Below are 114734 nucleotides of genomic sequence, written 5' to 3' on the forward strand. Positions count from 1 at the left end.
CCCGGAAACAGCTTCATCAAGTGAATACTACGGCCTTTATCCGCTCCCAGTTCACGACTGACCGCTTTACATAATGGTCGCATGGCTGGTGAATGCTCATAACGTTGGTAAAAGTCACGCAGCAGCCAAATAATCTCCCAGTGCTCATTGCTGAGCTCTAGGCCTTTCTCTTCAGCCAGGGCGCAGGTCAGTGCTTCTGACCAGTCCTCCAACCGCAGCAGGTAGCCCTCATCGTCGAGCAGGGAGCGAATGTCTGTTGTCATCAAAACCAACTCACTACGCGCTTGCAACCGAGTGTCAGGTTAACGAACTCAGGATCTGTGATGGCGATCACCTTGCCGGTCTCCTGAATACCACGAGCTTCCAGATCCACAGCCAGTACATGTAATTTGACTGAGTCAGGAAGCCTGTGTCGATGTGCTGGCAGGGTCAGATAAACACCGTCTTCAATCAGCAGCAGCACGTCGTCACTTGCCAGGGCGGCAAGGCAGTGAGCCAGCGTCGTGCTGTCTGAGGGGCTGGTGTTCAGGGTATGCAGTGTTTTATTCATGGTGCTCCTTAGACGGTCAGCACAACGTCGTGATTTTGTATCAGCTCAGTCAGTTGCGCAGGCTGCAGAACCTCGGGTACCAGCATCAGCTGCTGCGCGTCCAGACCATGAAAGGCCATGGAGGCGGCATCGGTATAGATGGCATCTATATCATAGAGCTCCAGTGAGGCTTGCAAGGCATTGAGGTTTTTTTGACCAATACCGGCCGGATTTTGCGCCGGTAGTAATTGTAGCAGCGCATCACCCAACAGCAGCAGGCTGACGGGCTGTTCAAATACAGAGCAGGTCAGCGCAACATCCAGCAAGTCCCGCGCCGCTGAAGAGCCATAGGGCGCTGTCCGGCTGATTAGCAGAAAGCGTTTGCAGGGCTTCTCACTCATCCGCGACCTCCAAAGGTAATCACTCGGTCAGACAGTATGGCGGCTTCTGTCAGTTGCCCCAGCCCGGAAAGCTCAAAGCCTGCCGCCAGATTGCCGTGGGGTTTATCGTAGCGTTTGGCTTCGTTGTCATCCAGCAAACCGCGACGTATGGCTGCTGCGATACACACCACCAGGTCCAGTTGGTGTTGTTCTGCCAGTGTCTGCCAGGCTGTGGGGATACAGGGCTCATCCGGTGGGCTGCTGGACAGGCCGTTAGCGTTCATCACACCGTCACGGTAAAAAAATACCCGGTGCAGCGTATGTCCGGCGTCGAGTAAAGCTTTGGCGAACCGCAACGCTGTTTCGGGTGCCTGGTGCTGCACCGGTGATGCATGAACGATCAGCGTAAATATCATTTAGACCTCGCCATAAAATAAAAACCCCGCCATCTTAACAAAGAGAGCGGGGTTTTCTGAAGTGCGTGAAGCTTAGTCGCTGCTAAGTACACCCACCAGATGCAACAAATGTACAAACAGGTTGTAGATGCTCAGGTAGAGACCAACCGTTGCCATGATGTAGTTCTGGTAGTGACCATTAACGATGTTGCTGGTGTCATACAGGATGAAACCGGCCATCAGCAGTACCACCAGAGCCGAGAACGCCAGGTGCAGCGCTGGGATGTGTACGCCGAAAAACGGCAGTACCAGCAACACAACCATGGCAATCAGCATCACGATGGCGCCCGTAGCCAGGAAGCCGCCCATAAAACTGAAGTCTTTTTTGCTGTTCATGACATAAGCCGACAAGCCTACAAATGTCAGGGCTGTCATGCCCAGTGCGGTCATGACGATCTGACCACCGCCAGCCATAGCCAGGTAGTGGTTCAGCAGCGGACCAAGACCGAACCCCATCAAGCCAGTAAAGGCAAAGATCAGCGGCAGGGCAGCGGCAGAATTCTGTTTACGGTTCAGGACAAAGATCAAACCGAAGCTGACCAGCACACTTCCGATATAAACAATGAAAGGTGGATTGATCATCATGGAGATGACGGCTGTCACGGCACTGAAGCCGAGCGTCATACCCAGCAACATATAGGTGTTGCGGATCATCTTGTTGGTCCGGATTACCGACTCTTGTGAGCTGTAACCCAGTTCTTGTACTTTATCCATAGTAATCCTCATTATTGTTGAATCTGGAACAAGGTTAATAATCAGGGTAAATTACCCCGAGTTCAAGCTTTTGACCTAATTCATGTGGAATAATTCCAATTCTGTCGCAAACCCTGCCCAAGAAGTTTTAATGTGAGTATAGATAGCCTTAGCAGTTTTCCCAGTATCCTTTATGAAGATGACACTTTAATTGCCCTGCACAAGCCCGCAGGCTTGTTAGTTCATCCCAGTTGGATATCGCCAGCCAGCACGCCCAATCTGATCGGTCTGTTGAAGCAGCGCTTTCCCGACGATACCTTTCATACGATTCATCGGCTCGATCGGGGCACCTCCGGTGTGATTTTGTTCGTACGCAATGACAAAGAAGCGGCCAAGGTGATGCATCAGCAGTTTCTCGATCGACAGGTCAGCAAAACCTATCTCTGTGTTGTGCGTGGCTGGACTGAAGCCGAAGGTACCATTGATTACCCACTGCGTTATGAAAAGGATCGCTATTCAGAACCCTTCGCCAATGAAGACAAAGCACCGCGCGATGCGGTAACTCATTACCGTACCCTGGCGCAGGTAGAGTTGCCCATTGCCGTCGGACGCTATCCGGTGGCGCGTTATTCATTACTGGAAGTTAAGCCTGAAACCGGACGTAAACATCAAATACGTCGACACATGAAACATATCATGCACCCACTGGTGGGCGACACCAATCACGGAGAAGGGCGACATAATCGCCTATTTCGCGATCATTTTTCGATACATAGACTGTTGCTGATGGCCACTGAACTTAAGGTTGTACACCCTAAAGAATTGCGTAAGGTTCATATCAGCGCGACACCGGATGAAGAGGTTCTGACGCTGTTCACCAAGCTGGGTTGGGGCTGTTTGGCTGATTTGTCTGAAAACCCACAACTGCTGTGCTGAATTCATTGCGAAATCTGCCGCGCGTGGTAGCATGAGGGCATAATTAACTAGAATAGTTTTTGCATACAACATGACAAATCAGCCAAGCACCACCCGTACGTTGACCAACCGGCTCAAGTCTGGCAAACCCCTGCGCATCGCCCTTATAGGTGCCATGGATCAGGAAATTGAACTGCTGAAAAGCGCCATGCAAGATCTGCAGTCGTTTAACCAGGCCGGTTACGATTTTCACAAAGGTACACTCCATGGTGCCGAGGTTATTCTGTTGAAATCCGGCATAGGCAAAGTCAACGCGGCTATCGGCACGACTATTTTGCTGCATGAATTCAACCCTGACTGCGTTATCAATACCGGATCTGCCGGCGGCTTTGATCCGTTGCTGAAAGTCGGTGATGTGGTGATCTCTGACCGCGTGCTGCATCATGATGCTGACCTGACCGTTTTTGGCTACAAACCTGGCCAGTTGCCAGGTATGCCACCGGCGTTTATTCCCGATGCTGATCTGTCAGCCATTGCCGAAAAGTGTATTAATGAATTTGCTGGCGTGACCACCGTGCATGGTCTGATCGCCACCGGCGACAGCTTTATGGATGAGCCAGAACGCGTTAAAGCTACACGTAAAACTTTCCCTGATATCAAGGCAGTAGAGATGGAAGCTGCAGCGATTGCTCAGACTTGTCATCGCTTTGATATCCCGTTTATTGTCATCCGGGCACTGTCTGATATTGCCGGTAAAGAATCCAATATCTCCTTCAAGGAGTTTCTGGAAACGGCCGCCACCAACTCGGCTAATATGGTCAGTGCGATTATCCGCGGCATTGTAGCCGGTCATACAACTACACAGTCAGCTTAATCGACTGTGGCAGTGTTACCGTATTGAATAGAGGTTAAACATGGCAAAAGTAGCATTTATCGGTCTGGGCACCATGGGCTTCCCAATGGCAGGGCACCTGGCTGCCAAGGGCCATGAGGTTTGTGTATACAACCGCAGTAGCGCCAAAGCAGAAAGCTGGGTGAAGCAACATGGCGGCCGCTTTGCTGCCACACCGGCACAGGCGGCTGAAGGTGCTGAACTGGTGTTTGTCTGTGTTGGCAATGATGAAGATCTGCGTTCAGTCACCATGACTGAAACCGGTGTGCTTGCAGGAATGAAATCCGGTGCCGTACTGGTAGATCACACCACCGCATCGGCCGAAGTGGCGCGTGAGCTCTACCAGGTAGCAACTGAGCAAGGCATAGGCTTTCTGGATGCACCGGTATCTGGTGGTCAGGCCGGTGCCGAAAATGGCGTGCTGAGCGTGATGATCGGTGGTGATGAAGCGGTGTATCAGCAGGCTGAACCCGTTATTGCCAGCTATGCCAAATCACAACAACTGATTGGCGGCCCGGGTGCTGGCCAGTTGGCTAAAATGGTCAATCAGATCTGCATTGCCGGTCTGGTACAGGGTCTGGCTGAGGCCGTGCATTTTATTGAGAAGTCCGGCCTGGATGGTGAAAAAGTATTCGATGTTATTCAGCACGGTGCCGCCGGTTCCTGGCAGATGAGCAATCGACATAAAACCATGCTGCAAGGCGAATTTGATTTTGGTTTTGCTGTTGATTGGATGCGCAAAGATCTGAGCATCACCCTGAATGAAGCACGACGTAATGGCGCACAGTTACCGATTACCGCGCTGGTGGATCAGTTTTACGCCGAGGTGCAGCAGCGCGGTGGTGGACGCTGGGATACCTCCAGCTTGCTGAAAAGATTTGAGACTGGTCGTTAATACTCTATAATCGCGACCCAACGGGCAACAAGACCCGACTCATTTCATTAAAAAAGCAAAGGTACCTTCTATGTCATCCATTGATAAATACAGCATGATTTCGCTGGCACCCAGTATCGCCGTTATTATCGGCGTGGTCGTCATTACCGTTTTGGGTAGTCTGTTCCTGAAAAAGGCGATTGCCAAGGATGCGGCGGCAGCGGGTGAAAAGTAACTGCTAAAAAGTCACTGCTAAAAAGGTCACAGGCAGTGTTATGCTAGCTGCCTGTGACAAACCAACCCCAGGATTCCGTCCATGCATCGATCTAAAAACCTCAGCCAGACAGAAACACCAGCCGTTGATGCGCAACGTCATCCGCTATTGTCGGATAATGATGTCAACACCATTCTGGTGAATGGGGCACAGATGTCACTGAGCAAGTTGAAGCGGGCGCGTTCATTTAATGCTCGTATCTACTATTACGCTGAAATCGGGGTGTATCTGGAAGTGTCGCTGTCCAGAGGGGCCGGTATTACCGATGAAACCCGTGAACAGTTGCAGGAAATCCACAAGGAAGCCACGCACGTGCACATGAATGCCAACAAGCGTCTGGCGTTAAAACCCTGAGCACATGAGCGAAACCGAGCAGGATCAGGAACAGGACGGTTTTGACAGTAAAACCTTTCTGGCAAACCTGAGCAGCCGACCCGGTGTTTATCAAATGTATGATAAGCACGATAAAATCCTCTATGTCGGCAAAGCGCGTAATCTTAAAAACCGTGTCAGCAGTTATTTTCGCAGTTCCGGGCAGGGTACCAAAACCCGCGCACTGGTTTCGCATATTTCTCGTATAGAAGTCACCCTGACCCACAGCGAAACCGAAGCCCTGCTGCTTGAACTGAACCTGATCAAGGCGCAGCGTCCGCCTTACAACATTCTGCTGCGTGACGATAAATCCTATCCGTATATTTTTATTTCCGCCACCGATGACTTTCCCGCTGTGCGCTTTCACCGTGGCGCCAAGAAAGCCAAAGGTCAGTACTTCGGCCCATTTCCCAGCGGCGGTGCGGTACGCGAAAGTCTGAATCTGCTACAGAAGCTGTTCAAGATTCGCCAGTGTGAAGACAGCTTTTACCGCAACCGCTCGCGCCCTTGTCTGCAACACCAGATCAAACGCTGTACCGCGCCCTGTGTCGGTTTAATTGATAAGCAAAGCTATGCCGAAGACCTGCGCCATGCCAGCATGTTTCTGGAAGGTAAAAACCAGGCGGTAACTGCTGAGCTGGCCGAACGTATGGATGCAGCCTCTAGCCATCTCAATTTTGAACTGGCCGCCGAACTGCGTGACCAAATCTCGGCGCTGCGACAGGTACAAGAGCAGCAGTATGTTTCCGGCAGTGGCGGAGAAGCGGATGTGTTTGGCTGTGCGATCAATTCAGGCAGCATCTCCATTCATGCCTTGTTTGTCCGCGGTGGTCGTATTATTGGCAGCAAGGCCTACCATCCCAAACTGTCGCTGGAAGGCTCGGAAAGCGAACTGCTGTCATCCTTTCTTGCTCAGTTTTACCTCAGCGGTGCACGGGAAGTGCCTAGTACCATTATTCTGCCATTTGCGGTAGAAGACGCCGAGATTATCAGCCAGGCGATCATTGAAAAAACCGCCAAGCGGGTTCAGATTACCCACAGTGTTCGCGGTGATCGCGCCGGTTGGCAGCGTCTGGCTCAGACCAATGCCAATCAGCAGTTAGTCAGCCACCTGGCCAGCAAACAAAACATCAGCAATCGCTTCCTGGCCCTACAGGACTTGCTCGACTTCGATACCGCCATCCGTCGTATGGAGTGTTTTGACATCAGCCACAGCTCAGGGGAGGCCACTGTGGCCTCTTGCGTGGTGTTTGATGAGAACGGCCCACTGAAAACCGATTACCGTCACTTTAATATCGATGGCATTACCGCCGGTGATGACTACGCCGCCATGCAGCAAGCGCTGGAGCGCCGCTACACGCGGCTGAAAAAAGGCGAGGGCAAGTTACCGGACTTGCTGATTATCGATGGTGGCAAAGGCCAGGTCTCCCAGGCAATGACAGTACTCGAATCCTTACAGATTACCGAAGTGACCGTTATCGGCATCGCCAAGGGCACCACCCGCAAAGCGGGGTTTGAATTCCTGGTGAATGGCCAAACCGGCGAAGAGTCGGTGATACCGTCTGATTCAGGCGCGTTGCATTTGCTCCAACACATCCGCGATGAAGCCCACCGATTTGCCATCACCGGCCACCGGGCACGACGTGCTAAAGTACGAAAACGCTCTCTTTTAGAGGATATTCCCGGTATTGGGCAGAAACGACGCCGCGAACTGTTAAAATATTTCGGCAGTATCAAGGAGATAGAGAATGCAAGTATTGAAGAAATTGCAAAAGTCTCTACCATAAGTGCTAAGTTGGCACAGGAAATCTGGTTGTGCCTGCATCCCGACAGCTGACACAGGACCAGCATCTATGCTGTTTTCCATGAAAATCCCTAATCTGCTGACACTACTCAGAATTTGTCTGATACCGGTGTTCGTAGTGATTTATTACATTCCAGGCTTCTGGTCACCCTGGATAGCCGCGGCTATCTTCGGCTTAGCGGCACTGACCGACTGGCTGGATGGCTACCTGGCCCGCCGACTGGACCAGCATTCACCCTTTGGGGCGTTCCTGGATCCCGTCGCAGACAAGCTTATGGTCGCCGTGGCACTGGTCATGTTGGTTGAAACCTACTCCACACCGCTGGTCACCATTCCGGCGGTGGTGATTATTGGCCGCGAGATTGTTATTTCAGCCCTGCGAGAGTGGATGGCCGAAATAGGTGAGCGCACCCGCGTTGCGGTGTCGATGATCGGCAAGGTAAAAACCACCCTGCAGATGATCGCCATCCTGGTATTGATCGCGGTACCGCCGTTTTCAATCCTGGCCTGGGTGGGCATTTTGACCCTCTATGGCGCCGCTTTGTTAACACTCTGGTCGATGTATGTGTATTTGCGTGCCGCCTGGCCATTGCTGAGTGATGATATATAAGTGGTTAATCTTTAAGCAGTATCATTTATTAAAATCAGTTGACACCTAGGCTCACATCTCTATAATACGCCCCACTTGATTGCGTTGCGGGAATAGCTCAGTTGGTAGAGCACAACCTTGCCAAGGTTGGGGTCGCGAGTTCGAGTCTCGTTTCCCGCTCCAAATCAGACACTTGTCTGATTTGAAGTAATAAAGCAAAGAGAGTGTTAAAGGCTGGATGGCAGAGTGGTCATGCAGCGGACTGCAACTCCGTGTACGCCGGTTCGATTCCGACTCCAGCCTCCATCTCTCTTTAAAGCGCCATGTCACACAAAATCGCCGGCACAGTTCCAGCGATGTTCCAGCCCCGATGGTGAAATTGGTAGACACAAGGGACTTAAAATCCCTCGGCTGAAAGGCTGTACCGGTTCGAGTCCGGTTCGGGGCACCATCATTTCAATGCTTGATAAACCCTTACATCCCTCTGAAAGTCTTGCAATACTCTTCTTTGCTTGTTTTAATTCCTACAGACAATCTGGATAATTTACAGCTGTGATGGTGCACGGGCCCTGCGGTAGCCTGTCTGACATTTAATTCATCACCTATCCAAGGGGCTTGAAACGTTGCGTTCATGTATTCCAATGACATGGGTGTAAATCATCGTTGTATTAATATCGTTATGACCCAGCAACTCCTGAATATTGCGTATATCTGTGCCTGCACGAAGCAGGTTTGTTGCGAAAGAATGCCTAAAGGTGTGGCAACTGGCTTTTTTGTGAATATGTGACTTTGCCAGGGCCCGCGCAACTGAACGCCTGACCTGTTGTTCACCCACATGATGGCGACGAATCACCTCACTGCGTGGATCTTTGGCTCGGTTGGGTGCAGGGAAAATATACTGCCAGGCGGGACTGGTGGCCGCTTTAGGGTATTTTTTCTCCAAGGCATAGGGTAAATACACCTTCCCAAAACCCTCATTGAGATCCTGTTGATGAAGAGACAATGCCAGCTCAATTTGTATACGCAAAGGCTCCAGTAACGCTTTCGGAAGTAAGGTTCGACGGCATTTATCACCCTTGGCTTCACGAATAATCAAGCATTGCTGAGAGAAATCAACATCCTGTACACGCAATCGAACCGACTCCATTACTCGAAGCCCAGAGCCATACATCAAACTGGCGACCAGTTTATGATCACCCTCCATAAAGCCAAGTACACGCATAGCTTCTTCATGGGTGAAAACAGTCGGTAGCCGCCTGCCTTTATTGGTTCGAGTAAATGCCAGTTGGCCAAGATCCTTGTTCAGAAAGTGTTTATAAAGAAACACAACCGCATTCAGCGCTGTTTTTTGCGTGTTGATGGCAACGTGACGCTGGTTAGCAAGATAGCTTAGCCAAGCATCCACCTCGATGGCACCCATGTCTAGTGGATGACGTTTCTGATGAAAATAAATGAAATCCTTGATCCAGCCGCAATAGGTTTTCTCTGTACGATAGGCGAGATGGCGTGAGCGCATAGATGCACGAAGCTGATCCATGAAGCGGGTGGGATTAGCAGGCAAGGGTGGTGGTATATCATCCATCAACAACTCCTTGTCATGAATTATTTTATAGTACTGTTTTTATATACAGTAATAATGGTGTTGTCAAGTCAGAGTGACTAGCAAAGTGATCCTAGAGGCTCATATCCTGGATGATAGTATTTTATTTGTATTAATTTGAATAAAATCATACAGTTGCTTTCATGTGGTGAAATCGTGATAGTAGTCTGCATGATCGGTTTGACTTTCTGGGATGAATACCATGAATGCCAGAGATGATTGACCAGTCCTGGGTTTTGAATTAGCTTGGGTACAATTAATCGGCTGGGATAGTAGTCTTGGCAAAGTGGCCTTTGAGGCCACGATATAAATGTTATATTTCAAGGAGTGAACTTTGGAGCTCGTAATAGGGAATAAAAATTACTCGTCATGGTCGTTAAGGCCTTGGCTACTTTTGTCAGTCCACGAGTTACCTTTTAAGGAAGTGCGGATTCCGCTGAATCAAGACGATACATACGCCGCGCTTGCCCAGCATACCGATGCAGGGAAAGTCCCGGTGCTTAAAGACAAGGACTTGGTCATCTGGGATTCGCTGGCAATTTGCGAGTATATTTCTGAGCAGTATCTGGATGGCCGCGGATGGCCAAGTTCCGTTCGTGCACGAGCGGAAGCAAGATCTTGCTGCGCAGAAATGCACTCGGGTTTCACAGAAATTCGAGGCCAATTGCCAATGAATTGCCGCGCAATCGGACGTAAAGTCCCTTTTAATGCAACCCTTGAGCGAGAGATAGCTCGGATAGACCGAATCTGGTCGCAGAACCGAGAATCCTATGCGAGTGCCGGCCCTTGGTTGTTCGGTGAGTTCTCTATTGCAGATTGCATGTTCGCACCAGTTGCTTCGCGATTTAAAACCTACGGGATCAAGGTCTCGGCGGTATCTTCAGAATATTTGCAGTTCGTCCTCGATCATGAACAGATGAAGGAGTGGGTTAGCCAAGCTCACGGTGAGCCCGAAACCATAGGCGTGTCCGAGGTAGGAATATAACAATCACAGGCACGGCGACGCCTACTGCATTGCGGCTTCGCCTCCATTCCGCAGCCGCGCATGCTGTTGGCGTTAGCAAGAGTAACCACTGAGCAATCGATAATTCATAAAAAATATTTATAAATTTTAACTGAAGTGATGCGGTGAAAAAAATGAGCGATTATAAGGATTTCCTTGGCGACAGCTACAACGAGGAAAGCGGTGAGTTTGATCATGACAAAGCCAAAAATAAGGCCATCAATGAAAAAGAACAATGCAATATAATTATTTCTGGTGCCAGCGGTGTAGGTAAAAGCACTTTGATTAACGCTATTTTTGGCGAGGAAGTTGTTAAAGCCGGTGCAGGAAAGCCTGTCACTCAGCATCTTGAAAAAGTTGCCATCCCTGAAAAAGGTATTTGTCTTTGGGACACCAAGGGCATAGAGGCTGAAAACTATCAAGACACAATGGCATCATTGGAAAATGAATTCAGGCAAGCCATTGATAACGCCAATGACGACGGCGATATCCCTCATATTGGCTGGGTTTGCATAAAAGCCAGTAGTGATCGAGTGGAAGACCGCGACCTCACGTTGATTGGCCTTCTCGCGAAACGTAATATCCCCGCCATCGTAGTTTTCACCCGTGTTATAGGCAAGTCCGAAAGAGAATTCGTCGAAGAAGCAAAGCTTATCATTGACAAAGAATATAAAGACTTTTTGCGCGGAGCTTATGTTTCTGTCAATTCTGTCCCCTATGAAATTGACGAAGATATTGTGGTAAAGGTCAAAGGGCTTGAATCCCTGACCGAGGTCACCGAGGCGCGATTTCCTGAGGGTAAGAAATCGGCAAAAAATGCCTTTCTCAAAGCTCAGCGCTCAAAAATAGAAAAGCGTCTTGCCGCGATGAAAGAGGGTTCCAGAAAGGTGGTTCACGTTGCTTCCGCAGCTGCGGGAACAGCGGGAGCTTCACCGATTCCTGGGTCTGACGCACCTATAATTGCGGCAATACAAAGTACTATGATTTATAAAATTAATACCGAGTTCGAACTAGATGCGGATAACTCAAAAATGACATCAGTTTTAACCGGCATCATGGGTGTCACCGCACTGGCACAAGTGGGTAAAACCGTAGTGTCTAATGCCTTGAAATTCATTCCCGGTGCAGGCACTTTGATCGGCGGCGCAATTTCTGCCACCACAGCGATCGCTATTACGGAAGCTGTAGGTCATGCCTATATTGCTGTATTGGAAAAGTTCTTCGACATGGAAAAAGGGGAAGTCGTTTTGCCAGAGAACTCAGCTCGAATTATATCTGTATTCAAAGATGTATTCAGTTACAAGAAGTAATTGCCAGCGTCAAGAAATGTTGAGTAATTTATGTTCAGCTCGGCTTTCGTATCAGTCGAGCTGAGTTATTGCTAACAAGTTGCTGCACGCGGATAAATTACTCGCTACGCTCCCAATTTACCGGTGAGCAAGGCGTTATTGCTACAAGTTCCTCAAGAATTTTTTAAATGGAGGTTTAAATGATTAGAGCCTTTTTATCCCACTCAAGCAAAGATAAAGACGGATACGTTAGAAATGTTGCAAATTGGTTGGGGAGAGACAATATAGTTTATGATGAGCTGACCTTTGAAGAAGGTGAAAAGCCTCTAGATGAAATAATTAAAGGGTTAGACGGATCGAGTATTTTTGTGATTTTTCTGTCGGAAAATTCACTATCTTCCGAATGGGTTCAGAAGGAGATAGTTGAAGCAAAAAGCAGGCTTGAAAGCAGTGATCTAAAAAAAATATTCCCGATTATAATTGATGATAATTTAACTTACGAAGACAGGCGAATTCCCGATTGGCTACGGGATAATTATAATCTTAAGCCTATTAAAAGGGCACAAGTGGCGTCCAAAAGAATACATAATAAATTGAGAGAGCTTAGCTGGTCAAAGCATCCGCAGATCAAAAAACGCAATACAATATTCGTTGGAAGAAATGATCATCAGGAGACTTTTGAAGAAAGAATTCACGATTTTGATAAAGAAAAACCCACCACGATAATCGTATCAGGCTTCTCTGGTGTAGGAAGGCGTACGTTCCTGCATCGAGCTCTATATAAAACCAAAATCACAGAGTGCTCGAATAAGCCCTCCTCAATACTTTTAGATAGAAATGTTTCCATTGAGGACTTTATTCTAAAGATCAATGATCTCGGCTTGATTGATCTTGGAGATCGCATAATCTCATTGTCTGATAAGACGATGACTGAAAAAGCAAATATAGTCCACATGATTATGGATGCTGCTTATAAATCTAAAGAATTAATATATCTTGTCGATGATGGCTGTATTGTAAATCATGAACGATCTATATCGGACTGGTTTCTAGAGATCGTAAATTCATATCAGGGTCACGGGTACCCTATATTCTGTATCGCGTCTAAATACAATGTTAACTTTAAGAATAGGCCAAGGAATAATCTCTTTTACTTTGTTGAGCTAACAGAATTGAACTCTAATGAAAGGAAAAGATTATTCGTACAATTGCTAGAGCTATATGAAGTTAACCTAGAAAAGAGAAATTTCGAAGATATTTCAGAAGTGCTTTCTGGCTTTCCAGATCAGGTGATGTTTGCTGTTGATGTATTGATGTCAGATCCAGCCACTAAGGTGGCAGATAAAATACCATCGATTGCCGAATACAACACTGAAAAGGCATCTATCCTTCTCAATAAATATGACAGCCAGGAAGATGTTCTCGACTTTATAAGACTCCTGGCTAACTTTGAAGTTATTAGTTCAGACTTTATTTTTTCATTGGTTCCAGAAGAGAAATACTTCCCTGTTCTAGAGCGATTGTCAGCAGAACATATTGTTGAACTTATTGGTCTGGACGGGGAAATAATAAGGCTAAACGATATTGTTAGGGATTATATAAGGAGAAATAGAATTCGGTTGAATAACGACTTCTCTGGCAAGATTCGAGAACAGGTTGAGTCGATAGTTAAATCGGACGATATTTTTGAGAGAGACTCATCAGAGTATATTTTTGCACTAAAAGAAGCGCTGAAAACAGATATGCCAATTGATGATAGGCTACTAATACCATCGCATTATCTTAGATGTATGAAGGATCTTTATTACGGAAAAGGAAGCCTAGACCGGATCATTGAGTTAGCAGATATCATTCTCCAGAAGGAAAACACACTGGAGTATCGGGTCTCTCAAGACATTAGATACTACTTGTGTCTAGCATTAGCCAAGAAGAAAGACAAAAGGATGCTCAGAGAAGTTCAGAAAATTAAAGGTGATGAGCATGTGTTTCTAATTGGATTCTATTACAGGCTTTGCGGGCGACTTAAAGAGGCCCTTGAAAAATTCGAACAAATCGTAGAAGCGAAATATGTTGGCGATAGAGCTAAGCGCGAAATTGTACAGGTGTATGTCCAACTAGAAGAATACGATTTAGCATTGGGTTATGCAAGGAGCAATTATGAAGAGCATCGAGGAAACCAATTTCACACTCAAGCGTATTTTAACTGTCTTGTTAATTCAAAGGATGCACAGGAAAATGCCTCAACATTAAGAGAATTAATTGAAAACCTAAGGGGTATTAATTCTGAGCAATCTACCGAGATGGCGGATATAGCGGATGCTCTTTATCTTGCCAAAATAGAAGGGAATAAGGTGTCAGCCATAGACAAAATTCAAGATTGTGTAAATATGCGCCCAGATAGCCACTATCCGCTGCTAACGCTTTGCGATCTGGCAATCAAGTACCGCGATCTTGAACTGCTCAAAGAAGGTGTCTCCACGCTCCGTGATATCAAGAATAAAAAACACGTATCTAATAGAACATTTAATAGATATCAATCGTATGTGCATGCTCTCGAAGGTAATGTCCAAGATGCTATAAGGGTCATTGAGAATGATCTGGAGAGATACCCAAAAGAAAGTAAAGATAGAATAGTTAGAAATATCCAAAATTGCGCGAATAATCAGCCATAACAAGCAGCTGCTAGGGACTGCATTGCGCTGCGCTCCATGCAGCCCCAGAGCCGAGCGTTATGGCTTCACTGAAAAGAAGATCGACTGAAGCATGAATCTGAAAAATATAGAGTTTTTAATCGACAATGATGGAGATATTTCAGTTGGACGAACCGGCCCTATACGGTGCGCCGCTTCAGCCTGCGACGAAGATCAATGTTTAGCGATGCTCGTACGGCGAGAGGGTGAAACTTTTATGGAGCTTCTTGCTAGACTCGATAGAGCCATAGGGGATGCTTGGGAGCATCATATATTCGCTGATGAAATTAACGGGTAGCTTGTAAGCATGAAACCAAGCCATAACAAAGCGCACCATTACGCCACCGCAAGCGGTGGCGGGACGCTCGCAAGCTCGCGCCCATGTGCGCGGCGTTAAGCATCAAAACCAGTGCAGGAAACTATGACTCTAGGGAACGTATGAACAAGTTCCTCAAGAGCCATTTAAACTGCATTTTCTCTGCGTCGGGGCGCATAAAATGCGCACAACCGCCCCTTTTTAACCGACTGCAACCGCCTTTTCAGGCAGTACAGACGGATTAACCCTGTGCTCTCAACATCTGGTCTACCCGCACAACATTGGCCAGCGCGAACAGCATGGCCAGCTTGCTGTCGTTTTTCTTCAGGCCACGGTAGCGGGCTTTTACAAAACCAAACTGGCACTTGATGATCCGAAACGGATGCTCAACTTTTGCACGGATACTGGCCTTCAGATACTCAGTGCGGATTCTGACCTTATTGATCCGAGGGTGTTTTTTCAGTGTCTTCAGCTTCCCTGGCCGTTCAGCGATGTACCAGTCCGCACTGACATCTTTCAGCTCGTCTCGCTTTTCGGCACCTCTGTAACCCGCATCGGCAAAGATAAATGCTTCTTCACCGTGTAGCAGTTGATCAGCCTGATTAAGATCGTGCTCATTGGCAGCAGTTGTCGTGAAACTGTGCGTGATGCCGGTGCGGGCATCCACACCTATATGAGCTTTCAAGCCGAAATGCCACTGATTGCCTTTTTTGGTCTGATGCATTTCAGGATCACGCTCGCCCGTTTTGTTCTTGGTGGAGCTGGGGGCTTCGATGATGGTGGCATCGACCAGTGAGCCCTCTTTCAGAAGGACACCGGCCTCAGACAGCCATTGGTTCACCTCTTCAAAAACCTGTCGGGCCAGATCGTGGCGTTCGAGCAAGTGCCGAAACTTCAGAATGGTGGTGTGATCGGGAATGGCTTTATCCAGTGACAAGCCTGCAAAAAGCCGCATTGAGGCAATCTCGTACAGTGCATCTTCCATGGCTGGGTCACTGAGGTTGTACCACTGCTGCATGCAGTGAATGCGCAGCATGGTGGACAATGGATACGGCCTGCGGCCGTTGCCGGCCTTGGGATAGTGTGGCTCGATAACGGCTTCGAGACGCGCCCATGGAATCAACTTATCCATTCGGCCCAGGAACTTCTCCTTGCGGGTCTGACGGCGCTTGTTGCTGAACTCGCTGTCCGCGAATGTGAGTTGCTGATCCATCTTATGCGTCCTCGATCATGTGCAGTCAGCATTATCCCATGTGGAGGACTTGATCACACCTTCCCTAAATTAGTCGTCACACTGGTCTTGCTATGTTCCGTGTTAGCACGTTGAGTCTGGTAGTTGGTATAGGTTGAAAATCCCATTCCTGTAATACTGCTCATAACAGTTTCTCCTTATGTTTGTGGTATTTCAGCCTGAGACAAGCATATTCCAGGCCAAAAAAATCCAACCTTGGTCTGCTTTGCTCGTGATCGTTGCTTTGATGTAAAACTGAAGAAGGTTTTGTATTGAGATGAAAACCGGCGAGGCAAGCCTGTGCCGCTATAGCGGCAAACAATTGCAGTGTCTTCTGCAATGGAAATATAAGGGCGGCAAGTGGCTGTTGTCCTGACAGGAATACATGCAATAAACAATTGAAGGGGATGGACCTCGTTGTTCGCGGAACAGGACAATCGCACTATCTCCAGGTGTTGGCACGATGTGTTTGCGCCTGTCGGTATCCCTCGCCATTATCGGGTAGAGAGCAAGACCCAGCATGCTTTCAAGTGGATAGGGACGGCGCCCATTGCCGGCTTTGGGATAGTACGGCTCGATGACATCTAACAGCGGTGGCCACGGCAGTAAGGCATCAATCCGAGATAGGAAAATCTTTTTACGAGCCTGGCGGCGGTTACTGGAAAATTCACTATCGGCAAAGGTGAGTTCATGGCTATTGGCTCAAATTATCTCACATCAGAAACTTGATCGCAGGTTCCCTAATAGTAGCTGTGGATATTCAAATAATTGGCAATGTTATTTACTTTAGCAAACCTGGTTCGAGTAGACTAGATATTGCGGTGGCAGTGTAAATCTGCCAGAAATTCGGGATTGGTGCCGCCAGCAACGGCTAGCGGCATTGGTCATCTGGATGACATAGTAGCCTTTCTTAACGGAAAACAATACCGCCATCAATTAATGGCGCCTGACCTGTCATATAATCGGAGTCTGGACCGGCAAGATAGGACACAAAATTCGCTACATCTTCTGGCGTTTGTGCACGGCCAAGAGCAATGCCGTCGACATATTTTTTATAGGTTTCACCCTCTGCTGCGCCAGTGATCTCTGCGAAGCGTTTATCAATCTCGACCCACATATCAGTGCCAACGACACCGGGACAATAGGCGTTGACGGTGATACCATTGCTCGCATATTCTAACGCTGCGGCTTGAGTTAAAGCCCGCACGGCAAATTTAGTTGACGAGTACACGCCCAATAGCGCAAAACCATTATGGCCTGCGATTGAAGATGCATTGATAATTTTGCCCTTTTGTTTGCGTTCGATAAACTTCTTTGCTGCAGCCTGAATACCCCAGAGCGTGCCATCAATATTGATTTTCTGAATCTTATCCAACTCTTCCTGGGTGACATCCGCAATAGCTTGAACCTGAGCGATACCAGCGTTATTAACGATAATATCGAACCCACCCAGTGTTTTCTCCGCATGTTCGATAGCTGCATAAACTTGTTCGCGGTCGCTGACATCAGCTTTAAAAGTAGAGGCTTTGCGCCCTAAGGCCTCTACTTCCTGAGCAACTTCACGCATTTTATCTTCGTTCAGATCAACGATAGCAATGGCCGCACCGTCTTTTGCTAAACGCAGGGCTATTGCACGTCCAATACCTTGACCTGCACCTGTAACCAACGCCACTTTACCTTGAATCGACATAACATACTCCTTACTGATGTAATTGAAATCATCCAATCGGAAGACCTCTTAAACTGCTATCAAGTATACCCAAACAACCTTCTAATTCAGATGATAGACAGGTTCCATGCCATAAACAGGCGTGTCAACTCCTTCCATACGTGCTTTTATCTGCAATGATAGTGTATGTGTCATAGATCTCTCCTGTGCAGACTATTGTTTTTGTAACTGCGTTAATACCAACGTTTGCACTTAGATCAGGTGTTCCAGAGCAATGTTGATAATGTAAATAGAGCAGCAAGCGTGCCAGAGTGTATGCACGACACTTTATTTAATTATATCTATTTGATTTATTTAGATTAAAAATTTATCTGCAAATACTGGTAAGCGTATTGGCAGATAAATTAGTATGCCCATGTCGTGACACCTGTAACACCGTTGGTGTTGCATCTGTAACGCAGTATTGAACTTTGCTTTACAGGTGTAACGCTCCCAAATTAAGGCGCTAAAGCAGTATAGAAAGAACGCTTGCTTGTTCGAGAGTAAACTCGAAAACACCATGAAATAAAAATAATAGCTCGTAACAGTTTCTACTTAGTTATTGTAGCCTCTCTGTCTGAGGTAAGCATATTTGAGGACAAAAAGACTACAGTCCCTTCTACTTCAAGACGTTGGGCAGTTTCGCTGCAAATCTGAAGTGAGGCAGTTATATTGGATTGATAAATGATGTGGCAAACAGTTGCAGTTTTTCTGCTTCCTCGAAGCGTAGATGCAACAGCCGTGGAGTTTCCGTGCACCTGTACGGTCTTAAATCACCGACAGGGTTTTGAACTCATCCAGTGCATACTGATCGGTCATACCGCTAATCATGTCCTGCAACAAGCGACAGCGGCAGTAACTTTCCCACACATCGACATCACCAACTGATTGCTGACATAGCTGATAATAGGCTTTGATATGCTTGTTGGGTAAGCGTCGTACCAGTAAACCTTCCAGTAGTAATCCCTGGTTTTTTCCTTCCAGTAACTGGCCAAATTGACTGCGGGATAGTCGCAGCAGCGGGCGGTAATGGTCGAGCAGCCCAGTGAGAATACGATAGCCCTGTAATTCCAGGGTTTTCACTTCATCGACTGAAAAAACATGGCGTATCGCCACCTTTTTTAGCGTACTGACAATGGCGTGGCAGGGGGAATTATCTTCCAGCAGAGCGCGGTTTAAACGCCCCTCGTAAACCGCTTCGATATTATCGATAAAGGCTTGGGCAGCATGCTGAACCAGTGGATGGGTTAAGCCGACTCTAAGCCAAACAAAAAATTCATGATCCTTGTTGATCGATTCTTTATCGGCACGTTCCAACGCGTAGTGAACCAGATCAGCAAAACTGCTGGCATTGCGTCGGCCTGGAGCATAAAAGTGCTTTTCATCGGCATCCAGTGGCCGCAGGCGGGCAAATTGCTCGATCAGCAACTGAGCCAATTGACGGATGCTGAGTATGCCTTTGTCGATGGCGTCTTCCAGGTCAGCCAGACAATAAGAGATATCGTCAGCGGCCTCCATCAGATATGTCAACGGAAAGCGGTGACCAGGGCGCATCTCCAGGGTTTCCTGCATCTCGGCCACAAACTGACGTTCAGAAAAGTAATAGCCCGGCTTTTTCATCAGATAGCTGAGGGGATGTTTTGCATCCGGTCTGGGATCGGAGGCACAACGGGTATATTTTAAAATACAGGCGGACTGCAGGTAGGTCAGATTGAGCTTTTGCAACTGGCTGATCAGGCGTATTGCCTGGGCGTTGCCTTCAAAGGAGCACAGCTCACGTTTGAGTTTCTGCGTCAGGGCCTGACCTTCGGCTGAGCTGGAAGGAGCAATAAATCCCGGAAACTGATCGATCTGTTCAGTGAACCAGCGGGAAATCGCCGCTTCACCAAAGTGGCCGAAGGGCGGGTTGCCGATATCGTGCATCAGGCAGGCCATTTCCACCAGACTCTCTGTGGCCCGCTCACTGCCAGCCAAACCATAGCGCGACGCTTCAGCCCCGAGTTTGTCAAACAGGGTGCGGGTGATGAAGCGGCCAGTTTGTTGTACTTCCAGCGAGTGAGTCAGGCGTGAACGCACCGCCGCATTGTGTTCCAGCGGAAATACCTGGGTTTTCTGCTGCAAGCGTCGCACGGCCGCTGAGTTGATGATGCGGCCACGATCACTTTCCAGCTGTGCATCTAACTGAGGTGATGCACTGGCTTTGGAGTAAGGGCGACGTGATGAAAAACGCTTGGCAAAATTAATCAAGGTCATCCAGCGTCACAACCAGATCTTGTTTGGATACATCCACGCCCCAAAAGGTGTAAGTATCGTCATCTTCATCAATCAGATGAATATCAAACATCGGGCTTTTATAGCCTGTGATGGTCACTCGCCGGGTTTCGTTGTTGGGGAGTACCTCATCACCTAATACATCTTCTTCCCAACTGGTCGATTTCTCTGGGCTGATATAGATATAGTAGATGGTGTAACCTGTGTTATTGGTGATGTCGATGTAATAGTCGGCAGCCAGACTGGAGCTGCTGATGAACATGGACAGAAGAAACGCCAGAATCAGCTTTATTTTCATATAGGTACCTGCATTCATATCTAGGTTGAGTGTTGTGCTATTCACTATATATTAGATTTAGAGAATAGCAATATGAACTAATAACAACTGTCTGGGCCAAAATGATCTTAACGACGTAGGAAGTGGATGATGATAAAAATCAGGATGACTCATGGTATTGAAAACAGGATTTAAATGGATAGCACGCCTGTTGGCGTTTATTTTGCTGGTATTCTTTATCCCGGTAGGTTGTGCGCTGACATCACATTTTAGCGGCGATGAAGGTGCATCTGATTGGCGTACAGCCCGTCGGGACAGTGCCGGTATCGCGCCGGATGCCGCGACCCATCAAGAGGCGCTGATTCAGGTGTATGCGGCCCGAGCGTTTCGGTGGCGCGGCGCGTTGGGTGTACACACCTGGATAGCTGCCAAGCCACAAGGTGCTGATCATTACACCCGCTTTGAGGTGATAGGCTTCAGCGTAAGACGTGGCGGTGATGCCGTACAGGTTGCACAGGGTATCCCTGATGGTTACTGGTATGGCAGTCAGCCGACTTTGTTGCGTGAAATTCGCGGGGGCGCCGAAGTGGATGCACTGATCAGTCGTTTACATGATGCCGCCAGGCTTTATCCTTATAATCATGAATACCGGGTTTGGCCAGGTCCTAACAGCAATACGTTTATCGCTTATTTAGGCCGTAAAGTACCGGAACTCAGGCTTAATTTACCACCCACCGCCATAGGTAAAGATTATTTGCCAGAGGGTGGCGTATTTGCGCACGCGCCAAGTGGTGCGGGGATTCAGGTGTCCCTGGCGGGCTTACTGGGTGTAATCCTGGCACCAGAAGAAGGGTTTGAGTTGAATTTTCTGGGGCTGAGCGCGGGTATTGATCCTTGGCCTTTGGCACTTAATTTACCCGGTGTTGGACGTTTGGGATTTCCTACTCACACGCCATTAGCAAGCGATTGAGTGAAAGGTGGATTAGCTTATAGCCTTTGCCGTATGATCAAATTGGGATTACACCACAAACAGGATGAGGGAAGTTGTTATGCTATCAGTTGAAGTTTCAGGTATTTTAGGGCTCTTGCTATTGGTCCTGAATATTTACGCCATTATCAAAATAGTACAGAGTGGTGCTAGTACGGGCGCCAAAGTGCTGTGGGTGGTGTTGATTTTACTGCTGCCTGTGCTGGGCTTTATTCTTTGGTTTCTGCTGGGACCAAAATAACTGGCAATACCAACTCGGGATGGTTAACTAGACATCCCGAATTGATTCAATTGCAATCGTTCAGCTGTAAAGCTGATTGTAAGCGCTTAGCTGTAATAACTTAGCTGTAATAACACAGGTACGCGGTCGGTGTAGCGACTTGCAGATCAAAAGAAGCGCCTGCTGTAATGTTGAACTCAGCACCGGCAGGGAAGGCTTGCCAATCGCTATGTCCTGGCAGTTTTACCAGCAATTCCCCGTGAGTCACACACATGCGTTCATTCTGGCTGGTGCCAAAGGTGTATTCTCCCGGCGCCATAACGCCAGAAGTAACTGGGCCTTGCTCAGCCGTAAACCCGATTGATACCACCTTACCTTCGAAATACTCATTTACGCTTAACATCACCGTCAATTCTCCATGCAAAAATGGCGCTTATCATAATGCGCTTTTTAACACGATGCCATGCTTCTGTAACGAGCGTTGCTAACCCGACGAGAGTTGTCTGAACAGTGCGGCAACCAAAATGCCGGCAGCAATGGCCGGTAGTGGCTTCTTTAACAGCAACATGGTGACAGCTGTAGCCAACAAGGCCAATCTGGCACCGTTGTCACCTGTAACTGCAAGGGGGGCCAGAATAGCGACCAGTACGGAGCCGGACATGGCATGGATAAACTGTTTTACTCTGTAACCGATGGGCACGAAAGACATTACAAAAACGCCACCCCAGCGAGTCGCCAAGGTGACTGAGGCCATGGCCAGAATAATGACCAGAACACCCAATCCTGCCGTTTCAACGTTCATGATTTTTCTCCAGCCAGACAAGACCAACCAGACCACCGGTTATTGCACCCACTATGACGTGACTGTTTTCTGGCAAAAACCAATAGGCCAGGATTGATGAGCTGGCTGCCAGTGTCCAGATCACCAGCATCCGCAGGTTTTTTTCTCCACCGACAACCATAGCGAGTAGAAAGCAGCCCATGACCATATCCAGCCCCAAACGCTCCGGATCTTGAATAACACTGCCAAAGTAGACGCCCAGCCAGGTACCAAATATCCAGAATGACCAGAGTGCAAGCCCGCCACCCAGCAGCAGTCCCAGGCCTGGCTGTCCACGACTGAATGCCTGCATAGACAGGGCCCAGTTGGCATCAGATGCAACCAGCATAACGCCATAGCGTTTTCTCGTTGGCAGATGACGAAGCCAGGGATACAGTGTTGCGCCCATAAGCAGGTGGCGTGCATTGATTGCAAATACAGTTATGACCAATGTGAGCAGGGATACTTGAGGGCCCCATAACTCCAGAGCGGCGAATTGTGAGGCACCGGCAAAGACCAGGGTACTCATGGCAATAATAGCCGGTGCACTCAGGCCAGACTGGGCAGCTGCCAGGCCAAACGCTACCCCGAATACCACGACAAATACTGACAGAGGGAGCAGTTGTTTAAAGCCGGTCCAAACAAGTTGGCGATCGAGTTGATGTAGCTCCGCTTCGTTGACTGACACGTCAGGCTCCAGAAATTACAGCTTATAACCTGTTATGTATTGGAGTTTAATTTGAATAAAGCGAATACGTCTGGTGAATGCTATTCAATTAACGCACAGGTTATTGAGGTCGCATGAGTCTACCAGATCTTCAGATCAACTGGCCAAAATGCTTTGTAGCAGTGACATTATTATTCCAATAAGGTACTTACCTACCAGACTTTACCCATCCAGCGCTGGTTCAGTTCACGGTATTCCGGGCGTTTACGGAACTCAAGGATGAAACTGTTAATTGCCGCTAGCAGTGTCAGGCTGGAGGCATGATCACTGACCCCGACACTGTAATGCCAAAGCTCATTCGCCAGGTTACCTGGCAGTAGCTCGATGCGATCAGACCAGGGGCTGTCCGGATGGGTGGCGGCCCAGTAATAGATAGGTAGATCGACGGCAAAGGCATCGACAGTCCCCTTGCACAACGCATCATGGATCCAGCTTTGATTGGTGTAAGCCAGTAAGTTGGACAGTTGGATCTGCCCACCTGGCGTGTGCAGATTACTACGCCAGCGTAAACCGGCTTCTTCCAGGGTGGTAAAGGCGGCGGGATCATTGATGCACCCCAGTACCTTTCCCTGCAAGCTTTCAATACTCTTAATGGATTCATCACCCTTGCGACGTGCCAGTATATAGGGCAGGGATACATAAGGTTCGGAGAAGGCGACACCTTCATAGTTGGGGTCAGGTGGCAGGGCGCTCCAGACCAGATCCACCTCGGCTTCACCCGGCCGGTCACCGCAATCAAGCAGCTGGGTACAGAGATCCCAGGGTTGTTCAATAAACTGGCATTTGACCCCGAGTGATTGTGCAAACATCTGTGCCATTTCAGCATCAAACCCCTGCAAGGGGGCACTGTCAGTTGTTCTGAAAGATAACCCCTTAAAGTCCGGCTCTATGGCGATACGTACCACACCACGTTCACGTATTGCAGCCAGGCGGTCAAAACCTGGATCAGTCACCATTCCTTGCTGTATGCAGCTTTTCTGCCACTGTTGACTCAGGCTCTTTAAGCCCGAATGTTGAGGTGATAGCTGGCTGATCAATTCACGGCCCTGATGGATTTTGTGATTGGCACGCTCACTGGCGCCGCTGCCTATCTCGAGTGTGGCGTTAATGATACGGTTGTTGCTGTCTATTTCATCCAGGTGGTTAGTCATACTGGAAAGCAACTGATGCAGGCGTTCCAGAGAGTGTTCAACCTGACCTGAAAGCTCGGAAATACGGGTTTCAGCGCGGGCAAGCAGCTCAATGATGGTCTGTTCCAATGGTGAAAGATCTATCTGCTGATAGGCATTGCGAGCACTTTCCCGGGTACGACGTGCCAGCATGCGGACCTCATCGGCTACCACGGCAAAGCCTGCTCCGGCTTCGCCTGCCCGAGCGGCCTCAATGGCCGCGTTCAGTGCCAGCAGATCAACGGTTTTACCGATATTATCTATCCCTGCAATGACTGAGCGTGCATGTTCGGCTTTGGTGTTCATTTCTTTGCGTAGGGAAGAGAGGTGTTCTGAAAAAAATTGGTGCACAGCCTGAAGTTCCAGCTCTACTTCAGTGCGCAGAGAATCAGCTTCTTGTGAGCCGGACTGCAGTGATTGCCTTGAACTTTTCAGGTAGTCCTGCTGTTCGGTGGTTTTTCCTGCTATTTCGAGTAGCGTATTGCTGGCAACCCCAAGGCTATGTTGTGTATGACGTTGTAGGGCGTCAAGCCGTTTGAATACAGACTGTATCGGCTGTACAAGCGGCGTTAGCTTAGGGTCTTCCAGGTGCTGGCGTAAAAAATCGGGCAGGTCCTTGGCGTTCAATAACGCATCGTTCTGTTTTGACTCAACAGCGGTTAACCATTCGGGACGGGATTCTTTGGACTTGTCGAGTTGTGATGGCGTTGAAAAAAACAACATGCATTACTCTCCAGAAATTTGTATTTCTCTTGGGAATGCAATTTTCACGCCGACTCGCATAAACGACTACAGGCGTCGCTCTATACTGATGGGGCAATGCTATCCTCTAACTCAGGCAGTCGGTATGATGGTTGGCTTAAAGATGAATTGAATTAGGGACCTGGCTTGAAGCTTCAACTACCTTTCTGGCTTTATCCACTGGCGTTTATTCTCGGCCTGCTGATCGGCGCTGCGGCGCTGCGTTATACCCCCGATGGGCGCATCAACCTGATGCTGGTCTGGTTGGTTTGGGCTGGGCTGCCGTTTGTCGGGGCGTGTATCTCTGGACTAATGATGTTTCGCAAGCAGCGAGCCCCCTGGTTGTTGAGGTTCAGTGGAGCCCAACGCTGGCAGTTGGATAGCCAGTCACAACTGAGGCTGTGGTTGAAACTGCATCAACTCTGGTGCTTGAGTGCGCTAGGTGTGCTGGCCGCTTTTCTGACGCTGCTGTTATTCACCGATCTGGCATTTGGCTGGAGTTCAACGCTGCTCGATGATCCGGCTGTCATCCACAAAGTCACTCAAATGATCAGTGTTCATTGGCAAGCCTACTGGCCGTCTGCTGTACCGGATCAGGCACTGATAGAACACACTCGCTTTATTCGTATCGCCCCGACCACTGAGCATGCCGTGAATGCGGGAGACTGGTGGCCGTTTTTGCTGGCAAGTCTGGTGACCTATAACCTGCTGCCGCGAATTTTGCTTATTCTGGTTTGTCAGTTGCAGTTGCGCCATTATTCACACCGCCTGAGTATTAGCTCGAATCAGCCTGTGTCGGCATCAACTGAAACAGCCTTGGCTGATCTGCGGGTACAAGACCTGGCAGACTGGGAAGGCGTTGAACAGCTATTCTGGGAGATAAACACGTCAGAAGGGCTGACGTTGGGCGTAGACAGTTGGGAGTCAGATCAACAGCGCTGGCAGGCTCTGCTCAAGCGCAAACCGTCCCGGCTGGTCTGGTGTATCGATTTGCGCCGCTCACCCTTGGCAGAAATGGCCGATAGGGTAAAACAGGCATCGGCATTGGGGATTTCGCAGGCGATCCAGGTCTGGGATAACAGCCTGGAGTCACCAATTCATGCCAAGGATAGCTGGCAATTGTTTGCCAGGCAGCATCAACTGATTTGGCTGGAGGGGTAATGCTTGCAGATGCCGCACATTTTTGTGTTGTCGGACACCCCAACAAGGGCAAGTCCTCCATTGTCTCGACGCTGACAGAAAATGACACTGTTCAGATAGGTGTGGAGTCAGGGACGACCCGGCAGGCCGATAGCTTTTCTTTTATCGCTGATAATCGACTGTTGCTGGCGCTGACGGATACCCCCGGTTTTCAGCGTGCACGCCAGGTGTTGGCCTGGTTGCAACAACAGACTGTGGCACCGCATGAACGTGCCGCCAGAGTGCGTGCTTTCCTTGATGTTGCCGAGCATCGCCAGACCTTTCCCGATGAAGTCGCGCTGCTGACCCCGGTGATGCAGGGTGCCGGGATTATTTATGTCACTGATGCGTCTGGACCGGTGTCGGCCAGTGATCTGGCAGAAATGGAGATTCTGCGTTGGACAGGTCAGCCGCGTATGGCGGTGATCAACCCGATGGCAGGCAGCACGCATCAGGATGAGTGGCGCCAGACACTCAATCAGTATTTTCAGTGGGTGAGGGTATTTGATCCCATGAGTGCACAGTTGGATTCGCGACTGCAGCTCTTGCGCGCCATGAACGAACTGGCTGAACCGGAACAGCAACGTGCCTTAAAACGCTTGATTCAGCACCTGGAGACTCGTGAGTCTGGGCGTCTGAGTCAGTACGCGCAGCAGTTGGCCGCTTATTGGTGTGAACAGATCACCCGGACACTGGATGCCACCAGGCTTCAGCCTGGCCAATCGGCAGAGGAGGCGTTGCAACAGTCACTGAATAAGGCAGAGGAGGCCAGGTTTCAGCAATGGATGCAGCAATCTGGTTATAGCCGCCTTGAACTTGAGACGCAGCCGAACTGGGTGAAAGATTTTAATCAGCTTATGGATACCGAACAGTGGTCTTTCTGGGGATTAAGATCCAAAGAGTTACTGATAGTATCAGCTGCCACAGGTGCGGCGGCCGGTTCGCTGTTTGATGTGGGTACCGGTGGCAGCTCTTTGTTGTTAGGGGCTATTACTGGCGGAATTATAGGTACAGCCGGTGGCTGGTTAGTTTCTCAGCAACAGCCTGGCTCACGCTTGTCGCTGCCTGGAATTAAAAAACAGCAGGTGATTGGTCCGGTGAAGCACCCGAATTTCCCCTTTGTAGTGATGGCGCGTAGCCTCAGTTTTCTTAATCAGCTCTGGTCACGCACTCATGCCCGGCGCGATGCCCTGCAATTACAGGTCAAGGCTTCGACCTGGTCTCAGACCGAACAGGTGCGTTTGCTGCGTTGGGCAAAACAGCTGCAATCCGATAAGTGGAGCGAGAAATCCCAGCAGGCACTGGAAGCCTGGATAGTCACGCAGTTGAGCGAAAACACCGATCAGTCAGCGTAGTAGAGCTTGCCTTCACCCACAATAATGGCTTGCCCGCCCACCTGTACCAAACCTGGCTTAAGATCCCCATTAGCGGCGGTATAGATCACGCTAGGCCGTCCCATTTCAACACCCTGATGAATTTTCCAGCGTAGCGCGTTGGGTTGGTTAGCGGCCAGGTAGCCGGTCAAGGCGGCGGCTGCACTGCCGGTCGCAGGATCTTCACAGATACTGGCATGCATACAGAACATGCGGCTGCGTATCACGGTTCCGGTTTCGGTCCCGGTTTCGGTTGGCTGTTCCGTCACGTAAAGATAGATTTGCTCAGCACTACTGCTAGCGATAAAATCTGCCTAGATGGTTGCAGAGATGATAACGCCCTCCAGGGCCGCCATGTCCGCTAACTCGATCAAGTGGTAGGGCAGCCCGCAGGAGGCAATCACAGGCTTGCCAATCACCTGGTGTGTTTCGAGACCCAATAGCGCCGCAGCGCTGGCGTGATCAAGACGGCTGTGTGTAACCTTGGCAGGCTGGGCGGTGGTAAAGGTTACTTGTCCTTGAGCATAGTTCACCGCGAGTTCGCCAATTGGCGGTTGTAGCACTAGAGTCTGCTTAGGGTTGACTAATCTCAACGCCGCCAGCAAGTGCGCAGTACCTACTGTCGGGTGGCCTGCAAATGGCAACTCTTCAGTCGGGGTAAAAATCCGCATCGGGTAGTGATTTGAGCCAGTGACAGCGCCCAAAAATACCGTTTCGGCTAGATTAAGCTCATTGGCAAACGCCTGCATTCTGCTGGTTGCCAATCCATCAGCATTTGCAAATACAGCCAATGGATTGCCTGAAAAAGGCTGGTTGGTAAACACATCCAGCAGATAATATTCAGCAGTTTTCATATCAGTCTCTTTTAAAAGATGGCAGGTTCCAAAAGGGTTTTTGCGCTTCATTTTTCGCCTGTGAACGCGTAATGCCTGCATCTGCTAGCAACCGGTCATCAAGTTTGAGTAACTGGCGGCGGCTGCGGCCGCATTGCAAGTAGTTGCGCAGACGTTGGTGAAGCTGAGTAAAGTTGAAGTGTGACATGATTTATCTCCTCATAGTTTGCCTAACTAGAGTACTCAGTGCTAGGATTTTGATACAGATATAGGTTTTGCTATTTTTAAGATACAGAAGAATATTATGCCTCTGTATGGCTATTTATCTGTGCATCTGTATTGTTTTCTGGCTTGAAGTGGGGGTGTGTTATGACGCGCTACGAAGAGGTTGCCAGTATATTACGGCAACGTATTGAGCATGATATTTACCATGTGGGAGATCGTCTGCCCTCTATCCGCGCTGTGTGCCAGGAGATGGAGGTCAGCATTTCGACGGCTCAAGAAGCCTATCGACAGTTATTGGATGCGGCACTCATCGAGTCGCGTCCCAAATCTGGTTACTTTGTGCTACCAAGCCGAGTGCCTAGTGTGTTGCCGTCGATCTCACGCCCAGCGCAGCGTCCCTTGGATGTTTCCCAATGGGATCAGGTACTGGAACTTGTCGCAACCCAGCGTGATGACACCCGGCTTCTATTAGGATGTGGCGTACCCAATCTGACTTATGAAACCTTGCGTCCTTTGTCAAAAATCCTGGCAGGCTTACACCGCAGCAATAACCTCTACGGCTTTAATTACGACAAACTGAGCGGCAGTCCTGAGCTTCGCCAGCAGGTGGCGCGGCTAGCGGTTACGTCCGGTTGTCTGTTGCACCCGGATGACATTATGGTGACCACCGGTTGTCAGGAGGCACTGGCCATCTCGTTGCGCACGCTGACCCAGCCAGGTGATGTTGTCGCTGTGGATTCGCCCAGCTTTTACGGTACCATGCAGATTCTCAAGGCCAATGGCTTAAAAGCGCTGGAAATCCCCACTGACCCGCAAACCGGCATCAGCCTGGAAGCCTTGGAATTGGCACTGGAACAGTGGCCAATTCGTGCGATACAGGTCACGCCGACTTACAACAACCCGTTAGGTTATACCATGCCTGAAGCGCGTAAGCGGGCGTTGTTTCAGCTCGCCCAGCGCTTCGATGTCGCCATAATCGAAGACGATATCTATGGTGACTTGGCATTCAGTCTTCCTCGGCCGCGCACAGTGAAATCCTTCGATGACGATGGTCGGGTGATGTTGTGTAGCGGCTTTTCCAAAACAGTGGGGCCTGGACTGCGGGTCGGGTGGCTGGCGCCAGGACGCTACCGTGATCAGGCACAGCATATGAAGTACGTTTCCACCGGTGCTTCGGCCACGCTGCCGCAACTGGCAGTAGCGGAGTTTGTAGCCAAGGGGCACTATGAGCGCCACCTGCGCTATGCTACCCGCCAGTATCAGCGTCAGCGTGACATTATGATCAGTTGGGTGCAGCGCTACTTCCCCAAGGGCGCGGGCATCAGCTATCCTCAGGGCAGCTTTTTATTATGGGTGGAACTGCCCGCTGCGGTGGATTGCGTGCGTCTTAACGAACGTTTAGCACAGCACGCCATCCATGTGGCACCAGGATCGCTGTTTTCAGCCTCAGGCAAGTATCGTCAATGCCTGCGCCTGAACTATGCGTTTACCCTGACACCCACTATAGAAGCCGCCGTGCGCACTGTGGGTGAGCTTGCCACAGAAATGGTGCAAGAAGCGCAGCAGCATGCCGTGTGTGCCTGACTAACGCTTATCCGGCAACAGGAAATTATTCCGCGGCTGATCCAGTCCCGTAAGCTCCGAACGCACAGAAGTATCCTTGAGCTGCACCCCCGATAACTGACGCCGGTAGGATTCCAGCAGCAAGAACATCAGCTTATCAGTGGCGTCATCATAGCTCAGTCCTGGTGGGCGAATATTGGAGATACAGTTGCGCGCTGCATCAGTCAGACCGACTTTGGGGGCGTAGGTGTAGTAGATACCCAGACTGTCGGGTGAGCTGAGGCCTGGTCGTTCACCGATCAGCAGAATCACCGAGCGGGCTTTTAGCAGTTCACCCACTTCATCACCCACAGCGACACGTCCCTGGCTGACCAGACAGATAGGTCCCGGCCTTAAACCCTCTGCATTCAGTGCGGCACCCAGTCGGCGTGCCATGGGGACAGCATGAGAGGCAACCGCGGTGGAGGACAGGCCGTCAGCGATAACGATCAGAGTATCTGGTGGGGTGATCTGTGTCGCTTGTTGCTGAAGGTAGCTTACTGAATCTGGACTGAGGCGACGCCCAAAATCAGGGCGTTGCAGGTATTCCTGACGATGGCTGACCCGACTGCTGAGGCGATAAACCTGAAAGCCGTCTGCTTCCAGCTGTTGTTGCAGGGCCTCTTCATCCAGGGGCAGGTGGACGGCATCCCGCGCTCTGGCATGGTCCAATTGAAAAGCCAGTTGTTCACGTGTAGGAAGGCTGACACCTGTGCGTCCCAATCCGATACGTGCATCTGTATGCTGACGCAGTGATCGCCAGCTGTTGTGGGTGACGATAGCGTCTGCTTTTGCATCTGTGTTGGCATCATCGTTCATCAGTGCTTGCCTCCTGTCAGGCGCAGATCCGCAAACGCGCCGGGTAACTGACTGCCGGTGCTGAGTCGCCCTTGCGCATCAAAAATACCCTGACGTTGCAGCCAGGCTTCAAACTCCGGCGCAGGTCTTTTACCCAGTAACTGGCGGATATACAACGCATCGTGGAAAGAGGTGGTCTGGTAGTTCAGCATAATATCATCCGATCCTGGAATGCCCATGATGAAGTTGATACCGGCCACACCCAGTTGGGTCAGCAGCATGTCCATATCATCCTGATCCGCTTCCGCATGGTTGGTGTAACAGATATCGCAGCCCATGGGGACACCTAGCAGTTTGGCGCAGAAGTGATCTTCAAGACCGGCACGAATGATCTGTTTGCCATCATAGAGATACTCAGGGCCAATAAAGCCAACCACTGTATTGACCAGTAATGGATCAAAATGCCGGGCCACGGCATAGGCTCTGGTTTCGCAGGTCTGCTGATCCACGCCATGATGGGCGTTGGCTGACAAGGCGCTGCCCTGACCTGTCTCGAAATACATCAGGTTATTACCCAGCGTGCCGCGTTGCAGCGATCGGCCTGCTTGCAGGGCTTCTCCCAGCAGTGCCAGGTTAATACCAAAACTGGTATTGGCCGCTTCGGTACCGGCGATAGATTGAAAGATCAGATCGACAGGTACGCCCCTGTGTATTGCTTCTATTTGCGTGGTCACGTGACTTAGAATGCAGAATTGCGTGGGAATCTCATAACGCTGAATGACCTCATCCAGCATCTGCATCAGCGTGGTCACAGCCTGATAGTTATCCGTGGCCGGGTTGATGCCAATTACCGCATCTCCACTGCCGTAAAGCAGGCCATCCAGTACACTGGCAGCAATGCCGGCCGGATCATCCGTCGGGTGGTTGGGTTGTAACCGGGTGGCTAAGTGCCCCTGCATACCAAGCGTATTACGAAAACGGGTGATGACTTCACACTTCGCCGCGACACAGATCAAATCCTGAATACGCATTATCTTGCTGACCGCGGCGACCATCTCTGGAGTCAAACCAGGTGCCAGTGCCTGTAATGTCAGAGTGTCTGCCTGCTCGGACAGTAGCCAGTCACGAAAATCTCCAACCGTCAGGTGTGACACGGGTGCAAAGGCGGCTGTGGCGTGGGTGTCCAGGATTAGCCGGGTGACCTCATCGGTTTCATAGGGAATCAATGCCTCGTTCAGAAAGGTCTTTAGCGGCACATCAGCCAGCAGCATTTGCGCAGCGATGCGCTCCTGTGCGTCCTGAGCCGCCAAACCTGCCAGACAATCCCCCGAGCGCAGCGGCGTAGCACGTGCCATCAAGGTTTTCAGATCCTGGAACTGATAGCGCTGTTCACCCAATACACATTGATAAGCCATGCATTATGTCTCCTGATAACCGTTCACGAGGGGGCTTTTACGGCATAGCGTGTTTTTGATATGCCATGTAATACCAGTTTCAGTAGCCCCATGGCAACTAGTACGCTAGCCATAATGCAGACAGAAAATGCGGCGGCCTGGGTCGTGAAGCCTGCCTGTTCCAGACGCATGACTGAAACGGCAGCGACGCTCAGTTGCGGTGAAATCAGGAATATAACTGCAGACAGCGTGACCATGGAGCGCATAAACAGGAAGAAAAACACCGCCACCAGGGTTGTCAGCATGAAGGGTAAAATGGCATCACGTAATCCGTGCAGCGCATTCCCCCCCATGCAGGTGACCGTTTCCTCCAGTGATGCAGGCACGCCACGCATGCCTGTCACCATGGTCAGAAAACCCTGAGAGTGAAAGTGATAGAAGTTACACAGGGCGATCAGTAGTGCCGAACCATAGAGCATACCCAGTATCGATCCACTGATATTGAACGACAGGACGTAGGCCAGGCCAAGTACCAGTCCAGGCACGCCCACCGGCAATATAGCCAGTAAATAAACCGGTTTGGCCCAGCGACGCGGTAAGCGTCGTTGTGCAAGTACCAGGCTGAACAGGGCAAGGACCCCGATGCTGGCCGCAATCAGCGAAACCGTAAATGAGGTTTTTAAAGGCGCATAGCCACCGGCAAGGGTGATATTGTAATTGGCCAGTGTGAGGTCCATGCGGTAAGGCCAGAGTTTAACAAAGCTGGCATAAATAACAGTTAAAACAATGGCATAAACCATAAAGCTACTAAAGTACACTAGTGCACCCAGTGGGATATCGCGTCTCGCTAAAAACACCGGCGTGACCGGTATGGCGCTTTCAGAATGACCACCAAATTGGCGCTGTGAGGAGACGCGTTCAATGTACACGGCTACCAATGTGGGCAAAAGCAGCAGCATACCGATCACCGCGCCGACATTGAAATTCATCTGCCCGACCACCTGGCTGTAGATTTCGGTTGCCAGTACGCGGTAATTACCACCGATTACGGCGGCGTTACCAAAGTCGGTGATGGTCACGGTAAAGATAACAAAGGCCGCGCTGATCAACCCGAATTTGGCATTTGGCAGGGTGATATCTTTGAAGCGTTGCCAATGTGAAGCGCCCATCATCTGCGCCGCATCATAGTAGCGGGTGTCGGAATGCCGTAATGACGCTTCCAGAATCATGACAGCCTGGGGTAGCGCGTAGAGACTATTGGAGATCAGCAGCCCCCAGAAGCCATAAATCTGTAAGTCCCAGCCGGTCTGTTGATTAATCAATCCGTTGCGGCCAAACAGAAAAATCAGACCGAGTGCCTGTACTAACGAAGGAGCTAGCAGAGGTAACAGCAGAGCGCCACGGATGAACCAGCGGACTTTCAACCTGGTACGCTGTAACGCATAAGCGATGGCAAAACCGAGTAGCACGCAAAGCAGAGTGGTGGCACCACTCATGATCAGGCTGTTGCTGACCACTGTTTTCATGTTGGACATCGACAGAATGCTGATGTAATTATCGATGCCAATACGTCCGTCACTACCGATTAAACTGCGCCTGGCGACCAGAAACAACGGATAAAGAAAAAACAGTAACAGACCGGCCAGCGGGATGATCAGTGATACCGACAGCAGCAGGCGGTCTTCCCACGCAATTGGATGGCCAGGGTTTTGCAGTTTATGAGAGATTACACGTGTACCCATGCGCCTGCCTCCGAGTCGACGTTGACACTGACCAGATCACCCGGTTGCAGTTGACTAAAACGGTGAGTTTCGGCAATCAAGTCCCGGCCTTCCCAGTTGAACTGCACCCGGCTGATATTGCCGAGATAGGTAATCTGAGTGACTCGTGCTGTCCCCTGTGGATCGGCTTTCAGTTGTATATCTTCCGGACGTAACGATAGCTCAAATAACTGCGGTGTTTCAGGTAGATTGCGTATCAGCTCGGGCAGATGTTCTCTGACCCAGTGGCGGCTGAGTAAGTTAGTACTGCCGATAAATCCGGCAACAAAGCGCGTGGCCGGACGGGTATAGAGTTCATGCGGCGTACCCACCTGGTCAATAACACCATGATTCATACAGACAATACGGTCAGCCATGGTCAGCGCTTCATCCTGATCGTGGGTAACCATGATCGTTGGAATGCCCAGCCGCTGTTGCACGTCTCGGATTTCTGCGCGCATCTCCATGCGCACGGCGGCATCCAGGGCTGAAAGGGGTTCATCCAGTAGCAGTACCGAGGGATCAACGGCCAAGGCTCGCGCAATAGCAACCCGTTGTTGCTGGCCCCCCGAGAGTTGATGTGGGTAACGGTCAGCCAACTCTGGCAGGCGGATCAAGGTCAGTAATTCTTCGACCTTAGCTGCGATCTGCTCACGTGGCTGTTTACGAATTTTTAAGCCATAGCCGATATTTTCGGCAACGGTCATATTGGGAAACAGAGAGTAGGACTGGAACACGATACCAAAACCGCGTTCAGTGGCACGCATTTTGGTCAGATCGCGGCCACCCAGTGAGAGTGCTCCAGAATCAAAGGGCATGAGTCCGGCAATAATTCTCAGCAAGGTTGTTTTGCCACAGCCGCTTGGCCCCAGCAGGCACACGAATTCGTTATCGCGTATCTCAAGATTGATTGCATCCAGTGCAACAAAATCATCGAAGCGTTTGGTCAGGTTCTGGATAGTCAGGTACATGTTCAGGTCCGGATTTCAAGGGTGACGATACCGACCGGTAAGCTTACCGGTCGGCCTGAAACTGTTGGCTTAGCGACCGACAGTTGTTTTCCAGGTGCTCAGAATGGCATCTCGCTCACTGCCTGATTTAGCAAAGTCCATTGGGAAGAGAACTTCTGTCAGATCTTCCGGCAGCCCGGCTTTTTCTGCCAGTGGAGAGCGAGGAACATCTGGCAGCGTAATGATCGCCTTGTATTCGGAATAGGCTTCAGCGGCTGAAGGTGACAGGGTCCAGTCCAGAAAACGTTTGGCGTCATCGGCATTGTTGCTGCCCTTAAGCAGACCCGACGCCTCCAGTTCAAAACCCGCCCAATCGGCGGGGATGACCATCTCGACAGGGTAGCCCTGTTCGATCGCCTGCATTGCCACGAATGACAGTGATGCACCGATGGCATATTCACCCACCTGCGCCATACGGCAAGGGCGTGAACCGGAGGTAGTGTACTGGGCCATGTTCGGGTCCAGGTCTTTGATCAACTGCCAGCCGGCTTCATCTCCCATGCCTTGCAAAATGGCGGCTATTTGCAGATAGCCAGTTCCAGAGGAAGAGGGATCTGGCATTACAATCTCACCCTGGTAGACCGGGTTGGTGAGGTCTTGCCAAGAGGTTGGCATGGGTAAACCACGTGCTTCCAGACGGGCTGTGTTGACACAGAAAGCACCCATGTAGCCGGTGGCGGCAAACCAAAGGTTTTCTTCATCGCGGAAGGCGTCTGGGAGTTGGTCAACCCCGTCTGCTGTATAGGGCTCCAGCAGTTGGTTGATTTGCGGGTTCAGAATATTGGTGACTGCAAATCCCCAAAGTACATCGGCTTGAGGATTGGCGGATTCAGCAATCAGTCGGGCGCCCAAGTCACCGGTTGAAAGTCTTAGAAGGTTAACTTTTAGATCAGGCATCTCTTTTGCTGCGGCTGCCAGATAGGCATTGATCTCATCTTCCTCCAGCGCGGAGTAAACCGTTATTTCTCCAGCCAAAAGGCTGGTGCTTATCAGTGTGCCTAGCAACACTGAGCTGACACGATTAAAGGTGCGTTTTACATTTGGCCGTTTCATGGTGACGTCTCCAAGTTTAAGAATATCTGGATGTGTCGAGGGGCCTTGGTCACGCAATTTTTAGTTATTTTATGTGGCAATATGTGTATTTATGCAAAAATATGTTTTATTGTCCATACCTATTACAGATTTATTACACACAAATACACACAAAGGAGTGGCAGAATGAACAACACAGAGTTGTCACCACCTGAGCAAAGACTTGCGGCACCGTTGATTAGTTTTGCTCGTCAGCAGGCCGCCCAGGCGGGTCAAATGGCGTTACAGTGGTTTCGTCAAACACTGGATATTGACGTGAAATCGGATGCCAGTCCGGTGACAGAAGCGGATCGGACTGTTGAACGTTGGTTGCGACAAAGTCTGGCTGAGCATTACCCGGAGCACGGTGTTCTGGGTGAGGAGTTTGCCAATGAACGTCTGGATGCCGAGTATCTCTGGGTAGTGGATCCAATTGATGGAACCCGCAGTTTTATTACCGGCTGGCCTATCTGGGGAACCTTGTTGGCGTTGTTGCATCAGGGCGAGCCCTGTTTGGGCATTATCGAGATGCCAGCGTTGGAAGAGTCCTGGGTGGGAATTAAAGGCCAGGGAACGTTTTTCAGTGATCGACGTAGCCAGGATAAACCCTGCCAGGTTAGTGCTTGTCGACAGCTGTCCGAGGCGTGCTTTTACACCACATCACTGTATTACTTTAGTGAGGCTGATCGTCAGGCTGTAGAACAGGTGATTGCACAGGTTGCCGTGCCACGTTTTGGCGGGGATTGTTATGGTTATGGCTTGCTCGCCTCCGGTTTGATTGATCTGGTGATTGAGTCCCAGTTGCAGCCGTTCGATTTTTTGTCACTGATACCGATTATTGAAGAGGCTGGTGGCATAATAACGGATTGGCAGGGGGCCACACTGACTTCGGCTTCAGAGGGTCGCGTGATTGCGGCGGCGACACCAGAGCTGCATCAGCAGGCGATGCAGTGGTTAAATCAATACTGTGACTGAGAACAGGATCTATGTGGCACGAAGAGCGACATCTACGTATCAGAACCCTTCTGGCAACCTTTGGACGCATTAGCGTCGATCGAATCGTATCGGAAATGCAGGTCTCGCGTGAAACCGCCCGTCGTGATCTGATGGACATGGAGGCCGCGGGCGAGTTGCGTCGGATACGTGGTGGCGCGGTGGCGATTACGGAGGCTGTAGAACCGCCGTTTGCCGAACGCATACAGATCAGACTGAAGGAAAAACGCCTGATTGCCAAAGCGGCGGCGGCCCTGGTCAGCGGTGGGCAAACCCTGTTTCTGGATGCAGGCAGCACCACAACGCTGTTAGCTGAAGCCTTGTCTGCTTTGAGTGGTCTCACATTGATTACTAATTCCATCGAGGCGGCGCAGAAGCTGCGTGAAGCCGATGCTATGGATAATCGAGAGAATCGGGTGGTGTTGCTTGGCGGTGAACTGAGTCGTGAACAGCCCGCAACCTATGGTGCGGGTACCGTTAATGAGCTGAGTCGCTATCATGTCGATGTAGCCATGCTTTCCCCCTATGGCATAGATGCCGAGCAGGGGGCTGGCAGTTTTGATCTTCAGGAGGCCGAAATTGCTCGGGCGATGGTCCGTCATGCACATCAGGTGATGATACTGGCTGATTATTCCAAGATAGGGACTGTCAGCCGGATATCTTACTGTCCTCCTGAATTGATTGATCATCTGATCGTAGATGCTAAAGCCGTCAATCGGGAGGGTTGGAAGGAACTGTCTCAGCGGGTCAAACAGGTCACGGTTGCGCCTCGGCGCTAAGTTATGCTCAAGTTCACTCTGCTTCTAAGGCAGACAAGTCCTTCAACAACTGATCTGTTTCATGACAGACATAGGCCGGGTCCAGACAGTTTTCCAGCTGAATATCGGCAAATTGCAGAAAGCGCCGTGCCGCATGGGGCAGGCGACGGTCGCGGCGCACGATAAAGTGCCAGTGGCTTTCCAGCGAGAAACCGGGCACCGACAGTTCAACCAGTCCGGCAGCACCAGGAGGAATCACATGCCGCGAGATCACCGCGATTCCCATGCCTGCCGCGACACCGACACGTATGGCTTCGTTGCTGGCCATCTGCAGACTGCGGTTCAACTGCAACCCCTGGGTTTGCAGCCAGCCATCAAACAGCATGCGGGTGGCTGAACCTGGTTCTCGCAGTAAGAATCGCTCTTTCAACAGATCCGTCATAGTTAGATTCGGCTGCTGCGCCAGTGGATGATCAGCGGCCACGATGATGACCAGTGGATTGCGCAGAAAACGCGCCGCTGCGGCATGATCCAGTGCCGGTGGGTGGCTGAAGATATAGATATCATCCAACTGCTGATTAAAGCGTTGCAATACCTGTTCGCGGTTTCCGATTTCAAGTGTCAGGTCCACCTCCGGAAAGGTTTTGCTGTAAGGACCCAGCAGGCGCGGCAAGACATACTGGGCGGTATTCACCATGGCAATACTGAAGCGTCCGTGTTGCCCGGCCTGCACGCTGTGTAACTGGTCTTGTAGATCATCAAAGCGACCGAGCATGTCGAGGGCGGCCGCATAGACTATCTGCCCTGTGTCGGTCAGTTGGATTCCCTGGCGGTGCATGATTAGCAGGGGTTCTCCCACGGCTTCACTCAAGCGCTTCAGTTGCAGCGAAACTGTTGGTTGCGTTAAGTGCAGCTGGCGAGCGGCCTCGCTGAGGCTGCCAGTCTTGATCACACAGCTAAACACTTCCAACAAGCGAAATGTAAGGTGGCGTAGTTTCATAATAGTTTCATCTCAGTACAGTATAGATAATTATCTATACTGTATGTGTAATAAGTTAATTAGTCTAAATGTTTGTATCAGGGCAAAATGCGTCGACTTTCACTTGACGGAGTAAGATCGCAATGCCAGATATCGTGGTGATGTTTTTTCTGCTGGGCCTGGTGGCGGGCCTGGTGCGTTCGGATCTCAGTGTTCCCAAGGCGGCCTATGACCTGCTGAGCCTGATGTTGATGCTGACCATTGGCTTGAAAGGTGGTTTTGCCCTCTATGGGCAACTGCGCCTGTCATTGATTCCTGAATTACTCGGGGTTGCACTGATCGGTGCGTTGATTCCTTTGTTGCTGATGCCGCTGCTTCGCCGTGTGGTTAAGCTGTCACTCGCGGACAGTGCCAGTCTGGCGGCACACTATGGGTCTGTCAGTGCGGGTACCTTCGCTGTGGCTCTGGCCTATACGCAGACACAGCAACTGGTTGTGGGCTCAGAAGTCACCTTGTATCTGGTGATGCTGGAACTACCGGCGATTATTGTGGCGTTGTTACTTTATCGTCGGGCTGTTCCTGTGACGGGGGCAAGCCTCTCCGGGCTTTGGCATGAAGCACTGACAAATCGGGGTGTGATTCTGCTGGTGGGTGGTGTGATCATTGGTGTTGCCTATGGCCCGGAACAGGGCGCGAATGTTACCGGCTTGCTGACAGGCGCATTCCATGTAGTATTGGCACTATTCCTTCTGGATATGGGACTGACCGCCGCGACAACACTTCGGCCTTTCCCGCGGGCGCAGTGGCGGGTGCTGGTGTTTGCACTGGTGGCGCCACCGATACTGGCTATGACAGGCTTGCTTATGGGGATCTGGTTGGAGCTGCCGGTTGGATCGGTAGTGATTCTGGCCAGCATGACCGCCAGCGCTTCCTATATTGCGGCGCCAGCGGCTATCCGTAATGCCATTCCCGATGCCAATATAGGTTTGGCGATGCTGGCCGCGCTGGGGCTGACATTTCCGTTAAATGTGATTGTCGGTATTCCGTTGTATCATCACTGGCTGATCGCGCTACAATCACTGTAATCCAGCACAGCCAGTATTGACGGGAAGCCCATGACTCAATTAAAAGCACATCCAAGACTGCTGTTGCGTTTGTCAGGTTTTTTGCGACCTTACACACTGCAGATGACAATCGCGGCTATCGCACTGGTCGTGGCCGCCGGATGTGTGTTGCTGTTGGGGCAGGGGTTGCGACTGGTCGTAGACCGGGGCTTTGCCGCCAATGATGTTCAGTGGTTGAATTTCGGTTTATTGGTGACCCTGGTCGTGGTGCTGGTGATGGCCATGGCGTCAGCCGCACGCTTTTACTTTGTCAGTTGGATTGGCGAGCGGCTGGCGGCTGATCTGCGCACCCAGGTGTTCAAGCATCTATTGACCCTGGAGCCGGAATTTTTTGCCCGCAATGGTGGTGGCGAGATTCAAAGTCGTCTGACGGCCGACACTACAGTACTGCAAAGCTTGTTCGGTTCATCGATCTCCATGGCGCTGCGTAATTTATTGACCTTTATTGGTGCGCTGATTTTCCTGTTTATTACCAGTCCGATGTTGACCTTGCTGGTCTTGGTCGGCATTCCGGTGACAGTGATACCGGTGGTCTGGTTTGGGCGGCGTGTCCGTCGTCTGTCACGCACTAGTCAGGACAGGGTGGCGGAGCTGGGGAGTTATGCCGGTGAAGTGATTCACGGTATTGAAACGGTGCAAGCATCGGTACATGAAGCGGAGGATCAGCGTCATTATTCGCATCGGGTGGAGCAGGCTTTTCAGAGTGCACGGGCACGTATCGTGCAGCGGGCCTTGTTGACCGGTTTTGCGTTAATGGTGATTTTTTCGGCGGTCGGGCTGATTCTCTGGCAGGGCGGACACGACGTGTTGGCTGGTCGGATGAGCCCCGGGGAACTGACGGCGTTTGTGTTCTATGCCTTGATAGCGGCCGGTGCAGTGGCCACCCTGGCCGAGGTGGCCGGTGAAGTGCAACGTGCGGCGGGTGCCACAGAACGTTTGCTGGAATTGCTGGATTCTACGCCTGCTATTTTACCTCCCCAAACAGTAACGCCCTTGCCAGTCCCTCTGCGTGGCGAGGTGATTTTTCAGGGGGTGAGCTTTGTTTATCCATCGCGACCGGAAACAGCAGTAATCAATGATTTTTCGGTAACGATCCAGCCAGGTGAGCGCATTGCCTTGGTGGGGCCCTCAGGCGCAGGCAAATCCAGTCTGCTGAAATTACTGCTGCGCTTCTACGATCCCGCCCAGGGTGAGATCTGTCTGGATGGTGTGAATATCAAACAACTGGATCCTCAGGCGTTGCGTAGTTGTATGGCCTTGGTGGCTCAGGAAACCATTTTGTTTACCGGTACCGTGGAAGAAAATTTGCGTTTTGGTCGCCCTGATGCCACGGAAGCAGAGCTGGTTGAAGCCGCTTCTCAGGCCCAGGCCTGGGAATTCATTCAACGCCTGCCACTGGGGTTGAAAACCCCGCTGGGCTCCGGCGGGATTCAGTTATCCGGTGGCCAGCGCCAGCGTATGGCAATAGCGCGGGCCTTGTTGCGTGATCCCCGGGTATTGTTATTGGATGAAGCCACCAGTGCCCTGGATGCGCAGAGTGAACAACTGGTTCAAGCGGCTCTGGATCAACTCATGCAGGGGCGTACCTCCTTAGTGATTGCGCATCGCTTGTCGACGGTGATTTCTGCTGACAGGATTTTGGTGATGGATCAGGGGCAATTAGTGGCTTCAGGTACACATCAGCAATTATTGCAACAGTCTGAGCTGTATCAGCGTCTGGCGGCTTTGCAGTTTGGTGAGGACACCCGCCGTGCTGATACGACACAAACGGAGGCGTGCCTATGAAATTCAAGCATGTTGTTGTACTCACGGGTGCGGGTATTTCGGCTGAATCGGGTATTCGAACCTTTCGTGACCAGAATGGCTTGTGGGAAGATCACCGCATCGAAGATGTAGCTACGCCGGAAGGCTTTCTACGTAACCCTGATCTGGTCTATAGCTTTTATAACCTGCGTCGTGCCCAGTTACAGGATCCGGCCGTCGAACCTAATCTGGCACATCTGGCGCTGGCTGAGTTTGAAGCCAGCCATACGGCACGGGGAGGACAGTTTACCCTGATTACCCAGAATGTAGATAACTTACATCGACGGGCGGGCAGTCGGAACATGATCCCCATGCATGGGCAGTTGCAAAGCGCACTGTGTATTCACAGTGGTTTGTCTCACCCCTGGCACGGCACTTTAAGCGCATTGGACCGCTGCAGCTGCTGTGACACGCCACAGCCGTTACGTCCTGATATTGTCTGGTTTGGTGAGGTTCCCTACCAACTGGATGATTGCTTTAATGCACTTGCCACAGCGGATCTGTTTGTCTCAATTGGTACGTCCGGAAAAGTCTATCCCGCAGCTGGGTTTTTGGGCGTAGCTCAGGATGCTGGCGCCATGACGGTGGAGCTGAATATGGAACCCACCCGAGAAGATTTTGATCAGGGCTATTATGGACCGGCATCGCAAGTGGTGGCTGAGTATCTTACTAGTTTAGAGGATCAAGCTGGCTGACCCCTTGATGGTTTGGCGGTAAGCGGGGGTGAGTTGGGAAAGGCGCCAGTCATCGGGTGTCGGTTGTTCTGGTGGGTTGTGTAGCCAGTGAATCAGTCGTTCGGCAGCGGCGTCAGCTTCGGCATCCGGGTCTTGGGGATGGCTGGCATAACACTGCTCAGCCGGGATGTATTCCGGGTAGGCCAGGCGATTTGGCGCCAGCGCGAGGCAGCCTGAAGCCATGGCTTCGAGCATAGATAGGCCCTGAAAATCGTGCAGGGCGGTTGATAGCACGATATCGGCTTGCTGTAACAGCTGATGATATTCCTCGACCTGGGTTTGATAACCAAAGTGCAACAAGCGGCTGTGGTGTGCCTGTTGAATCTGTGCAAAGGCCTCGGGTTGTTGTCGAAACTGCTCACCCACCAGGCTCAAACGAAAATCCTGTCCGCGTGAAACCAGGTTATCCAGCAGTTTCAGTAAACGATCCGGCCCCTTGTCGTATTCCCAGCGATGGTTCCAAAGCAGGTGCGGGCAACGGGTATCTGTCAGGCGTGCGCGTTTAACAAACAGCTTGTCTTCTATGGGGACTGGCAAGATGGACGATTTAGCCAACAACGCCTGTGGCAGGCCCTTGGGTAACGCATCGGGAAGTTTCTTCAATAGCCCTGCAACACCTTGTAGAAAACTCTGGCGATTCCACTCACTGTTGAACAACAACTGGTCAGCGGCAACGGCACTGTAAAGGTTAATCATTTGTGGCTCATAGCTGTTGAACTGACGGCCGGAATCCGGAAAGGCAAATTGGTTTTCGTGCAAATAGAGCAGAGCAGGCACTTGTGCCAGTTTTGGATGAAAACCGCGCAGGCTGGCAAGATCCGTCATGGACGTGGCCAGCAGCAGATCCCAGGTTTGTTGCAGCAAGGGCTCGTTCAACCAACTCAGGGCATTACCGCGTATCCGCCAACTGAAATAACGGGGCGGCAGTGACAGGCAATGCCACTCAAATTCAGGTAATGAGTTTACTAACTGTTGCCGCCAGCGTTGATGGCTTGCAGCGTCATAGGCAGAAAGTAACAGTATACGAGGGCGGGTTAGCTGCATTGGTAAAGGCTTAGTTAATTGGAATGTTTGTTTAGCTATAACTGAAACAAAATTTTATCCAGGGTTTTTTTTCGGTATGATGGCGTTAAAGGTATCACAGCCTGTTACCGCACCTTTACTATTTATCTGATTTTTATAACTCATAGGTGCTTTTACTCTGCGAAAGGTCTATTTTGTTGATGAACCAATTATCTGTTCTTATCGTCGATGATGCAAAATTCATCTGTGAGCTTGTCTCTAAAATTGTTAAGACATCCTTTCCTGGCTCAACCGTTACGGCGGCTTACAATGGACAAGAAGCGCAGTCTATTATGCAGACCTCGCATTTTGATTTGATTCTGTGTGATTGGGAAATGCCGAAAATGAGTGGTCTTGAATTACTGACCTGGACGCGGCAGCAAACACAATACAAAGCCACTCCATTCGTGATGGTGACCAGTCGGGGCGAACGTTCTTATGTGCTCAAGGCTATTCAGGCTGGCGTCAATGATTATCTCGGAAAGCCGTTTACCGGTGATCAACTGACCCAGAAAATGAACAAGCTTTTGTCGGGTGAAACCAGACTGCCCAATACGCGGAAAATAGATCAGGCAGCCGCCTCCTTAGATAAAGCAGAAAATACGCCACCCATACCTGCAAAATCGGCTTTGAAGCCAAAAGGCTTAGCGCAGCTTAGAGTCAGAGATCAGGTTATTAAGTGCGCTATTAAAGACTTGAGCTTGAGAGACGTATTGGTTGTCATCAAAAATGAAGGCGTTTTTCCTACCATACTGGATCAGGCTGTTGTCGATATAGAGCAACTATCTGGTGGCAGTGTTGCACGAGTGAATGGTTTTGTTGAACGCATTGAAGCCATGGAAAGAAAAATTGATGCGCCCTTCATTAATGTAAAAGTCGCATTTGTGGATGATGACCCGGATAAGATGGATCATTTGGCTAAGTACATTGCTTCAGTGCGCTGAGGTTATATAGCTTATCCGGGCCCGCCATCAATAAGAAAACTCGCTTACTCCACCTGGATGGTTATCTTATCGGAAACCATCGGCTCAGCATGAGGAACATGCATTTTATCGCCCAACAGCAACTGCAGCGTATGCTCTCCCGGTTCAAGTTCCAAGGTGACTTGGGTTTGTCCACCACCAAAATGCAAGTGCTGTTCATCCGCAGGCACCGGCATGTCCATGGCTGGTAAAGTATCGACATCAATTAATAGATGGTGATGCCCAGTGTTTGGGAAGTCTGCACCGGCAGGAGCTACCCCCATACCTTTCAGTCCAAAATGAACAGTGACAGGGTTGCTAAGGGTTTCACCATCAGCAGGGGAAATGATGTAGAGCTTCTTCTCGTCGTCAGCGATGGATGTTAGCGGCAACAACAGTAAAAGCAGAAATAGAGCCAGATGAGGGGATTGCCGTTTCATAATGAAGTCCTTGTTATGTTTATTTTTGAGTACGAATGGCTTAGTTCAGCCTAGATCAACCGTCTAGCTTGTCAAATTTTGTAGCTACCTGGCTCTGCCAACAAGGCCGTTATGTTCCTTAGGTGTACATCAGAGCATTCCTCTTCTACATTCATATATTCAGAGTTTATAACGAGGGAGAGCAGTGTGATTCCAAAAAGCATGGTAGCTATGTGTCTTATGGGGCATGGTGGGTTAGACCAGTTGATTTATCAGCAAGATGTGCCGGTACCGACACCAGGTCCTCAAGAGGTATTGGTTAAGGTCAGCGCCACCGCCAAAAACAATACCGACCGTAAGGCGCGTGAGGGGCTTTATCCTGTGGGAGATAGCAGTGACATTACCTCCTTTCAAATTAGTGGCACACCGACGCTGACCTTTCCGCGTATTCAGGGTGCGGATGTGGTAGGACGGATTGTAGCCGTAGGCGCTGAAGTAGCTGAGTCACGCCTGGGCGAGCGCGGCTTGTTGGATTTTAATCTCTATGCCGATACCCGCGAGGATATTAACCTGACACCCGATTACTATGGTCATGGCGCCGATGGCGGTTTTGCAGAATATATTGTTGTCAGGTCGGATCAGTTTTACCGAATCGATAATCCTGAATTAGCTGATGCCGAACTGGCCGCCTTGGGTATGTGCTCTTATCAGACTGCTTATCATATGCTGACCGCCGCGAAGGTAACATCTGGTGAGCGTGTATTGGTGTCCGGAGCCAGTGGTGGCGTGGGAACCGCATTAATTCAGCTATGCCGACTTCTGGGTGCCATTCCCTATGCCGTGAGCCAACAGAATAAGTCAGACGCTTTATTGGCTCTGGGAGCTGAAGCCGTCGTGGACCGCGGCAATATGGATGATTTTGTTGACCGCGTTTTGGCGTCGACTGGTGGCGCCCCTATCGATGCGGTGATGGACCTGGTTGGTGGTGAGATGACTGACCGTTTCATCGACACCATGATTCAACAGATGGACCAGCGTCGTAGCTATCCACGCCTAAGTATTGCCGGTGCCAGTGGTGGCAATCTCAGTCAGATGATGTGGACACGTATTTACCTGTATCAGGTACAGATTTTCGGTGTATCCCACGGAACGCGGCAAGAAGCACGACAGTTGATGTGTTGGATTGCTGATGGACAGCTCAAACCTGTGTTGCATGGCACTTTTCGACTTTCACAGCTACACGAGGCGGAAACCTATTTCGTCAATCGGGGCAGTAATTATCTGGGTAAAATCGTCATCGTTCCTGATGAAGAATGGGCCGAACATGGTGCTCCTTTTGCGTTGTCGGAGGCTTGAGTATGAGCCGACAATTGAGTTTGCAGTTGATGGATACGCATGCTGGAGGAGACGTCAGTCGGATTGTCTATGCTGGCGTAAAAGCGCTACCGGGAGACAGCGTTCGACAGCAGATGGAATACCTGCAACACCAGGCTGATGGGCTTAGAAAGCTATTATTGTTCGAACCCTATGGTATTCCGGAAATGTCAGTGGATCTGCTGGTGCCAGCCACCAATCCACAGGCGGTAGCCGGTTACATCATCATGGAGGTGATGGGCTATCCGATCTATTCCGGTTCCAACACCCTGTGCACGGCAACCGCTGTATTGGAACTGGGACTGGTACCCAAGCAGGAGGGGCACCAGCAATTCATGCTGGAATCACCGGCGGGACTGGTGCAGATCGATGCCGAAATACGTGATGGCGTGGTGGAATCAATTACCTGTGAAGGCCTTCCCAGTTATATCGACTCTTATCAGCAGACAATTTCAGTACCGGGTCTGGGTGAGGTGACCTATTCTATTGCTTACAGTGGCGGGTTTTATGTTCTGGTAGAGGCGGCCGCACTAGGTTTTAACTTGTCACTCGATGAGGAGTCACGCCTGAGTGCTTGTGCGCATGCCATTATCGAGGCGATTCGAGCCGAGCGAAGTTTTTACCACTATTCACTCGGTGATGTTGGTCCCATTCCCTTTCTGCACTTTATGGGACCGGTTGAAAATCCGGCTAAAGGGCAGTACGCATCCCGCTCGACAACCTATGTGCATCCGGGGGTGATCTGTCGAAGCACCACGGGCACAGGCACCTCTGCACGACTGGCATTGATGCAGTATGAACAGCGCATTTCACCAGGGGATACACTGGAAACCTGTTCGCTAAGAGAAACCCGCTTTCGGGGTAAATTTACCGGGATCAGTCAGTTGGAAGGCGGGCAAACGCTAGTTGAAAATAGCATCACCGGTAAAGCCTATGTGTTAAATCGCGCGGAAATACTCGTCAATGCTGATGACCCAATGGTGAGTCATGAGGGGTTGAATTCATTGCTAAAGCCGGTAAGTTGAATGGATTGTTAACTCACGGTCAGCCGACACTCGTTTTGTAGCGGTATTTTTGTTATTTTCAAAGTGTTTATAGCAATAAATAGCTGTTTTATAACAACGAGGAGTCAGCAATGACCTTTGCAAAGGTGCAGGAAGCACTCGATTTTCTGGATCGTTATCCTGATATAGAGCTGTTCGAACTGTTTATTCTGGATGCCAATGGGGTGCCGAGAGGCAAACTGTTGCATCGTGAGGAACTCTTGCCGGTGTATGAGTCGGGTCGGCCCTTGCCGAGTACCATTATGGGCCTGTCGATTAACGGTGATGATGTTGAAAACTCCGGATTGGTCTGGGATGTAGGTGATGTCGATTGCCGTGCCTACCCACTGGCCGGTAGTTTGGTACCTATGCCTTGGCGTGCTATGCCGACAGCGGCGGTACAGGTCAGCATGCATCCACAGGAGGGCCTACCTGCCGCGGTTGCTGATCCCCGTCATCTGTTACAGCAGGTTATTCAGCGCTTTGCCGCCAAGGGTTACTATCCGGTAATGGCCTGTGAACTGGAGTTTTATTTACTGGATCTGCAAACCGACAGCCACGGTGCACCGCAGTTGGCAGCGGAGCCAGGGGGAGCCAGACCCACTAGCACACAAGTGTACGGCTTGCGGGAACTGGAACAGTTGGAACCCTTTCTGGCAGACCTGTATGCCGCCTGCAAACTCCAGGGCATACCGGCGCGTACCGCTATATCTGAATATGCGCCCGGTCAGGTGGAAATCACGCTACAGCATGGCGATGCCATGACTGCTATGGACCAGGCGGTGCGCTACAAACGTCTGGTGAAGGGCGTCGCGCATCAACACGGCATGCAGGCCTGCTTTATGGCGAAACCCTTTGCACAGCAATCGGGTTCAGGTATGCACATGCATCTCAGTCTGAACGATGATCAGGGACATAATCTTTTTGCCAGTGACGATCCGGCCGGGACGCCACTGTTGCGTTGGTCGATTGGTGGCATGCTGGCGTGTCTGACCGATACCCTGCTGTTTTTCTGCCCCAATGCCAACTCCTATCGGCGCTTCCAATCGGAAAGTTACGCACCGCTGGCACCCACCTGGGGTGTTGATAACCGTACCGTGTCGATGCGGGTTCCTGGAGGGCCGCCAGTCAGCCGTCATATTGAACACCGTATCTGTGGTGCTGATGCCAATCCGTATTTGGCAGCAGCTGCGATTCTGGCTGGTGTGCTGCGTGGTATTGATGAACAAATAGATCCAGGTGCACCGGTGACTGGCAATGGTTATGCGCAGGTGACTGAAACCCTGCCGGGTGATTGGCTAACCACCCTGAATGCCTGTTCCACCTCGACTTGGCTACCCGAGCTTATAGACCCTGCATTTCTCAAAATTTATCTGGCAGTTAAGCAGGCTGAGTACCAGCAGTTTATGGCTGAAGTCGGTGAGCAGGACTGGCGCTGGTATCGCCACACCACGTGATGGCTGTCTGAATGATTAAGGAATAAGCGATGAATGGTAACAATCTGGCCGGAGCTCCTCGTCAGGAGCGCTTGCCTTCTTACTACAGTGCCACTGTGAATGATCAGAGCGTCTATCCGCCATTGCAGGGAGATGTCGACACTGATGTGGTGATTATTGGTGCCGGTTTTACCGGTATTGCGTCAGCAGTGGAATTGGCCGAGCGCGGTTATCGTGTTGCGGTGGTGGAATCCAATCGGGTGGGTTGGGGCGCCTCGGGTCGTAATGGCGGTCAGGTGACCGGGAGTCTGTCGGGTGATACGGCAATGCGTAAGCAGATGCGCAACAGCCTGGGTGACGAGGTAGATGATTTTATCTGGCAGTTACGCTGGCGGGGGCATGAGATTATCAAAGCGCGGGTGGAGAAGTACGGCATTGATTGCGATCTGCGCTTGGGTCATCTGCATACCGCCTTCAAACCCGCGCATATGCAGGAGCTTGAAGCCAGTTATGCCGAAGCCCTCCAGCGAGGCCTGGGTGACGATGTCAGTCTGCTGGACAGAGAAGGCGTGCGCCAACTGCTGGCGACGGATCTGTATTCCGGTGCAATTCGCAATAACCGCAATATGCACCTGCATCCATTGAATCTGTGTCTGGGTGAAGCCAGGGCGGCCGTCTCTCTAGGTGCGCAAATTTACGAGCAGACCCAGGTGTTGGACATTGTGTCGGGTGACACACCCTGTGTAATCACCGACCGCGGAAAAATCCGTGCTAAGCAGGTGTTGTTGGCGGGGGATGTGTATCACAAACTGGCACCGGAAAAGCTCAAGGGCATGATTTTTCCAGCAATGGGCGGCATAGTGACCACCCGTCCGCTGGGTGATCTTGCCGCTGAGCTGAATCCGCAAAATCTGGCGGTATATGACTGCCGTTTTGTGCTGGATTACTACCGTATGACAGCCGACCAGCGATTATTATTTGGTGGTGGTTGTAACTACTCAGGACGGGACTCACGTGACATTGCGGCTGAACTGAGGCCAGCAATAGAAAAGACCTTTCCGCAGCTCAAAGGGGTAGAGATCGAGCATCAGTGGAGCTGTGCTATGGGTATCGTGATCAATCGCATTCCGCAACTGGGCCAGTTATCCCCCAATGTTTGGTATTGCCAGGGTTACTCCGGTCATGGTGTGGCCAGCAGCCATATTATGGGGGAAATTATGGCTGAGGCGGTCAGTGGCCAGTTAGGTGAGTTTGATGTCTTTGCCCGCTGCTCTCAGATACGCGTTCCTATGGGTGATTGGTTGGGTAATCCCATGCTGGCTGCCGGTATGTGGTATTACCGTTTACGGGAAGCACTGCGTTGAGTGATTTACCTTTACGCGTGTTGGTGATTGGCTATGTCTGGCCAGAACCCAATTCATCCGCCGCCGGCAGCCGGATGATGCAGCTACTCGATAGCTTTTTGGTGCAGGGTTGGCGGGTGGATTTTGCCAGCCCGGCACAACCGACTGAGCATCAGGTTGATTTGGCAGCGCAGGGCATTGCCAGTCATGTTATTCGCTTGAATTGCAGCTCCTTTGATCAGTTCTTGCTGGATACAACACCGAATATTGTTGTTTTTGATCGGTTTATGATGGAAGAGCAATTTGGCTGGCGGGTTGAAAAATATGCGCCTCAGGCCTTGCGTATTCTGAACACCGAAGACCTTCACAGTCTTCGTCATGCGCGTCATCAAGCGCTCAAGGCAGGGCGGGACTATCAACCGCAAGATCTACACAGCGAGTTGGCGATCCGCGAAGTGGCCGCCATTTTTCGCTCTGACCTGACTCTGATGATCTCAGCCGTCGAAACCCGCTTGCTGCAACAGCAGTTTCAGATGCCCGCAACTCAGCTGTATACCCTGCCATTTATGCTGCAGCCGATTACAGCGACGCAGAAGCAGCAGCGCTTGAGCTTTACCCAGCGACGTGATTTTGTCAGCATCGGCAACTTTCGTCATGCCCCCAACTGGGACGCCGTACTCTATCTTAAACAGACGCTCTGGCCAGCTATTCGTCAGCAGTTACCGGATGCCAGCGTGCATATTTACGGGGCCTATCCGCCACCCAAGGCGACGCAACTGCATAATCCAGCCCAAGGCTTTTTGATAAAAGGCTGGGCCGATGATGCCAAGCAGGTGGTAGGGCAGGCGCGGGTGTTACTGGCGCCGTTGCGTTTCGGCGCCGGGCTGAAAGGTAAGCTGGTGGAAGCGATGCAGACAGGTACGCCGAGTGTCACCACGCCGCTAGGTGCCGAAGGCATGCACGCCGAGCTGCCCTGGAGCGGTGCAATTGGTGATGATGAGACGGCATTTATCCAGCAGGCGGTGAACCTCTATACTAACGAAGACGGCTGGCAACAGGCACAGCAGCAAGGTGATCACCTGCTTGAGCAGTTGTATAACCGTGCTAAGTTAGAGCCGGATTTTATTGCCCGCGTGCTGCAACAGTATCAGCAGCGTGATAGTTTGCGACAGCAGCACTTTATCGGCCAGATGCTGCGGCATCACAGCATGAAAAGCACCCAGTATATGGCGCAGTGGATTGAAGCCAAAAACAAGCACAACTAGGCTAACAGAGTGGGGCTTAGGTGGTATGCTAGATTACCCGAGTAGATAGAAATAACTGATTGTTACGGAAGCACTGACGATGGCAAAAATATGTTTACATGTCCGCGTGGTTGGCCGAGTACAAGGGGTTTGGTTTCGGCGCTTTACTCAGCAGCAGGCCGAGGCCCATGGTGTAGTGGGGTGGGTACGCAATCTGGCTGATGGCAGTGTTGAAGCCCTGTTATGCGGTGAAGAGATCAATGTTCACCATGTCGAAGCCTGGTTGAATCAGGGGCCGGAGTTAGCTAATGTAGCTGAAGTGATTGCCGAGCCAGGCGACTGGGATGACAGCCACACCAGCTTCGAAATCTGGGATGATGCAGAAAACTAACCCTGGAGTTTCCTGCAGATCCTCAAGGGTTCAACTGATCGGCAAAGTCGTGATTAACATCGCGATGCTTGGCTTCATCGGCGCGTACAGCTAATACCACATCACGTAAGCGTGCATCTTCCGGTAGCTGCCAGTAGTCGATGGCAATTTGGGGAGCGGGTACATTCTCATAGAGTCCGCTGTCTATACCTTCCAGATACTCAGTGTAACTGTATACCGCTTCCTCCTCGAGATACCCAACAAAGCGATGCGCAGTGCGGGGTGAGATCAGGTAGAGCAGGAAAAAACTATTATAGAAAATCCCTTGTACCAATAGGATTAGCAGGCGTTCGAAACGATTCGGTTGCGCAATCTCGATAAAGGTCATCAAGTGCATACGTTCATTTTCAGCCTCTTCCAGTAAGGTTCTTATCCAGCCTTCGTCGCTTTTGAGTTGTCGTAAGGCTTTCAAATGCTGCAGGGCACCGCCAACCATTCCAGGAACGGCGGCTACGGTTTCAAGCACAACGGCGCGATGGCCATAGCGCTGGGCAAAAAATTTATCGGCAAAAAAGCGTAGAAATCGGGTCATGGCATAGGCCACCCGGTCAGACCCTCTCTTTGGTTTGAAATGTGTCTGCAGACGCTGTTCGGACATTAATTACCCCAAGTTGTTTTGCAAGACTCAGTAGGTATGGCTACTCAGCATTGAATAGGTTCCTGAAAATTCAGTTAATACGACAGGCTTTCGCAGGGTGGTATTGTGTTGCTATGTGATTCAAATGCTTCGATCGGCATAAGGCGGGCGTATAAGAATCCTTGGAAAGACCGGCAACCGAAGCGCTGTAGTGCGTCACGCTGATCAAGGTTTTCAACGCCTTCTGCAATTACATTTAATGCCAGGCTGCGGCCCAGATCGATAATGGTTCTGACCACAGCAAGGTCACGTGCATCCCTGTGCATATTGCGTACAAAGGCCTGATCCACTTTCAAGGTATCCAATGGAAGATTGATCAGCAGATTCAGCGATGAAAAGCCGGTGCCAAAATCATCTAGTGAAAAGCGTATCCCTTCGGCTTTCAGTATGAGCATTTTTTCAATGGTTTGTTCAATATTATCAATCAGCAGACTTTCGGTTAGCTCCAACTCCAACTGCTGAGCTGGTGCGCCAGTTTGTTTCAGAATACTCAACACATCATCAACAAAGCTATTGTGATGCATCTGAGCGGCACTGATATTCACCGCGATGGTTAAGTGTGCTGTATCGGGGTGCGATGCCCAGCTAACCAATTGCTTACAAGCCGTATGCAAAATCCACTGCCCTAACGGCAGAATCAGGCCGGTCATCTCTGCTACCGGTATAAAATCAGCCGGTGATACCAGGGGCTGTTCAGGTGGTTGCCAACGGATCAGTGCTTCGACACCGGTCATTTGCCCTTCAGCATGGTACTGAGGTTGGTAGTAGAGTATAAACTCCTGATTTTTAAGTGCTCTGCGCAGGCCAAACTCCAGCTCGGCCCGATGCTCGGCTTTTTGTTGCATACTGGCATCAAAAAAACGTATCTGATTGCGCCCGACTTTTTTGGCATCGTAAATTGCCAGTTCGGCACGTTTTATCAGTTCTTCGGGGTTGTGCTTGCTGTCAGAATAAAGTGCTACGCCAAGACTAGCTGAGGTGGTGTAGTCCTGATTTTGGATCCGGAATGGACGTTCAAAAGCCTCAATAACCTTGTCCAGTACCTGCTCAACCTGGTTCAGCAGCAAGGTGTCATCAGCTGAGAGATCTTCCAGTAATAACATGAACTCATCACCGCCAAAGCGTGCCAGGGTATCACTGACACGTATCTGCTTACTTAGCCGCTCGGCTATGCCTGTAAGCAACTGATCACCGGCCTGGTGTCCCAAGGTATCGTTCAGGGTACGAAAGTTATCCAGATCTATAAGAATAACGGCGCCGTTACCCTGCTGGTTATGACGACTTGCCAGGCTATGCTGTAAACGGTCCATGAGTAGTCGTCGGTTGGGCAGCCCGGTGAGTACATCATAAAAAATCAGTTGATGAACTTCTTTCTTATGCCGTTTCTGCTCAGAAATATCAGTTGCAAGCCCACATAATGCATAAATTTTTCCCTGATCATCGCGCATGGGTACTTTCACTGAGAGAAATGTACGTGCTTCGCTTTCTCCAGGTAGCTTATTTACCTCTTCTTTAATAATGCTGTCACCGCTGACAAGTACCCGGTCATCCAGACGGAAAATTTCAGCGGTGGATTCATTATCAAAAAATGATTGGTCAGTTTTTCCAACAATCTCTTCCTCAGAGCAGCCAAATAGCTCGCAGACTTTGGGGCTGGCATAAAGATAGTGATGCTGTGGATCTTTGATATACACATAAGCCTGCAGGTTGTTGAGGATGGTGGCCAGCTTGGCATCACTCATTTGCAACTCACGTTGGATGTGATGCATTACTTGTCTGAGGTGCTTCATGATCAGCAGTGCCAGTAACAGTAAACCTGCCAGAACACTTAACCCAATCCAGATAAATGTAGGAATAACCGGGACTTCAATAGTTGATTGCCAGTTTTTTAGAATATGGTTGTAAGGTGAATTGGGATCAGTCTTCCAGTTGTCCAGCCATTGATCGATTCGATCCAGCAGTTCCGTGTTTTGATTCAGCGATGTGGCAAAAAACAGGCGTGCGGGCTGAAACAAAATCGAGGTAGGCTCAAGATTATAGCCATTAATATGATAGCCCCCAAACAGATTATTGGTTGCAAGTGCGTCGGCTTTGCCTTCGGCTAGCAGGTTGAGCGCTGACTGCAGATCACTGACCCGTATGAGCTCCATCTGTATACCAAACTCACTATCGACCTGTTCCAGGTATTCTTGTTGAATTGAGCCTGCAAGGATTGCAATGCGTTTGTGGTCAAGGTCGAGTACAGAATCGATCTGCACATCGGAGTGTCGAAATATTTGTGACCAGCTATGTAAAGCAGGCAGTCTATGAAATGACATCTGTGTTTGCCGTTGCTCACTGAAGGCTACATCCGGCATTAATTCAATTTTACCTTCTTGCAGCAGTTGCAGGCAGGCATCCCAATTACAAGGAACTGCCTGGAGTTGCCAGTCTTCACGCAAGGCGATTTCCTGTAATAGCTCCCCTAAAATGCCAGAAGGCCTGCCATCGGATCCCAGCATGATTTTGGGTGGGTTTTCATACACGCCGATACGAACGCTTTGCGTATCAGCCTGAGCGTTGAAGGTGAGCAACAACGCCAGTACCAGGCCGTAAAGACTGATACCAGTATATATCCGTGTCATATCGCTAACTATTCCTTAAAAAGTATATAACCGCAGTATAGACATGAAATCTTCAAGGGGTCAGCCAGCTTGATTAAAAGTTGAAGTTCAAGGGGTCAGCCAGCTTGATTAAAAAGAAAGTTGATATCATCGATTCATTGAGTAAACTGGATTCAGTCTGATTACTACAAGGATGTAACGTCATGGCTAGACAACCTAGATTGGTACTGCCTAATCTGCCTCTGCACATCATGCATCGAGGTAATAATCGTCAAAAAATATTTGAAAACAAAGGGGATATGTCACGTATCCTTGCCGATATCGCGAAGTCACTCATAAAAGCAGATTGCCAGTTGCATGCTTACGTCATCATGACAAATCATTTGCATCTACTGATTACGCCAAAAGACAAACATCAGTTAGCCGTGTTTATGCAGTCTCTGACCAATCGCTATGTCAGGTATTTTAATTCCAGTCGGGAACGAACAGGCACCATTTGGGAAGGGCGGTTTAAATCATGCCTTGTAGACAGTGATCATTACCTTTTCACCTTATACAAGTATATCGAAATGAACCCGGTAAAAGCCGGACTGGTAAGTGATCCCAAAGAATACCCTTGGTCAAGCTATCACCACAATGCGCTTGGAGCAGTGGACCCGCTGATTTCAGAGCATCCTCTCTATCTGGATTTAGCGGCTACAAAAGGTGAAAGAGCGGCTCATTACAGGTCGATGATGAGTAATGTGAACCTAAGTGATGAGAATCAAAACATAACCGAGGCAACTATTCGTGGCGAAGCACTGGGTGATGTAAACTTCAACAATTGGGTAAGCCTACAAACTGGAAGGCCAGCAAAGCTAACATCTCATGGGGGCGATAGAAAGAGTGCCGAATATAAAAACCAAGCTGGCTGACCCCTTGATTCCAGGGTTTATGGTGATTCAGGGGAATCATCTTGAAGAGTTGCGTCATTTGATGGTGAGCTGGACTCAGCATTACCCGCTTAAGCCGCTGGAAAATGAAGTGATTCTGGTACAAAGCAACGGTATTGCCCAGTGGCTGAAGCTGGCGCTGGCCGCGAACTCGGGGGATGGAGCGGAGTCCGGGCTGGGTATCGCGGCGGGTTTGCAGGTGATGTTGCCGGGGCGCTTTATCTGGCAGGCTTATCGTCAGGAGTTTCCCGAGCTACCCAGTGCTTCCCCCTTTGATAAAGCACCGCTGACCTGGCGGTTGTTACGATTGCTCAGTGATCTGCCAGCCCTGGCTGCCAGAGCGACTGATCCTCAGGTGCTACAGCCGCTGCAGCATTTTCTCGATCAGGACCCTTCCGTGTCACGCACCTGGCAGTTGGCGGCGCGCCTGGCTGATCTTTATGATCAATATCAGGTTTACCGGGCCGATTGGCTGGAGGCCTGGTTGCAGGGTGAATCCGTGTTGATCACCGCAGCGGGTGAACGACAGCCATTGAAGGCGGAGCAGGCCTGGCAGCCGTTGCTCTGGGAGTGGTTGAATGCGGATATTCGACAGGCTTACTCGGAGGCTGATTTTCTCAGTTATGCCAGCCGTTCCAGCGTGCATCAGGTGTTTTGTCAGCAGCTTGGCGAGGAGGATGCTAACCAACCATCGGCTGGTTTTCCACGCCGAATCATCGTGTTCGGCATCTCCTCCTTGCCCCGGCAAACACTGGAAGTGCTCGAAGTCTTGTCACAGTTTTCTCAGGTGATGTTGTTTGTCTGTAATCCCAGTCAGCACTATTGGGGCGATCTGATCGAAGGGCGGGAGCTGTTCAAAAAAGCTTATCAGCGCAATCCTGAGCGCCGCGTGCCGGATAATCTGGATGAAGATCAACTGCACCTGCACGGCCATCCCTTACTGGCAGCCTGGGGGCGTCAGGGGCGTGACTATCTTCGATTGTTGGATGAGCGTGATCAGCCGCAGAGCTATCAGCAGCACTTTGAACGCATAGATCTGTTTTCATCGCCAGGGAACGAAACACTGCTGCAACAACTGCAGGATGATATTCTGGAACTGCGCACCCTGAGTGAGCGCCAGGCGATGCAGAGCCAGGTAGATGTGCAAGATCGCAGCCTGAGCTTTATGCTAGCGCATAGTCCGCAGCGTGAGGTGGAGATACTTCAGGATCAGCTATTAGCCGAGTTTGAGGCGGCGCAACACTCAGGTGAACCCTTGAACCCCCGCGATATTCTGGTGATGGTGCCGGATATCCAGGTGTATGCCGCACATATCGATGCGGTGTTCGGTAAACTGGATCGAGATGATCCGCGTTATCTGCCATTTCATATTGCCGATCAGGGCCAACGCCACAAAGCGCCCTTGCTGATTGCGCTGGAAAGTCTGCTGCATCTGCCTGAGTCCCGCTTCAGTGTCACCGAACTGCTGGATCTGCTGGATGTACCTGCCTTACGTGCCCGTTTTGAACTGGATGAGGTCGATCTGCTCAGCCTGAAGCGCTGGATACAGGGAGCCAATATTCGCTGGGGACTGGATGCTGAGCAGCGTGAAGCGCTGGATCTGCCTGAAGGTGTATCGGCTAATACCTGGCGTTTTGGCTTGAAGCGTATGCTATTGGGCTATGCCAGTGGTGAAACGTCTGCCTGGCAGGGAACTGTACCCTATGCTGAAGTGGCTGGCCTGGAAGCTGCCAGGTTAGGACCGCTGGTGCTGTTGCTGGATCAACTGGAAACTGCCTGGCACACGCTGCAGCAAGCTACCCATGCTGGTGAATGGGCTGCCCGTTTGCAGCAGTTGCTACAGGATTTCTTTGTGCCCCAGTCAGAGCTGGATCAGGCGTTGTTGCTCAAATTTGAACAGCAGTTAACGCAGTGGCTAGAGGCTATCGAATTGGCTGAAGCCAGTGATCTGCCCCTAACACTCGACGTGGTGCGTGAAGAGTTGCTGTCCGGTCTGGATCAGCCGGGTTTGAGTCAGACATTCCTGGCCGGGTCGGTAAACTTCGCTACGCTGATGCCGATGCGTGCCATTCCGTTTCGGCAAGTCTGGTTGCTGGGGATGAATGATGGCGCTTATCCGCGCGCCGTCAGACCGGTGGATTTTGATCTGATGGCACAGGATTATCGACCCGGTGACCGTTCCCGACGTGAAGATGATCGCTATCTGTTTCTGGAAGCCTTGCTGGCGGCGCGCGAGAAGCTGGTAGTCAGCTGGGTAGGCCGCAGTGTTCGCGATAACTCCGTGCGCCCACCGTCTGTACTGGTCGGACAACTGCGTGATCATCTGCAGTCGGGTTGGCAAGGGCAGACTGACGATCTGCTCAATGAACTGACCACCGAGCACCCGTTACAGCCTTTCAGTCGCCGCTATTTTGACCAGGACGTCGCTGCGCACGCGCCGTTCAGTTATGCATCTGAATGGTTAGCAGTGCATCAACCGATCAGTCAGGCACAATCACTGCTAACACTGGAGCCCTGGCAGCCAGAAACCGCCTTGTCTCTGGCGCAGTTGGTGCAGTTGATGAAGCAGCCGATAGACAGCTTTTATGCCCTGCGCCTGCAAGTGCCACGAACAGAATCCATTCAGGTGTTACGCGATACCGAAAGCTTTGCGCTGGATGGATTGGAAGTTTGGCAACTGCGTGACCGGTTGCTGCAATCAGCCATCCTGCCTGCCGTGGATGAAGACGACTTTTTACAGCGCGTCGCTGATGAAGTGCAGCGTATTCAGCAGGAGGGCTTGCTGGTTGAGGGCAGTCTCGGACAGTTGCAGGGGCAGGCGCTGTGTCAGGGACTGGACGCGGTCTATAGCGACTGGTTGGCTGAACGCACTGAGTTCAGTGACGTGCTGGAGAGCCAGCCAGTGATATATTCAGCGCATAGCGAATGGGGTGTGTTGTCTGTAGAAGCCACGCTTGAGCCCCTGTATCAGAACCCTGAAACAGGGGAGGTCGCGTTACTGTTGTTGCAAAGCAGTGGCTTGATCAAGCAGGGGCGGACGCGCAAATGGCACAATCACTTGCGCGGCTGGCTGATGCATCTGCTGGCTCACCAGAGCGGCCTGAAACTGACCACCCGGATTATTACCCCTGAAGGCAAAATTCGCTTTGCACCACTGGCGTCTGCGGAGCAGGCCCATGCCTGTCTGGATCGTCTGCTACAGGCCGCTCATGAAACGCTGCAGGCGCCCACGCCGTTAAGCCTGGATACTGCCATCGCCTGGCTGGCCAACCGGGATGATGCGGCTGTACCTGAGTTTCCAGAGGGTAAGCTCCAGACCAAACTGCTGGAGGCGCTGGATAAGAGCCTTCAGCAAAGCCGTTTCTTTCATCAGCACTGTACTGGTCTTGAACAACTTTGGGCCGAAGGTGCATTTGCCCAGCATGCACAGGCGCTCTATGGTGATTTTCATCAGGCGGTGACAGCGCAGAAGGAAGCCCGCTCATGAGTGACAGCATCAATCGTCTGGATCCCTTAACCTTTCCATTGCAGGGCAAGGCTTTGATCGAAGCCAGCGCTGGAACCGGCAAGACCTTTACCCTGGCGCTGCTGTATCTGCGGCTGGTAATTCAGCATGGCGGCGATCAGGCGTTTACACGACCGCTGCTGCCACCGGAAATACTAGTGGTGACCTTCACCAATGCCGCGACAGCAGAGCTACGTGAGCGTATTCGCGCAAGGCTGGTGGAAGCGGCGGGGGTATTTCAGGGAGAGACTACCAGCGATGCCTTGCTGTTGGCGTTGCTGCAACAACTGCCAGTTGATCAGCACCCGCGGGCAGCACGCCAATTAACGCTGGCGGCGCAGTGGATGGATGAGTCAGCTATCTCCACCATCCATGCCTGGTGTTATCGCATGCTGAAAGAGCATGCTTTTGATAGCGGCAGTGCCTTTGATCAGCAACTGGAAACCAGTGAGCAAGCCTGGCAACAACAGGCCAGTGAAGATTACTGGCGTTGTGCCTACAGTCAGTTACCAGTGGAGCAGTTGGCCCTGGTGGTCGATTGTTGGGCATCACCCGATGCCCTGTTGAAACAGGTGAAGCCTTGTCTGGATAAGCTGGCGTATCTGGCCAATCCATCGGGGTCAGCCTTGCAGTTGATTCAGCGTTATCGGCAACAGCGCACGGCGCAACTGGATGCATTGAAGGCCGAGTGGCGGGCGCAGGATTATATCGGCCAGTTACAGCAGTTGTTCGATCAGGCGGCTAAGCAGAAAGCCTTTCAGGCGAAAAAACTCAACAGCGGTCACCGTGCTGGTGTGTTAAACAAACTGAGCGATTGGCTGGCACAGGCTTCACTGGAAGATCCAGGTATTTTCGGGGGTAAAAGCTGGCGCGTTATGTCATCCGAGGGGATCAGTGAGATCTGGGTGGATGCGCAACAGGCCCCGGTTGATCACCCAGCCTGCCTGGCCTTGTCCCAGTTAAAGCAGGTGCTGGCCGATTTGCCGGATCTTCAGCCTGAGCTGCTATGCCATGCGGCGCACTGGATTGCTGCACGGATCGAGAAGGTTAAGCAACAGGCTAACAGCCTGAGTCAGAATGATCTGTTGTTGCGTCTCGACAAGGCACTGGCATCCTCCCAGGGGGAGGCGTTGGCCGCAGCGATTCGCAGACAATTTCCAGTGGCACTGGTCGATGAGTTTCAGGATACCGATCCAGTGCAGTACCGTATTTTCCGTCGAATTTATCAGCAAAGCCCTGATAACACGCCAGTCGGCTTCTTTATGATCGGTGATCCCAAGCAGGCGATCTATGCCTTTCGAGGCGCGGATATCCATACTTATCTGCAAGCACGTCAGGACAGTGAAGGACAGCATTATACTCTGGATACCAACTTCCGCTCATCGTCTGCGTTGATCGATTCGGTCAATGAGGTGTTCAGTCTGGCTGATCAACGTGCCCAAGGCGCTTTCCTGTTCAAAACCGGGGAGCATAATCCGGTACCTTTTTTGCCGGTGAAGGCCGGGAAGGCCGACTTGCCGGGGTTGATGCTGGATGGAGAGCAAGCCCCTGCACAGCAAGGCTGGCTGGTTGAGCAGACGGATGACAAGCTCAATAAGGGGGATGCACGTGAGCGACTGGCACAACTGACTGCTGCCAAGATTACCGAGTTACTGATACAGGGGCAGCAGGGAAACGCCATGCTGCCTCTGGCGGAACAGGGTGGCTGGCGCGCTGTGCAACCAGCGGATTGCGCGGTGTTGGTGAATAATCTCGGTGAAGCCACGCGTATCCGGCAGGCGTTGCAGCAACTGGGGGTCGCCAGTGTCTATCTTTCGGACCGATCCAGCGTGTTTCAGACCTGGATTGCCAGCGAACTGTTACAACTGCTGCGTGCGGTGTCTGACCCCTTGAATGAGAAGCGCATTCGTACCGCGCTGGCCAGTCCGTTGTTACGCCCTGATATTGCCTCATTGGAGCGACTGAATCAGGATGAGTTGTACTGGGAAAGTCAGTCAGGTCAATTTATAACCTACCACCAGATCTGGCAGCGTCAGGGTATTCTGCCGTTGATCTATCGCCTGATAAAGGATTTCAATATTGCCCAGAGTGCCGGTCAGCGGCCGCAGGGTGAGCGCGAGTTAACCGATCTGCTGCACCTGGGTGAGCTGTTGCATCAGGCGGCCGATACGCTGGATGGCGAGCAGGCATTGATACGTTATCTGGAAGAGTCGATTCAGGAACCGGATGAGCAGAGTGAAGCCCAGCAATTGCGTCTGGAAACGGATGAGCAACTGGTGCGGGTAGTCACCATCCACAAATCCAAAGGTCTGGAATATCCCTTGGTGTTTTTGCCCTTTATCAGTGATAGCCGACAAGCCAAAGCACAGGATACGCTATTGGTCACCCATAACGCCGATCAGCAGGTTGAAGTGCATCTTCGTGCTAATCCTGAAAACCTGGCACAGGCCGATACTGAGCGTCTGGCAGAGGATTTACGCAAGCTCTATGTAGGCTTGACCCGAGCACGTTTTGTTAACTGGATAGGCTTGGCTGAAACTGACAGCTTTGCCGCATCTGCGCTGGCTTATGTGCTGGATGCCAACTCAGGCAATCTGGCTGAACCGTTAAAACAACTGAAACATCTTAGTCTGCAGGTCCTGCCAGATGAGCATCCAGAACAGCCGCTGGAAGTCTGGCAGCCGGACCGTCCGGAAGTGGATCTGAGCGCCAGAGCAGCACCGCGACTCAGCCATGAGCCCTGGTGGATTGCCAGTTATTCTGCGCTGAAGCATGGCACCACACAAGTCAGTGAAACTGCCTGGCAGGAAACGCTGCTGGAAACCCAGGATGCAGAGACCGACGCGACAGACCGGCTCGATCCCTTGGCAGCACTGGATCTGCACGGCTTACCTAAAGGCAGTCAGATAGGTACGTTCTTGCACAGTCTGCTGGAGTGGGCTGCGGCGCTGACTTGGGTCGACAGTCAGGGCGTACGCCAGCAAGGGTTTGCGGGCGTGTTGGAGCCGACATTACAGGCAAGCTGTTTGGACTATCTGATCCAGCGCTGTCAGCAGCGACAACTGCAATCCTGGAGCGAGCCGCTGCTACAGTGGTTACAGCAGTTCATCCGTCAGGACTGGCAGTTTCCACAGCAGTCGGAGCCGGGAGCGGCGCCATTCAACCTGGCTGCTCTGTCGCCCCGGCAGTTCAGTGTCGAGCTGGAGTTCTGGTTTGCCAGCCATCAGGTAAGTACCTTGAAACTGGATCAATGGGTGCAGCAGCGCACGCTGGCAGGGCAGGCGCGACCACCATTAGCCGCTAATCGTTTAAATGGCATGCTCAAGGGTTTTATTGATCTGGTGGTTGAACACCAGGGACGTTACTATGTAATAGACTGGAAATCCAATTGGTTAGGCGTAAATGATCAAGCTTATTCTGAAGATGTAATGCGTCAGACTCTGCTGGCAAAACGCTACGATCTGCAATACCTCCTGTACCTGCTAGCCCTGCATCGGCAGTTGCGCTTGCGCTTGCCGGATTATGATTATGACCGGCATATCGGGGGGGCTGCCTATGTGTTTTTGCGCGGCCATCGTGCCACCTCTCAGGGGGTGTTTTTTGATAAGCCGGATCGTCAGGTGGTTGAGGGGCTGGATCGACTGTTTGCCGGTCAGGCGTTGATGGATGAGGTGCTGGCATGAAAGCGGATAGCGAAGCGTCATTGAATTGGTTGAATCTGTTACATCAGCAAGGAAAGCTCCGTGCACTGGATCTGGCATTGAGTCGTTATATAGCCGAGGCCGCGCCTGAGTCAGATCCCTGTGTATTGCTGGCGATAGCCCTGACCAGCGAGCGCAACGGTCATGGTGATGTATGTCTGGATCTGATCGGTGCCCTGACCCATCTGGAGTTAGCCGCTGGACCCGATGCGCCGGCATTGGCCAGTATCCTGCAGATGCTTCGGTCGGTGAGTCCGGAGGATTGGTGGGCGCGTTTGAGTCAGTCGGCGGCAATTCAGCGGCTTGCATCGGATGGACAGAGTGACCAGCCGGAAAAAGCTACGGCGCCCCTGGTGTTATCCGGATCATCAGAACGCCCGATACTCTACCTGCGTCGTTACTGGAACTATGAACAACAGGTTCGCACTGCGCTGATGCAACGCATCGATCACTGCTATGACTTACCGGAAGCGCCGATGGCGGCCTTGTTGAACAGCTTGTTTCCGCCATCGGCTGATACAGCGCAGCCGGATTGGCAGAAAATTGCCTGCGCCTTGTCAGCTCGGCGTGGCTTTGCCGTGATTACCGGTGGTCCCGGAACCGGGAAAACCACCACCGTAGTCAGGCTACTGGCGCTGTTGCAGGCCCTGGCGCTTCAGCAGGAGCAACCCGTGTTGCGTATTGCCCTGGCTGCACCGACGGGTAAGGCCGCGGCACGTCTGAATGCGTCGATAGCGGCCCAGGTAGCGAACCTACCCTTGGCTGCTTTGAGTCACACTCCCGAGCAACTGGCGGACGCGATTCCAACTGAGGTGACCACGTTGCACCGGCTGTTAGGGCCGATACCGGATAGCCGTCGCTTTCGTCATCACCGCAGCCAGCAGTTGCCGGTCGATCTGGTGGTGGTGGATGAAGCCTCCATGGTTGATCTGGAGATGCTGGCCGCGCTGGTCGATGCCCTCAAACCCAGCGCACGTTTGATTCTGCTGGGAGACAAGGATCAGTTGGCCTCGGTTGAAGCCGGTGCCATCCTCGGTGATTTGTGTCAGTTGGCATCACTGGGTCGCTATCAGGATGAAACGGCGCAATGGTTGACAGACGTCACCGGGTATTCACTCGATGCGCGCTATCTTAGCGAGATCGGGCGGCCACTGGATCAGGCGATTACCATGTTGCGCCAGAGTCATCGCTTCAGTGAGCAGGGCGGTATAGGCGCCCTGGCACGTCTGGTCAATGATGGACAGCTCTATGGCCAGCCAGTTGAAGATCGTCTGAAGGCGCTGGATCAACTCTTTACTGAACAGCAGGGTCAGATAGACAGACTCAGCGTCAGCCATGCCGCGGATGCATCCCTGGCTCAGTTGATTACTCAGGGCTATCGAACCTATTTGCAACAGATTCAGCAAAGTCGACCGGCTTTGGCGGCCGGGCAGGCGGCTCATGATCTTTGGGCGGCTCAGGTACTTGAAACTCATACTGGCTTTCAGTTGTTGTGCGCGGTGCGCGAAGGCTCCTGGGGTGTTGAGCAGTTGAATCTATGGATCACTCGCACTCTGGCCGAGGCCGGATTACTGGAAGGCAGTGATGCACTCTGGTACGAAGGGCGCCCGGTGCTGATTACCCGCAACGATTACAGCTTGCGTCTGATGAACGGGGATATCGGTATTGCGCTAATGCGCCCTGTAGAAAATCCCGACGGCTCGATCACCTCCGCATTGCGGGTGGTTTTCCCCGCCGTAGACGGGAGCGTACGCTGGGTCATGCCGAGTCGTCTGCAGGCGTTAGAAACCGTGTTTGCCATGACCGTACACAAATCCCAGGGCTCCGAATTCAGCCACACCGCGCTGGTGTTACCGGATCAACCCAACCCCGTACTCACCCAGGAACTCATTTACACCGGCATCACCCGTTCTCGTCAACGCTTCACCCTGATCCACAGCCGCGACAGCGTACTCCGGCACGCCCTGGAAAAACGCGTAACCCGCCTCAGCGGCCTCCACCTCTAAAATTAAAAGGGGTCAGTACCCTTAAGAAAAGAGGTCAGTACCCTTTTTTAACTACTAAAAGGGTACTGACCCCTTTTCTTTCTGACCCCTTTTCTTTTTACTCCTTTTTAGCTGGGCGCCCCTGCCGGGTCTGGCCAATCTGCCGTCCGAGAAGGGTTTCAATTTGGTTACGAAATCGCTGATTCCCTAAAGGTGTGCCGGTTTGCAGGCAGGTTCGTAGTTGCAAAAGCTGATTTGGATGAAATGAGCTCTGGATCAGCTCTTGATAAACCATTGCTCTTTCACTTTGGGATTTACCAAGTGATAAGTAGGTTGGGTGAGGGTGAAGATTATTTAGAAAATTTCCTGATGCATTTTGATGATAACTTGACCATCGGTATTCAGCCGGATGCTCGACCATACCAGCTCTCACGGGGTTTAGCTCAATATAACGCATACAACAGAGTAGATACTCATCACTTGAAATAATTGAGCCCTTATGACGGCCTTCCCATAACGTACCGCTGCGATCATAGCGACGATTGACGTAGCTAACGTATTTTCGCCCTACATGCTGAATCGTCAAACTGATGGACTCTGGTGTCGTTGGAGTGAGCAACAGATGTACATGGTTGGTCATCAATACAAAAGCATGCAGATGACATCCATATTTTCTTGCACCTTCATGAAGCCAGTTGAGGTAAATTGAATAGTCCTCTGGCTTGTAAAAAACAGCTTGGCGAGCATTCCCTCTTTGCACCACATGGGCGGGTATATCGGGAAGATAAAAGCGTGGTTTTCTTGGCATGTCGACATCCTTGTCGGTAAGTTCAAAAACTAATTTAAGTCTAGCCCCTGAAAAAGAAAAAGCTAATATAAAAAAGCCCAAAAGGGTCAGAAAAGGGGTCAGTACCCTTTTCGCGTACTTCTAAAAGGGTACTGACCCCTTTCAGGAGGCCAGGGCTGTCAGGAGGGCTTCTACTTGTTTGAAGCGCTCTTCGATGCTTTCCATGGGCAGGGTGAAGCGGAGTCCAGAGGGGCCATCCAGTTTGAAGATGCGTGGTTGGCGCTGGATCATCTGGATGAGCTTGATCGGTTCAACTTTGGGTTCAGAGTCAAATTCGATTTTGCCACCTTTATTGCCGACATCCAGTTTCTGGATTCCCAGCGCTTCGGCTTGAAGCTTTAGTTCAGTAAGACGTAGCAGGTTTTTAGTGGCTTCGGGGAGTAGGCCGAAGCGGTCGATCATTTCCACCTGGATCTCGCGCAAGGCGTTGGCATCGCGCGCATTGGAGATGCGTTTGTACAGCATCAAGCGGTTATGTACATCCGGCAGGTAATCATCCGGAATCAGTGCAGACAAGTGGAGATTGACTTCACAGCCGTGGTTTAGCGGTTTATCCAGATTCGGTGTTTTGCCGTCACGGATCGCTTCAACGGCTTGCTCCAGCATTTCCATATACAGACCGAAGCCTATGGTCTGCATCTGACCGCTTTGATCTTCACCGAGCAGTTCACCGGCACCACGGATTTCCAGATCATGTGTGGCGAGGGTGAAGCCTGCGCCGAGTGTGGAGGCTTCGGAAATGGCTTCAAGGCGTTTTTGCGCATCGTCGGTCATGTTGCGCTTGTCCGGGGTTAACAGGTAAGCGTAAGCCTGGTGGTGGGAGCGACCGACACGGCCACGCAACTGATGCAACTGCGCCAGACCGAATTTATCTGCTCGCTCAATGATAATGGTATTGGCGTTGGGTATGTCGATACCGGTTTCGATGATGGTGGTACACACCAGGACATTAAAGCGCTTGTGGTAAAAGTCGCTCATCACCTGTTCCAGTTCGCGCTCACGCATCTGTCCGTGCCCTGCCGCAACGCGGGCTTCCGGCACCAGGGCGTCAATCTCAGTAACCACTTTATCGATAGTTTTGACTTCGTTATGCAGGAAGTAGACCTGTCCGCCGCGTAACAGCTCACGCAGTATGGCTTCTTTAAGCAGCGCAGGATCTGATTGGCGGACAAAGGTTTTCACCGAGAGTCGGCGAGCCGGCGGGGTGGCAATGATGGAAAGATCGCGCATGCCTGACATGGCCATATTCAGGGTACGTGGAATAGGCGTAGCCGTCATGGTCAGAATATCGACTTCAGCACGCAATGCTTTGATCTTTTCCTTCTGCTGAACACCGAAACGGTGCTCTTCATCGATAATCAGCAGGCCGAGGTTTTTGTAGGTCAGACTACCTTGCAGCAGTTTGTGGGTACCGATCAGAATATCCACCTGACCGTCACTCAGTTGTTGGGCAATGACTTGCTGCTGCTTGGCACTGCGAAAGCGCGAAATGAGTTCAACATTGATTGGCCAGTCGGCAAAACGGTCGCGGAAATTATCGAAATGCTGTTGTGCCAGCAGGGTGGTGGGCACCAGCACCGCTACTTGCTTGCCCGCTTGTGCGGCGATAAATGCCGCGCGCATGGCCACTTCGGTTTTACCAAAGCCCACATCACCACACACCAGTCGGTCCATGGGTTTGGCTGAGCGCATGTCGCGGATGACAGCCTCTATAGCGCTGGCCTGATCCGGGGTTTCTTCAAACGGAAAAGCCGCGGCAAAACGTTCGAAATCGGTTTCAGGGAAGTCAAAAGAAAAGCCTTCGCGGGCATTGCGTCGGGCATAAATATCCAACAGCTCGGCCGCGGTATCGCGGACTTTTTCAGCGGCTTTGCGGCGTGCCTTGCTCCATTGTTCGGTGCCTAAACGATGTAAAGGCGCCAGTTCATCCGTAGCACCAGAGTAGCGACTGATCAGGTGTAGTGATGAAACTGGAACATAGAGTTTGGCTTCGTTGGCGTATTCCAACATTAAAAATTCATTGATCTGCCCGTCAACCGTGATGCTTTGCAGGCCACGATAGCGGCCGACACCATGGTCAATATGCACCACAGGGGCATTCGTGGTCAGTTCAGACAGGTGGCGGATAACCTGGTCGGACTGCTCCTTTTCGCGTTGGCGACGACGGCGCTGAAAAATCTGTCTACCAAACAGCTGCGTTTCCGTAACCAGGTGTAACTCACCCGGAATGGAAATGCCCTGGTCCAGCGCAAATACGCTGATCCCCAGTCTCACCGGGCTCGCCTGGAAGGCCTGCCAGGAGTCAATATCTGTGGCCTTCAGGTGGGTACGCCGCAACAGTTCCTGCAGGGCTTCGCGACGACCGGGTGATTCAGCACAGATCAGAAAATGCGCGTCACTATCGCGTTCCATTAGTTGCTTGAGTTTATGCAATGGCTCATCACTGCCAGGCTCAGCCGTCAGGTCGGCAGGCACACTGCAAGGCAGGTTGTCGCGTCCGGGTTTGCGTTGTTCTGTTTCGGTTGTGACGCGAATGCGTGGGTAGTGCTTGAGTTGTCCAAGCAGTTCATCAGCCGAAAGGTAAAGTGCCTGGGGGGGTAGTAGGGGGCGCTGAATATCAAAGTTGCGTTCCTGATAGCGGTTTTCCACTTCTTCAGCAAAATGCCTGGCGGCTTCACTGACACCGGCTTGTTCAACAAAGAGTGTTTGTTCCGGTAGATAGTCAAACAGTGTGGCGAGCTGATCGAAAAACAGCGGCAGGTAGTATTCGATACCGGCGGGCGCGATGCCCTCGGAAACGTCGCGGTAAACCGGGCAGCGGTTGAAATCAACTTCAAACACTTCACGCCAACGCTGCTTGAAATGACGTATGGAATCCTGGTTAAACGGAAATTCGCGCGCCGGTAACAGACGAATACGCTCCAGTTGATCGATGGAACGTTGTGTTTCAGGATCAAAGGTACGCAGGGTTTCGATTTCATCATCAAACAGATCGATACGAAAGGGCAGGTCACTACCCATCGGGAAAATATCGATAATTGCGCCACGCACGGCAAACTCACCATGCTCATACACAGTATTAACCGCCTGGTAACCGGCATGAACCAGTTGTTGGCGTATGGCATCCGGATTGAACTCCTGTCCCTTATCCAGGCTCAGGCTGTTGCCGGTAATAAACGTGGTGGGCGCTATGCGCTGCATCAGCGTGGATGCCGACACAATTAAAATGCCACGCTTCATGGCGGGTAAGCGATAGAGGGTTTCTATACGCTGAGAAATAATATCCTGATGTGGTGAAAAGGTATCGTATGGCAGGGTTTCCCAATCAGGAACCAGCAGTATTTCATTGTCATCCTGACTAAAAAATCGGGTTTCCTGACGGATACGCAGTGCAGTTTCATTATCTTTGCACACCAATACTATTAGCCCTTGTTGCTGCCGGGTAAGTAATTGCTGTAGTACTAAACCTGTGCTACAGCCGGTGACATGTCCAACACGTTTGATGTCACCTGCCGAGTGTGGCAGTGCAAAGCTAAATGGGGCCAGCAAGGTACGCTCCTTTAATAGACTGCAGAGAATCTTAAAGGGGGTATTTTAACTAATGCTGTAAAAAAACACAGTAATACAGTAAATTTAGAGATGATTTAACCTTTGTTGCTGGTTCGGACCAAAGTCTACTGAAACGAATTTGATCCGGATGACGTAAACAGGGATAATGCGCGCACGCAAATAGAGCCATTACAATTTCGGAGCAAGCTGTGAGCCAAGAACTGATTTTAGCGGACTGGAATGCGCGTGAGTCGATTGCTGAAGCAATGATTCCGTTGGTCGGTCGACTTTACCGTGAACGTAACGTCGAGATCTCTATCTATGGTCGCGTCATCGTGAAACGTTCGGTGATCGACGTCATCAAGGCACACCGCTTTGTAAGACAGGTAGAGGATGAAGAGTTGTCAGTGATCGATACCTTTCCGGTACTCGAAGTGATCAGTGGCCTGGATCTTCATAATGCACATGTGGATATTGCCAAATTGGCAGTTAAATTCCGTACTGAAGCCAAAGGCCGCTCACTGGAACAGTTCGTCGCTGATGAGATGGCTGATGCGGTAGGCCCGATTGATGATCGTAAACCGGTAGATGTTGTGCTTTACGGTTTTGGTCGTATCGGTCGTATACTGGCGCGTCAGTTGGTAGATCGTGCCGGTATCGGGCATAGCATGCGTTTACGTGCCGTTGTTGTGCGTAAGGGGAATGCAGACAACGATCTGGAAAAACGTGCCAGCCTGTTGCGCCGTGATTCTGTGCATGGCTCATTCAAAGGTACGATCCAGGTAGATGAAGAAAATCAGTCTATCATTGCCAATGGTGTGGCTATCCAGGTGATCTTTACCAGTCAGCCTGAAGATGTTGACTACACCCAGTACGGTATCAATAACGCCTTGGTGATTGATAACACCGGTATGTTCCGTGATGCTGAGGCTATGTCTCGTCACTTGAAAGCCAAGGGTGCGGCAAGGGTGATGTTGACAGCCCCGGGTAAAAATATGAAAAACATCGTCATGGGTGTTAATCATCTGGATATTACCGCTGAAGACACCATCCTTTCAGCCGCATCTTGTACCACGAATGCAATTGTGCCAGTTCTGAAAGCGCTACAGGATAAGTTTGGTATAGAGAATGGTCATGTAGAAACGGTGCATTCTTATACTAATGACCAGAACCTGATCGATAACTACCATAAGGGTAGTCGTCGTGGTCGTGCGGCGGCGCTGAACATGGTTATTACTGAAACCGGTGCGGCCAAGGCGGTTGCCAAGGCGTTGCCTGAGCTGGAAGGTAAATTGACCGGTAATGCGATTCGTGTGCCGACACCGAACGTGTCTATGGCGATTTTGAACCTGAATCTGAAAACCGGAACCACTAAAGAAGAGCTGAATGAATATTTGCGCTTTATTGCGTTGCATTCAGATCTGCAGAAGCAGGTGGATTACAGTAATTCACCGGAAGCTGTGTCTTCTGATTTTGTAGGTTCCAGAGCAGCCGGTGTGGTCGATGCCTTGGCAACGATTGCTGAAGGTAATCGTTGTGTGCTGTATGTTTGGTACGATAATGAGTATGGCTATAGCTGTCAGGTTATTCGTATGGCGCAGCAGATTTGCAATACCACCTTGAAGCCTTATCCGCTTGAAGATAAGTAATAATAGTCGGTGTTAGTTAAAAAAAGGGTGTCGCAGTAATGTGACACCCTTTTTTGTTTATATGTGCTTGGTAGATCTAAGTTTATAGCGAAAACGTCTAGGCTTTAAATATTTCTGCAACTTTAGGATGAGTGGTTAGGTGCAGTGGTTGGTAGAAAAATTACAAGAATATCAGCTATAATGGCAAAGTTTTTAGGTGGAATTTTGCTCTGTTCGATAACAATAATCAGTCGTATTTCAGTGGTGCTGAATAACGGTTGGCTTAGTGGGCAGAAAACAAGGTTTCGGATTTTTTAGTCAGATTGGGTGAGGCGAATGATCAGGATCAAGAAGGGTCTGGATCTACCGATAACGGGCGAACCGGCGCAGACAATTGAAGAAGCTGCAAAAGTAAGTTCGGTCGCGCTTATTGGTTATGATTATGTTGGTATGAAACCAACCATGGCCGTTAAAGAGGGTGACCGTGTTAAGCTCGGGCAAGTGATCTTTACCGATAAAAAAACCGAAGGCGTTCAGTATACAGCTCCTGGGGCAGGTGTGGTCAAAGCGATCAACCGGGGTGAACGCCGTGTATTACAGTCTGTAGTCATTGAGCTGGACGCTGAAGAAGAGGCTGTCGAATTCAGTCAATACGCCGCTGACCAGTTGGCGACATTGACACGTGAACAGGTGCAGGAAAACCTGGTTAAGTCAGGTCTCTGGACAGCTTTGCGCACCAGGCCTTTCAGTAAAGTGCCTGCAGTGGGTACCGTGCCTCACTCCATCTTCGTCACTGCCATGGATACTAATCCACTTGCAGCTGACCCGCAGGTGGTTATTGCTGACCAGGCTGATGCCTTCAAACAGGGTTTGGCATTACTGACCAAACTGACTGACGGCAAGGTGTTTTTGTGTAAAGCGCCGGGCGCTTCTATCCCAACGGTCGATGGCGTGACCACTGAAGAGTTTGACGGTCCGCACCCTGCAGGTAATCCCAGTACGCATATTCACTTCCTGGATCCGGTTTCTCAGACGAAAACTGTTTGGCAGATCGGTTATCAGGATGTCATTGCCTTTGCCAAACTCTTTACTACAGGACGTTTGCACCTGGATAGAGTTGTTGCATTGGCCGGTCCCCAGGTTGAGAAGCCTGTGTTGGTTCGTACTCGTGTAGGTGCCTGTCTGACTGAGCTGACCGCCGGTAAACTGCGTAGTGGTAAGAACAGAATTATCAGTGGTTCCGTTTGGAATGGCATGACAGCTTCTGGCCCATTGGGTTATTTGACTCGCTATGCCACTCAGCTCTCTGTGCTGCTGGAAGGTAATGAGCGTGAGTTCATGGGCTGGATTGCTCCAGGCAAAGAGAAGTTCTCTGTGCTTAACATGTTTATTTCCAAGTTTGCGCCAGGTAAGCGTTTTGACTTTACCACCACCACCAATGGTTCCGAGCGAGCTATGGTGCCGGTAGGGCAATTCGAGGAGCTGATGCCTCTGGATATTCTGCCGACGCAGCTGATGCGAGCACTCGTCACTGGCGATATTGTGCTGGCTATGCAGCTGGGTTGTCTTGAGTTGGATGAAGAGGATGTTGCACTCTGTTCTTTTGCCTGCGTAGGTAAATACGAGTACGGCCCAATTCTCCGTGACAATCTGACGCGCATTGAAAAAGAGGCGTAGGAGACAGGCATGAGTATTAGAGCTGTTTTAGATAAAATGGAGCCGCATTTCCACAAAGGCGGCAAATATGAAAACTGGTATGCCCTGTATGAAGCTGTGGATACCATTTTCTATACACCGGGCAAGGTAACCCGTGCTGGTGCACATGTGCGTGATGGTGTTGACCTGAAGCGTATGATGATTCTGGTATGGATGTGTACCTTTCCTGCTGTTTTCTTTGGCTTGTACAGCGTAGGTCTGCATGCTAATACGGCTATGGCGCAGTTGGGGCTTACCGAGGCTGAAGGCTGGAGAGGCTCTATCCTGAGTGCTTTGACCAGTTATAACGCCAACAGCCTGTGGGATAACATTATCCACGGCGCAGTTTACTGGTTACCTATCTATGCTGTGACCTTTATTGTCGGCGGTTTCTGGGAAGTCCTGTTCGCCATGAAACGTGGTCATGAAGTTAACGAAGGCTTCTTTGTCACATCCATCCTCTTTTCACTGATTTTGCCAGCCACTATTCCGTTGTGGCAGGTTGCACTGGGTATTACTTTCGGTGTGGTCATAGGTAAAGAGGTGTTTGGTGGTACGGGTAAAAACTTCTTGAATCCTGCGTTGACCGGACGCGCCTTCCTTTACTTTGCCTATCCGGCTCAGATATCCGGGGATGCAATCTGGACCGCGGTTGACGGCTTCTCCGGCGCTACACCTCTGGGTTTAGCCGCCATGGGTGGTGTGCAGGAAATCATTGGCGCAGGTGTTACCTGGACCAGTGCATTTGTAGGCACAATTCAGGGCTCAGTCGGAGAGGTGTCGACACTGGCGATCATCATTGGTGGTGCCATTATTATGTACGCCAAGATTGCGGCCTGGCGGATTGTCGCGGGTGTGACTGTCGGTGTTATCGGTACAACCCTGCTGTTCAATATTGTCGGTTCGGAAACCAATCCGATGTTTGCGGTACCTTTCTGGTGGCATTTCGTCATTGGTGGTTTGGCATTTGGTATGTTCTTTATGGCAACGGATCCGGTATCGGCTTCGATGACCAATACGGGTAAGTGGATATTCGGTGCGTTGATCGGTGTGATGACCATCCTGATCCGTGTTGTTAACCCTGCCTTCCCGGAAGGTATCATGCTGGCGATTTTGTTCGCCAACCTGTTTGCGCCGTTAATTGACAACTTTGTTGTTCAGGCGAATATCAAACGGAGGATGTCACGTAATGTCGTCTAATAAAGATTCTATCGGAAAAACAGTTACCGTAGCCCTGGTGCTATGTGTAGTCTGTTCTGTTGTTGTATCGGCGGCGGCTGTCATGCTGAAGCCCATGCAACAGTACAATATGGATCAGGATCGTAAATCCAATATTCTACGTGCGGCTGGTATTACAGATCCCAGCAAAACCGTCGACGAGTTGTTTGCACAGATTACAACTCGCACGGTCGATCTGGAAACCGGGGAGTTTACGGATGAATTTGTTCCTGCAGCTGAAGACTTCCGTCGCGCTGCCGGTGATCCTGCTCTGTCGCAGTCACTTGATCGTCGTGAGGATATAGCCTCTATCAAGCGCCAACCCAATATCATGCCGGTGTATATCGTTGAGGCCGACGATGGCTCCATCGATACCTTAATCCTGCCGGTTTATGGTTATGGCTTGTGGTCTACTTTGTATGGCTTTTTGGCACTGGAAGGTGACCTGAATACGGTTGCCGGTCTGGGCTTCTATGAGCATGCGGAAACCCCGGGGCTGGGTGGCGAAATCGATAATCCGGACTGGAAAGCTTCCTGGGTTGGTAAAGAGATCTATTCTGGCGAGTCGACAGATGAGCCTGCGCTACGAGTGATAAAGGGTGCCGTGGATCCTTCTCAGTCTGGATCTGAGCATCGCATCGATGGTCTGGCAGGCGCAACCCTGACCTCTAACGGCGTCACTAATATGATCCGTTTCTGGATGGGTGAAACTGGCTTCGGTCCGTTTATTGCCAATCTGCGTGAAGCGAGTGCTTCAGGTACAGCCGAGTTGGTTGAGCCTGATGCCGGTGCTGACGCGCTTGAAGTGGATGAGGTGTAAACATGTCTAATACCAAAGAAATCATATTAACGCCAATTTTTAAGAATAACCCTATTGCACTTCAGGTGCTGGGTGTTTGTTCTGCATTGGCGGTGACAACCAATATGAACAATGCTGTTGTGATGACGTTGGCTGTAATGTTAGTGACAGCGTTTTCCAACCTGTTTATTTCGCTGATCAGATCACATATACCCAGTAACATCCGCATCATCGTGCAGATGACAATTATCGCCTCACTGGTAATTGTGGTCGACCAGGTACTGAAAGCAGTAGCTTATGATGTTTCAAAACAGCTGTCAGTATTTGTTGGTTTGATCATTACAAACTGTATCGTACTGGGTCGTGCCGAGGCCTTTGCCATGAAAAACCCACCTGTGCCAAGCTTCATTGATGGTCTGGGTAATGGTTTGGGCTATGGCATGGTCTTGCTGTTTGTAGCTTTCTTCCGTGAGCTACTGGGTGCTGGCAGCTTGTTTGGCTATGAAATTCTACCGTTGGTTACCAATGGCGGCTGGTATAACAGCAACGGCTTGTTCCTGTTACCTCCAAGTGCATTTTTCCTGATCGGTATCCTGATCTGGGTGATACGTACCTGGAAACCAGAGCAGGTTGAAAAGCCTGATTTTGTAATTGCCCCTAACACCAGTAAGGAGGCTGTGTAAGTCATGGAACAATATATCAGTCTTGCTATTCGGGCCATATTTGTTGAAAACATGGCATTGGCTTTCTTTCTGGGGATGTGTACCTTTTTGGCTATTTCCAAAAAGGTACAGACCGCGCTGGGATTAGGTATTGCGGTGGTGGTGGTATTGGTTATCACCACGCCGATCAATAACCTGATCTACAACTATCTCCTGCGTGAAGGCGCTTTGAGCTGGGCCGGTTACCCTGATGTCGACCTGAGTTTTCTGGGCTTCATCTCTTATATCGGCATTATCGCTGCAGTGGTACAAATCCTGGAGATGTTCCTGGATAAATATGTACCGGTTCTGTACAACGCGCTGGGTGTTTTCCTGCCGTTGATTACGGTGAACTGCGCGATCTTGGGTGCCGCGTTGTTTATGGTGGAGCGTGACTATACCTTTGGTGAAAGCATTGTTTACGGTGCGGGCGCTGGTATTGGCTGGGCTCTGGCGATTACAGCGCTGGCCGGTATACGCGAGAAGCTGAAGTACAGCGATGTACCTGCGGGTCTGCGTGGTCTGGGTATCACTTTCATTATTGTGGGATTGATGTCTCTTGGCTTTATGTCGTTCTCCGGCGTATCGCTTTAATCCACTGGGACAACAATAGAAGGGTGGAATAAGCTGATGAATGCAGAAATTATTCTGGGTGTGGTTATGTTTACGGCGTTGGTGCTGGCAATGGTTGCCATCATTCTGGCCGCACGCTCAAAACTGGTGAGTTCCGGTAGTGTCACCATTGAAATCAATGGCGACCCGGAAAAAACAATTACCGTGCCAGCAGGTGGGAAACTGTTGAACGCCTTGTCTGATCAGGGTGTATTCCTGGCATCAGCCTGTGGTGGCGGTGGTACCTGTGCACAGTGTAAGTGTGAAGTACATGAAGGCGGTGGCGCCATGCTGCCAACTGAAGAATCTCACTTTACCTTGCGCGAAGCTAAAGAAGGCTGGAGGCTTTCTTGTCAGGTGCCGGTTAAGCAAAACATGAAGATCGAAGTCGAAGACGACGTCTTCGGTGTGAAAAAGTGGACCTGTACGGTTGACTCTAACCCCAACCTGGCCACCTTCATTAAAGAGTTGACGCTGCGTTTACCTGAGGGTGAGAGTGTTGATTTTCGTGCTGGTGGTTATGTTCAGTTGGAGTGCCCGCCACATGTAGTGAACTACAAGGACTTTGATATTGAAGAAGAATATCGGGGCGATTGGGACAAGTTCAATATGTGGCGTTACGTTTCAACAGTGACTGAGCCGACAATACGTGCTTACTCTATGGCGAACTACCCTGAAGAACGTGGTGTGGTTAAGTTTAATATTCGTATTGCGTCTCCACCACCGGGAACAGATTTACCACCAGGGATTATGTCGTCCTATGTGTTTGCATTGAAGCCAGGCGATACTATTGATGTGTACGGTCCATTTGGTGAATTCTTTGCCAAGGATACTGACAACGAAATGGTATTCGTGGGCGGTGGTGCCGGTATGGCACCGATGCGGTCACATATTTTCGATCAGTTGCTGCGTTTGAAGTCCAAACGCAAGATAACCTTCTGGTATGGTGCACGCTCATTACGTGAAGCCTTTTATGTCGAAGAGTTTGATAAGCTGGCTGCAGAAAATCCCAACTTTACCTGGCATTTGGCGCTGTCTGATCCTCTGCCAGAAGATAACTGGGAAGGGCCGACTGGCTTTATTCATAATGTGTTGTATGAAAACTATCTGAAAGAGCACGAAGCACCGGAAGATTGTGAGTACTACATGTGTGGACCACCTATGATGAACTCGGCCGTGATTAAGCTGCTGGAAGATATGGGTGTTGAGCCTGAAAATATCCTTCTGGATGATTTCGGCGGCTGATCCTAGCCAACTCACCCCTAAGTTCGTTAAAATGGCCGGTAACGCAAGTTCCGGCCATTTTTTTTGCGGCTGGCCGCTCTGTCTGTATTCAGTGTATTAATTGCTTGCTCATTATCTGGAGTCCGTTATGGAAATATTTGTTATTACGCTAGTGATTCTGTTATTGCTCACCCTGGGAATGTCGGTGGGGGTGATTATGGGTCGCAAGCCGATCGCGGGTTCCTGCGGTGGTATGAGCTCTCTGGGCATGGAGACAGCCTGTGATATTTGCGGTGGCGATAAAGAGATCTGCGATGATGAAGATGAAAAACAGCGGATTATCAGTGCAAGGAAACAGGGTGATACGGACCTTGCCTATGAGGTTAATTCTAAAGGTTAATTGGCATTAAGGGTCATGCAGGCTAGGCTTGATGATTCGCGTTACATCTGAACACTCTCAATACCTGTGCAGTGTTCAATAATCATAAAAGGGGATAGTGGATGGCTGAGTATAACTACGATGTCGTAGTGATAGGTTCAGGGCCTGCAGGTGAGGGCGCTGCCATGAACGCGGCTAAAAAAGGGCTGCGTGTTGCCGTAATTGAAGAGCAGGACACCGTTGGTGGTAACTGTACACATAAAGGCACTATCCCTTCCAAAGCTTTGCGTCACTCGGTTAAACAAATTATTGAGTTCAACACTAACCCGATGTTTCGTGATATCGGTGAGCCTCGCTGGTTCTCCTTTCCCAAGGTGCTGCGACGTGCCGAGAAAGTGATCTCCAATCAGGTGATGCTACGCACCAATTTCTATGCGCGTAATCGTATTGATGTTTTTTTTGGTTTTGCCACCTTTGTTGATAAAGGGCAGTTGAAGGTTAAAAGTGCCGGGCAGGATGAAGAGATCCTGCGGGCGAAAAACTTCATCATAGCTACAGGTTCCAGCCCCTGGTGTCCTGCTGATGTTGATTTCAACCATCCTCGTATTTACAACTCCGACTCTATTTTGAAACTGAATCATACGCCACGCACCATGGTGATTTATGGTGCTGGGGTTATCGGTTGTGAATATGCGTCAATTTTCAGTGGACTGGGTGTCAAGGTAGACCTGATTGATAACCGTGATCGCTTGCTGTCCTTCCTGGATGCTGAAATATCTGACTCGCTCAGTTATCACCTGCGTAATAATGCGGTCAAAATTCGCCATAATGAAGAATATCAAAGCATTGTCGGTGATGTTCGCGGTGTCACTGTAGAATTTAAATCGGGTAAACGCCTGCGTGCTGATGCGTTTCTCTGGTGTGCAGGCCGTTCCGGAAACACCAAAGGTCTCGGTTTGGAAACTATTGGCCTGAAAGCCAACAGCCGGGGGCAGATTGAAGTCGATGAGCATTATAAAACAGCCTGTGAAGGTGTGTATGCTGTCGGTGATGTAATCGGCTGGCCGAGTCTGGCTTCCGCTGCCTTAGACCAGGGTCGTGCCGCTTCATCTGACTTGCTGCAAGCGGATGATTTCCGTTATATCAATGATGTACCAACCGGTATTTATACCATTCCTGAGATCAGTTCAGTCGGTAAAACGGAAGAAGAGTTAACTCAGGACTGTGTGCCTTATGAAGTAGGCCAGGCTTTCTTCAAGGATACTGCGCGTGCGCAGATTTCTGGTGAGCCAGTAGGAATGCTGAAAATCCTATTCCACCGTGAAACCTTCCAGATTCTGGGTATTCACTGCTTTGGTGACCAGGCGTCAGAGATTATCCATATCGGTCAGGCGATCATGAGCCAGGAAGGTAAGGCGAATACACTGAAGTATTTCGTTAATACCACCTTTAACTACCCGACCATGGCAGAAGCTTATCGTGTGGCTGCGATTGCAGGTATTAATCGCGTCGACAATCTTTGATTGGATTGAGGGGTGAGTGCCATGCTGGGGGGGTGTCGCTCTGGTATGGCTTGTGGGTTGGTGCCGCACTGGGGTGGTGTCGCTTTGGTGTGGTGCGCGGGTTGGTGCCATGCTGGGGTGGTGATATCGCTTTGGTGTGACACGCTTTTCGTCATCCATGACCGCTCGGCTGTCGCCTTGACCGCCATGGATGGCGGGAATGCCGAAAATGCAGGAGCATTTTTCGGCCCTGGCGCCAGACGGTCACCCCAAAGCGATACCACCACCCTGCCGAAACCCAGTGCCAGCTTGCATATAAAAAGCATGATCACTGCTTAGATCTCGGTATTCAGTTTCGAGTTCGACAGCATGCTAGGGATTTTCCGCAAATACCGATTTTAAGCAGACTTTCCGCTGGCACCAAAGTTTGGGAGGGTTGATGGGATCGGATGTGGCTGAGCCTGTGCGCCAGGGAAGGCGCGCTGGAGCCATCAGGGATGATTTCACGGCGTGTCAGACAGATCCGATCCCATCGGCCCTGGATCAGCCACAAGACTACACAATGGTAGAGAGAATTACTCACCCGGTTTTTTGTATACATCATCTTCGTAATAGCGTCCGCGGATGTCCAGCTTCTTCTCAACCAGTCTGTTGATATATTTCCAGATCAAAAACGCTGGCACCATCATGATCATGATAGCCAGGGTCAGTGCAGCACCGGCATGGCTGGCAGGAGCCAGGCTGACCGCCCAATCCAGAAAACCGGTTTTTCGACCAAAGTAAAACCATAGAATTAAAAACATAAAGCCGCCAGCGACGGCCAGGTGATGCAGCAGCTTTCTGCGGGAATCAGACATCTGTTTGTTCTATTGGCTGAGCTTTATGTTGGTCAATCTGTGAGCGTAGAATCAGTCTGGCCAGTTCCATTCTGCAGGCTTCTGGCATGCGCAGGAATTCCAGTCCTATATCATATCCACCCCCTTCCTGAGATTCGCAGCGCTTAACTTCTGTCATTAGCCGGAGCCCTGTTTCAGACTCTGGCATGAACAGGCGTACAGAGGCTTTCTCACCGATAGTCAGTGAGTTTGGATAGCTGAATGACAGGCCACCTTCACTTAAATTCACCAGGTCTGCACGAATATTGAATCCAGGTTCATCGCTGGCAGTCAGGGAGTTGGCAATGACATCAGTTTTCTGGTTCAGAAGCTGAAACAATTGCAGCAGCTTATCCGATACGCCATCAATACTGGACAGGTGTTGTTCGATAGCCAGATTCAGGTGATGCAGCTCGGCATGCAGCATAAAATGCGGGGAGACCTTGAAGGTTCCCGGAAGAGGGTAGTCCTGTGGTTGAGTATCTGTTTCAAGAAGTTGAAACTCCAGTGCAACCCACTTGTCAATGCGATAGAATTGTCGGCGATCCTGTTCCAAAACGTTTCTCCGTTGTGTTGTTTGCCGGTTTATCGGTCGAGTATAACGAATAATCCCATCAATCTGTTATAGGCAGCTTCAGCTGATATTGGTTTAACCCAGCTATGTTCAGACCCTTTTCGCTTTTTGTCGGTCTTCGCTACACCGCCGCCAAACGTGGCAATCATTTTATCTCATTTATCTCTCTGGTTTCGATGCTTGGATTAACCCTGGGGGTAGCGGCGTTGATCGTGGTGCTATCGGTTATGAATGGCTTTGACCGAGAGCTGCGTCAGCGTATTCTGGGTATGGTGCCTCATGCCACGCTGAGCGACTACCAAAGTGAGATGCATGACTGGCAGGCGGTTAGCGAGCGCGTTAAACGTTCATCTCAGGTAATTGCATCAGCACCCTATATTCATGCCCAGGGAATGCTTACGCATGCCGGACAAGTACAGGGCGTTCTGGTTAATGGTATTAGTCCCGAGTTGGAGCCTGATGTTTCTATCATCGAAGATCATTTTTTGTCCGGGTCATTGGATTCGTTGGTTGCCGGTGATTTTAACATCATACTCGGTGAACTCCTGGCCAGGCACTTGGGTGCACGACCTGGAGATCTTATTACCCTGGTGTTGCCTGAAGCCTCTGTCAGCATTGCTGGTATAGTGCCGCGGATGAAACGCTTTACAGTCGCAGGTATTTTCTCGGTAGGAGCTGAGCTGGATGCCAGCATGGCCTATATCCATATTGATGATGCCGCTCGCATTAAACGCATGCCTGAGGGGAGTGTGGATGGACTGCGGATTGCGTTTACAGATCTGTTTCAGGCGCCGTTTCTAGTCAGAGAACTGGCTTCGGAACTGGCTCGACCCATGCAGGTCTCTGATTGGACGCGTACCCATGGCAATCTGTTTCAGGCCATTCAGATGGAAAAACGCATGATTGGCTTGTTACTGTTTCTGATCGTGTTTGTTGCAGCGTTTAATATTGTCTCTACGCTGGTCATGGTGGTGACAGACAAACGTGCTGATATTGCCATTTTGCGTACCATGGGGGCCACTCCAGCGATGATACTGCGGATTTTTATGATACAGGGAGCTGTGATAGGTTTTATCGGCACCACGCTGGGCTTGATTTTGGGGGTCATACTGGCCTTGACGGTCAGTGATCTGGTATCTGGCTTTGAGCGCCTGATGGGAATAGAGTTTCTGTCGGCTGAGGTCTATTTTATCAACTATCTGCCGTCTCAGGTTAAAGTGAGTGATTTGGTTACGATCGTCACGACTGCTTTGTCGATCAGTTTTTTTGCTACCCTTTACCCTGCCTGGAAAGCCTCAAGAACTCAGCCAGCCGAGGCACTACGTTATGAATAATATCAAGGTACTGAGTGCCAATCAGATCAGTCGTTGTTATCAGGAAGCCGGGCAAACGTTGCAAATTCTGGATCAATTGGATTTTAGCGTTGAGAAAGGGCAGCGCCTGGCCATAGTTGGTAGTTCCGGTAGTGGTAAGAGCACGCTGTTGAACATACTTGGGGGTCTGGAGAAGCCGGATACAGGTGATGTCATCTTGCAGGGTGATTCTCTATATAGTGTTTCTGAGAACCGCCGGTGCCGTATCCGCAATGAAAAGCTGGGGTTCGTCTATCAGTTCCACCACTTGCTGCATGAGTTTAGTGCACTGGAAAATATTGCCATGCCCTTGTTGATTCGGGGTGAACCTGTGGCGGCTGCCAGAGAGGCCGCCTCATTACTGCTACAGGAGGTTGGCCTAAGCCACAGAGCTAGCCATAAACCGGGACAACTCAGTGGTGGTGAACGTCAGCGAGTTGCCATAGCACGTGCGCTGGTGACACATCCGGCCTGTGTACTGATGGATGAGCCGACCGGTAATCTTGATCGTCATACAGCGGATGAAGTTCAGCGTTATCTGGATCACCTGAATCAATCACTGGGAATTGCCTTTGTGGTGGTCACTCATGATCTGAATTTGGCGGCTCGTATGGATCAGGTATTTTTGCTTGAAGATGGACGTTTGGTGCAGCAAGCTGGATAGTTGAACGGTTGGTGTCAGTCATTATCTTTATTAAGCTGCTGGCGTTTCAGGCGCTCCCGCCCCCGTTTTATCCAGGTGCGGCGCACTTGGATGGTCCAGAGGATGCGAATGCTGATAAATCCGATGAGTCCGGCAACCAGGCCTGAAATCAGCGAGCCCAGTACCAGCGGGCGCCAGATGTGCTTGAAATTATCGTAAAGCTTATCCAGGTGCCAGACCATGACATCAGCATTACTACCAACCCCCAGAATCAATTGGCCGATACAGTAAGAAAAATAGAGGATTGCCGGCATGGTCAGCGGATTTGAAATCCATACCAGGGTAATTGATATTGGTAGGTTGGAGCCCATAAGCACTGCCAATACGGCGGCGACAACCATTTGAAAAGGCATGGGAAGAAAAGCACAAAAAATGCCGACCAGAAATGCCAGGGAGACAGAGCGGTGAGAGAGGTGCCAGAGCCCCGGGTTTTTGATATGTTCACCTAGCCAGCTAAGGTGTGGATGATTCTTGACCCAGTGAGGGTCTGGCATGTATTTTTTCAGGGTTTTGCGTGGCATTATCAGCTAATCAAGGATTGGTTACTTGCATATTATGCCGCTTTAAACCCGTCAAACCAATAGCAGGGATCAAGGATGATCGCTTATCTTTTCGGACTGTTAATTGTTTCTTTTTTGCCTCGACTTTCACTGGTCTGGCTGTTCGTTCTACTGTTGCCTTGTTGCTGGATATACCCGCTACGTAGACTGGCATTATATTTTTTTGCCGGTGTTCTGGTGGCGGCTGTTTATGGGGCATGGCAATTACAGCATCGTTTACCAGCGAGTTGGGATTCTTCCGATGCTGTGTTCACTGGCGTTGTTACAGACTTACCTGAATATAATGATCGGCGCACGCGATTTATTTTATCTGTTCAGTCAGGTACTAGTGCGGATCCGGCGCTACAGCGACTGCGCAGTATTCGGGTGAATTACTACTATCAGCCTGATGAGCAGATTAAAGTCATAGCGGCTGGTGATCTCCTGACTCTGAGACTGAAACTGCGTACACCGCATTTTTTGCAGAATCCCGATGCTTTTGACCTGGAATTACATTTTCTGCGTTCTGGGTGGGATGCCAGTGCCACCTTGCTGGACGTGATTGAGCATCAGCCAAACTACGACCAATTTCAGTCTTTACGAGAGCATTTTCGCACTTATCTGAGACGTGAGTTTGCAGCTACCGAAGCGGCCTGGTTATTGCCTGCTATTCTGTTGGGCGACCGTTCCGCCATGACAGATGAGCATTGGCAGGTACTGCAAAAAACCGGTACAGCCCATCTGCTGGTGGTGAGTGGTTTGCATATAGCCGTTGTGGCAGGGGTGGGGCTGTTATCAGGACGTGTGTTTTCAGGGCTACTGTTGCTGGTGGGATTGCGGCATAGATCCCTGCGGGTTCTGCCGTTATTACTGGCATTGCTACTGGCGACGGGGTATGCCGTTTTGGCCGGGTTTAATTTACCCGTTCAGCGCGCCTGGTTGATGGTTTGTGTATTCCTGGCAGGGGAGTGGCGACTGCTACAGTTTTCCGGTTGGCTACGCTGGCGTATCGCATTGATAGTGATTGTAACCCTGCAGCCGCTGGCTGTGATACAGCCAGGTGCCTGGATGTCCTTTGCTGCTGTGGCACTGTTACTGTTCTTGTCAGATTGTCATCGTACCAGGCACAAGATGTGGTTCGGACAGTTGCTCCGCGCACAGTGGGTCATCTTTATTGGCATGATTCCGGTTATGGCTGTGGTGTTTCAACAGTTGGGTTTAGCCGCACCTCTGATTAATTTTTTTGCTGTTCCCGTGTTTTCATTATTTATCATGCTACTGCCTGCTTTTCTCTTGGGTGTGTTTTTAGAGTGGAACTGGGTGACAGCAGTTTTGGTGTTTTTTCTGGATGGTTTTTGGTTTGTTTTGCAACACTTGGAACAGCTTCCGGGGGGACATCATAGTCTTGCTAAGCCTTCAATAATTCTGGTGCTATTGCTTGTGCCTCTACTAAGTGCCTTACTGGCCCCGGTGCCTTGGCGGTGGAAGGGGATAGCGCTACTGTTGTTTGTCCCTTTGGTCTGGCCACCAAAAGATAACCCTTCGGACGGTGATTTTCGTGCGATAGTATTCGATGTTGGGCAGGGGCTGGGTGTGCTGATTGAAACCCAGGAGCATCTACTCATGTATGATACTGGGCCAGGCTATTTTGGTGGTGGCAGTGCATGGTCTTATGCTATAGAGCCCTGGTTTAAATCCCGTAACCTGGGGTATTTGGACCATCTTGTGGTGAGTCATAACGATCTTGACCATGCTGGCGGTTTGAGTGCTTTGAAAGCGAATTTGGTCGTCAGAAGGCAGGAGACAGGTAGTCTGCAGCTGCAACCGGATTTTTTGTCTTGTCATCAGCACCAGAGCTGGCAATATGACGGCGTCAGTTTTCGTTATTTGACAGATAGGCCTGCAGACACAGCCAATGAGAATGATCATTCTTGTGTGCTTGAGGTGCGCAACACGGATTGTAGCTTGCTTTTGCCGGGCGATATCCGGGTGGCAACCGAGTATGATTTGATTCGCAGTCGGCGTCTTGAACCGGTAACCTGGCTGGTTGCTGCACATCATGGCAGTAACAGTTCTTCCAGCGAGGCTTTTATTGATCGGTTACAACCCGACACGGTAATTTATGCCGCTGGCTATAATAATCGCTATGGGCATCCGGTGGCTGAGGTCTCAGAACGATTTGCACGCCGCGGTATACAGGCTTATAACACCGCAGAGGTGGGCGCTATCACGCTCTATGCGAACGCCGGGCAGTGTCAAGAGTCGGTGCAGAGACAACAAAAAAGACGTTATTGGACAAACGGTTGACCTGCTGTTTTTGTGTATTTCATGGTAGAGTTAAGCAGTTATAGGGAGGCTTGCAGAGTGTTTGAACTGATTAAATCAGGTGGTTGGCTGATGTTGCCGATCATCGCGTGTTCTGTTGCTGCCATGGCGATCTGTTTTGAGCGCTTGTGGTTTTTAAAAACTGATCGGGTAATTCCCCAGGGGTTACTGGCTGAAGTCTGGGAGTTGATTCGCAGTGGAGAAATGACACCTGAGCGGCTGAAAGTGATTTCAGAAGGCAGCCCGCTGGGGAGTGTTATAGTTGCCGGTGTACGCAATGCGCGTTATGGCCGTGAGGTGATGAAGGACAGTATCGAAGAATCGGCCAGTCATGTGATTCATCAGTTGGAGCGTTATCTAAATCCGCTCGGTACCATCGCGGCGATCACACCGTTACTGGGACTGCTGGGAACCGTTATCGGCATGATCAAGGTCTTTACCGCTATCATGATTCAGGGCACGGGTAATGCCAATGTACTGGCTGGCGGAATTTCGGAAGCGCTGATTACCACCGCGGCAGGCCTGTCGGTTGCTATACCTGCCTTGGTGATGCATCGCTATTTTCAACGCCGTATCGACACCCTGGTCATTACCATGGAACAGGAGGCTGTAAAGCTGGTTGAAGTGTTGCACGGCGAGCGTGATGATAGTTTGTAACTGCAGGAGCCACCGGTGAAATTTTCCCGTCAGCGAGCAGAGGATCTCAGCATTAATCTGACGCCCTTGATTGATGTTGTGTTCCTGTTATTGATTTTCTTTATGGTGACCACCACCTTTACACGTGAAACCCAGTTGGAAGTGAGTCTGCCCGAGGCTGAATCCGCACAAGCTGTTGCACAGGAGCAAGAGCGCATTGATGTCGTGATTGATGCTGAGGGGCTCTATTCCGTTAATGGACAGGCGCTGGTTAATGCCCAACCACTGACGCTTCGCCGCGCCATCACCGAGCTGGTGGGTGAGCAGCGGGCTATTCCTTTCGTCATCACCGCCGATGCACAAACTCCGCATCAGGCAGTGGTATCGGCTATGGATGTAGCTGGTCAACTGGGCTTTTCTCAACTGCGTATCACTACGCAGGAGAGTGGCGAGCAATTACAGCCCATTACGGATGCAGCCTCGGAATGAAATCATTGCTGGAGCAGGCCTGGTATCAACAAGCCGCTTGGTTAAAGTTGTTGCGGCCACTATCCACTGGCTTTACCTATCTGGCACGGCGCCGGCGTGACGCTTTCAGGGGCCCAGAAAAAAGTTGGGTTGCGCCAGTACCGGTGGTAGTGGTGGGTAATATTAGTGTGGGTGGAACCGGTAAAACGCCGATAGTTTTGGCGCTGATTGAGCTATTGCGCGCTCAAGGCTATAAACCGGGAGTTGTCAGCCGTGGTTATGGTGCCAAGCCACCTCGTTTTCCCTGGTTGGTTGAGCCTGAGCAACGTGCAACACAGGCCGGCGATGAGCCGCTGCTGATTGCAATACGAGGCCAGGTACCGGTAGTCATAGATCCTGATCGGCCTGCCGCTGTGCGTCATCTATTGTCTCAGTTTGATTGTGATGTTGTCATCAGTGATGACGGGTTACAGCATTATGCTTTGGCACGTGATATTGAAATTGCGGTTATCGATGGTGTGCGCGGCTTGGGTAACCGGCGCTGTTTGCCTGAGGGCGCTTTACGGGAGCCGCCTGAACGTCTGTCTGACGTAGATTTTATTCTTCAAAATGGTAATGGCAAGGCGCTGCAGCATCCGCATGCGCAGGTGTTTCAGTTGGCCGCCACAGCGCTGCTGAATTTGAATTCGCGGGAATCAACACCGGTAGATGCATGGGTTGCTGAAAGAGGGTCTGTTCCAGTTGCTGCTATTGCAGGTATCGGTAACCCCGGGCGTTTTTTTGCAACCTTACGAGGGTTGGGATTGCAGGTTGAGGAACATCCTTTTCCGGATCACCATCCATTCGTTGCCGAGGATTTGTCGCAGCCAGAAGCGACCGCAGTCGTCATGACTGAAAAGGATGCGGTAAAATGTCGTCAGTTTGATTGTCCCGGTTGTTGGGTGCTGCAGGTCAGCGCCATTTTACCGGATAGCTTTAAACAGTCACTGCAGCAACAGCTTGCAGTCGTCCAACGTGAAAAAGGTAATCTGCATGGATAAGAAATTGCTGGATATACTGGTTTGTCCAGTGTCCAAGGCACCGCTTGAGTACAATAAGGATTCTAACGAACTGATCTGTCGTGCCAGTGGCCTGGCTTATCCGATCCGTGATGATATTCCGGTGTTGTTGGAAACTGAAGCACGCACCTTGACAACAGAAGAGCGATTAAAAGAGAAGTGATACGATGGGATTTTCTGTGGTGATACCGGCGCGCTTTGCGTCCAGTCGTTTTCCTGGTAAACCCCTCGCTGACCTGCTGGGTAAGCCAATGCTTCAGCATGTCTATGAGCGTGCGTGTGAAAGTGAGGCGCTAAGGGTCATCATTGCCACCGACGATCAGCGTATTGCTGATGCGGCGAAAACCTTTGGTGCTGAGGTCTGCATGACGTCCTCTGATCATCCATCCGGTACTGATCGGTTACAGGAAGTGGTGCAGTCACTGGGGTTTTATGCCGATGATATCGTAGTGAATGTTCAGGGTGATGAACCGTTGATTCCACCGCGTATCATTAATCAGGTGGCGCATAATTTAATGGCGATGCCGGAGGCCGGTATTGCTACGCTGTCTGAACCTATCGACTCGATCGAGGCGTTGATGAATCCTAACGTCGTCAAGGTGATTAGCGATCGCCAGGGTATGGCACTTTATTTCAGTCGTGCCACACTACCCTGGCCACGCAATGCGTTCCAGTCTGGGGATCACTCAGTGATGCCTGCTGGCTTCGCCTGGCAACGCCATATCGGTCTGTATGCCTATCGTGTACGTCTGCTGAATGATTTTGTGACCTGGCCACCGGCGGCACTGGAAGAGGTTGAGTGTCTTGAGCAGTTACGCGCACTCTGGAACGGTGTTCGTATTCATGTAGCCCCCGCCGATGAGGCACCCCCTACGGGTGTCGATACACCGGAAGATCTGGATCGGGTCCGTGAATGGTTGGTGCAGCAGGCGGCTCACTAATGCTTGAGTTGCAAACGCAGGTATCACTGCAGGCGTTAAACAGTTTTGGTTTTAATAGTGTGGCTGAGCGCTATATTGAACTTACGCAACCGGCACAATTACCCGCACTGATCGATTACTGCCAGGAGCAGGTTTTACCCTGTTTAATCCTGGGTGGCGGGAGTAATCTGGTATTGTCTGCGCGCGTGCCAGGTGTGGTTGCACGGGTCAGGCTGCGGGGTATCGAAGTCGTTTCAAGGAGTCAGCAAACTGTTCGTGTGCGTGTTGCGGCTGGGGAGTCTTGGCATGAAACTGTGTCCTGGCTGCTGGATCAGGGTTTTTATGGCCTGGAAAATCTGGCGCTGATACCCGGTACGGTGGGGGCTTCTCCGGTACAAAATATTGGTGCCTATGGTGTTGAGCTGAAAGATCGTGTTACAGCCGTTCATGTATACGACACCTTACAAAGTCAATTCACCCAATTGACACCTTCCGAGTGTCAGTTTAGTTACCGCGACAGTCTGTTCAAGTCAGTCGACCCAGGGCGCTATATCATCACCGCGGTTGAGTTTGAGTTGTTCCTTAACTCTGATCATCTGGTGTTGAATTATCAGGCGCTGCAGGAAACCTGTGCAACCATAGCCGGCTCTCAGGTTGTAACGCCCAGGCATCTGTTTGACGCGGTGTGTCAACTGCGCCGGAGTAAATTACCCGATCCAGTAAGGTTGGGTAATGCGGGCAGTTTCTTTAAAAATCCTCACGTAAGTGCTGCTAAGTTTCAGGCGCTCAAGCAGACATTCTCTAATTTGGTTGCCTATCCAGAAGGTGAGGGTTATAAGCTGGCGGCCGGTTGGCTTATTGAAGCCTGTGGCTGGAAGGGTAAGCATTTTGAGCAGGTGGGAGTGTATGACAGGCAATCACTGGTTCTGGTGAACCATGGGGGCGGTGATCGAATACAAATCGAAAGCCTGGCGGTACAGATCCAGGATTCAGTGTATAACGCTTTTGGTGTCCGGCTGGAACCTGAGCCGCGTTACTATCCTTAATGTGAGCCATTGACTGGGTAGTAGGGCCGTAGGTATAAAATAAAAAGGGCGGGTATAAAACCCGCCCTTTTTTATCATGAAGAGCTGCTGTCGCTGCCTTCTTCAGATGGCTGAGCTTGACGCTTCAGTCGAGGATCGTTGGAAGCTCGTCGACTGGGGCGTCGTGGCTGAGGCTTTTCGGCTTCAGTAGTCTGTTCAGTTTCCGCTGTACCCTGCGTTTCCGGCTGGCTGTCAGCTGCTTCAGTTTTCACTTCGTTGAGCTGGGGTGCCTGTTCTGCTGTGTCCAGGCTGACTGGTGTTTCCGCAGCCGGAGGTTGTGCAACCTCTTTAGCTATTTCCACGTCAGGGGTTGGCTCTACATCAGCTGTTGGCTCAACGCCACCTGTTGATGCAACTGTTTCGGCTTCAGCTTCTGTAGCGTCGGCGGTATCAACTACCTGAGAAGTATTACCCTCAGTAGCTTCAGCAGTCATCTCAACTTCCGCGGCAACTTCGATAGGCTTCTGAGCCTCAGCAATGGCTGGTGTTTCTGGTGTTTCTACAGAAGCAGCAGGCTCAACTGGGTCAGTCGTTGCCACCACCTGGTTTTCTGTCTCTGCAGAAGGTGTTAAGACGTCTTCCTTAGAGATTGTCTGCTCTGTTGTGGTTTCCTGCAGCTCTGTGCTTTCGACCATTTCGGCTGTTTCAGCAACTGAGGTGACTTCTGCTTTGTTGGGCGCTACATCTTGTTCTTGAATCTGTGGATTCGATGCGGCTTCAACTGTTTCATCAGTTTCAGTGTCGGCGACAGCCAGCGTACGGTTAGCGTTACGCTCGCCAGTACGACGGCGACGACCACGTTGACGGCTGCGGCTATTATCCGCTTCCGAACGATCTTTCTCCGCACTGCTATCCGGCTTGTCGGCCGTTACTTCCTGCGGCTGCTCAGTGGTCAGTTCTGTCTCAATAACCGTTTGTTCGGTTGATTCGGCTTTATCCTGTCGGCGCTTGTCGTTGTTGCGACGGCGACGACGTGGACGTGAAGCGTTTTCATCCTGAGCCGGTTTTTCACCAATCGGTGGCAGGTTCTGTTCCGGTTCAATGGTGATAACTTCTTCCTGACGCTCATCACGGCTGCGATCACGACGTTTGTCGTTGTCCTTGGGACGACGGCGACGCTTGTCACTCTGCTGAGTCGTCTGGCGAGAACTAGAGCTCTGTCGGCGACTATCAGGTTCCGAGCGTTTGTTGCGTTCTTCGGCTGGCTTTTGGACAGCAGTCTGTTTCGGGGCCGTATCCTTTGCTGAGGGTGCCACGAACAACGTTTTCAATGTCGACATCACGCGGCTGGCAAAAGAACTGCCACTGCTAACGGGAGCCTTGGCAGTCGGAGTGCTTGATACACTGGTCTGTACTGGCACTTCAGTTGCAACCGGCTGTTTACGCTCAGGTGGCGTGATGGTTTTAACCGCCGCTTCCTCACGTTTTATCGGTTTGCGGCTGTTGTCATCGGTATCCTGCTGGGGCTCAGGCTTGCTGAAGCTGGTATTGTCTGTTGTCGCAACCGTATGATCATCGCGAAGTCTCACTACTTCATAGTGAGGCGTTTCCATATTTGGATTGGGTACGATCACAACCTGAACGTCGTGGCGTCGTTCTATCGCATGGACTTCGGCACGCTTTTCATTCAGCAGGAAGGTCGCCACACTGACCGGCAGAATCGCACGGATCTGTGCGGTGCGATCTTTGGAAGATTCTTCCTCGATCAGTCGCATGATGGATAGAGCCAGTGATCCGGTATCGCGAATAACCCCTGTACCATTACAGCGCGGGCAAACACTGCCACGCGTTTCGCTCAGCGAGGGACGTAGACGCTGGCGTGACATTTCCAGCAGGCCGAAACGTGAAATACGACCCATCTGTACGCGGGCACGATCCACTTTCAACGCATCGCGTAAGCGGTTTTCGACTTCGCGCTGGTTCTTGATCGGGGTCATGTCGATAAAGTCGATAACGATCAGGCCACCGATATCACGCAGGCGCAACTGGCGGGCAATTTCATCTGCCGCTTCCAGGTTGGTGTTTAATGCTGTTTCTTCGATATCGCTGCCACGTGTTGCGCGGGCTGAGTTGATATCAATGGAAACCAGGGCTTCGGTTGGATCTATGACAATAGAGCCACCGGAGGGTAATTGGACTTCACGTTCAAACGCGGTTTCGATCTGACTTTCAATCTGAAAACGGTTAAACAGTGGGGTTTCTTCTTTATACAGTTTGATGCGGCTTTCGAAGGTCGGGATAACCTGACGTACGAACTGCAACGCCTGATCATAGACTTCCGGACTATCGATCAGGACTTCACCAATATCAGCACGAAGGTAGTCACGAATGGCGCGGATAACCACACCACTTTCCTGGTACACCAGGAAGGGCGCTTTGCGCTGGTTAACTTCGAGGATGGCATCCCAAAGGGTAGTGAGGTAATCAAGGTCCCACTGCAGCTCTTCGCTGCTGCGACCGATACCGGCGGTGCGAATAATTACGCCCATATTGTCTGGTACGTTCACACCGGACAAGGCTTCCTTGAGCTGTGCACGATCATCACCCTCGATGCGGCGGGAGATGCCACCCGCACGTGGGTTGTTTGGCATAAGCACCAAGTAGCGACCGGCCAGACTGATAAAGGTAGTTAACGCCGCACCCTTGTTGCCACGCTCTTCTTTATCAACCTGAACAAAAACTTCAGTGCCTTCCTTGACGACTTCACGGATGTTCGGACGTTGTCCGCGTTCCGGAGATTTACTGAAGTATTCACGGGAGATCTCTTTTAATGGCAGGAAGCCATGGCGGTCAGCACCGTAATCGACAAAGGCGGCTTCAAGACTGGGTTCAACCCGGGTGATGCGACCTTTATAGATGTTGGCTTTCTTCTGTTCACGGCTATCAGATTCCATGTCCAGGTCATATAGGCGTTGGCCATCAACAAGCGCAACACGCACCTCTTCCGACTGAGTTGCGTTAATCAGCATTCTTTTCATGTTGTTATGCGTTCTCAAAAACGTAACGCATTGCACCCCGTTAGCTTTGAGCCTAGCGGGTGTAAGTAAAGTCCAGTCTTTGTGACCGGCTGTCGCTATCGGCGAATGCAGCCGCAGGGCAGACAGTGTCTGCCAAACATGTCGGCGGTGAAGGAAACGTTAACCAATGTGGTTATTCTGTATGCCTTGTGTCTGCGTTTAAGCAGTTTCCGGGTTAACGTGCATCTTCACCTCCAACCGGACCCTCGCTCTTGCAAAGGTGGTGAAAGCGTTACTTCAAATTCTGTTTTAATTTCAAATGAAATCAGTTAATGCTACTTGCACAAAGGCAACGATGGATTGAAAAGTTCAGATATAAACGTCACCGGTTGCCCTGATTCGAAAATAGCTAAAGCCAACGGCCAGCAGCATCGGTAGAATATATCAGTAAAGTATGACCGCATCAATCAGTGAGATCGAATCAGGATATGCCAGATACCAAAGAACAAGCCCCGCGCCCGAGTGTACGCTTCATTACTGTTGCCGATGACAGGGATGGGCAGCGCATTGATAACTTTTTACGCACCGAGCTCAAAGGAGTGCCAAAAACACTGCTATATAGAATACTGCGTAAAGGTGAAATTCGCGTTAACAAAAAGCGTGTTAAGCCTGACTATAAGCTTAATGCCGGAGATGAGTTGCGTATTCCGCCTATTCGAATCCCGGAACAGAATGAACCCGTACCTGTAGGGCGCAGTCTGGCCGAGCATCTGGAGTCAGCCGTGCTTTATGAAACCGATGCGCTGATTGTTATGAATAAACCATCCGGGTTGGCTGTGCACGGGGGGAGCGGTATCAATAACGGTTTAATTGAAGCGTTACGGCAGATACGCCCCCAGGCACGTTTTCTTGAGTTGGTCCATCGGCTTGATAGAGATACGTCTGGCTGCATTATGGTGGCAAAGAAGCGCAGTATGTTGCGTTATTTGCATGAAGGCTTGCGTGAAAAGCGTATTCATAAGGTTTATCACGCCCTTGTCAGTGGTAAATGGCCTAACCGGCGTCAGCGCATCAATGCACCTTTGTTGCGGGATGAGTTGAAATCCGGAGAGCGGATTGTGCGGGTGCAGCCAGAGGGTAAAGAGTCCATTACTGATTTTCAGGTGTTACGTCGTTTTGGTGATCTGGCCACTTTGGTTGAAGCTTGCCCTTTAACCGGACGTACCCATCAGATTCGTGTTCATAGTCAGTTTAGCGGCTATCCTATTATTGGTGATGTTAAATACGGTGTTGATGCAACCAATGCCCAGATGCGCTCAATGGGGCTGAAACGGTTGATGTTGCATGCAGCGGAACTCAGGTTGACCTTGCCCGATGGCGAGCTGTTGAAGGTCCAGGCAGAGTACGATACAGAAATGGCCCAGGCTATAGATACGCTGGTTAACGCAACCGCTTGATCAATAGTGAGGTGCTAAGCAAGGAGAGTTCAGATGTTAACTATGCGTACACGGATGCTGGGGTTAATTGGTGCATTAATTGCCCTGATGCTGGGTATGCAGGGACTGTATCTCAACTTTAGCAAGGCTGATCTTCTGAGTGAGCAAATGGGCTTGCGTGCATTGAGTGTAGCCAAGACAGTTGCGGTAATACCTGAGTTGATCGCCGCTTTTGATGCCCCTGATCCAGCCGCAATTATTCAGCCGATCGCTGAGCGTATTCGACTGGAGACTGGTGCTGAGTATGTCGTGGTGGGTAATCGCGATGAGGTGCGTTACTCGCACCCTGTACCTGAGCGGCTCGGGAAGAAAATGGTGGGTAGTGATAATGAGCCTGCCTTGCTCTATGGTGAATCTTATATTTCCTTCGCAACCGGTACGCTTGGAGAAGCTATGCGGGGGAAGACTCCCGTCAGGGATACTCAGGGAAATATTATCGGTGTTGTCTCTGTTGGTTTTTTAGTGGATCAGGTGTCTGAGGATGTAGGCCGTTCGCTGTATTTGGGGTGGCTGATGATTGCGACTTCAGTGGTGCTGGGGCTGGTAGGTGCTGTGTGGATCTCAGCGCATATCAAACGACTTATCCTGGGTCTTGAACCGCACGAAATAGCAAGATTAATCAATGAGAAAGAAGCGATACTTCAGTCAATACATGAAGGTATTGTTGCGGTGAATCGTGATGGTCGTATTACACTGTTAAATCAGTCGGCGCAACGCACACTTGGCATCAGTGGACACCATGAGTTTCAAGGTATGCCAGTGGATGAGTTAGTGCCGCATTCTCGTCTTCAGGATGTATTAACCAGTGGTAAACGCCAGTTTGATCAGGAGCTTTGGATAGGCGATACCCTGGTTGTTGTGAATCGCGTGCCCATTTTTAACCCTCAGGGAGAGGTGGATGGCGCCGTGTCGACTTTCCGCAGTCAGCAAGAAATCCGTGAATTGTATGCGGCACTGAAGCAGGTTAATGCGGATGCTGATCTGCTTCGAGAACAGGCGCATGAGTTTTCTAATCGACTCTATACAATTTCGGGTTTGCTGCAGTTGGGGAAAATTGATGAAGCATTGGCATTGATTCATCAGGAGGGGCAGCTCGAGCAGGACCAGGTGCGCTTTGTACTGCAGCATCTTAATAACCCGGTTTTAGGTGCCATGCTGTTATCAAAAATGAATCAGGCTCGCCTGCGGCATATTCAATTTGAAATGGATAACAGCAGTTCGCTGGATAGCAGTCTGCATCTTCAGGCTCAGGACGCCTTGCTCAAAATTCTCAGCAATTTAATTGATAATGCATTTGATGCGGCTCAGGAAAAAGCTGATACCACTCCAAAGGTACGTTTGTTTTTTACTGATCTGGGTGAGCAGCTATTGATCGAGGTTGAGGACAATGGACCAGGCGTAGAGCCGGAAGCGCTGGAGCAGCTGATCCGGCAGGGTTATTCAACTAAATCAGGCACTCATGGTGGAATTGGCCTAGCCTTAGTTAAACGTATAGTCGATAGATATGCGGGTAATATCTATCTTGAAGAAGGGGAGCTTGGGGGGGCTTGTTTTGTTGTGACACTGGAAAAAGCCCTGATCAGTATTACAGATGCGACAGGATAAAAATGACAATGTACCGTGTGCTGATTATTGAGGATGATTTTCGCGTGGCTGATATTAATCGGCAGTTTATTGACCAGGCGGATGGGTTTGCTGTGGTAGGTATATGCCATACCGCGAGTGAGGCGCTGGTGTTTTTGGAGCAGCAGGAAGTCTTGCCGGATCTGGTTTTGTTGGATGCCTATATACCGGATGTCAAAGGGCTTGAGTTGTTATGGGAGCTACGTCGACGCTTTCGGACCCTGGATATCGTCATGGTAACGGCCGCAAAAGAAGTTGAAACCATTCAGGAAGCGCTACGTGGTGGGGTTTTTGATTATCTTATTAAGCCGATAGAAAGTAGTCGGATGATGCAGATGCTGAAGCGCTTTCGTGATGAAAGGGTCTTGATGGGTCGACATACTGAACTTGATCAGTCAGTGCTGGATAGGGCATTGATTCGCAACGAGTACTCTCAAGTAGAGGGAAGCCGTCTACCCAAGGGGATTGATCCACTTACGCTGGAGAGAGTTAAGGGTGGCTTGGACGCACGTGTTGCACAAACAGCCAGCTCGCTGGCACAACAGACGGGTGTCAGTCGTTCAACTGCAAGGCGCTATCTAGAGTTTCTTGTGGCACAGGGTGAAGTGAAGGCTGAGTTGGATTATGGCGAGGTGGGGCGCCCGGAACGGCGTTATTCGCTAGGTTAACCTAGCGGGTTTTTTCTGGTGCGTGAGCAAAATGAACAAAATGCCATTTATGCTGCTTTTATCAATTATGATCAGAAGGTTGTGAGCGCCTAGGGAGCTAATTAGATTAATCCGTGGTTATTCATAAAATGATAAGAAACAATGGAGCACTCTATGAAATCCCTATTGAAACACCCCCTCAAAACCCTTGCGTTGATGGGTACTGCACTCACCCTGTCTGCGGGTGTCATTGGCAGCGCGGTAGCGGCTGACTGGACACCATCGCGTGCTGTTGAGTTTGTAGCTCCCGCTAACCCTGGTGGTGGTTGGGATACACTGGTCAGAACAGCCGCTAATGTAATACGTACAGAAGGCCTGGCTGATCAGAATTTTGCTGCAATCAATGTTCCTGGCGGTGGTGGTGCCGTAGCCTGGGCTCAGATAGCTCGCGATAATGGCAATGATCACAAACTATTTGCCACTAGCCCTCCAATCATACTGGTGCCTTTGGCAGGAACTTCGCGTTTCAACCATACTGACTTTACTCCTGTAGCCCGTCTGATTACTGATTACTCCATTGTTCTAGTAGGTAAGGATTCACCTTATCAAACCATCAACGAATTACTTGAAGCGATTGGCGAAAATCCGCGCTTAAGTGTCGGTGGTGGCTCGGCAGCAGGCTCAATGGACCATATCTCCATAGCGGGTGCGGCCGCAGCCGCTGGAATCAATGCGGCGTCTGTTAACTACATTGCCTTTTCTGGTGGTGGTGAAGCTATGACCAGCTTGCTAGGTGGGCATGTTGAAGCGGTGATTACCGGTGCCGGTGAAGCGGCTGCACAGTTGGAAGGTGGTGAGATACGTGCACTGGGGGTTTCATCACCAGAGCGAATTGCCGGTCTGGATGTACCAACTTACAAAGAACAGGGCTTGGATTACACCTTCGATATCTGGCGGGGTGTGATGGCACCGAAGGATATCTCTGAAGAAGCACTGCGCTACTATGAAGATCTGTTTGCCAAAATGATGGAAACTGATGACTGGAAAGAGGCCACAGAGCGCCTTGGTTGGTTGGACGCGTATCAGAACAGCGAAGAGTTTGGAGCGTTTCTGGATACGCAGCTGACACAGTTTAGAGCAGTTCTGGGCGAATTAGGGCTGCTGCGCAACTAAATCACCTTATTAATATTGCCAGCGTTGACTGCAGAGCATTGTGGTCAGCGCATTTATCTGACGTATATAGGGTGACTTTATGGCACGTGTAACTACTAATCAATTAATCGGAATAATCCTGTTAATCTTTTCTCTGGGTTATATTTGGATGGCCTTTCAGATTCCAGTATTTCCTATTCCGCGTCCAGTCGATTCTGACGCTTTCCCCAAAATGCTGGGGGCTGGGTTACTGGTATTATCTCTACTGCTTATGTTCGAAAAACAAGCGCAACCCAATGAAGATGCTTCTGATGATTCAGAGCCTGCACCAGAAAAATCGGCATTTACGAAGCGGCCTGCTGTGCAAGTGATGGGCACGTCTGTGGCTGTTCTGGCTTATGCGTTGTTGATTGAGCCTTTGGGTTTCTTGTTATCCTCTGTGTTGCTTGGATTTGGGTTGGCCTATTGGTTTGGATATCGCCAGCACTGGATCAATCTGCTAACAACCGGCGGCGTCGTCCTGGTTCTTTACCTGCTGATGAATAAGGTCATGGGAATCTACCTGCCTCAGGGTGTGTTGCCCTTTTAATGCTTACAAGTTCAGATAATAAGAAGGTCTCTCATGGAATCCCTGAATAACCTGATCTTCGGTTTCAGCATAGCGCTGGACCCTGTAAACCTGATGTATGTGTTTATCGGTGTATTTGCCGGCACAATTATTGGCATGCTGCCCGGATTAGGGCCTATCAGTGCGTTGGCGCTGATGATCCCGATCACCTTTAATCTCAACCCTGCAACTGGCCTGATTTTGATGTCGGGAGTGTACTACGGCGCAATTTTTGGGGGGTCGACTTCATCAATACTGCTGAACGCCCCCGGGGTCGCCGGTACGGTGGCTACGTCATTTGACGGTTACCCCATGGCGCAAAAGGGTATGGCCGGCAAGGCTTTGGCCATTGCCGCTTATGCTTCCTTTATTGGTGGCACAGTATCCGTTATCGGATTAATGCTGGTTGCTCCATTGTTATCCAAAGTAGCGGTGAGCTTTGGTCCAGCTGAGTACTTTGCGCTGATGGTGTTGGGTTTGACTGCAGTGGTCAGTCTGTCAGATAAATCACTTTCCAAGGGGTTGATTGCCGCTATAGTCGGCATGATGATTTCAATTGTCGGTATCGACTTACAGACGGGTACAGAGCGCTATACCTTCGACAGCTTGGAGTTGATTGAGGGTATCGATTTTCTGGTAGTGGCTTTGGGCGTGTTTGCCTTGGCCGAAGTCTTTTACATGCTGCTAAAAGGCGGTGGTAAAATTCAAAAGCGTAACGAAATCGGTTCGCTTAAACTGACTCGCGCTGAAGTGAAAGAGATCGCGGCGCCTATAGGTCGTAGTTCGTTGCTGGGCTTTTTTACCGGTGTATTACCCGGCGCTGGAGCCACTATTGGCTCATTTTTGGGCTATAGCATGGAAAAGCGCATTGCTAAAGATGGGGATACTTTCGGTAAGGGTAATATCAAAGGGGTTGCTGCACCAGAGTCGGCCAATAATGCCGCCTGTGGTGGGTCCTTTGTACCCTTGCTGACTCTGGGGGTGCCTGGTTCAGGTACCACGGCGGTGCTGCTGGGTGCGTTGTTGGTTATGGGTGTCACACCAGGGCCGATGATGCTGGAGCAACGTCCGGATGTGTTTTGGGGCGTTATTGCCAGTATGTATATCGGTAATATCTTCCTGCTGGTGCTGAATCTGCCGCTGATTCCTTATATAGCGCGTATTCTCGATGCCCCTCGTCCGCTGTTGCTGTCACTCATACTGATTTTTTGTATGGTGGGGGTCTATGGTCTGAGCTTTAGTAGCTTTGATCTGATACTGCTACTGCTGTTTGGTTTGATCGGGTTGGCGATGCGTTTGAATGGATTTCCGGCCGCGCCACTTATCCTGGGGCTCATTCTAGGTGCCTTGATGGAGGAGTCTATGCGACGTGCGCTGCAGATTTCCGGTGGTGAGTGGGGTGTCTTTATTGAAAAACCCATATCACTGGCCCTGTTGCTTATAGCCTTGTTATCACTGGGATTGCCTTTAGTTAAAAAAGCCATGTCAAAATTAAGGTCAAATTGATTTCTTAGTTGGATTGCGTATTTCCGGAAGGTTATAATGTCGGCCTTTCGGAAATGCCAACCGCAGGATCATAATGACCGCCCTTGATGAAATTCACCAATTCCTTCCCTGTGTAACCCCTGATCGCTGGATTGAAGCGGCTGTACAGCCCGATAATCTCTGGTTGTTGCTGACTGATCACGCGCACTGTGAAAAAAAAGCCGCATCAACCGCTATGACGCTGATGTTCCGTTATGTGGATCGCCCTGATCTGTTGAATAAGATGTCCAGGCTGGCACGCGAGGAGCTGATTCATTTTGAGCAGGTGCTGGCGATTATGCAGGAGCGGGGCATGGTGTATGACCATTTATCCCCCTCACGCTACGCAGCCGGTCTAAGAAAGCACGTCAGAACCTCTGAGCCAGGACGTTTGATTGATGTGTTAATCATTGGTGCCTTGATAGAAGCGCGTTCCTGCGAGCGCTTCGCTAAGCTGGCACCGTTTCTGGATGAGCAGTTGGCCAAGTTTTACCGTTCGCTGTTGAAGTCCGAATCACGCCATTATCAGGATTATCTGCACCTGGCGCGTGACTATGCGGGTGAGCCGATAGACGAGCGCATCGCGTTTTTCTGTGAAGTTGAGCGGGAATTGATCGAAGCAGAGGATGAGGAGTTCCGCTTTCACAGCGGTACTCCAATTTAACAGCGGTACCCCAATTTAGTCACAGGGATATAGTCACAGGCTAGTCATACGCAAGATACAGGATCAGATATCAAAGGAAAGCAGGCGGGTGTCAGTGGCATCGGCCTTGATATACCAGCCTTTCTTATCCCAGTCACCGAGTACCATGCGTTCGGCCGTTCCGCTGCTGAGCTCCAGTTGATGAACTGCCGGGCGGTGGGTGTGGCCGTGGATCAGGCGGCTGACAGCGGCTTTTTCCATAGCCTGTTGCACCGTAGCGGGACTAACATCCATGATCGCTTCAGCTTTTGTGGCGCCCTGTTTTTTGCTTTCCATCCGCAGTTGTTCGGCAATGGCGATACGTTCATCAACTGATTTATGTAAAAAAGCCTGTTGCCAGGCCGGATCTCTAACCTGCTGACGAAACGCCTGGTAAGCCGTGTCATCGGTGCAGAGTTGGTCACCATGCATCAGTAACGTCATTATGCCGTCAGGAAAGCGTAGCTTGAAGGCTTCCGGCAGTAGTTGTGTGCCCGCCAGCTTAAGCCATTGCTGACCCACCAGAAAGTCTCGGTTACCAGCCTGAAAAAACAACTGCATACCGCGCTCACTCAGCCCGCGTAGTTGCCTGGCCAGTTGCTCGGCTCCTGGCAGGGCAGCGTCATCACCTATCCAGTATTCAAACAGATCACCCAGCAGGTAAAGCTGCTGGCAATCGCGATCAAGGTTATCGAGGAAGCGACTTAGCCCGGCCGACAAATCGGGTCGGCCGGGTTGCAGGTGAAGATCGGAAATCAGTATCAACGACATAAGCAGTCTGATTATTCAGCGTCTGAAGCGTCCACTATCTCAGCGGAGACAATGATAACGTCTTCAGCCGGTACATCCTGATGGCCTGCGCGAGAAGTAGTCTTTACCTGTTTGATTTTATTGACAACATCCATACCCTCAGTAACTTTGCCAAACACCGCATAACCCCAGCCCTGTGAAGTTTTAGCTGTGTGGTTAAGGAAGCTGTTGTCTGACAGGTTGATAAAGAACTGTGCAGACGCTGAGTGAGGGTCCATGGTGCGGGCCATGGCGATTGTGCCAGTATCATTAGTCAGGCCGTTATCGGCTTCATTTTCGATGCTGTCTTTGGTGTCTTTTTGCAGCATACCTGGCTCAAAACCACCGCCCTGAACCATAAAGCCATCGATGACACGATGAAAAATGACGCCATCATAAAAACCATCTTTTACATAGGCTTCAAAATTAGCGGCTGTTTTAGGCGCTTTTTCATGATTCAGTTCAAGGGTGATGTCGCCGAGGTTGGTGTGCAAAATAATCATTAGTAAAATCCTGTTGTGCTGAGTAAAGTCGACATTATACGCAAGTCTGAGTTTGCTGCATCTTAACTAAAACAATTTTCAGTCGTTTTAATGTTCAATCGGCTGCACTGGGCCGTGCTTTAGCAGCTGCAGTCAGTTTATAATAGTCGGTTAATGTCAGTGATAGCTGAACCGCTATCCGTTTCATCAGCCAGTATAAGTTGCCCCTATGACCAAGCATGACAGCGTAAAGCCCACTAATTTTATTCATCAGATTATTGAACAGGATCTGCAGAACAACCTTAATGATGGCAAAGTCACCACCCGTTTTCCGCCAGAACCGAACGGTTATCTGCATATAGGTCACGCCAAATCCATCTGCCTGAACTTTGGTACAGCATTAAAGTTTGGCGGGGAGTGTAATCTGCGCTTTGATGACACTAACCCGGAGAAGGAAAGTCAGGAGTATATTGATTCGATCATTGAAGATGTACGCTGGCTGGGTTTTGAGTGGGCCGGAAAAGTACGTTACACCTCGGATTACTTTCAGCAGTTGCATGACTGGGCGGTACACCTGATCAAAGCAGGCAAGGCTTATGTTGATCACCTGAACGCGGAACAGATGCGTGAGTACCGTGGTACTTTGACTGAACCCGGACGCAATAGCCCTTACCGGGACCGTAGTGTCGAAGAGAATCTGGCATTGTTTGCGCAGATGAAATCCGGTGAGTTACCTGAAGGAAGCTGTGCCTTGCGGGCTAAAATTGACATGGCGGCTGCCAATATCAATCTGCGTGATCCGGTGATCTACCGTATTCGTCATGCCCATCATCACCAGAGTGGTGATGCCTGGAAAATTTACCCTTCCTATGATTTTGCCCATGGACAGTCTGATGCGTTAGAAGGGGTGACACACTCCATTTGTACACTGGAGTTTGAAGATCATCGTCCGTTATATGACTGGTTGATCGCCAACCTTCCTGTGCCGGTGGTTCCTCGCCAGTATGAATTTGCTCGGCTAAATCTTAACTACACCATCACCAGCAAGCGCAAACTCAAGCAGTTGGTCGATGAGCAGCATGTCAGTGGTTGGGATGATCCGCGTATGCCAACCATCTCAGGTTTACGTCGTCGAGGTTATACGCCTGTAGCCATACGTAATTTCTGCGATATGATTGGTGTTACCCGTTCCAATGGCGTAGTGGATATGGCGATGTTGGAATCGGCCATTCGTGACGATCTGGATGCCAACGCCCCGCGCGCCATGTGTGTGACCCAGCCGTTGAAAGTCACTATCACCAACTTCCCTGAAGGGGAAGAGGAGTGGTTTGAATTACCGGCACACCCGAAAGATGACACCATGGGCAGTCGTAAGGTGAGCTTTGGGCGTAATTTGCTCATCGAGCAGGAAGACTTTGAAGAGGTAGCTCCGCGTAAATGGAAGCGTCTGGCCGCAGGTGAGGCGGTGCGCTTGCGCGGTGCTTACGTGATACGTTGCGAGGAAGTAATTAAGGATGCTGCCGGGCAGATTATTGAGCTTAAATGCAGCTATGATCCAGCCACCCGAGGCGCTAATCCTGAGGGTTACAAAGCCAATGGCGTAATTCATTGGGTGAATGCGGATAACTCGGTGGCTTGTGAAGTACGTCTGTATGATCGCCTGTTTACAGAAGCCAATCCAGAAGCTGATAAAGAGGGGTCATTCTTAGATTGTATCAACCCTGAATCTCTGGTGGTCTTGACTGGTTGTCGTGCTGAACCTGGGCTGGCAACAGCGATAGCCGAAACCAATTTACAGTTTGAGCGCTTGGGCTATTTCTGCGTCGATAAAGCCTCAACAGCCGATCACTTGGTGTTCAATCGTACCGTCACCCTGCGTGACTCTTGGGCGAAGATTCAGAAAGGCTGATGAGCTGGCGTCTGATTCTGTTTGCGGTTGTTCTGCTTGGCCTTATGGCGTGTACAGAACCGGCGATTAAGCCCGATACGATTGATTCTGGTGAGTCAGATGACGCGTTTGTTTCTGAGCCGGTTGAGGCAAGCGCTGAACCTGATCCTGATCCGTTCGAGGCTGTTGTTAGTCAGGCTTATCCTGAGCTGCCAGATCGTTTAACCATCGAGGCGCTGGCCGGGTTACCGGATGCTGTTAATGAAACCTCAGGTCTGGCTTACCGCAACGGACATTTTTGGACTCATAACGACAGTGGTAATGATGCCATGTTGTTTGAGCTGAGTGTCTCAGGTAAGCAAATTAACCGTCGCGTACATCCGCTGGAGTCAGCGAATCACGATTGGGAAGCCTTGGCTCAGGATAATGACCACCTCTATATTGCTGATTGCGGCAATAACCTTGGTGATCGGATCTGGATCCAGATTTACAAGCTGGCCTGGGATGAACTGGATGCTGCTCGGGATCGTGGCGTGGTGGCTTCACAACGGCTTAATGTGCGTCTGGCCGATACTCAGCCAGAACGTAATGTTCATGCTCATAACAATGACTGTGAAGCGCTTACGGTGGTGGAAGATGAACTTTGGTTGTTTACCAAGAACTGGCAGAACAATAATACCCGTTTGTACCGTCTGAATAAGAATGCTGAGGCTCAGCAGGTTATCAGCCATGCCGAGTATCCAGTCCGAGGACTGGTCACCGGCGCAGATTATAATCCGCAAACACAGCAACTGGCATTGATTGGCTATCGGCTGGGGTTTTTAAATTTATCCGCGTTTATTTGGCTGATACCTGTCGCCGATGGGCTGCCAGACTGGACTCAGGCCAGCTACCATCAGATTCATCCGATGGGGCAGTGGGAGGCCATTTTTTGGCATGAGGGTAACCTTATCGTCACCCGTGAAACCAGCCTGTTGGGTCGGGCACAGCTCGGCATTATCCGACTGAATTAACATTGGGTTAACCTTTACCCTATATAATCCGTGCTCTGACTGTGCTGCAGTCAGAAGCCATATCAAGATTAAGAGTGCATAGCATGTTACAGATATACAATACCCTGACGCGATCCAAAACACCCTTTGAACCACTGCAAGCCGGAAAAATCGGCATGTATGTGTGTGGTGTGACGGTTTACGATTATTGTCATATAGGACATGCACGGGTGATGGTATCATTTGATGTAATTACCCGTTATTTGCGCTGGTCTGGCTGGGAGGTTAACTATGTCCGCAACATCACCGATGTGGATGACAAAATTATGCGTCGGGCCACTGAAAATGGTGAAACTGTTGAACATCTGACTCAGCGTATGATTGCGGCGATGCATGAAGACGAGCAAGCCCTGTCGGTGCTACGCCCAGACCATGAACCGCGTGTTACCGCACACATGGACAATATTATTGCGTTTATCACTGATCTGATCGACAGGGGCTTTGCCTACCGGGCTGACAACGGTGATGTGTATTACCGTGTCGAGAAGTTTGAGGGTTATGGCAAGCTCAGTGGCCAACAGATTGAAGAGCTGCGTTCCGGTGCCCGGGTTGAAGTTGATGTGCTGAAAGAAAGCCCACTGGATTTTGTGCTGTGGAAGGCGGCCAAAGCTGGTGAGATCAGTTGGCCGTCCCCCTGGGGTGACGGGCGTCCGGGTTGGCATATTGAATGTTCAGCCATGTCGCGTTGCTGCATAGGTACCACCCTGGATATTCATGGCGGTGGGCCGGACTTGCCCTTTCCACACCATGAAAATGAGATAGCCCAGTCTGAAGCGGCCAATGAGTGCACTTATGCCAATTATTGGATGCATGCGGGTGCCGTCAGGGTCAACCAGGAAAAAATGTCCAAATCACTGAATAATTTTTTTACCATTCGTGATGTCTTGAAGGCCTATAACCCGGAAGTTGTGCGCTATTTTCTTACCAGCGCCCACTACCGCAGCTATATCGATTACTCGGAATCCAGCCTGACTGAGGCGCGCTCTGCCTTGGAGCGCTTTTATCAGGCGTTACAAGGCGTTGAGCTCGCCGCTGAACCACAGGGCGTTAATCCAGCGTACCAGCAGCGTTTTTGTGAGGCGATGGATGATGATTTTAATACTCCGAAAGCGCTGGCGGTGTTATTCGAGCTGGTGAATGAACTGAATAGTGCCAAACGTGAGAAGTCTGCGTTACTACCACATCTGGCAGGGGAGCTTAAACGCCTTGCCGGCGTGCTGGGACTATTGCAGCAGAGCCCGGATCAGTTCCTCAAGGGTGAAGATAAAGCCGGTGAAATCAGTGCAGTTGAGATCGAAACCTTAATAGATGCACGTAAACAGGCCAGGGATGATAAAGATTATGCTGGCGCTGACCGGATCAGGCAGCAGCTTTTGGATCAGGGCGTGGTATTGAAAGACAGTCGTGAAGGTACGACGTGGTATCGTGAAACGACATCTTGACGTGTGAGTAGGGCAACTGCGCTTCTGGCTGCATCCCAGCCATGATCGGGTTTCGGTCAACCAGTTTTGAGTAGTTAGAGGGTTTTCATGCACGAAGGAACGCAGTTTTCATCAGCTGAACAGCAGCTGGTTTATTTGCAGGCATTGATTGAGGCTGAGGATCACTCAGGGCTTAGTCGTGCCTTGGCGGATAAGGAATCTGCCGATCTTGCTCGCTGGCTTGAATCCTTTCCAGCTAATCAGCGTCATCAGATCTGGCTGGCAGTACCGGATAGCCAGTTAGGTGAAGTCTTGGCTGAAGTGGCCGAGGATATTCGTACAGAGTATATGACCGATATGTCGGTGGCTGATGTCACCGAGATAGTCAAAGGGCTGGATGCGCAGGAAGTTGCCGAAGTACTTGATGTGGTTGAAGACCATCTCAAGACGGAAGTGTATGAGTCACTGGACGAGATCATTCGTTCACAGGTTGAAGTGCTCCAGGCATACGACGAAGATACGGTTGGTCGCTACATGGACCCGGAAACCGTTAATGTAAAGCAGGGGGTCAGCCTGGAAGCCGTGCAGCGTTTTGTCCGGATTCATAAGCTGCTGGATGATGAGTCACAAGAAATCATGGTGACTGACAAGGATAAGCGCCTGCTGGGCACGATTACCCTGATAGATTTGGTTAAACAGAATCAGGATTCGCTGGTAGATGAGTTCATGTACAAGGCCTTCACCCTGAATGACAATATGAAGGTCAATGACGCTGCCTCGGTACTCAGGGCCAGAGAACTCTACTTTGCACCGGTAACCAATGCCGAGGGTGTCTTGGTCGGTCAGTTGAATATTGCTGATATTATTGAAATTACTCAGGATGATTCCGACATGACTTTAAAGCACATGTCCGGTGTCAGTGATGAGGAAGAGCTATTTTCTCCCATTCTTCAGAGTGCAAAAAGTCGTGGTATCTGGCTGGGTATTAACCTGGCTACAGCGTTTCTTGCCGCGGCCGTTATTGGTCAGTTTGAGGCTGTACTTGAACAGGTAGTCGCCTTGGCCGTGTTGATGCCAGTGGTCGCCAGTATGGGCGGAATTGCCGGAAGTCAGACGTTAACGGTGGTCATACGCGGTATGGCGCTGGGGCAGATAGCCGGTAATAACAAGGTCTGGCTATTCAATAAAGAGTTATGGGTGGGGTTGACCAATGGGGTTATCTGGGCACTGGTTGTTGGCCTGATCTCTCATCTCTGGTTTGGTGATCCAAAGATCTCTCTGGTAATTTCAATTGCGATACTAGTCAATATGACGCTTGCCAATCTGGCCGGTATTGCTATTCCTTTGATGTTGAAAAAACTGAAAATCGATCCGGCTCTGTCTGGCGCCGTGATTTTAACAACGGTCACTGATGTGGCTGGTTTTTTATCCTTCCTGGGGTTGGCGACACTGATTATTTTGCATTGAGCTAACTTTGCATTGATCTATCCGGCTTACGTATAGTCTATTAAATCAGCCACAACACGGTTGAGCCTAGCAGTACAATACCGGATAAACCTGCCCAGATTATCAGTGTATGTTGTCTTTGGTGCAGCAATTCGGTCAAACGAGTTTCCGCAGTCAGGTCATTATCTGTGGTGCCTTGAGACCAGCGTTGTTGAGTTTTCATGAGTCCTTATCCTCTCTGATTAAATATACAAGGGGGCGGTGGTGGGTTTATGTCTAGGCACATGAACGCTGCGGCTAAGACGCTGCCGTCTTCGGTATTGCCCCAGCCGATTTGCCATGGATAGCAGTTGCGCCATGGGATTGCCTACACACAGCTTCACTGGGGAGTTCCAGAGATAAAACAACAGATCCTGGGTAATCTCATTAGCAAAGCTGGCTGATCCGAACAGTCCGGAAAGGTAAGCATTCAACTCTTCGTAATGCTGAGACAAGTACTCAGACAGGTCTGTAGCGTGTTCATCGATCATCTCATCCTCCCGGATATTTCAGTTCAATACCCATACATTAATTGTAATGATAACTATTATCAATGGTATCTATAGTTTTTTTATACCTCATATCAAAGTATTTGAAGCGTTGGTTGTGAAAAGCAGAAGGAAGACAAAAATCTCTTGTAATATTTATGATAAGCGTTATCATTTGTATTGAACTAGATAAGAGGGCTTGCTGATGTATGTCTGTATATGTAATGGTGTAACTGAACGCGATGTGCATCAGGCGATTGATGGTGGGGCATCAAGTGTGCGTGATTTGAACCGTTCACTTCAGGTGGGTAGTTGTTGTGGCAAGTGTGTCTGCCTGGCTCGTGACATGCTGCGCACACAATCTCAATCCGATACCAGCTGTAACTATGTAGACGCGGCCGCCTGCTAACCCTGTCACCTCTAATGCTCATGGACGAGCGCTAAACGTCTGCGCCTGAGCAAATTCCTTTTCTGAAATTTCCTTCTATTTTCTTCTAATTTTCTTCTATTTGTATTAAACCTTGCTGTAAAAAGCTGAACCTAAGTCAGTTCTGACAAGGGGGGGTATTTTTGTGGGATTACGCTAGCTGGACTTGTGCGTGCAAAGTATCAGGCATAAAAAAAACCGTAACACAGTTTGGGCTGTGTTACGGTCTAACGTGCTGAGAGCACATGAACTTTAGTGCGGTTAAGCACGAGTTCAACCTGTCAATGAATCTTCATGTTAATGCAACGCATTATCGTTTGCAATTGTTTTGAAGAAAAAAACTAAATTTTTTTAAGGCTGTTTACAGGATCAGATCTGTGACTGTAAATAATTTTGTAATCCCAGCTTTTCTATCAGCCCCAACTGCTGTTCGAGCCAGTGGGCGTGATCCTCTTCAGTATCTTTAAGCAGCGCCAGCAGCATGTCGCGGCTCTGGTAATCCTGAGTGGTTTCGCACAGTGCAATGGCTGATTTGAGTTGACGGGTCACTTCGTATTCAAGGTCCAGGTCAAACTGCAGCATTTCAGGTACTGTAGATCCAATGTTTGCAGGGCCGCGAGTAGACAGGTCAGGCTTGCCTCCCAGCAGAAGAATGCGGTCGATCAGTAAGCTGGCGTGGCTTTTTTCATCATCAAACTCATGCGCAATTCGCTCGTGGAGTTTGGACAGTCCCCAGTCTTCATACATTTTTGAGTGCACAAAATACTGGTCCATGGCTGCGAGCTCGCCACCCATTAATTTATTCAGCGCTTCAATTACGTCAGGGTTACCTTTCATAGTGTTTCTCCGTTCGGTTCATTGTTCAGGTCATGGACTGTAGATAGTTTTCGATACTGATGCTGCTGATCAGTTGTAGCTGGGTCTCCAGCCAGTCCAGATAATCTTCTTCATATTCAAGGATATCTTCAAGCAGTTCGCGGCTAACGTAATCCTGCTCGGTTTCACAAACCTGTATGGCTGTTTTGAGCAGAGTTAACTGGTCTGAAACAAAGCCTTGATCTGCTTTCAGCATCTCTTCAGGCGTCTCGCCAATACGTAGTCGATCAAGGTGTTGCAGGTTAGGGAGGCCTTCGAGAAATAGTACACGCTCTATGAGCTTGTCGGCTTGCTTCATATCCTTGATAGATTTTTTATAGGCTTTCTCATTCAGGGCAGCAAACCCCCAGTTGCCAAACATCCGGGCGTGCAGAAAGAACTGGTTAATTGAGGTCAGCTCGTAGGTAAGGACTTTATTGAGCTGTTGTATTACGGATTTCTCACCTTTCATAATGTCTGTCCGGTCAATTGGGTTGCGTCAAAATTACAGCTGCTTGCTATAGCTTTAATGTATTAAAAACACATCCATGGTTGAAATAATTAATCGCAACAAGGTGTTGAGCAAGTCATTTGATTAATCACATAAATAATAGCACTTAATGATATTTCTGTGTTGACAAATACACGGATGGAAACGATAATTGTTATCGTTAGTGTTAAGGAGCTTATATGAAAGATCAACCATCAGCACAGATAAACGCTGAACAGAACAAGACTGCTCCACTCATTGGCAGTCGTGGATGTTCACCAAGGATTTCCAGCGAGGAATTGCTGGCAGGTAATGGGCGTCTTGAGATAGTACATGAAAATGAAATCTATCGTTTGTCACGGACGAAAAATGGAAAGCTGATACTGACCAAATAAGTGCTCTGACACTGATTCCCAATCAACTAAAACGCGTAACGCCAGCCACCCAGTGCCCTCAGGCAGCCAGCTCGCGCGGATGACATCACAGTGATGCTGTCCACGGAGCCATAGATGAACAATTACTGGTTTGAATTTGTTTGCATCGGCGTAAGCGCCTTGTGCGCTTCAATGTTTATATTGCCTTCGCAAATCCCTATCTGATGTGTCTTTAATTTCTCTTGCAGATGGGGGTGTCTAATATTATGGGTGGCAAAGTTATGAATTACGCAGTTTATTTTCCGCGCCAGGCGCTGACTCTGGCGGTTGGTATTGCCATTTCAGGCTTTTCTTTGGCTGAAGTCTCGACTCCAGTGGCATCGAAAGCCTCGCTTAAGGAGTTAACAGTAACGGCGTCGCATACTGAGCAGGATGTGCTGAATGTAGCCAATACTGTCAGTGTGATTACTGAAGACGATGTGCAAAAGCAGCAGGCTTCAGATGTAGAGGATATGCTGCGCTATGAAGCCGGTGTGTCAGTTCGCGCTCAGCCTATGCGCGCCACTGCAGCGCTCAGCGGCGTCGGCAGGGGCGGTAATGAAGGCGTCAATATTCGTGGTCTGGAAGGCAATCAGGTGACGATTCAGACCGATGGTGTTCGTCTTCCGGCTCTTTATACCTTCGGCCCTATTGTGACGGGTCGTGCTAATTATCTTGAGCCAGAAGGTTATCGACGCGCCGAAATTTTACGTGGGCCGAGTTCAACGTTGTATGGCAGCGAAGGATTGGCGGGTGCCGTCAGTTTTGTGACCAAGGATCCTGAAGATCTGCTGACACTAGGCAAGGATGTACAGGTTAATCTCAGAACGGGTTATGCCTCAGAAGACAAAAGCTGGTTTTCTACATCTGCTGTAGCAGCCAGAAATGAGCAGGTGTCAGTCATGCTGCTTTATACCCAGCGTGATGCCGAGCAGTTACGTAACCAGGGTAGTGCGACGGGTGTTGGTACTACCCGAACCCTGCCCAATCCGCAGCAAATCGATAGCGATTATTGGCTTGGAAAGCTGGTATGGGATGTGAATGATGAGCATCAGTTGAAATTCACCGCTGAAACAATTGATCGCAACACGGATACGGAGGTTCTGAGTGGTTTAAGCAGTACAGTAACTGCATTGAATGCCGACGATCGTGTACGCCGTGATCTGTACAAGATGGATTACCTGTATCAGCCTACGTCGAGCGATGGATTTCTCCGTATGGCGCGTATCAGCCTGTATCAGCAAGATAGCAGTGAACGGCAATTTAGCGATGAGCGACGCACGATAGGTGATCGTACCCGTGATAATGAATACAGCGAGTTGGTTCAGGGTGTGAATGCGGTGTTTGAAAGCCAGTTGGGTGACGCCGTCACCCATACCTTCCATTACGGTCTGGATTACTCTCAGACGGATGTTCAGGCGTTTCGAGAGGGTACCCCGGCGGGCACCAGCTTTCCGGATAAGCCATTCCCGGATACTGATTATCAGCTGTTAGGCTTGTTTGCTCAGGACGAAATAGCCCTGGGTCAATGGCGTATTATTCCGGGCCTGCGTTACGATAGTTACAAGCTTGATCCGACTGCTGATGACCCGCTATACCGAGGGCTGTCGCCAGAGACCTTGTCGGACAGTGCGGTGTCAGCCAAGCTGGGAGTTGTTTGGCAGCAGGCACCACTACTGAACTGGTTTGCACAGTATGCTGAAGGTTTTCGTGCACCTACGCCGCAAGACGTAAACAGTGGCTTCACCAATCTTAGCAGCCCATTTTTTTCCTATCAGACCATTGCTAATCCGGATTTGAAGGCAGAAACCAGTCGCATGTATGAGGTTGGCCTGCGTGGTCGTGACAATAAACTACGCTATAGCGTCAGTGTGTTCCGCGCAGACTACAAAAACTTTATAGAAAACACAGCTGTTAGTGGGACGGGTACGCCAACTGATCCGATGACCTATCAAAGTATCAATCATGACAAGGTTACTGTGACGGGTATAGAGGGGGATGCAAGATGGCAGTTTGATCCTGTCTGGGCGATTTCAGCTGGATTTGCCTGGCACCGAGGTGACCAACGTGGCGATGACGGTAAAGCTCCCTTGGCAACCATTGACCCCGCCAAATTCCTGGCCGGTCTTCATTATGATCAGGGTGAGTACTATGCCGATCTAATGTTGACACATGTGCAGGCAAAGAAGCGTAATCCTGACGAAGATGGTTATTCGCCCGCCAGTTTTACCACAGCTGATCTGATGGCAGGCTGGCAGATTAATCGAAACGCTTCGCTTCAGGCGGGTGTGTTTAACCTGACAGACGAGCGCTACACCTATTGGGCTGATGTGCGCGATCTGAGTGCAGATTCGCAGGAAATCGATGCCTATACGCAGCCGGGACGTAACTTCAAGGTCAGTTTTAATTATCAATTCTGAATCTGACGGCACAGTCCTGGCTGCGCTGGCAGAGCAAAGAGGTGAACGTTATGAATATGATGAATCACAATCTGGAAATGATTATGCAGGAAAATCTTGTTCAACAGGTTGAAACCCTATTGCGGGAGAAACCGCAGCTGCGTCCCGTTGAAATGGCGGATGAGCTAAAAGTTACTGAGTGGTCTGTCGTATCAGCATTGCCGGGCGATATGGTGTACCTGATCAAGGGGAATCTTGCAGAAGCTATTCTTCTAGATATCTCACACTGGGGCGCGGTGACAACAATTGTTGAGCGTGATGGCTCGGTGTTTGAGTTCAAAGGGAGTTTGCCAGAAGGCAAGCCTGGCTTTGGCTACTTTAACCTGATGGGTACGGCTGGGCAGTTGCATGGGCATCTGAAGCTCGATGCTATTGCCAATATCGCCTTACTCAGCAAGCCGCTACGCGGTAAAGAAGCGCACGCCATCGTATTCTATAACAGGGCTGGAGCTTGTGTGTTTAAGGTTTATCTGGGGCGCGATGAGCAAGGCGTAATTTATGCGCATCAGTTGCAGGCATTCAATCGACTCAAGGGGCTTGGTTATGCCCGATAAATTACGTCGCTTGTTGCATTACGTTGTGGTGTTTCTGTCGACTGGCATCGCCTTTCAGGTAGTGGCTGAGCCTCAGCGTGTGGTTTCAGTGGATGGTTCCATTACGGAAATCATTTATGCACTGGGGCAGGGACATCGATTGGTGGGCCGAGACACCACCAGCACCTGGCCAGAGTCAGCCAATGCCTTACCTGACGTGGGTTATATGCGCCAGTTGTCAGCTGAAGGTTTGTTGTCGTTAAGACCGGACCTCATTCTTGTTACAGCGGATGCAAAGCCTCAGACGGTACTGGATCAGTTGCAGCAGACAGGTGTGAATATTCGGGTAATACCCAATGTTTACTCAGTAGAGGGTGTTAAAAACAAGATCGCTGAAGTGGCAGATGCACTTGGGGTATCTTCAGAAGGTGATGCATTGATTCAAACGTTTGCTGATGAATCTGAACGCGTGATTTCGCGTTTGAGTGCTGATAATTCGAATGGAATTCGTGCGATTTTCGTGATGGGTGTCCGTAACAGCAGCATGATGGTGGCAGGAAAAGGTAGTCGGGCCGATGCATTTTTGGCGCTGGCAGGCTTGACCAATCCTTTCAGCGACAGTGTTGAAAATTATCAGACGGTATCCGCTGAAGCGCTGATGCAGGCCAATCCTGATTTGATCCTGACCCTTGAGAATGCTGAGGCGATGGGTGGCGGCAAAGATAGAGTGCTGGCTGATCCAGCGATTAGTCGTACTGCTGCAGGACAGGCTGGCAAGGTCATCGCCATAGAATCACGCTGGCTTAATTTTGGTCCGGATTTACCCAAGAGTCTCGATGAGCTGGTAAACAGCCTGATGCTACCCGAAAGCACTGTTGGACTGGTAGGTTTGGAAGGAGAGGGGTGATGCAGCGTGTCATCGCATCGCCACGATTGGCGGCAGGAATGCTGGTATTAGCGCTGCTGATTACATTGAGTGTCTCTTTGACACAAGGCGCTATGACTCTTAGTGTTTGGCAGGTCTACGGTGTTCTGGCAGGGCTGCTGGATGATGCGCAGGCGGCGCTGGTGGTGATAGATATTCGTTTGCCGCGGGTTGTGCTGGGTTGCATTGTCGGCGCAGGTCTTGCTATTGCTGGCGCGGCGATGCAAGGGCTTTTTCGAAATCCATTAGCCGATCCAGGCTTGGTGGGTGTATCCAGCGGTGCCGCGTTGGCCGCCGTTATGGTGATAGTGCTGGGTGGCACCTACTTGAAGCAATGGGTGGTCTTATGGGGGTATTTTGCTCTACCGATTGCCGCTTTCATTGGCGGGATATTGGTAACAGCATTGATTTATAGGGTGGCTACCCGCGATGGGCGAACGGATGTCGCCATCATGCTGTTGGCCGGTGTTGCCATCAATGCGATCGCAGGCGCTGCCACCGGCATCATGAC

General features: G+C 50.5%; 104 protein-coding genes, 3 tRNA genes and 2 pseudogenes (2 of these 109 cut by a window edge). 70 read left to right on the forward strand and 39 right to left on the reverse strand.

All coding sequences use genetic code 11. From position 1 onward, the window contains the following. The 5 genes from ACN0R1_RS05515 to ACN0R1_RS05535 form a co-directional block, all read right to left on the reverse strand. Window positions 1-263, reverse strand: the 5' portion of a protein-coding gene (locus ACN0R1_RS05515) for a TusE/DsrC/DsvC family sulfur relay protein (protein WP_417580734.1). The gene continues 61 nt to the left of window position 1, outside the view; the window shows 263 of its 324 coding nt (coding positions 1-263); the start codon lies at window positions 261-263; the stop codon falls past the left edge of the window. Then, window positions 263-550, reverse strand: a complete 288-nt coding sequence (gene tusB / locus ACN0R1_RS05520; protein ID WP_417580736.1) for a sulfurtransferase complex subunit TusB — start codon at window positions 548-550, stop codon at window positions 263-265. Before tusB ends, ACN0R1_RS05515 begins: the two co-directional genes overlap by 1 nt. A gap of 8 nt (window positions 551-558) precedes the next feature. Then, window positions 559-930 (reverse strand): sulfurtransferase complex subunit TusC, encoded by a 372-nt coding sequence (gene tusC, locus ACN0R1_RS05525; protein WP_417580738.1) that lies wholly within the window; start codon window positions 928-930, stop codon window positions 559-561. Continuing rightward, complete coding sequence (gene tusD / locus ACN0R1_RS05530) at window positions 927-1325, reverse strand: sulfurtransferase complex subunit TusD (protein WP_417580740.1); 399 nt, start codon at window positions 1323-1325, stop codon at window positions 927-929. Before tusD ends, tusC begins: the two co-directional genes overlap by 4 nt. A 72-nt stretch (window positions 1326-1397) precedes the next feature. After that, the gene (locus tag ACN0R1_RS05535; protein ID WP_417580742.1) at window positions 1398-2078 is read right to left on the reverse strand and encodes a Bax inhibitor-1/YccA family protein; all 681 of its coding nucleotides are present in this window, start codon (window positions 2076-2078) and stop codon (window positions 1398-1400) included. Window positions 2079-2210: 132 nt separating this feature from the next. Between ACN0R1_RS05535 and ACN0R1_RS05540 the strand changes: the two genes are divergently transcribed. From ACN0R1_RS05540 to ACN0R1_RS05585, 10 genes are all read left to right on the forward strand, one after another. Further along, window positions 2211-2993, forward strand: a complete 783-nt coding sequence (locus ACN0R1_RS05540; RefSeq protein WP_417580744.1) for a pseudouridine synthase — start codon at window positions 2211-2213, stop codon at window positions 2991-2993. A gap of 70 nt (window positions 2994-3063) precedes the next feature. Further along, complete coding sequence (mtnN, locus tag ACN0R1_RS05545; protein WP_417580746.1) at window positions 3064-3846, forward strand: 5'-methylthioadenosine/S-adenosylhomocysteine nucleosidase; 783 nt, start codon at window positions 3064-3066, stop codon at window positions 3844-3846. Between the two features lie 40 nt (window positions 3847-3886). Further along, window positions 3887-4759: an NAD(P)-dependent oxidoreductase gene (locus ACN0R1_RS05550; protein WP_417580748.1), complete on the forward strand. Its 873-nt coding sequence runs from the start codon at window positions 3887-3889 to the stop codon at window positions 4757-4759. A 70-nt stretch (window positions 4760-4829) separates the two neighbouring features. Further along, a complete protein-coding gene (locus tag ACN0R1_RS05555; protein ID WP_417580750.1) occupies window positions 4830-4973 on the forward strand; it encodes a hypothetical protein in 144 nt (47 codons plus the stop codon). Between the two features lie 81 nt (window positions 4974-5054). Further along, window positions 5055-5366 carry an excinuclease ABC subunit C gene (locus ACN0R1_RS05560; protein ID WP_417580752.1) on the forward strand — a complete coding sequence of 104 codons (312 nt, stop codon included), beginning with the start codon at window positions 5055-5057 and terminating at the stop codon, window positions 5364-5366. A gap of 4 nt (window positions 5367-5370) precedes the next feature. Then, window positions 5371-7221, forward strand: coding sequence for an excinuclease ABC subunit UvrC (gene uvrC, locus ACN0R1_RS05565; RefSeq protein WP_417580754.1), 1851 nt, complete (start codon window positions 5371-5373; stop codon window positions 7219-7221). A gap of 28 nt (window positions 7222-7249) precedes the next feature. Next, window positions 7250-7798 (forward strand): CDP-diacylglycerol--glycerol-3-phosphate 3-phosphatidyltransferase, encoded by a 549-nt coding sequence (gene pgsA / locus ACN0R1_RS05570; protein ID WP_151059048.1) that lies wholly within the window; start codon window positions 7250-7252, stop codon window positions 7796-7798. A gap of 86 nt (window positions 7799-7884) precedes the next feature. After that, window positions 7885-7960: transfer RNA gene (locus ACN0R1_RS05575), tRNA-Gly, on the forward strand. Between the two features lie 49 nt (window positions 7961-8009). Beyond that, window positions 8010-8083: transfer RNA gene (locus tag ACN0R1_RS05580), tRNA-Cys, on the forward strand. 58 nt (window positions 8084-8141) lie between these two features. Then, window positions 8142-8228 (forward strand) — tRNA-Leu (locus ACN0R1_RS05585). Between the two features lie 147 nt (window positions 8229-8375). Here ACN0R1_RS05585 and ACN0R1_RS05590 read toward each other — a convergent pair. Continuing rightward, window positions 8376-9359 carry an integron integrase gene (locus ACN0R1_RS05590; RefSeq protein WP_417580756.1) on the reverse strand — a complete coding sequence of 328 codons (984 nt, stop codon included), beginning with the start codon at window positions 9357-9359 and terminating at the stop codon, window positions 8376-8378. Window positions 9360-9711: 352 nt separating this feature from the next. Here ACN0R1_RS05590 and ACN0R1_RS05595 point away from each other — a divergent pair, with 352 nt between their 5' ends. From ACN0R1_RS05595 to ACN0R1_RS05605, 3 genes are all read left to right on the forward strand, one after another. Continuing rightward, window positions 9712-10362 (forward strand): glutathione S-transferase family protein, encoded by a 651-nt coding sequence (locus ACN0R1_RS05595; RefSeq protein ID WP_417580758.1) that lies wholly within the window; start codon window positions 9712-9714, stop codon window positions 10360-10362. A 152-nt stretch (window positions 10363-10514) separates the two neighbouring features. Further along, window positions 10515-11690, forward strand: a complete 1176-nt coding sequence (locus ACN0R1_RS05600) for a YcjF family protein (RefSeq protein ID WP_417580760.1) — start codon at window positions 10515-10517, stop codon at window positions 11688-11690. A 179-nt stretch (window positions 11691-11869) separates the two neighbouring features. Next, the gene (locus ACN0R1_RS05605) at window positions 11870-14341 is read left to right on the forward strand and encodes a TIR domain-containing protein (RefSeq protein ID WP_417580762.1); all 2472 of its coding nucleotides are present in this window, start codon (window positions 11870-11872) and stop codon (window positions 14339-14341) included. Between the two features lie 575 nt (window positions 14342-14916). Here the strand turns inward: ACN0R1_RS05605 and ACN0R1_RS05610 are convergent. From ACN0R1_RS05610 to ACN0R1_RS05630, 5 genes and pseudogenes are all read right to left on the reverse strand, one after another. Further along, entirely contained in the window at window positions 14917-15888 is a 972-nt protein-coding gene (locus tag ACN0R1_RS05610) for an IS5 family transposase (RefSeq protein WP_417580764.1), read from the reverse strand. Window positions 15889-16422: 534 nt separating this feature from the next. Beyond that, window positions 16423-16602, reverse strand: a pseudogene (locus tag ACN0R1_RS05615) (IS5/IS1182 family transposase); the annotation flags it as partial. A gap of 214 nt (window positions 16603-16816) precedes the next feature. Beyond that, entirely contained in the window at window positions 16817-17596 is a 780-nt protein-coding gene (locus ACN0R1_RS05620) for an acetoin reductase (protein WP_151054831.1), read from the reverse strand. Window positions 17597-18382: 786 nt separating this feature from the next. After that, window positions 18383-19867 (reverse strand): dGTPase, encoded by a 1485-nt coding sequence (gene dgt / locus ACN0R1_RS05625; protein ID WP_417580766.1) that lies wholly within the window; start codon window positions 19865-19867, stop codon window positions 18383-18385. Further along, window positions 19854-20183 (reverse strand): hypothetical protein, encoded by a 330-nt coding sequence (locus ACN0R1_RS05630; RefSeq protein WP_417580768.1) that lies wholly within the window; start codon window positions 20181-20183, stop codon window positions 19854-19856. The genes dgt and ACN0R1_RS05630 overlap by 14 nt, the downstream gene beginning before the upstream one ends. Window positions 20184-20334: 151 nt before the next feature. Here ACN0R1_RS05630 and ACN0R1_RS05635 point away from each other — a divergent pair, with 151 nt between their 5' ends. Continuing rightward, the gene (locus ACN0R1_RS05635; RefSeq protein ID WP_417580770.1) at window positions 20335-21132 is read left to right on the forward strand and encodes a DUF3750 domain-containing protein; all 798 of its coding nucleotides are present in this window, start codon (window positions 20335-20337) and stop codon (window positions 21130-21132) included. Between the two features lie 79 nt (window positions 21133-21211). Further along, the gene (locus ACN0R1_RS05640; protein WP_417580771.1) at window positions 21212-21391 is read left to right on the forward strand and encodes a PLDc N-terminal domain-containing protein; all 180 of its coding nucleotides are present in this window, start codon (window positions 21212-21214) and stop codon (window positions 21389-21391) included. A gap of 100 nt (window positions 21392-21491) precedes the next feature. Here the strand turns inward: ACN0R1_RS05640 and ACN0R1_RS05645 are convergent, their stop codons facing one another. The 4 genes from ACN0R1_RS05645 to ACN0R1_RS05660 form a co-directional block, all read right to left on the reverse strand. Further along, the gene (locus ACN0R1_RS05645) at window positions 21492-21773 is read right to left on the reverse strand and encodes a pyrimidine/purine nucleoside phosphorylase (protein ID WP_417580939.1); all 282 of its coding nucleotides are present in this window, start codon (window positions 21771-21773) and stop codon (window positions 21492-21494) included. 81 nt (window positions 21774-21854) lie between these two features. Continuing rightward, window positions 21855-22172 (reverse strand): AzlD family protein, encoded by a 318-nt coding sequence (locus ACN0R1_RS05650; protein ID WP_417580773.1) that lies wholly within the window; start codon window positions 22170-22172, stop codon window positions 21855-21857. After that, a complete protein-coding gene (locus ACN0R1_RS05655; RefSeq protein ID WP_417580775.1) occupies window positions 22162-22878 on the reverse strand; it encodes an AzlC family ABC transporter permease in 717 nt (238 codons plus the stop codon). The genes ACN0R1_RS05650 and ACN0R1_RS05655 overlap by 11 nt, the downstream gene beginning before the upstream one ends. Window positions 22879-23069: 191 nt before the next feature. Beyond that, window positions 23070-24809, reverse strand: coding sequence for a methyl-accepting chemotaxis protein (locus ACN0R1_RS05660; protein ID WP_417580777.1), 1740 nt, complete (start codon window positions 24807-24809; stop codon window positions 23070-23072). A 165-nt stretch (window positions 24810-24974) separates the two neighbouring features. On the opposite strand from ACN0R1_RS05660, the gene ACN0R1_RS05665 reads away from it, so the two are divergent. Both ACN0R1_RS05665 and ACN0R1_RS05670 read left to right on the forward strand, forming a co-directional pair. Next, a complete protein-coding gene (locus ACN0R1_RS05665; protein ID WP_417580779.1) occupies window positions 24975-25988 on the forward strand; it encodes a DUF2868 domain-containing protein in 1014 nt (337 codons plus the stop codon). Further along, entirely contained in the window at window positions 25988-27361 is a 1374-nt protein-coding gene (locus tag ACN0R1_RS05670) for a DUF3482 domain-containing protein (RefSeq protein ID WP_417580781.1), read from the forward strand. The genes ACN0R1_RS05665 and ACN0R1_RS05670 overlap by 1 nt, the downstream gene beginning before the upstream one ends. Here the strand turns inward: ACN0R1_RS05670 and ACN0R1_RS05675 are convergent. After that, window positions 27349-28314: pseudogene (locus tag ACN0R1_RS05675) on the reverse strand (PhzF family phenazine biosynthesis protein). The gene ACN0R1_RS05670 and the pseudogene ACN0R1_RS05675 sit on opposite strands and share 13 nt — an antisense overlap. Then, window positions 28235-28420, reverse strand: coding sequence for a DUF1127 domain-containing protein (locus ACN0R1_RS05680; RefSeq protein WP_417580783.1), 186 nt, complete (start codon window positions 28418-28420; stop codon window positions 28235-28237). The pseudogene ACN0R1_RS05675 and the gene ACN0R1_RS05680 overlap by 80 nt, the downstream one beginning before the upstream one ends. A 161-nt stretch (window positions 28421-28581) precedes the next feature. Between ACN0R1_RS05680 and ACN0R1_RS05685 the strand changes: the two genes are divergently transcribed. Beyond that, window positions 28582-30021 carry a PLP-dependent aminotransferase family protein gene (locus ACN0R1_RS05685; RefSeq protein WP_417580785.1) on the forward strand — a complete coding sequence of 480 codons (1440 nt, stop codon included), beginning with the start codon at window positions 28582-28584 and terminating at the stop codon, window positions 30019-30021. Here the strand turns inward: ACN0R1_RS05685 and eutC are convergent, their stop codons facing one another. The 5 genes from eutC to ACN0R1_RS05710 all read right to left on the reverse strand — a co-directional run bounded on the left by eutC (window position 30022) and on the right by ACN0R1_RS05710 (window position 36054). Then, entirely contained in the window at window positions 30022-30858 is an 837-nt protein-coding gene (gene eutC, locus ACN0R1_RS05690) for an ethanolamine ammonia-lyase subunit EutC (protein WP_417580787.1), read from the reverse strand. It abuts the gene before it with no gap. Continuing rightward, window positions 30858-32252: an ethanolamine ammonia-lyase subunit EutB gene (locus tag ACN0R1_RS05695; RefSeq protein WP_417580789.1), complete on the reverse strand. Its 1395-nt coding sequence runs from the start codon at window positions 32250-32252 to the stop codon at window positions 30858-30860. The genes eutC and ACN0R1_RS05695 overlap by 1 nt, the downstream gene beginning before the upstream one ends. Before the next feature lie 23 nt (window positions 32253-32275). After that, window positions 32276-33973 (reverse strand): ABC transporter permease subunit, encoded by a 1698-nt coding sequence (locus tag ACN0R1_RS05700; protein WP_417580791.1) that lies wholly within the window; start codon window positions 33971-33973, stop codon window positions 32276-32278. After that, a complete protein-coding gene (locus tag ACN0R1_RS05705) occupies window positions 33958-34962 on the reverse strand; it encodes an ABC transporter ATP-binding protein (RefSeq protein ID WP_417580793.1) in 1005 nt (334 codons plus the stop codon). The genes ACN0R1_RS05700 and ACN0R1_RS05705 overlap by 16 nt, the downstream gene beginning before the upstream one ends. A 69-nt stretch (window positions 34963-35031) precedes the next feature. Then, window positions 35032-36054, reverse strand: a complete 1023-nt coding sequence (locus ACN0R1_RS05710; protein ID WP_417580795.1) for an ABC transporter substrate-binding protein — start codon at window positions 36052-36054, stop codon at window positions 35032-35034. A gap of 165 nt (window positions 36055-36219) precedes the next feature. On the opposite strand from ACN0R1_RS05710, the gene hisN reads away from it, so the two are divergent. Both hisN and ACN0R1_RS05720 read left to right on the forward strand, forming a co-directional pair. After that, window positions 36220-37047, forward strand: a complete 828-nt coding sequence (hisN, locus tag ACN0R1_RS05715; RefSeq protein ID WP_417580797.1) for a histidinol-phosphatase — start codon at window positions 36220-36222, stop codon at window positions 37045-37047. Window positions 37048-37058: 11 nt separating this feature from the next. Next, entirely contained in the window at window positions 37059-37844 is a 786-nt protein-coding gene (locus ACN0R1_RS05720; RefSeq protein ID WP_417580799.1) for a DeoR/GlpR family DNA-binding transcription regulator, read from the forward strand. Window positions 37845-37857: 13 nt separating this feature from the next. Here the strand turns inward: ACN0R1_RS05720 and ACN0R1_RS05725 are convergent, their stop codons facing one another. Beyond that, a complete protein-coding gene (locus ACN0R1_RS05725; RefSeq protein WP_417580801.1) occupies window positions 37858-38823 on the reverse strand; it encodes a LysR family transcriptional regulator in 966 nt (321 codons plus the stop codon). Window positions 38824-38945: 122 nt separating this feature from the next. On the opposite strand from ACN0R1_RS05725, the gene ACN0R1_RS05730 reads away from it, so the two are divergent. Genes ACN0R1_RS05730 through cobB form a run of 3 tightly spaced genes read left to right on the forward strand, consistent with a single transcriptional unit; the run spans window position 38946 to window position 42424 of the window. Continuing rightward, the gene (locus ACN0R1_RS05730) at window positions 38946-39887 is read left to right on the forward strand and encodes a sodium-dependent bicarbonate transport family permease (RefSeq protein ID WP_417580803.1); all 942 of its coding nucleotides are present in this window, start codon (window positions 38946-38948) and stop codon (window positions 39885-39887) included. Between the two features lie 30 nt (window positions 39888-39917). After that, on the forward strand, window positions 39918-41711 hold the full coding sequence (locus tag ACN0R1_RS05735) for an ABC transporter transmembrane domain-containing protein (RefSeq protein WP_417580805.1): 1794 nt from the start codon (window positions 39918-39920) through the stop codon (window positions 41709-41711). Beyond that, entirely contained in the window at window positions 41708-42424 is a 717-nt protein-coding gene (cobB, locus tag ACN0R1_RS05740; RefSeq protein WP_417580807.1) for a Sir2 family NAD+-dependent deacetylase, read from the forward strand. The genes ACN0R1_RS05735 and cobB overlap by 4 nt, the downstream gene beginning before the upstream one ends. Here cobB and ACN0R1_RS05745 read toward each other — a convergent pair. Beyond that, on the reverse strand, window positions 42404-43507 hold the full coding sequence (locus ACN0R1_RS05745) for a tRNA-queuosine alpha-mannosyltransferase domain-containing protein (protein WP_417580809.1): 1104 nt from the start codon (window positions 43505-43507) through the stop codon (window positions 42404-42406). The genes cobB and ACN0R1_RS05745 overlap by 21 nt on opposite strands. Before the next feature lie 179 nt (window positions 43508-43686). Between ACN0R1_RS05745 and ACN0R1_RS05750 the strand changes: the two genes are divergently transcribed. After that, window positions 43687-44469, forward strand: coding sequence for a response regulator (locus ACN0R1_RS05750; protein WP_417580811.1), 783 nt, complete (start codon window positions 43687-43689; stop codon window positions 44467-44469). Between the two features lie 44 nt (window positions 44470-44513). On the opposite strand, the gene ACN0R1_RS05755 is transcribed toward ACN0R1_RS05750, so the two are convergent. Continuing rightward, on the reverse strand, window positions 44514-44927 hold the full coding sequence (locus ACN0R1_RS05755) for a DUF4399 domain-containing protein (protein WP_417580813.1): 414 nt from the start codon (window positions 44925-44927) through the stop codon (window positions 44514-44516). A 201-nt stretch (window positions 44928-45128) separates the two neighbouring features. Here ACN0R1_RS05755 and ACN0R1_RS05760 point away from each other — a divergent pair, with 201 nt between their 5' ends. The 6 genes from ACN0R1_RS05760 (at window position 45129) to ACN0R1_RS05785 (ending at window position 51737) form a co-directional block, all read left to right on the forward strand. Further along, the gene (locus ACN0R1_RS05760) at window positions 45129-46262 is read left to right on the forward strand and encodes a zinc-binding dehydrogenase (protein WP_417580941.1); all 1134 of its coding nucleotides are present in this window, start codon (window positions 45129-45131) and stop codon (window positions 46260-46262) included. A 2-nt stretch (window positions 46263-46264) separates the two neighbouring features. Further along, window positions 46265-47305, forward strand: coding sequence for a proline racemase family protein (locus ACN0R1_RS05765; protein WP_417580815.1), 1041 nt, complete (start codon window positions 46265-46267; stop codon window positions 47303-47305). 110 nt (window positions 47306-47415) lie between these two features. Beyond that, window positions 47416-48780, forward strand: coding sequence for a glutamine synthetase family protein (locus tag ACN0R1_RS05770; RefSeq protein WP_417580817.1), 1365 nt, complete (start codon window positions 47416-47418; stop codon window positions 48778-48780). 29 nt (window positions 48781-48809) lie between these two features. Beyond that, entirely contained in the window at window positions 48810-50123 is a 1314-nt protein-coding gene (locus ACN0R1_RS05775) for an NAD(P)/FAD-dependent oxidoreductase (protein WP_417580819.1), read from the forward strand. After that, the gene (locus tag ACN0R1_RS05780; protein WP_417580821.1) at window positions 50120-51367 is read left to right on the forward strand and encodes a glycosyltransferase; all 1248 of its coding nucleotides are present in this window, start codon (window positions 50120-50122) and stop codon (window positions 51365-51367) included. The genes ACN0R1_RS05775 and ACN0R1_RS05780 overlap by 4 nt, the downstream gene beginning before the upstream one ends. Before the next feature lie 79 nt (window positions 51368-51446). Next, complete coding sequence (locus ACN0R1_RS05785) at window positions 51447-51737, forward strand: acylphosphatase (protein ID WP_417580823.1); 291 nt, start codon at window positions 51447-51449, stop codon at window positions 51735-51737. Window positions 51738-51759: 22 nt separating this feature from the next. Here the strand turns inward: ACN0R1_RS05785 and ACN0R1_RS05790 are convergent, their stop codons facing one another. Beyond that, the gene (locus ACN0R1_RS05790) at window positions 51760-52374 is read right to left on the reverse strand and encodes an alternative oxidase (protein ID WP_417580825.1); all 615 of its coding nucleotides are present in this window, start codon (window positions 52372-52374) and stop codon (window positions 51760-51762) included. Between the two features lie 74 nt (window positions 52375-52448). After that, complete coding sequence (locus ACN0R1_RS05795) at window positions 52449-55037, reverse strand: EAL domain-containing protein (RefSeq protein WP_417580827.1); 2589 nt, start codon at window positions 55035-55037, stop codon at window positions 52449-52451. 182 nt (window positions 55038-55219) lie between these two features. Here ACN0R1_RS05795 and ACN0R1_RS05800 point away from each other — a divergent pair, with 182 nt between their 5' ends. Genes ACN0R1_RS05800 through recD form a run of 4 tightly spaced genes read left to right on the forward strand, consistent with a single transcriptional unit; the run spans window position 55220 to window position 65160 of the window. Further along, window positions 55220-55930 carry a transposase gene (locus ACN0R1_RS05800; RefSeq protein ID WP_417580829.1) on the forward strand — a complete coding sequence of 237 codons (711 nt, stop codon included), beginning with the start codon at window positions 55220-55222 and terminating at the stop codon, window positions 55928-55930. Then, a complete protein-coding gene (recC, locus tag ACN0R1_RS05805; RefSeq protein ID WP_417580831.1) occupies window positions 55902-59435 on the forward strand; it encodes an exodeoxyribonuclease V subunit gamma in 3534 nt (1177 codons plus the stop codon). The genes ACN0R1_RS05800 and recC overlap by 29 nt, the downstream gene beginning before the upstream one ends. After that, entirely contained in the window at window positions 59432-63136 is a 3705-nt protein-coding gene (recB, locus tag ACN0R1_RS05810) for an exodeoxyribonuclease V subunit beta (RefSeq protein WP_417580833.1), read from the forward strand. The genes recC and recB overlap by 4 nt, the downstream gene beginning before the upstream one ends. Then, window positions 63133-65160 (forward strand): exodeoxyribonuclease V subunit alpha, encoded by a 2028-nt coding sequence (gene recD / locus ACN0R1_RS05815; RefSeq protein ID WP_417580835.1) that lies wholly within the window; start codon window positions 63133-63135, stop codon window positions 65158-65160. The genes recB and recD overlap by 4 nt, the downstream gene beginning before the upstream one ends. A 97-nt stretch (window positions 65161-65257) precedes the next feature. On the opposite strand, the gene ACN0R1_RS05820 is transcribed toward recD, so the two are convergent. Then, on the reverse strand, window positions 65258-65947 hold the full coding sequence (locus ACN0R1_RS05820; RefSeq protein WP_417580837.1) for a transposase: 690 nt from the start codon (window positions 65945-65947) through the stop codon (window positions 65258-65260). Between the two features lie 141 nt (window positions 65948-66088). Next, window positions 66089-69532: a transcription-repair coupling factor gene (gene mfd / locus ACN0R1_RS05825; protein WP_417580943.1), complete on the reverse strand. Its 3444-nt coding sequence runs from the start codon at window positions 69530-69532 to the stop codon at window positions 66089-66091. 212 nt (window positions 69533-69744) lie between these two features. Here mfd and ACN0R1_RS05830 point away from each other — a divergent pair, with 212 nt between their 5' ends. From ACN0R1_RS05830 to ACN0R1_RS05875, 10 genes are all read left to right on the forward strand, one after another. Then, window positions 69745-71184, forward strand: coding sequence for a glyceraldehyde-3-phosphate dehydrogenase (locus tag ACN0R1_RS05830; protein ID WP_417580839.1), 1440 nt, complete (start codon window positions 69745-69747; stop codon window positions 71182-71184). A 315-nt stretch (window positions 71185-71499) separates the two neighbouring features. Next, a complete protein-coding gene (locus ACN0R1_RS05835) occupies window positions 71500-72840 on the forward strand; it encodes a Na(+)-translocating NADH-quinone reductase subunit A (protein ID WP_417580841.1) in 1341 nt (446 codons plus the stop codon). Window positions 72841-72849: 9 nt separating this feature from the next. Further along, entirely contained in the window at window positions 72850-74058 is a 1209-nt protein-coding gene (locus ACN0R1_RS05840) for an NADH:ubiquinone reductase (Na(+)-transporting) subunit B (protein WP_417580843.1), read from the forward strand. Further along, window positions 74048-74896: a Na(+)-translocating NADH-quinone reductase subunit C gene (locus ACN0R1_RS05845; RefSeq protein ID WP_417580845.1), complete on the forward strand. Its 849-nt coding sequence runs from the start codon at window positions 74048-74050 to the stop codon at window positions 74894-74896. Before ACN0R1_RS05840 ends, ACN0R1_RS05845 begins: the two co-directional genes overlap by 11 nt. Before the next feature lie 2 nt (window positions 74897-74898). After that, a complete protein-coding gene (locus ACN0R1_RS05850) occupies window positions 74899-75558 on the forward strand; it encodes an NADH:ubiquinone reductase (Na(+)-transporting) subunit D (protein WP_417580847.1) in 660 nt (219 codons plus the stop codon). Window positions 75559-75561: 3 nt separating this feature from the next. Beyond that, window positions 75562-76170, forward strand: a complete 609-nt coding sequence (gene nqrE, locus ACN0R1_RS05855; protein WP_036518690.1) for an NADH:ubiquinone reductase (Na(+)-transporting) subunit E — start codon at window positions 75562-75564, stop codon at window positions 76168-76170. Between the two features lie 36 nt (window positions 76171-76206). After that, entirely contained in the window at window positions 76207-77433 is a 1227-nt protein-coding gene (nqrF, locus tag ACN0R1_RS05860) for an NADH:ubiquinone reductase (Na(+)-transporting) subunit F (RefSeq protein ID WP_417580849.1), read from the forward strand. Window positions 77434-77560: 127 nt separating this feature from the next. Beyond that, window positions 77561-77812: a (Na+)-NQR maturation NqrM gene (nqrM, locus tag ACN0R1_RS05865; protein ID WP_417580851.1), complete on the forward strand. Its 252-nt coding sequence runs from the start codon at window positions 77561-77563 to the stop codon at window positions 77810-77812. Window positions 77813-77913: 101 nt separating this feature from the next. Further along, window positions 77914-79314 carry a Si-specific NAD(P)(+) transhydrogenase gene (gene sthA / locus ACN0R1_RS05870; protein WP_417580853.1) on the forward strand — a complete coding sequence of 467 codons (1401 nt, stop codon included), beginning with the start codon at window positions 77914-77916 and terminating at the stop codon, window positions 79312-79314. A gap of 12 nt (window positions 79315-79326) precedes the next feature. Beyond that, window positions 79327-79632, forward strand: a complete 306-nt coding sequence (locus ACN0R1_RS05875) for a hypothetical protein (RefSeq protein WP_417580855.1) — start codon at window positions 79327-79329, stop codon at window positions 79630-79632. Between the two features lie 236 nt (window positions 79633-79868). Here the strand turns inward: ACN0R1_RS05875 and ACN0R1_RS05880 are convergent, their stop codons facing one another. Next, entirely contained in the window at window positions 79869-80150 is a 282-nt protein-coding gene (locus ACN0R1_RS05880; RefSeq protein WP_417580857.1) for a hypothetical protein, read from the reverse strand. Beyond that, window positions 80143-80724 carry a PilZ domain-containing protein gene (locus tag ACN0R1_RS05885; RefSeq protein ID WP_417580859.1) on the reverse strand — a complete coding sequence of 194 codons (582 nt, stop codon included), beginning with the start codon at window positions 80722-80724 and terminating at the stop codon, window positions 80143-80145. The genes ACN0R1_RS05880 and ACN0R1_RS05885 overlap by 8 nt, the downstream gene beginning before the upstream one ends. Before the next feature lie 104 nt (window positions 80725-80828). Here ACN0R1_RS05885 and ACN0R1_RS05890 point away from each other — a divergent pair, with 104 nt between their 5' ends. Together ACN0R1_RS05890 and ACN0R1_RS05895 are read left to right on the forward strand one after the other, a co-directional pair. Next, entirely contained in the window at window positions 80829-82076 is a 1248-nt protein-coding gene (locus ACN0R1_RS05890; RefSeq protein WP_417580861.1) for a lipoprotein-releasing ABC transporter permease subunit, read from the forward strand. After that, the gene (locus tag ACN0R1_RS05895; protein ID WP_417580863.1) at window positions 82069-82758 is read left to right on the forward strand and encodes an ABC transporter ATP-binding protein; all 690 of its coding nucleotides are present in this window, start codon (window positions 82069-82071) and stop codon (window positions 82756-82758) included. Before ACN0R1_RS05890 ends, ACN0R1_RS05895 begins: the two co-directional genes overlap by 8 nt. A 14-nt stretch (window positions 82759-82772) precedes the next feature. Here the strand turns inward: ACN0R1_RS05895 and ACN0R1_RS05900 are convergent, their stop codons facing one another. Beyond that, window positions 82773-83318, reverse strand: a complete 546-nt coding sequence (locus ACN0R1_RS05900; protein ID WP_417580865.1) for a DUF2062 domain-containing protein — start codon at window positions 83316-83318, stop codon at window positions 82773-82775. Between the two features lie 75 nt (window positions 83319-83393). Between ACN0R1_RS05900 and ACN0R1_RS05905 the strand changes: the two genes are divergently transcribed. The 7 genes from ACN0R1_RS05905 to murB are packed head-to-tail and all read left to right on the forward strand — an operon-like array spanning window position 83394 to window position 89789. Further along, window positions 83394-85643 carry a DNA internalization-related competence protein ComEC/Rec2 gene (locus ACN0R1_RS05905; protein ID WP_417580867.1) on the forward strand — a complete coding sequence of 750 codons (2250 nt, stop codon included), beginning with the start codon at window positions 83394-83396 and terminating at the stop codon, window positions 85641-85643. Window positions 85644-85700: 57 nt separating this feature from the next. Then, window positions 85701-86318 carry a MotA/TolQ/ExbB proton channel family protein gene (locus ACN0R1_RS05910; protein WP_417580869.1) on the forward strand — a complete coding sequence of 206 codons (618 nt, stop codon included), beginning with the start codon at window positions 85701-85703 and terminating at the stop codon, window positions 86316-86318. Window positions 86319-86333: 15 nt separating this feature from the next. Then, window positions 86334-86786, forward strand: a complete 453-nt coding sequence (locus ACN0R1_RS05915) for an ExbD/TolR family protein (protein WP_417580871.1) — start codon at window positions 86334-86336, stop codon at window positions 86784-86786. Beyond that, a complete protein-coding gene (gene lpxK, locus ACN0R1_RS05920) occupies window positions 86783-87805 on the forward strand; it encodes a tetraacyldisaccharide 4'-kinase (RefSeq protein ID WP_417580873.1) in 1023 nt (340 codons plus the stop codon). The genes ACN0R1_RS05915 and lpxK overlap by 4 nt, the downstream gene beginning before the upstream one ends. Further along, entirely contained in the window at window positions 87798-87986 is a 189-nt protein-coding gene (locus ACN0R1_RS05925; RefSeq protein ID WP_036519173.1) for a Trm112 family protein, read from the forward strand. The genes lpxK and ACN0R1_RS05925 overlap by 8 nt, the downstream gene beginning before the upstream one ends. Before the next feature lie 4 nt (window positions 87987-87990). Continuing rightward, window positions 87991-88764 (forward strand): 3-deoxy-manno-octulosonate cytidylyltransferase, encoded by a 774-nt coding sequence (kdsB, locus tag ACN0R1_RS05930; protein WP_417580875.1) that lies wholly within the window; start codon window positions 87991-87993, stop codon window positions 88762-88764. Then, a complete protein-coding gene (gene murB, locus ACN0R1_RS05935) occupies window positions 88737-89789 on the forward strand; it encodes a UDP-N-acetylmuramate dehydrogenase (protein WP_417580877.1) in 1053 nt (350 codons plus the stop codon). Before kdsB ends, murB begins: the two co-directional genes overlap by 28 nt. 74 nt (window positions 89790-89863) lie before the next feature. Here the strand turns inward: murB and rne are convergent, their stop codons facing one another. Continuing rightward, window positions 89864-92806 (reverse strand): ribonuclease E, encoded by a 2943-nt coding sequence (gene rne, locus ACN0R1_RS05940; RefSeq protein ID WP_417580879.1) that lies wholly within the window; start codon window positions 92804-92806, stop codon window positions 89864-89866. A gap of 467 nt (window positions 92807-93273) precedes the next feature. Here rne and rluC point away from each other — a divergent pair, with 467 nt between their 5' ends. The 7 genes from rluC to ACN0R1_RS05975 all read left to right on the forward strand — a co-directional run bounded on the left by rluC (window position 93274) and on the right by ACN0R1_RS05975 (window position 100498). Further along, complete coding sequence (gene rluC / locus ACN0R1_RS05945) at window positions 93274-94242, forward strand: 23S rRNA pseudouridine(955/2504/2580) synthase RluC (protein WP_417580881.1); 969 nt, start codon at window positions 93274-93276, stop codon at window positions 94240-94242. A 33-nt stretch (window positions 94243-94275) separates the two neighbouring features. Continuing rightward, window positions 94276-95886, forward strand: a complete 1611-nt coding sequence (locus ACN0R1_RS05950) for an ATP-binding protein (protein WP_417580883.1) — start codon at window positions 94276-94278, stop codon at window positions 95884-95886. Between the two features lie 2 nt (window positions 95887-95888). Then, window positions 95889-96572 carry a response regulator gene (locus tag ACN0R1_RS05955; protein WP_417580885.1) on the forward strand — a complete coding sequence of 228 codons (684 nt, stop codon included), beginning with the start codon at window positions 95889-95891 and terminating at the stop codon, window positions 96570-96572. Between the two features lie 153 nt (window positions 96573-96725). Continuing rightward, window positions 96726-97724: a Bug family tripartite tricarboxylate transporter substrate binding protein gene (locus tag ACN0R1_RS05960; protein ID WP_417580887.1), complete on the forward strand. Its 999-nt coding sequence runs from the start codon at window positions 96726-96728 to the stop codon at window positions 97722-97724. 79 nt (window positions 97725-97803) lie between these two features. Then, window positions 97804-98292, forward strand: a complete 489-nt coding sequence (locus ACN0R1_RS05965) for a tripartite tricarboxylate transporter TctB family protein (protein ID WP_417580889.1) — start codon at window positions 97804-97806, stop codon at window positions 98290-98292. 33 nt (window positions 98293-98325) lie between these two features. Further along, window positions 98326-99816 (forward strand): tripartite tricarboxylate transporter permease, encoded by a 1491-nt coding sequence (locus ACN0R1_RS05970; protein ID WP_417580891.1) that lies wholly within the window; start codon window positions 98326-98328, stop codon window positions 99814-99816. A gap of 73 nt (window positions 99817-99889) precedes the next feature. Beyond that, entirely contained in the window at window positions 99890-100498 is a 609-nt protein-coding gene (locus ACN0R1_RS05975; protein ID WP_417580893.1) for a tRNA-(ms[2]io[6]A)-hydroxylase, read from the forward strand. Window positions 100499-100561: 63 nt separating this feature from the next. On the opposite strand, the gene ACN0R1_RS05980 is transcribed toward ACN0R1_RS05975, so the two are convergent. Both ACN0R1_RS05980 and ACN0R1_RS05985 read right to left on the reverse strand, forming a co-directional pair. Further along, window positions 100562-101287 carry a UDP-2,3-diacylglucosamine diphosphatase gene (locus tag ACN0R1_RS05980; RefSeq protein WP_417580895.1) on the reverse strand — a complete coding sequence of 242 codons (726 nt, stop codon included), beginning with the start codon at window positions 101285-101287 and terminating at the stop codon, window positions 100562-100564. A gap of 11 nt (window positions 101288-101298) precedes the next feature. Further along, on the reverse strand, window positions 101299-101808 hold the full coding sequence (locus ACN0R1_RS05985; RefSeq protein ID WP_417580897.1) for a peptidylprolyl isomerase: 510 nt from the start codon (window positions 101806-101808) through the stop codon (window positions 101299-101301). A gap of 208 nt (window positions 101809-102016) precedes the next feature. On the opposite strand from ACN0R1_RS05985, the gene ACN0R1_RS05990 reads away from it, so the two are divergent. The 4 genes from ACN0R1_RS05990 (at window position 102017) to mgtE (ending at window position 107615) form a co-directional block, all read left to right on the forward strand. Continuing rightward, complete coding sequence (locus ACN0R1_RS05990; RefSeq protein ID WP_417580899.1) at window positions 102017-103696, forward strand: glutamine--tRNA ligase/YqeY domain fusion protein; 1680 nt, start codon at window positions 102017-102019, stop codon at window positions 103694-103696. Further along, on the forward strand, window positions 103696-104688 hold the full coding sequence (locus tag ACN0R1_RS05995; protein ID WP_417580901.1) for a hypothetical protein: 993 nt from the start codon (window positions 103696-103698) through the stop codon (window positions 104686-104688). Before ACN0R1_RS05990 ends, ACN0R1_RS05995 begins: the two co-directional genes overlap by 1 nt. 83 nt (window positions 104689-104771) lie before the next feature. Continuing rightward, complete coding sequence (cysS, locus tag ACN0R1_RS06000; protein WP_417580903.1) at window positions 104772-106169, forward strand: cysteine--tRNA ligase; 1398 nt, start codon at window positions 104772-104774, stop codon at window positions 106167-106169. Window positions 106170-106256: 87 nt separating this feature from the next. Further along, window positions 106257-107615, forward strand: a complete 1359-nt coding sequence (mgtE, locus tag ACN0R1_RS06005) for a magnesium transporter (RefSeq protein WP_417580905.1) — start codon at window positions 106257-106259, stop codon at window positions 107613-107615. Between the two features lie 40 nt (window positions 107616-107655). Here the strand turns inward: mgtE and ACN0R1_RS06010 are convergent, their stop codons facing one another. Next, window positions 107656-107817 (reverse strand): hypothetical protein, encoded by a 162-nt coding sequence (locus tag ACN0R1_RS06010; protein WP_417580907.1) that lies wholly within the window; start codon window positions 107815-107817, stop codon window positions 107656-107658. Window positions 107818-107836: 19 nt separating this feature from the next. Beyond that, a complete protein-coding gene (locus tag ACN0R1_RS06015) occupies window positions 107837-108124 on the reverse strand; it encodes a hypothetical protein (RefSeq protein ID WP_417580909.1) in 288 nt (95 codons plus the stop codon). Window positions 108125-108326: 202 nt separating this feature from the next. On the opposite strand from ACN0R1_RS06015, the gene ACN0R1_RS06020 reads away from it, so the two are divergent. Further along, the gene (locus ACN0R1_RS06020) at window positions 108327-108530 is read left to right on the forward strand and encodes a (2Fe-2S)-binding protein (RefSeq protein ID WP_417580910.1); all 204 of its coding nucleotides are present in this window, start codon (window positions 108327-108329) and stop codon (window positions 108528-108530) included. Between the two features lie 387 nt (window positions 108531-108917). Here ACN0R1_RS06020 and bfr (ACN0R1_RS06025) read toward each other — a convergent pair whose 3' ends face one another. Then, a complete protein-coding gene (bfr, locus tag ACN0R1_RS06025; RefSeq protein WP_417580912.1) occupies window positions 108918-109385 on the reverse strand; it encodes a bacterioferritin in 468 nt (155 codons plus the stop codon). A gap of 25 nt (window positions 109386-109410) precedes the next feature. Continuing rightward, entirely contained in the window at window positions 109411-109875 is a 465-nt protein-coding gene (gene bfr, locus ACN0R1_RS06030) for a bacterioferritin (protein ID WP_417580914.1), read from the reverse strand. 218 nt (window positions 109876-110093) lie between these two features. On the opposite strand from bfr (ACN0R1_RS06030), the gene hemP reads away from it, so the two are divergent. From hemP to ACN0R1_RS06055, 5 genes are all read left to right on the forward strand, one after another. Beyond that, window positions 110094-110288 (forward strand): hemin uptake protein HemP, encoded by a 195-nt coding sequence (gene hemP, locus ACN0R1_RS06035; RefSeq protein WP_417580916.1) that lies wholly within the window; start codon window positions 110094-110096, stop codon window positions 110286-110288. A 260-nt stretch (window positions 110289-110548) separates the two neighbouring features. Continuing rightward, window positions 110549-112726 (forward strand): TonB-dependent hemoglobin/transferrin/lactoferrin family receptor, encoded by a 2178-nt coding sequence (locus tag ACN0R1_RS06040; RefSeq protein ID WP_417580920.1) that lies wholly within the window; start codon window positions 110549-110551, stop codon window positions 112724-112726. 50 nt (window positions 112727-112776) lie between these two features. Then, on the forward strand, window positions 112777-113319 hold the full coding sequence (hutX, locus tag ACN0R1_RS06045; RefSeq protein WP_417580922.1) for a heme utilization cystosolic carrier protein HutX: 543 nt from the start codon (window positions 112777-112779) through the stop codon (window positions 113317-113319). Beyond that, window positions 113309-114205, forward strand: coding sequence for a heme/hemin ABC transporter substrate-binding protein (locus tag ACN0R1_RS06050; RefSeq protein ID WP_417580923.1), 897 nt, complete (start codon window positions 113309-113311; stop codon window positions 114203-114205). The genes hutX and ACN0R1_RS06050 overlap by 11 nt, the downstream gene beginning before the upstream one ends. Continuing rightward, a protein-coding gene (locus tag ACN0R1_RS06055) for a FecCD family ABC transporter permease (protein ID WP_417580925.1) crosses the window boundary here: on the forward strand, window positions 114205-114734 show its 5' portion. Its footprint extends 505 nt past the window's final position; only the first 530 of its 1035 coding nucleotides appear in the window; the start codon lies at window positions 114205-114207; its stop codon lies beyond the right edge, outside the window. Before ACN0R1_RS06050 ends, ACN0R1_RS06055 begins: the two co-directional genes overlap by 1 nt.

Origin of the sequence: Nitrincola sp., assembly GCF_048264025.1 — a bacterium.
Lineage (GTDB): Bacteria > Pseudomonadota > Gammaproteobacteria > Pseudomonadales > Balneatricaceae > Nitrincola.

What these genes read in the sequence shown, in the direction of transcription:
- tusB (WP_417580736.1), bottom strand. Translation starts at nt 550, where the DNA reads ATGAATAAAACACTGCATACCCTGAACACCAGCCCCTCAGACAGCACG.
- tusC (WP_417580738.1), bottom strand. Translation starts at nt 930, where the DNA reads ATGAGTGAGAAGCCCTGCAAACGCTTTCTGCTAATCAGCCGGACAGCG.
- tusD (WP_417580740.1), bottom strand. Translation starts at nt 1,325, where the DNA reads ATGATATTTACGCTGATCGTTCATGCATCACCGGTGCAGCACCAGGCA.
- ACN0R1_RS05535 (WP_417580742.1), bottom strand. Translation starts at nt 2,078, where the DNA reads ATGGATAAAGTACAAGAACTGGGTTACAGCTCACAAGAGTCGGTAATC.
- mtnN (WP_417580746.1), top strand. Translation starts at nt 3,064, where the DNA reads ATGACAAATCAGCCAAGCACCACCCGTACGTTGACCAACCGGCTCAAG.
- ACN0R1_RS05550 (WP_417580748.1), top strand. Translation starts at nt 3,887, where the DNA reads ATGGCAAAAGTAGCATTTATCGGTCTGGGCACCATGGGCTTCCCAATG.
- ACN0R1_RS05555 (WP_417580750.1), top strand. Translation starts at nt 4,830, where the DNA reads ATGTCATCCATTGATAAATACAGCATGATTTCGCTGGCACCCAGTATC.
- ACN0R1_RS05560 (WP_417580752.1), top strand. Translation starts at nt 5,055, where the DNA reads ATGCATCGATCTAAAAACCTCAGCCAGACAGAAACACCAGCCGTTGAT.
- uvrC (WP_417580754.1), top strand. Translation starts at nt 5,371, where the DNA reads ATGAGCGAAACCGAGCAGGATCAGGAACAGGACGGTTTTGACAGTAAA.
- pgsA (WP_151059048.1), top strand. Translation starts at nt 7,250, where the DNA reads ATGAAAATCCCTAATCTGCTGACACTACTCAGAATTTGTCTGATACCG.
- ACN0R1_RS05590 (WP_417580756.1), bottom strand. Translation starts at nt 9,359, where the DNA reads ATGGATGATATACCACCACCCTTGCCTGCTAATCCCACCCGCTTCATG.
- ACN0R1_RS05600 (WP_417580760.1), top strand. Translation starts at nt 10,515, where the DNA reads ATGAGCGATTATAAGGATTTCCTTGGCGACAGCTACAACGAGGAAAGC.
- ACN0R1_RS05605 (WP_417580762.1), top strand. Translation starts at nt 11,870, where the DNA reads ATGATTAGAGCCTTTTTATCCCACTCAAGCAAAGATAAAGACGGATAC.
- ACN0R1_RS05610 (WP_417580764.1), bottom strand. Translation starts at nt 15,888, where the DNA reads ATGGATCAGCAACTCACATTCGCGGACAGCGAGTTCAGCAACAAGCGC.
- ACN0R1_RS05620 (WP_151054831.1), bottom strand. Translation starts at nt 17,596, where the DNA reads ATGTCGATTCAAGGTAAAGTGGCGTTGGTTACAGGTGCAGGTCAAGGT.
- dgt (WP_417580766.1), bottom strand. Translation starts at nt 19,867, where the DNA reads ATGACCTTGATTAATTTTGCCAAGCGTTTTTCATCACGTCGCCCTTAC.
- ACN0R1_RS05630 (WP_417580768.1), bottom strand. Translation starts at nt 20,183, where the DNA reads ATGAAAATAAAGCTGATTCTGGCGTTTCTTCTGTCCATGTTCATCAGC.
- ACN0R1_RS05635 (WP_417580770.1), top strand. Translation starts at nt 20,335, where the DNA reads ATGGTATTGAAAACAGGATTTAAATGGATAGCACGCCTGTTGGCGTTT.
- ACN0R1_RS05640 (WP_417580771.1), top strand. Translation starts at nt 21,212, where the DNA reads ATGCTATCAGTTGAAGTTTCAGGTATTTTAGGGCTCTTGCTATTGGTC.
- ACN0R1_RS05645 (WP_417580939.1), bottom strand. Translation starts at nt 21,773, where the DNA reads ATGTTAAGCGTAAATGAGTATTTCGAAGGTAAGGTGGTATCAATCGGG.
- ACN0R1_RS05650 (WP_417580773.1), bottom strand. Translation starts at nt 22,172, where the DNA reads ATGAACGTTGAAACGGCAGGATTGGGTGTTCTGGTCATTATTCTGGCC.
- ACN0R1_RS05660 (WP_417580777.1), bottom strand. Translation starts at nt 24,809, where the DNA reads ATGTTGTTTTTTTCAACGCCATCACAACTCGACAAGTCCAAAGAATCC.
- ACN0R1_RS05670 (WP_417580781.1), top strand. Translation starts at nt 25,988, where the DNA reads ATGCTTGCAGATGCCGCACATTTTTGTGTTGTCGGACACCCCAACAAG.
- ACN0R1_RS05680 (WP_417580783.1), bottom strand. Translation starts at nt 28,420, where the DNA reads ATGTCACACTTCAACTTTACTCAGCTTCACCAACGTCTGCGCAACTAC.
- ACN0R1_RS05685 (WP_417580785.1), top strand. Translation starts at nt 28,582, where the DNA reads ATGACGCGCTACGAAGAGGTTGCCAGTATATTACGGCAACGTATTGAG.
- eutC (WP_417580787.1), bottom strand. Translation starts at nt 30,858, where the DNA reads ATGAACGATGATGCCAACACAGATGCAAAAGCAGACGCTATCGTCACC.
- ACN0R1_RS05695 (WP_417580789.1), bottom strand. Translation starts at nt 32,252, where the DNA reads ATGGCTTATCAATGTGTATTGGGTGAACAGCGCTATCAGTTCCAGGAT.
- ACN0R1_RS05700 (WP_417580791.1), bottom strand. Translation starts at nt 33,973, where the DNA reads ATGGGTACACGTGTAATCTCTCATAAACTGCAAAACCCTGGCCATCCA.
- ACN0R1_RS05705 (WP_417580793.1), bottom strand. Translation starts at nt 34,962, where the DNA reads ATGTACCTGACTATCCAGAACCTGACCAAACGCTTCGATGATTTTGTT.
- ACN0R1_RS05710 (WP_417580795.1), bottom strand. Translation starts at nt 36,054, where the DNA reads ATGAAACGGCCAAATGTAAAACGCACCTTTAATCGTGTCAGCTCAGTG.
- hisN (WP_417580797.1), top strand. Translation starts at nt 36,220, where the DNA reads ATGAACAACACAGAGTTGTCACCACCTGAGCAAAGACTTGCGGCACCG.
- ACN0R1_RS05720 (WP_417580799.1), top strand. Translation starts at nt 37,059, where the DNA reads ATGTGGCACGAAGAGCGACATCTACGTATCAGAACCCTTCTGGCAACC.
- ACN0R1_RS05725 (WP_417580801.1), bottom strand. Translation starts at nt 38,823, where the DNA reads ATGAAACTACGCCACCTTACATTTCGCTTGTTGGAAGTGTTTAGCTGT.
- ACN0R1_RS05730 (WP_417580803.1), top strand. Translation starts at nt 38,946, where the DNA reads ATGCCAGATATCGTGGTGATGTTTTTTCTGCTGGGCCTGGTGGCGGGC.
- ACN0R1_RS05735 (WP_417580805.1), top strand. Translation starts at nt 39,918, where the DNA reads ATGACTCAATTAAAAGCACATCCAAGACTGCTGTTGCGTTTGTCAGGT.
- cobB (WP_417580807.1), top strand. Translation starts at nt 41,708, where the DNA reads ATGAAATTCAAGCATGTTGTTGTACTCACGGGTGCGGGTATTTCGGCT.
- ACN0R1_RS05745 (WP_417580809.1), bottom strand. Translation starts at nt 43,507, where the DNA reads ATGCAGCTAACCCGCCCTCGTATACTGTTACTTTCTGCCTATGACGCT.
- ACN0R1_RS05750 (WP_417580811.1), top strand. Translation starts at nt 43,687, where the DNA reads ATGAACCAATTATCTGTTCTTATCGTCGATGATGCAAAATTCATCTGT.
- ACN0R1_RS05755 (WP_417580813.1), bottom strand. Translation starts at nt 44,927, where the DNA reads ATGAAACGGCAATCCCCTCATCTGGCTCTATTTCTGCTTTTACTGTTG.
- ACN0R1_RS05760 (WP_417580941.1), top strand. Translation starts at nt 45,129, where the DNA reads ATGGTAGCTATGTGTCTTATGGGGCATGGTGGGTTAGACCAGTTGATT.
- ACN0R1_RS05765 (WP_417580815.1), top strand. Translation starts at nt 46,265, where the DNA reads ATGAGCCGACAATTGAGTTTGCAGTTGATGGATACGCATGCTGGAGGA.
- ACN0R1_RS05770 (WP_417580817.1), top strand. Translation starts at nt 47,416, where the DNA reads ATGACCTTTGCAAAGGTGCAGGAAGCACTCGATTTTCTGGATCGTTAT.
- ACN0R1_RS05775 (WP_417580819.1), top strand. Translation starts at nt 48,810, where the DNA reads ATGAATGGTAACAATCTGGCCGGAGCTCCTCGTCAGGAGCGCTTGCCT.
- ACN0R1_RS05785 (WP_417580823.1), top strand. Translation starts at nt 51,447, where the DNA reads ATGGCAAAAATATGTTTACATGTCCGCGTGGTTGGCCGAGTACAAGGG.
- ACN0R1_RS05790 (WP_417580825.1), bottom strand. Translation starts at nt 52,374, where the DNA reads ATGTCCGAACAGCGTCTGCAGACACATTTCAAACCAAAGAGAGGGTCT.
- ACN0R1_RS05795 (WP_417580827.1), bottom strand. Translation starts at nt 55,037, where the DNA reads ATGACACGGATATATACTGGTATCAGTCTTTACGGCCTGGTACTGGCG.
- ACN0R1_RS05800 (WP_417580829.1), top strand. Translation starts at nt 55,220, where the DNA reads ATGGCTAGACAACCTAGATTGGTACTGCCTAATCTGCCTCTGCACATC.
- recB (WP_417580833.1), top strand. Translation starts at nt 59,432, where the DNA reads ATGAGTGACAGCATCAATCGTCTGGATCCCTTAACCTTTCCATTGCAG.
- recD (WP_417580835.1), top strand. Translation starts at nt 63,133, where the DNA reads ATGAAAGCGGATAGCGAAGCGTCATTGAATTGGTTGAATCTGTTACAT.
- ACN0R1_RS05820 (WP_417580837.1), bottom strand. Translation starts at nt 65,947, where the DNA reads ATGCCAAGAAAACCACGCTTTTATCTTCCCGATATACCCGCCCATGTG.
- ACN0R1_RS05835 (WP_417580841.1), top strand. Translation starts at nt 71,500, where the DNA reads ATGATCAGGATCAAGAAGGGTCTGGATCTACCGATAACGGGCGAACCG.
- ACN0R1_RS05840 (WP_417580843.1), top strand. Translation starts at nt 72,850, where the DNA reads ATGAGTATTAGAGCTGTTTTAGATAAAATGGAGCCGCATTTCCACAAA.
- ACN0R1_RS05845 (WP_417580845.1), top strand. Translation starts at nt 74,048, where the DNA reads ATGTCGTCTAATAAAGATTCTATCGGAAAAACAGTTACCGTAGCCCTG.
- ACN0R1_RS05850 (WP_417580847.1), top strand. Translation starts at nt 74,899, where the DNA reads ATGTCTAATACCAAAGAAATCATATTAACGCCAATTTTTAAGAATAAC.
- nqrE (WP_036518690.1), top strand. Translation starts at nt 75,562, where the DNA reads ATGGAACAATATATCAGTCTTGCTATTCGGGCCATATTTGTTGAAAAC.
- nqrF (WP_417580849.1), top strand. Translation starts at nt 76,207, where the DNA reads ATGAATGCAGAAATTATTCTGGGTGTGGTTATGTTTACGGCGTTGGTG.
- nqrM (WP_417580851.1), top strand. Translation starts at nt 77,561, where the DNA reads ATGGAAATATTTGTTATTACGCTAGTGATTCTGTTATTGCTCACCCTG.
- sthA (WP_417580853.1), top strand. Translation starts at nt 77,914, where the DNA reads ATGGCTGAGTATAACTACGATGTCGTAGTGATAGGTTCAGGGCCTGCA.
- ACN0R1_RS05880 (WP_417580857.1), bottom strand. Translation starts at nt 80,150, where the DNA reads ATGTCTGATTCCCGCAGAAAGCTGCTGCATCACCTGGCCGTCGCTGGC.
- ACN0R1_RS05890 (WP_417580861.1), top strand. Translation starts at nt 80,829, where the DNA reads ATGTTCAGACCCTTTTCGCTTTTTGTCGGTCTTCGCTACACCGCCGCC.
- ACN0R1_RS05895 (WP_417580863.1), top strand. Translation starts at nt 82,069, where the DNA reads ATGAATAATATCAAGGTACTGAGTGCCAATCAGATCAGTCGTTGTTAT.
- ACN0R1_RS05900 (WP_417580865.1), bottom strand. Translation starts at nt 83,318, where the DNA reads ATGCCACGCAAAACCCTGAAAAAATACATGCCAGACCCTCACTGGGTC.
- ACN0R1_RS05905 (WP_417580867.1), top strand. Translation starts at nt 83,394, where the DNA reads ATGATCGCTTATCTTTTCGGACTGTTAATTGTTTCTTTTTTGCCTCGA.
- lpxK (WP_417580873.1), top strand. Translation starts at nt 86,783, where the DNA reads ATGAAATCATTGCTGGAGCAGGCCTGGTATCAACAAGCCGCTTGGTTA.
- ACN0R1_RS05925 (WP_036519173.1), top strand. Translation starts at nt 87,798, where the DNA reads ATGGATAAGAAATTGCTGGATATACTGGTTTGTCCAGTGTCCAAGGCA.
- kdsB (WP_417580875.1), top strand. Translation starts at nt 87,991, where the DNA reads ATGGGATTTTCTGTGGTGATACCGGCGCGCTTTGCGTCCAGTCGTTTT.
- murB (WP_417580877.1), top strand. Translation starts at nt 88,737, where the DNA reads ATGGTTGGTGCAGCAGGCGGCTCACTAATGCTTGAGTTGCAAACGCAG.
- rne (WP_417580879.1), bottom strand. Translation starts at nt 92,806, where the DNA reads ATGAAAAGAATGCTGATTAACGCAACTCAGTCGGAAGAGGTGCGTGTT.
- rluC (WP_417580881.1), top strand. Translation starts at nt 93,274, where the DNA reads ATGCCAGATACCAAAGAACAAGCCCCGCGCCCGAGTGTACGCTTCATT.
- ACN0R1_RS05950 (WP_417580883.1), top strand. Translation starts at nt 94,276, where the DNA reads ATGTTAACTATGCGTACACGGATGCTGGGGTTAATTGGTGCATTAATT.
- ACN0R1_RS05955 (WP_417580885.1), top strand. Translation starts at nt 95,889, where the DNA reads ATGACAATGTACCGTGTGCTGATTATTGAGGATGATTTTCGCGTGGCT.
- ACN0R1_RS05960 (WP_417580887.1), top strand. Translation starts at nt 96,726, where the DNA reads ATGAAATCCCTATTGAAACACCCCCTCAAAACCCTTGCGTTGATGGGT.
- ACN0R1_RS05965 (WP_417580889.1), top strand. Translation starts at nt 97,804, where the DNA reads ATGGCACGTGTAACTACTAATCAATTAATCGGAATAATCCTGTTAATC.
- ACN0R1_RS05970 (WP_417580891.1), top strand. Translation starts at nt 98,326, where the DNA reads ATGGAATCCCTGAATAACCTGATCTTCGGTTTCAGCATAGCGCTGGAC.
- ACN0R1_RS05975 (WP_417580893.1), top strand. Translation starts at nt 99,890, where the DNA reads ATGACCGCCCTTGATGAAATTCACCAATTCCTTCCCTGTGTAACCCCT.
- ACN0R1_RS05980 (WP_417580895.1), bottom strand. Translation starts at nt 101,287, where the DNA reads ATGTCGTTGATACTGATTTCCGATCTTCACCTGCAACCCGGCCGACCC.
- ACN0R1_RS05985 (WP_417580897.1), bottom strand. Translation starts at nt 101,808, where the DNA reads ATGATTATTTTGCACACCAACCTCGGCGACATCACCCTTGAACTGAAT.
- ACN0R1_RS05990 (WP_417580899.1), top strand. Translation starts at nt 102,017, where the DNA reads ATGACCAAGCATGACAGCGTAAAGCCCACTAATTTTATTCATCAGATT.
- ACN0R1_RS05995 (WP_417580901.1), top strand. Translation starts at nt 103,696, where the DNA reads ATGAGCTGGCGTCTGATTCTGTTTGCGGTTGTTCTGCTTGGCCTTATG.
- cysS (WP_417580903.1), top strand. Translation starts at nt 104,772, where the DNA reads ATGTTACAGATATACAATACCCTGACGCGATCCAAAACACCCTTTGAA.
- mgtE (WP_417580905.1), top strand. Translation starts at nt 106,257, where the DNA reads ATGCACGAAGGAACGCAGTTTTCATCAGCTGAACAGCAGCTGGTTTAT.
- ACN0R1_RS06010 (WP_417580907.1), bottom strand. Translation starts at nt 107,817, where the DNA reads ATGAAAACTCAACAACGCTGGTCTCAAGGCACCACAGATAATGACCTG.
- ACN0R1_RS06015 (WP_417580909.1), bottom strand. Translation starts at nt 108,124, where the DNA reads ATGATCGATGAACACGCTACAGACCTGTCTGAGTACTTGTCTCAGCAT.
- ACN0R1_RS06020 (WP_417580910.1), top strand. Translation starts at nt 108,327, where the DNA reads ATGTATGTCTGTATATGTAATGGTGTAACTGAACGCGATGTGCATCAG.
- bfr (WP_417580912.1), bottom strand. Translation starts at nt 109,385, where the DNA reads ATGAAAGGTAACCCTGACGTAATTGAAGCGCTGAATAAATTAATGGGT.
- bfr (WP_417580914.1), bottom strand. Translation starts at nt 109,875, where the DNA reads ATGAAAGGTGAGAAATCCGTAATACAACAGCTCAATAAAGTCCTTACC.
- hemP (WP_417580916.1), top strand. Translation starts at nt 110,094, where the DNA reads ATGAAAGATCAACCATCAGCACAGATAAACGCTGAACAGAACAAGACT.
- ACN0R1_RS06040 (WP_417580920.1), top strand. Translation starts at nt 110,549, where the DNA reads ATGAATTACGCAGTTTATTTTCCGCGCCAGGCGCTGACTCTGGCGGTT.
- hutX (WP_417580922.1), top strand. Translation starts at nt 112,777, where the DNA reads ATGAATATGATGAATCACAATCTGGAAATGATTATGCAGGAAAATCTT.
- ACN0R1_RS06050 (WP_417580923.1), top strand. Translation starts at nt 113,309, where the DNA reads ATGCCCGATAAATTACGTCGCTTGTTGCATTACGTTGTGGTGTTTCTG.